The following is a 111,558-nucleotide window of genomic DNA, read 5'->3' as shown; positions in this document are numbered from 1 at the left end:
AACTCTCCACGCTGTAACCCGCAGGCGATCCGAGTGACATTGGCGACGACAACTCACGCTGCCTTATGGCGAACTCTTTTTCGAGTGCAGCAAGCGTCACCGGCCCAACACGACCGTCTTCGTAAAGCCCACTATGCGCCTGAAAAGACAGAACTGCCTCTTCCGTATCCGCACCGAAGACGCCGTCCGTCTCGAGGCTTTCGTAATCGGCAGAAGCCGATTTACGCCCCTCGAAATGCAGAAAATTCAAAATTTCCTGGACAGCTTGCACGGCACTGCCGCGCGAACCTTTTTCCAAAATCATAGCCAGCCCCCAGCCGCTTGTGAACCTAGACACAACAAGCTTATCTGGGTTGATAAATTAATCAATAACAATCTTTAATTGAATTTAAAGTAATTTAGAGTATAATATCGGAAACATTATTTGTTTTCGCATAGTCTTTAATATTAAAGGCTGTGACGGTTGAGCATTGCCCATTGCAGCAGGATAATCGTCTTGGAATCGGTAATTTCACCGGACGCGATCATCGCAAAGGCTTCGTCGAGACCGTAAGTCAGAACTTCCAGATCCTCGCCTTCGCTTTCCAGGCCGCCGCCGTGACCGGCCTGCACGTCGAGATCGATATGCGCAACGAAAAGGCTGACCTTTTCCGTCAATGTTCCGGGGCTGGCATACATGTCGAAGAGATAATCGACCTTCTCGACCGCGTAGCCGGATTCCTCCATCGCCTCACGGCGAATGGCGTCGGCGGCATTGTCGTCATCGAGAAGGCCTGCCGGCACTTCGATCATGAAGCTTGGATCGCCGTTTACGAAGGCGGCGGGGCGGAACTGGCGCACCATCACCACGCTGTCGCGCTTTTTATCGTAAAGCAGAATGGCGGCGGCGCTGCCGTGGTCGTGCACTTCGCGCACGATGCGGATCGTTTTGCCATCCGGCATGCGCTGGTCGAAAATAAGCTTCTGCATATGCACGAAGCCCTTCCAGACCGTCTCTTTTTCCACCAGCCGTATTCTGTCCGCCTCGCCGGCAGCAGCCATTTTCAATGAACGGTCCATAATCACTCCGTAGACAATCCCTCAGATGGAGAGGGACACTTTGTTCAGGGCCGCCCATTGCAGCAGCATGATCGTCTTTCCATCGCAGATATCGCCGGTTTCTATCATTTTCATCGCATCCGCCAGTGAAAACTCCAGAACCTCGATGTCCTCGTCCTCGTGTGCGGCACCGCCGCCCTCCTCCACCCGATCCGATGAATCGATGATGGCGGCAAAAAAGTGCAGAATTTCGGTTACGGAACCGGGCGACATGAAGGACTTGAACAGAAACCGCACGTCTTTCACGACATATCCGGTTTCTTCCATGACTTCGCGGCGAATGGCCTCGGCCGGGTCGTCACCATCCAGCAGGCCGGCGGGCGCCTCCAGAAGCCAGCCGTGATAGCCGTTCACATAGGTTGGTACGCGAAACTGCCGCACCAGCACCACCGTCTCGCGGCGCGGATCGTAAAGCAGGATGGTCGCGCCATTGCCGCGATCATAGGCCTCGCGCCGGATGACTTTCGTTTCACCCTTCGAATTGGTGTAATCATAGGTGATGTTGCGGAGATGATACCAGTTCTTCGAGAGAGTCTCGTCTTTCAGAATTTCAATCTTCACATTGTCGAACTTGCTCATTCCATGTCCCGTCAGTCTTTGCGCAGCCAAACCTTGTTGTCATGGAAAGCCGCGCCACCATAGGGGGCAACGGCATCGGCGCCGGTGAGAACATTGATGCCCTCGCCATCCAGATGCGCCTTGTTGGGCCACAACCCTTCGGCAATCAGCACGCCTGACCTGGCGCCCTCAACAATCTTCGCATGGAGGCGTACTTCGCCGCGTGCATTGCCAATGCGGACGATGTCGCCATCGGCGATACCGCGACCGGCGGCATCGTCGGCACAGATCATCAATTCCGGGCGGCCTTCCTTCTGTACGGAGGTTTTGGTTTCCGCGAAGGTGGAGTTCAGGAAATTACGCGCCGGCGATGTCGCCAGTCGGAAGGGATGATCCGCGTCGGCAACCTCGATGACATCCACCTGATCCGGGAATTTCGGAAACTCCGATACCGGCCCCATGACGCCGATATTTTTCGGCGGTTTGTTCGGAGACGGCCCCGTTGCCCAGTCCGGGCTGAACCGGAACTTTCCGTCGCCATAACCAAAGCCCTCGAGATAATGCGCCACCTCGAAAGACGGCTGCGCATCGATCCACTTCTCCTCCGCCAGCGTGTCGAAATCACCCCAACCGCTGACTTTCAGCATGCGGTCGACATGGTCACGGGCCGAAAGGCCGAAACCCGGCATATGATCGACGCCGAGGCGTTTCGCCAGTTCCTCGATGACGAAAAGATTGGTGCGCACCGTTTCCGGCGGCTCCACAAGTTTGGGCCCAAGCAGAATATGGTTCTGGCCGCCGGCGCGGTAGATATCGTCATGTTCGAGGAACATGGTGGCCGGCAGCACGATATCGGCCATATCGGCCGTCTCGGTCATGAACTGCTCATGCACGGCGACGAAAAGATCGTCGCGCAGGAAACCCTGCTTTACCAGCCGTTGTTCGGGCGCGACATTGACGGGATTGGTGTTCTGGATGAGCAGCGCCGTCACCGGGCCGCCGTGGCGCAGCGCATTGGCATCGCCCGTCAGCACGGGGCCGATCTGCGACTGGTCGAGCTGGCGCACATCGGGGTCGGCATAGGCCGTGCCCATCAGTTCCGCCTTGTTGAGCCTGAAAATATCGCCGTTATTGTGGAACGCCCCGCCGCCCTCATATTGCCAGGAGCCGAGCACGGTGGCGATCGACAGGGCCGCGTGCATGGCGACCGCGCCATTGCGCTGGCGGGCAAAACCGTAACCCAGCCGGAAGAACGTCTTTTTCGTCGTGCCGACAAGCCTTGCGAAATCCTCGATCTCGTCGACGGAAAGGCCTGTAATCTCCGACGCCCATTGCGGCGTCTTCGTCTTTAGATGCGCTTCCAGTCCTGCCGGATCGTCGGCAAAGCGCGCCATATAATCGCGGTCGGCATAACCATCGCGAAAGGCAATGTGCATGATGGCGCAGGCGAGCGCTGCATCCGTGCCCGGGCGAACAACGATGCGCATATCCGCCTGCTTCATCGTCGGATTGTCGTAAATGTCGACGACAACGATCTTCGCGCCACGTTCCTTACGGGCCTTCACCGCATGGGTCATGACATTGACCTGCGTGGCCACCGCATTGGTGCCCCAGATGACGACGACATCGGCCTTGCCAATCTCGCGCGGATCGGGGCCACGCAGCGCACCGGTGCCCATCACGTAACCCGTCCAGGCCATGTTGGTGCAGATCGATCCGAAGAAGCCGGAATATTTCTTGGCGTGGCGCAGCCGTTCGATGGAATCGCGCTGCACCTGCCCCATGGTTCCGGCGTAGAAATACGGCCAGATGGCCTCTGCGCCATGCCGGGCTTCCGCCTTGACGAAAGCATCCGCCACCTCGTCCAGCGCGGCTTCCCAGGAAATCTCCTGCCAGTCGCCGGCTCCTTTGGCGCCCTTGCGGCGCTTCGGGGTCAGCAAACGGCCGGGATGGTAGATGCGCTCGGAATACCGCGCCACCTTGGCGCAGATCACGCCGGCGGTGTATGTATTGCTATTGGCGCCGCGCACGCGGCCGATGCGGCCTTCCGCATTGATATCGACCTCCAGCGCGCAGGCGCTCGGACAGTCATGCGGACAGACGGTGTGGCCAACACGGGCTTCGGTCTTGTTGGTGGCTTTTTCAGCGGAAATCGGGGTCGCAACGTTCATGGCTTTTGTATATTGCATCAATGATGCGGCCAAAAGGCCGAAGTGACGTCCATCAAGAATATTCATCCTGACCATCTGCAAGCGAGACCCATCCATGAACTACCGCCACATCTATCACGCCGGCAATTTCGCGGATGTTCTCAAACACGCGGTTCTCGCCCGCCTCGTGCGCTACCTGCAGAACAAGGACAAGGCGTTTCGGGTGCTGGACACCCATGCCGGCATAGGGCTTTACGATCTTACCTCGGAAGAGGCGCAGAAGACCGGCGAATGGCAGACCGGCATCGGCAAGCTGGTGGAAGCCGACCTGCCTGCCCCCATTGCCGAACTGCTGGAACCCTATCTCACCGCCGTGAAGGAACTCAATCCGGAGGGCGGCATTCAATTTTATCCCGGCTCGCCGAAACTCGCGCGCATGCTGTTTCGTCCGCAGGACCGGCTTTCGGCAATGGAACTGCACCCGGATGATGCACGTGCCCTGTCGCGCCTGTTCGAGGGCGACTATCAGGCGCGCGTCACCGAGCTGGATGGCTGGCTATCGCTCGGCGCACATCTTCCGCCTAAGGAAAAGCGAGGCCTCATCCTCGTCGACCCGCCATTCGAGCTTGAAAACGAATATCAGCGACTGGCCGATGGCCTCAACAAAGCCTATCGGCGTTTTTCCACCGGCACCTATTGCCTGTGGTATCCGCTGAAAAAAGGCGCGCCGATCAAGGATTTCCATGAAAGGCTGCAATCCTTCGACATTCCGAAAATGCTGTGCGCCGAGCTTTCCGTGAAAAGCGACCGGCTGGAGGGCCTGAGCGGTTCCGGCCTCATCATCGTCAACCCGCCCTATACGCTGAAGGATGAGCTGCACACGCTCCTGCCCTTCCTGAAAACGGTGATGGCGCAGGACCGCTACGCCTCTCACCGCGCCTTCTGGCTGCGTGGCGAGGAAAAGCCGGAGGAGGACTGAGGGTTACCTCAGCCCTTCCCGCTTCTGCGCCTGCGCAAGCTGTGATCGCTCGAAAAACAGGATCACGAACAGCGCCATGATGAACGGGATGATGAGGTAGAACAGCCGGAAAACCAGCAGCGCCGCGATCACGTCTGCCGGGTTCATATCCGGCAGACCGGTGACGAAGACCAGTTCCAGCACGCCAAGCCCGCCCGGCGCATGGGAAATCAGCGCCGCCGAAAAGGAAATCAGGAAGATCCCGAGGATAATCATGAAACCTGGATTTCCGGCCTCCGGCAGGGCGAAATAGATGATCCCCGCGGCCCCGATCAGCTCGATCGGACCGATGACCAGCTGTTGCGCCACCAGTTTCGGTGCCGGATAGGGCAGGAAAAACGAGCGGATTTTCAGCGGTTTCAACTTCAGGAGACTGCCAAGCACGTAAAGGCCGACGATAACAAGCAGCAGGATGCCTGTTGTTGTGGAGGCCTCAACGGGAAGAATGCCGGTGAAGCGTTCGGTGATGTCAGGCTCGTAAAGCAGCACCATGCCGATGAGCATGATGGTTCCGATGATGAAGGTGAAGGAGCAAAGGCCAACGAGAACGCCGACCTCGGCAGCGCTCAAGCCCTTGGACGTGTAGGCGCGGTAGCGCACCACGGCGCCGGAAAACACCGAGGCGCCGACATTGTGGGAAAGCGCATAGGTGGTGAAGGAGGTGAGCGTGATGAAGAGCCAGTTCACCTTGCGACCGAGATGCTGGAGCGCAATGCGGTCGTAGCCGGCAAGCGCGGCATAGGCCAGCAGCGTGGCCATGCCGGAGCACACCCAGTCTCGCACACGGATGGCCATGAAGCTTTCCCAGAGATCATCGAGCGAAAGACCGCGCAGCTCATGATAAAGCAGCCAGGCTGAAAACCCGATCGTCGCCAGACCAACGACAGGCCAGATATATTTCTTAAATCTCATGCGGTCATGCCGCCTAATTCCTCCAGCTTCACCCCAGCCCCCTTCCATCTTTCGCGGAAGATTCGCCGGAGTCTATTCGTTATGCGGCGAAGCTTTCAACCTTTTTGCCCGTTTGCCTCGTTCACAAATTTATGTAAGACCGATTTGTCGCCAGCAGGCGATATGAGGTCTTCCATTTTCCGGAGAGCGTGCACGGAATGAAGCGTTATGCCGGTTTCATCGCCTTCGGTCTTCTGTCGCTTGCGGCCCTTTGGTTCTCGCAGGAAAAACCCGCCTCAAACAATTCCTCGAATGGCTGGACCATGTATCCCCCGTCGCAACCCGCCGGGCACTCCCAGCCCGAAACTTCCCGGCGTGACACGGTCACCAACCCTGCCCCTCGCGGCACGGGTTTTGATTTTTACGTGCTGTCATTATCCTGGTCGCCGGCATTCTGCGCCAGTTCGGAAGGTTCCGGCAATCGCCAGCAATGCGGCAGCGACAGGCGTTACGGCTTCGTCGTGCATGGGCTCTGGCCGCAAAATGAAAACGGCTATCCCGAATTCTGCAAAAGCGGCGAACCGGACCGTGTGCCTGACGCCATCGGCCGTACCATGTTCGACATCATGCCCTCCATGGGGCTGATCGGCCACCAGTGGCGCAAACACGGCTCCTGTTCCGGCCTGTCGCAGAAAGATTATTTTTCAGTGACGCGGGCGGCCTTTGAAGCCGTGACGCTGCCGGGCAAGATCGCCTCGGGCGCGCAAGCCGCCACCCTTTCCGCCGACGCCATCGAAACCGCCTTCACCGACGCCAATCCCGGCCTGTCGAAACGCGGCATCTCGATCAGCTGTGATGGAAAGCGCCTGGAAGAGGTACGGATCTGCCTCAACAGGGACATGACATTCCGCGACTGCCCCGAGCTTGACCGCAAAGGCTGCCGCGCCGGCTCCACCGAAATCATCCCGATACGCTAATCAACCCCATAGGACCCAACCATGGAACTGCTTTATTCGCCCGCATCCCCCTATTCCGCCAAGGTGCGCATGGCCGCCCGCCATCTCGGCATCGAGATTACCGATGTGCGCGTCGACGCCAGCGCCGAGCCCGCCACGCTGATGGAGAATAATCCGCTCGGCAAAATCCCGGTCCTGCTGCTGGATGACGGCGGCTCGGTTTATGATAGCGTGGCGATCATGCATTATCTCAACCGTCTTTCCGGCGGCAAGCTGTACCCGAAAAAGGACGGCAAGCGCACGGAAGCGGAAATTCTGGAAGCGCTTTGCGACGGCATCATGGATTGCCTGTTGGCCATCGTTTACGAGCGCCGGTTTCGCCCGGAAGACAAGCTCCATCAGCCGTGGATCGACAAGCAGTGGAAAAAAGTGGTCCGGGGCCTCGATCATCTCAACGCGAACCTGCCCAAGACCGGCAAGAAGCTGCATGGCGGCCATTTCGCCCTGGCAGCGATGATCGGTTATCTCGACTTGCGTTTTGCCGGTGAATGGGCCGAAGGACGCGATGCGCTGTCACAATGGCCGGAGACTTTCGGCAAGCGCTTCGAAGCCTATGCGGAAATGAAGGCAGCCGCCTGAGGCGAAGCGGAATGGTGCCCGGCCCACGTCGCCGGGCGCTCCCGACAGGCCAGAAAAACAAAAAAGCCGGGGTTTGCGCCCCGGCTTTTCCTTTACCGATCCGTGAAGGATCAGAACTTGACGCCGATACCGGCCTTGACGGAGTGATCGTCGAAACCGCGCGAGAATGCGCCTGAGTCGAGACCGTAGTCCTTCTTCTGGTAGTCGCTGTAGCGATATTCCAGACGGGCGGTGATGTTGTCGGTCACCATGGCTTCAACACCGGCACCAACGGTATAACCGAGGGCGGTAGCGCTGTCCTTGGAGGTCGCGTCACGCACCTTGTTGTCGGAGACAGCAAGACCGGCCGTACCATAGAGCAGGAACGGGTTCATGTCGTAACCAACGCGGCCACGCAGCGAGCCGTTGACGCCCTGCTTGCCTTCGATGGCATTGCCGGCAACCGTACCGGCGGAGCCCTTCTCGTCGCCCAGGTTCACGTCTGCTTCAGCACCGTAAACGATCTGGCCGCTCTGCATGTTGTAACCACCGTAGAGGCCGCCGCCGAAGCCCTTGGCATCACGGCCGTCATTGCTGGAGCTGAAACGGCCCCAGTCATAGTTGACCGTACCACCGAGGTAAGCGCCGGACCAATCCTTGACCGGTGCGGGCTGGTCGTAGGACACCGGTGCCTGCGGCACTTCGTTTACGGCGTCAGCGGCGTAAGCAGCCGAAAAGCCGGCAGCTGCCATGGTCGAAGCCATAAGGGTTGCTACGAAAATACGCATGCTATTCTCCTTTCAGGACCGCTCTGCACTCAAAACATTGTTTTCAGACGCGGTGTAAAAATCGTCGGGTTAATCGCCCCTCTGGAAACTGAACTTGATGGGAGAATGCGGAGATCAAAGAGCCAAAATGTGAATTGTTTGGGGCAGAGACGTGACTAGAATTAGACGTTGCCTAATTGCCACAAGGGTTTTATTAACCCTAACAGAAGCCTAATCATCAATAGATCGGCTTTAAACTTAGTTATATTTAAATTAAATCAAAATTGCATTGTGAATAAAAAATCGCCCAATTCTTTTAGGGCTGACGGACAGCTTGCGATTTGCATTTATATCCAGCACATAGGGCGTGTATGAGCAAATGCAGGTCCGCCGTGAAAGAAGATATACAAAAGACAGTCTTGATAACCGGAGCCGCCCGAAGGCTTGGGCGGGCGATCGCCACCGATATGGCCGCCCATGGCTTTGCGATTGCCGTTCATGCCAATGAATCGATGGCGCAGGCGGAGGAATTCGCTAACGAAATAAGGCAAAATGGTGGCAAAGCCGTTGCCGTTCAGGCGGATTTGACACAATCTGCGCCAACCATGGCGCTTGTCGAACAGGCCTCTTCCGCCCTCGGTCCCATCGGCGTCGTGGTCAACAATGCCTCGGTTTTTCTGGACGACAGCGCGGATAAACCCGATCCGGCGATCTTTGATACGCATTTTTCCGTGCATGTGCGGGCACCGTCCCTCATCGCCGCTGCCTTTGTCGAGCAATTGCCTGTCGATAAATCCGGTCTGATCGTCAATATCATCGATCAGCGCGTGCTGGCGCTCACACCACGTTTCTATTCCTATACGCTTTCGAAATCCGCCCTCTGGACTGCGACACGAACGATGGCGCAGAGCTTTGCGCCGCGTGTGCGGGTGAACGCGATCGGGCCGGGTCCCTCCTTCAAAAGCGAAAGACAGGCGCCCGAGGACTTTCAGGCGCAGATCGACGGCCTTATATTAAAGCGTGGTCCTGAACCCGACGAGTTCGGGCGGACGATTCGCTTTCTTTATGATACGCCGTCGGTCACCGGACAAATGATCGCGCTCGACGGCGGCCAGCACCTTGGCTGGGAAACCCCTGACGTGGCGGAGATACCTGAATGAACGGAAAGAAGCTGCCTGATGGCGGTATTCTCTTCGATGAAACCGACGACGAAGACGACGATGCAAGCCTTGCCGCGACAGAAGCGGCGGAGGCTGCGCGCGACGCCGTGGGCATGGACTGGAATGCGGGCTGGAAGAACGAATCCGGCCTGAAGGGCATGGACCTCATCGGCGAATTCGTCAAACACCTGCCCAACTCGCCGGGCGTCTATCGCATGTTCAACGAGGCCGGTGACGTTCTTTACGTCGGCAAGGCGCGCTCGCTGAAGAAGCGTGTGGGCAACTATGCCCAGGGCCGCGTGCATTCCAACCGCATCGCCCAGATGGTGCGTTTCACCGCCCATATGGAGTTCGTCACCACCCGCACGGAGACAGAGGCGCTTCTGCTCGAAGCCAACCTCATCAAGCGCTTGCGGCCGCGCTTTAATGTGCTTTTGCGTGACGACAAATCGTTTCCCTATATTCTCATCACCGCCGACAATCGCGCCCCGGCGATCTTCAAGCACCGGGGTGCGCGGGCGCGCAAGGGCGATTATTTCGGACCCTTTGCGTCGGCCGGCGCCGTGGGGCGCACAATCAATTCGCTGCAGCGCGCCTTTCTGATCCGCACCTGCACCGACAGCGTTTTCGAGACCCGCACGCGTCCCTGTCTTCTCTACCAGATCAAGCGCTGTTCCGGCCCCTGCACGCATGAGATCAGCGATCAGGGGTATGCGGAACTCGTCAAGGAAGCCAAGGATTTCCTGTCCGGCAAGAGCCAGAGCGTCAAGACCGCCATTGCGCGGCAGATGAACGAGGCGGCCGAGGATCTCGATTTCGAGCGCGCCGCCGTCTATCGCGACCGGCTGGCGGCGCTTTCACATGTCCAGAGCCACCAGGGCATCAATCCGGCCGGCATTGAGGAAGCGGATGTCTTCGCCATTCATCACGAAGGCGGCATTTCCTGCATTCAGGTGTTCTTTTTCCGCACCGGCCAGAACTGGGGCAACCGCGCCTATTTCCCCAAGGCCGACCCCTCCCTGCCCGGCTCGGAAATCCTCAACGCGTTCCTTGCGCAGTTTTACGACGACAAGCCGGTGCCGAAACAGATCCTGCTTTCCGAAACCGTGGAGGAGCAGGAGTTGCTGGCCGCAGCACTCGGCGAAAAAGCCGGCCACAAGGTCACGATCAGCGTGCCGCAGCGCGGCGAGAAGAAGGACATTACCGACCATGTTCTTGCCAATGCCCGCGAGGCGCATGGCCGCAAGCTGGCGGAAACCTCTTCGCAGGCACGGCTGCTGAAAGGTTTCGCAGAAACCTTCAGCCTTCCCTATGTGCCACGCCGCATCGAGATCTACGATAACTCACACATCATGGGCACCAATGCCGTGGGCGGCATGGTGGTGGCGGGACCGGAAGGTTTCTTGAAGAACCAGTATCGCAAGTTCAACATCAAATCGACCGACATCACCCCGGGTGACGACTTCGGCATGATGCGCGAGGTGATGACCCGCCGTTTCTCACGCCTGCTGAAGGAAGAAGGAAAGCCCGACCGCGAGCGGACCCCAACACCGGAGGAAGCCGCCGACATGCCCTTCCCCACCTGGCCGGACGTGATCCTGATCGATGGCGGCCAGGGACAGATGACAGCGGTGCGCGCCATCCTCGATGAACTCGACATTCGTGACTGTGTGACCGCCATCGGCGTTGCCAAGGGTGTGGACCGCGATGCCGGCCGCGAACGCTTTTTCGCGGATGGACGCAGCGATTTTTCCCTGCCGCCGCGCGATCCCGTGCTCTATTTCATCCAGCGCATGCGCGATGAAGCCCACCGTTTCGCCATCGGCTCACACCGGGCGCGGCGCAAGAAGGAAATGATACGCAATCCGCTCGATGAAATCTCGGGCATTGGTCCCGGTCGCAAGCGCTCCCTGCTGCAGCATTTCGGCACGGCGAAGGCGGTTTCGCGCGCCGGCCTCAATGATCTGATGGCCGTCACCGGCATTTCCGAGGCGGTGGCGCGGCAAATCTACAATCACTTCCACGAGAGCGGCGGCGATTGATACCGCACCGTTGTGGCGAACTGCTAAAAAAACATAATCACATGTTGACCCTATGCGTCAGGGGCGGCATCAAGACAGCTGATCTTTGACTGACAGGTTTCCCATGGCTTCGCGCGCATACAGCATCCCCAATCTTCTGACCTATGGCCGCATCCTCGCGGTTCCTGTCATCGTTTTGTGCTTCTTCATCGAAGGCAAGCTGGAAAGCTCAGATTTTGCGCGCTGGACGGCGCTCTGGCTGTTCATTATCGCCTCGCTGACCGATTTCCTCGATGGTTATCTGGCCCGCATCTGGAACCAGACTTCCAATATCGGCCGGATGCTCGACCCGATCGCTGACAAGCTGCTGGTCGCCTCCGTCCTGCTCCTGATGGCTGCGGACGGCACCATTGCCGGATGGTCATTGTGGGCCGCCATCACCATTCTCTGCCGTGAGATTCTGGTGTCTGGCCTGCGTGAATATCTGGCGGCGTTGAAGGTCAGCGTTCCCGTTACGCGCATCGCCAAGTGGAAGACGACGATCCAGATGGTCGCCATCGCCTTCCTGCTGGCCGGCCCGGCGGGCGACAAGGTCCTGCCCTATACGACCGAGATGGGCATTACGCTTCTCTGGCTTGCGGCTGCGCTCACCATGTATACCGGTTATGATTACTTCAAGGCCGGTCTCAAGCACATCGTGGACGAAGACTGATGACACGGATCGTTTATTTCGCCTGGGTGCGCGAGAAGATCGGCGCCGATGAGGAGGAGCTGGACATCCCCTCCTCCGTCACCACGGCCGGTGAGCTGATCGCCTGGCTCACAACCCGTGGCGAAAATTACGAGGCGGCTTTCGAATTTCCGGATGTGATCCGCGTTGCCGTCAATCAGGAACATGTTGAGCATGACGAAAGCATCGTCGGCGCGCGCGAGATCGGTCTCTTTCCGCCAATGACCGGGGGATGAGCGGATGCAGAAAGCCGTGCAGCCGACGATCCGCGTACAGGCCGGGGATTTCGACGCCACTGAGGAAACCCGCCGGCTGACGCAAAGCGACAAAAGTATCGGGGCGGTCGTCGCCTTCACCGGGCTCTGCCGCGACGATGGCGGCGCGCTTGTGGCGCTGGAGCTTGAACATTATCCCGGCATGGCAGAAGCGGAAATCACCCGCATCGCCAAACTCGCCATCGAACGTTTCGGCCTTCTTGGTCTCACCGCCATCCACCGTCACGGCAAGATTGCCGCCGGCGAGAATATCGTTCTCGTCATCGCCGCCTCCAGCCACCGGCAGGCGGCCTTCGACGGCGCAAATTTCGTGATGGACTATCTGAAGACCTCCGCCCCGTTCTGGAAGAAGGAACATGGCAAGGATGGAGCGGCGCGGGACTGGGTATCAGCCAAGACGACCGACGATGCGGCGAAGGACAGGTGGCGGTAATCCATCGCCTTTTCCGATGTTTCCGAACGGAGAACCGGAGTCCGCTTTTCCCGGAAATGCCTCAAGGCGCTTCCACCCTGCTGCGCATGACGATCAGCCAGCCGACCAGAAGCGCCAGTACCGCCGCATCGCGCCAGACAATTGGGCCATAACCGGCCCATAGAGTTTCCGCAAATCCCACCGCAGCGGCCCCCAGGCCGCAGATAAGCGGGCTGGCATAACCACCCGCCGCCGAAATCAGCACGATCTTCAGGCCGAAGACGAGACCGGCACCAAAATCCATGGTGCCGTAATAAAAGGTGGCCAGCACCCCGGCAATGGCGGCAACAAGTCCTGCCGCGCAATAGGACAGCAGGAACACCCGGCCCGCATTGACACCGCAGAACGATGCCGCAAGCGGATCATCCGAAACGGCCTTCCATCGTCTGCCAAAAGCGGAACGGCCGAGATAAACGGACCCTGAGAGGACGAGCAGTCCAAACGCCGCCGTGTTCAGCATCTGCATCGGCGTCAGGGTCACGGCAAAGCCGCCATCGCTCCAAAAGCCCACCGGTTGCGACAAAAGCGGCGGCAGCCATAATTGCCGGGTGCCGGCGGCGAGCCTTGCACTTTCGGTAAGCGCAATCAGCACGCCGATGGAGGCGACGGTCACCGCGTTGGGAGAGGCTTTCGCCAGCGGCCGCATCACCGCCCTGCCGACGAAACCCGCAGCCCACAACCCGCCGAACAGGCCTGCCCCCGCCCCAAGCGCCAGTGTGGCCGGCAGAACCAGCCATAGCCGGTTCCAGCCGAAATCGGCAAATAACAGGCAGGTCTGGCCGGCGAAGGCGAATATGGCGCCATAGGTGACATCGGCACGTTTGGTGACCGAAAAGGCGATGGCATAACCGAAGGCCAGAACCGCATAGAGGGCCGCAACCGGCACGGCATTCAGCAATTGTTGCAGGAAATAAGCCATGCGCATCCTCCCAGCATTATTATAACTGTTAAAATGCGCTTTGACAGTTATAATATGCGGCATGACCTTTCGCTGGACAGCTCATCGTTTCGCAGGCGGCGCATTGGCGCTTGATGTCGCCAATAGTGTGATCCTGCGCTCAGACGCCGCAAAATCGGTTGACCGTTTTGCTGCGCCCGAACAGATCGCCACTTTTGCCGAGGCATCGACACGGCTTGGCGCGGAGCGCGACAGGTTTCCTGCGCTCAACGCACCCGAAGCGGAGCAACGGCCAATCCTTCTCAAGCTTCGAGAGGCGATCGACGATTGTTTTCGCTCTTCGATCATGGGTGCCGGCGATGATGACGCCAGGTTGGCGGACCTTCTTTTCGCCTGCGGCACGGCCTTGCGCGCCTTTCCGGCGACCGAAAATCTCGGCAACGCCACTGCCCACTCCGCCCTGTCGCTGCTTGCGGCAGAGACACGGGAACGATTGCGGATCTGCGGCAATTGCGGCTGGCTGTTCATCGATCGCAGCAAGAACAGAAGCAGGATCTGGTGCGACATGACTGTCTGCGGCAACCGGCAGAAAGCCAGCCGGCATTACCACCGGACAAAGGAGGCGCGCGCATGAACAGGATCGCCCTTCCATTGCTGGTGGTTGTGGCCACGCTCGGTCTCTGCGGCTGCCAGCGCGACGAACCGCGCGAGGTCGCCAAGATTTCAGGCCGGATGTTCGTCTTCAACTATCGCGTGGCTATTGCTACCTATCTGGTGACCCTGCAGCGCGTTGCACCCATTGCCGACGGCAGCACGGTGGAGGCCTCATTCGAAAATCCCCGAGGTGGTCCTGACCTGACGACGAGCGACAGGATTTTTCCAGCAGACGAAAAGATCACCGTTCAAAGCCCGCCGATCGAATGCGTGAAGCAGGATCGGCCCTATAAAGTCACCATCCGTATCAAGGGGCCGGAGGGCGATATTCTGCAGACGATCGAGACCACGATCCACTCCGACACGGACCAGTCGCTTCTCCCCGCCAAACCGCTGGTGGTCGGGCCGCTCTACACGCCCAATCCGGAGGTGTTCAAACCTGATGGTACGACGGATATGCGGCCGGTTCAGGGGTGTCCTGCATCTTGAACAAAAAAAAACGGAGCCTTTCGGCTCCGTTTCATCGAGTCTTTTCAGCGGCTTCATGCACTCGCCTGAGAGGGCGATTCAAGCCGTTGATATTTTGAATCAGCCGACGATTTCGGTTTCGGCGAACCAGTAGGCGATTTCCTGTGCGGCGGTTTCCGGAGCATCGGAACCGTGAACGGAGTTTTCGCCGATGGAGAGCGCGAAGGACTTGCGGATGGTGCCTTCAGCAGCCTGGGCCGGGTTGGTGGCGCCCATGATTTCGCGGTTCTTGAGGATGGCGTTTTCGCCTTCCAGAACCTGAACGATGGTCGGGCCGGAGGTCATACCTTCAACGAGTTCGCCGAAGAAAGGACGCTCTTTGTGAACGGCGTAGAAGCCTTCAGCTTCGCGCTTGCTCATCCAGACGCGCTTGGAGGCGACGATGCGCAGGCCGTTGTCTTCAAATACCTTGGTGATCGCGCCCGTCAGGTTACGCTTGGTTGCGTCCGGCTTGATCATCGAAAATGTGCGTTCAATCGCCATGTGTCCGTTTCCTTTTCCTATATAGAAAGTGGGCGGTCTTTACCCGCCCAAAGGCCCGAAAACAAGGGGGATAGACCATATTGCGATAATGGCGCGAGACATTTCACGCCGCTGTCACACTGCGGCCTCTTGCATCATAGAGATCAAGGCAGCCTTCGAACCAGTCCCGCACCGGGTCATTATCGGAAAACAGATCGGCGCCGGTGGTGATCCTTGCCCATTGCAGGGCGCCGAACACGATGTAATCGGCAAAAAGCGGCGACGTGCCGCCGATAAACGGCTGGAAGCTCAACATGCGGCGGATCGGCGCGAGCAACGCCGGAAAGGCCGCGATTTCCGCTTCGCGGTTCGCCGCTACATCCTCAAGCGGGCGGCCGAGCGCTTTCGTCCTGCTGTCACGGAAATAACGGCGATCCGGCTCATCCAGCATATTGTGGATATCCAGCAGGGCGATACGGGTAATAGCCGGGTGAAGCACCGTCTGTGACCAGCTTTCAACGAAGCGGGCCATTGCCTTGCCGCCCTCCCCGTCAAACAACGACGGCCGCTCGGGATAGGCGTCATCCAGATAAAGCGCGATTTCGAAACTGTCGCTCACCAGCTGCTCGCCGTCGCGCAGGATCGGCACCGTCCTCGAAAAACCGTCCTCAACCGTCGGTATGACAGTGAAGGGCAAGGGGCGCTCCTCGAAATCCAGTCCCTTATGCGCCAACGACAGCACGGTTTTCCAGCAATGGGGAGAAAACGGCCGGGAAATGTCGCTTCCACACAGCGAGTACAAGGTTCTGGAGTTTGTCATGGGCAGCACCCTTTTTGGCTATATCGATGCAGCGATATAAGAACGGCAATGGCCTGAAATCAAATCAGCATTAATCATGTTATCGATCAAAAGCCATAAGCACCCCGCCGGACGGGAATTCTGGCATCAAGGTGACGAAAACAGCCCGCGAATTTAGTCTATTTTAAACCGTCGCGTGTAGGAATAGCCGCATTCGGAAACTGAATATTTCGATGAATTCACAAATACTATCTTTTTGGGGCTGACGGTGACGACATCTGCTGGCGATAAAAAACGCGAACAGTCAAAAAACGGTCTTGTCGTTACCAAGATCACGCAGTTCATCGCCAGGATGAATATTGCTCCGCTGCCGCGCAATTACGAATTGATCTATGAAATATTGTCGGGGCACAACCCGGCCATGGGGCGCGATATATTGGCCCTTGGCAACGCGCCGCAGCAGCATGAAATCGATATTATCGGCCAGAGACACAATCTACCCGGCTTTTCGAAGATCGAGGCCGAGGAGATGGCCAACGAGGCCTTTGAAACGCTGAATCAGATTTCAGCGCGGCTGGAAGCCGGCGTGCAGCGCGCCGAAACATTCATCGCCAGCCTTGCCGAGGAAAATCATCAGGAGCCGCCGGCAACCGAGCGGCTCGCTCGATTGATGGGCGACATTCATGAGGAACAGACGAGCCTGCGGCACTTCATCGCCATGGGGCTGATGAAGATCCGCGAGGTTGAAAAACGCCGGGCCGAACTGCAGGCGAGTTCCGTGCGGGACGCATTGACGGCGCTTCCCAACCGCGCGGCTTTCCTCGAAAAGCTCGCAGACCTTTTCGCCGGCGATCAGGCGGCGTCCGCCACCTCGCTGATGCTGCTCAACATTGACCGCTTCCGCGAAATCAATGGCAAATATGGCGCCAGCGCCGGCAACAAGGCGCTGCGGCGGTTTGCGGCGCTCTTCCGCAAGACCATCAAGAAGGACGATTTCGTTGCCCGCATCGGCGGCAATGAGTTCGCCTTTCTGTTTGCCAACGTCTCGCAAAATACCGCCGAGGCGATTGCCGAAAGGCTGCGGCAAAGTGTGGAGGCGCTGCGCTTCGTGACCAGCGAAGGAGAAGGCGAACATCTGACGGTTTCGATCGGCGTCGCGGCGGTGGATGGCACCGCCACGCCCGCCGAATTTTTCAGCCATGCCGAACTTGCATTGCTTTCGGCACGCTGCGGCACGCGCAACTGCGTTGTCGGCTACTCCCGGGACCTGGCCCAGCACAGCCGCAGCAGCTATCTGGCTCAGCTCGGCTGTTAGAGCATTTCCCGTAAAAATGCATCGCGGTCTTGCGCCCGAAAAACGCGCAAAACCAAAGATTGCACGCAGGCCCAACAATTCCGCCTAAACCGACGCGCTTCAAACGCCCATATATGATCCGATGTGGCGCGGGCGCTCTTGCCTTGGCCACGCAGTTCGGCCAAAACGGCGCCATGATTACGATTACCGACCTTTCCGCCCGCATCGCCGGGCGCCTGCTTCTCGACCATGCCAGCGTGGCGCTGCCCGCCGGCGTGAAGGTGGGTCTCGTTGGCCGCAACGGCGCCGGCAAATCCACCCTGTTCAAGGTGATTACCGGCGATTTTTCGGCCGAAAGCGGTTCGGTCAGCATTCCCAAACAGGCGCGCATCGGCCAGGTGGCGCAGGAAGCGCCGGGAACGGAAGAATCACTGATTTCAATCGTGCTTTCCGCCGACAAGGAACGCAGCGCCCTTGTGGCGGAGGCGGAAACCGCGACTGATCCGCACCGGATCGCCGAAATCCAGATGCGGCTCGTTGATATCGATGCGCATTCAGCCGAAGCCCGCGCGTCCAGCATTCTTGCCGGTCTCGGCTTTAACCACGAGGCGCAGCTTCGCCCCGCCTCCTCCTTCTCCGGCGGCTGGCGTATGCGCGTGGCGCTCGCCTCCGTGCTGTTTGCCGAGCCAGACCTTTTGCTGCTTGACGAGCCGACCAACTATCTTGACCTCGAAGGCACGCTGTGGCTGGAGGAATATATTCGCCGCTATCCGCATACCGTCATCATCATCAGCCACGATCGCGACCTTCTGAACAATGCCGTCAATTCCATCGTGCATCTGGACCAGAAGAAGTTGACCTTCTATCGCGGCGGTTACGACCAGTTCGAGCGGCAGAAGGCCGAACACGACGAATTGCAGATGAAGGCCAAGGTCAAAAGCGACGCTGCGCGCAAACATCTGCAAAGCTTCATCGACCGCTTCCGCGCCAAGGCCACCAAGGCGCGGCAGGCCCAGAGCCGCATCAAGGCGCTGGAGCGCATGGGCACCGTTGCCGCCGTGATTGAGGACCATGTTCAGCCAATCACCTTCCCCGAGCCGGAAAAGCAGCCCGCCTCACCCATCGTCGCCATCAATGGCGGTGCCGTGGGGTACGAGCCGGGCAAATCGATCCTGAAGCAGCTCAATCTGCGCATCGACAATGATGATCGCATTGCGCTGCTCGGCTCCAACGGCAATGGCAAATCCACCTTCGCGAAATTCATTTCCGGCCGGCTTGCCCCGCAGGCTGGCGATCTTCGCACCGCTCCCGGCCTGAAGATCGGTTTCTTCGCGCAACACCAGCTGGATGACCTCGTGCCGGACGAAACGCCGGTCGAACATGTGCGCAAGCTGATGCCGCTGGCGCCTGAAGCGCAGGTGCGCTCACGCGTGGCGCAGATGGGCCTTGCAACGGAAAAGATGGCGACGGCGGCAAAGGATCTATCCGGTGGCGAGAAGGCCCGGCTGCTGATGGGGCTTGCCGCCTTCCATGCACCGAACCTGCTCATTCTCGACGAACCGACAAACCATCTCGACATCGACAGCCGCCGGGCATTGATCGAGGCGCTGAATGATTATAACGGCGCGGTCATCCTCATCTCGCACGACCGGCATCTCATTGAAGCGACGGTGGACCGGCTGTGGCTGGTTGCCGACGGCACCGTCAAAACCTTTGAAGGCGACATGGAGGAATATCGCGACATCGTCGTCTCCTCCGGCAAGAAAAAGGAAGACAGGACCGAGGCCGCTCCCGATCAGGCGTCGAAGGCAGATCAACGCAAGGCGAATGCGGAAAAGCGCGCCCAGCTCGCGCCGCTAAAGAAAAAGATCAACGAAATCGAATCCCTGACGGCGAAGCTTGAGAAAATGATTCAGGCGCTCGACACGGAACTGGCAGACCCCGCGCTTTACGAAAAGGCGCCCGCCAAGGCCGCACAGAAGGTCAAGGAACGTGGCGAGGCCGCTGCCAAGCTTTCCGACGCCGAAGAGCAATGGCTGATGCTTTCCGGCGAATATGAAGAAGCAATGGCGGGATGATGTGCGACAGCGCGGGCCGAATTCCGGCGGCTTTCCCATAAGCCGCCGGATTTATCTGACGCTGCTTACTTGGCGCCGATGGCGTTGAGGCCTTCACGGGCGCATTCTGCATCAATGGCGCCCGAGGGCGCGCCGCCGACGCCGATGCCGCCGACCAGGGCATCACCGATCTTGATCGGCAGGCCGCCTGCCTGGATGACCATGCGCTCGTCCATATTGCGCAAACCATCATTGGCCGGCTTGGAGGCGATGAAATCCGCGATCTCGCCAATATCGCGCCCGAGCGATGCGGCGGCGAAAGCCTTGCCGGTTGCGCTGGAGACCGTATGCGGGCCGGAATTATCCGCCTTCAATACCGTCTTGGTGGCGCCGTCGCGGGTGACTATGGCAACGGTGACGGCATTGCCCTTTGCGACACAGGCCTGCAGTGCAGCCTTGGCTGCCTTCTCGGCCATTTCAAGCGGCAGATAAGGAGCGGTCGGCAGCGTCTGGGCTAATGCGGCAGCAGGAGCGAGCAGAACGGAAGCGATGAGAAGATTGCGGATCATGAAAAGGTCCTCTTGGCTGATGAGGACTTCAACCTAGGCAAATGAAGCAAGGCTGCGAATCCGTAAGGCTTGCCGGCCGGTCGGTAGTTCTACCGATCTTCGCCGGCTTCCAGCCACAGCCTCGTCATTTCCGCCTGCGAGGTCGTGCCAAGCTTGAGCCCGATGGCGGCGCGATGACTGTCGACCGTGCGCGGTGACAGGCCAAGCCCATCGGCGATCTGGCGGGTGGTGAAACCGAGTGCGATGCGTTCCAGTATCTCGCGCTCACGCGCGGTCAGAAGCGACAGAAGCGCCACCGTTTCCGCCTGCAATGCCCGTGCATCCAGCGTGCGGGCAAGTGTGCGGTGCGCCTTCTGTATCGCGTCGATGAGATCCTGTTCATCCACAGGCTTCGACAAAAAATCCACGGCGCCGTTGCGGAAGGCGCGGCGGCAGGCTTCAATATTTCCGTGGCCAGAAATGATGATGACCGGCCAGTCGATGCCTTCCTCCACAAGCTTTTCCTGAAGCTTCAGGCCGGTAATGGCCGGCATTCGGATGTCGAAGATCAGGCATCCCGGCTCCAGACCCGGCAAATGGCTGAGGAAAACCGTCGGATCAGCAAAACCCTTTGCCTTGATGCTGACCGTGGACAAAAGCAATATCAGTGCTTTGCGCACGGCATCATCATCATCAACCAGATAGACGGGCAGCGTCATGTTTTCGTTGCCTCCATCGTGACTGGCAGGACGACGCGGAACAAGGCGCCGTTTTCCTGCTCGACTGAGAGTATTTCGCCGCCGGCGCGCTCCACCAGCCGCTGGCTGAGCGCGAGACCAAGTCCCATGCCGTTGTTTTTGGTGGTTGCGAAGGGGGTAAAAAGCCGGTCGCGCAATTGCGGTTCCACGCCGGGGCCGTTATCGGCGACTTCGAACAGGGCAAGACTGCCCTCGCGGGTGAGCGTCGCAGTGATTACACCTTTCCCCCCGGCATCGGCCAGCGCATCAAGGGCATTACGCAGCAGATTGAACATCACCTGCTCCATCTCCACCGGATCAACCCGAACCAGAAGCGGCACCTCTGGTTGCCGGATATCTATGACGACATGTTGGCGCGCCGCCTCACCGGTCAGAAGCGCATCGACATTACGCAGCGCGACGCGAAGGTCATGCGCCGTGGCCGGATGGCGATGCGGCAGCGACCAGTTGCGGAAACGGTCGAGCATGTTGGCGGCGCATCGCGCCTGCTCGATCATATCGTCCAGCGCACCGGAAAGCGTTGCGACATCCTGACGGACGAGAAGCCGTCGCCCGGCCTGCGCCTGCGCCAGGATTGCCGTCAAGGGCTGCGTCAGCTCATGAGCAAGGCCGCTCGCCATCTCCCCCAGCGCATTGACCCGCGAGGCATGGGTCAGTCTCGCCTCCATGCCGCTCAGTTCTGCCCGCCTTTCGGCTGCGCGTATACGCGTTCTCTGCCTTGCCATCACGATGCCGAACACAAAAATGATGCTGGCACCGGCCAGCACCGCCAGCAGGGTGCGGCCCGGCAGAAGTTCACGCCAGGTGATGGGAAGCGCCACTTCCAGAAGCAGCGGCTGGCTGGCACTGCTCAGCTGCCGGGCATATTGCGGTTCTACAGGCATTTGCGGCGGGCCGTATAACAGGGTGCCATCCGGCATTTTCAGGCGGATCACCGCCCGTTGCGCCAACCAGAAGGGGGCATCGGATGCCAGCAGCCGTGCCGCATCGACGGCCAGCACCAGCGCCTGCCGTGCCGTCTCGCTGTTGGGGCTGCGCTTGACGATGAGATAATGGCCAGGCCTCAGCGTACTTGCCAGCAATGCGGGCTTGCCCGTAAACACCGATGCCGCGTTGCGGATGTCTGCCGCCAGTTCATTTTCCAGCGGTCTGGTGCCAGCTGCAGGACCACCCTCCATCAACGAGACCAGCTGGACTTCATCGATGCGCGGGTAAAATTGCAGAATGGGTGCGGCGATGGCGAGCAGCAGGCCGTGATCCGATCCCTGTTCCGCCTGCGCCACCGCCGAAAGCGCCGTCACATGCGCATCATGCTGATCCGCCCGGCGCGTAGCCTCAGCCTGCAAGGCGTCGCTCTGCCGCTCCAGTTCGCCAAGCAGGCTGACATATTGATAGGCCGCCAGGGCGGACACGACCGCCACCATCAACAACAGCCAGACGATGATCACCCTGAGAAACGGCCAGGTGGCCGCAGGACGTAGATCACCCGACGGTGGTCTATGGCCGGATACGGCATCGGCGATGGTGCGCAGCGATTGCGTGACGCTGCCCGCGCCTGCCCTCATTGCCTCCGGCGGCGATTTGCCGGAATGCCTGTTCCACGCGTCGTTGTTTTCAAGCATCTGTTCGCTCGCTCGACCGGAAAACACGGCCGGAACATTGGTTCGTCATACAACCACTCAGCACAGACTGGCCAAACATTCAATCCGGCTGAAATAGGCTCCCCTGCCGCTTGCACTGGAATACGCTCATGTCATGCTGCGTCGTAAGCCTTTCGGAAACGCTCTAGGCGCATTCCCTGCGAGGCTGCAAACGATCGAGCGGTACAGCGGGCGAATAGAGATAACCCTGACCGAAACGGATGCCCATCTGCATGAGAAGCCGGCTCTGCTCCTCCGTTTCTATGCCTTCCGTCACCAGCTTGGCGCCGTAACGCTCAGCGCTTTCGAATGCGAGCGCGATGGCGTCCTTGAAGCGGGACTGATTTAGCCTGGAGGTCATCCAGTGGTCGATCTTGACCTCTTCGAAGGGGAACCTCGCAAGCAGAGTGAGCGCGGCATAACCGGTGCCGAAATCATCAAGCGACAGCCGCACGCCTGCTTCGCTCAGCCTGTCGAAATTCTGCTGCACGATGTCGATCGCCGGTACACGGCTCATCTCCGTCACCTCGATCGACAGCCGATGCGCAGGAACCGCCATTTCACCCAGGAACGCCACGACCCGGTCTCCGAAACGCAGGGTCGAAAATGACGAGGCGGAAATATTCACCGCCAGATGAAAATCCGGCTCAAGGTTCCGCAGATTGCTGAGGTCGCGGACGACCGCCTCGATCGTCGACCACTCGAATTCCACCAGCAGACGGTGGCGCTCGGCAATCTCCAGCACGTAATAGGGCGAAAGCGCCTGCCCGCGCACATCGGTCGCCCGCAGAAGCGCCTCGGCGCCGATCATGCGGCGATTGTGCATTTCAAATTTCGGCTGATAACATATGGGCGGCCTGCCGGATTTGATCCAGTTGACCAGCATCTGCCGCACCCCTTCGTCCCGTGTCGCTTTCTCGGCGAAGGAAAAGGGGAAAATCTGCACCGGATTGTCGCTTCCTTTCAGCGCCAGGCTGAGATGCCTGAGAAAGGACGCCACGTTCTGCCGGGAAAGCATGTCCAGGTTGGCCGCGCCGATCTTCAGATGCGGCACCGGCCCCGCCTCCGCGGACCGGCAAAATGCGCTCAGCCCGTCATGGAGATGCATCATCAGTCGGGCGCTTTCAGACTTTTCCAGCGAAACTCCTTCGATGACCACCGCAAGCGTCGTATCGCCGAACATGAAGCTGCGCGGTGCATTGGAGGGCGACAGCAGGCTGTTGTCGCCGTCGCATACTTCCCGCGCCAGTCGCGGCCAGAAAAGATCGGCCCAGTCCTCACCTTCGCAGGCGGCGACATCGGAAATATTGACGATCTCGATCAGAACGAGAGCATGCGGAACGGCCGGCTCGTGCCGCATCGCCGTTTCGATATGGTCCTTGAGGGCGCGCCTGTTGGGCAGGCCCGTCAATGAATCCGTCCGGGCCGCGGTTTCGCGTCTCCTCACCTCTTCCCGCGCCCGCGCTTCGCTGCGCAGCACAACGAACAGGCAGACAATCATCGGCAAACCGACGACTGAGCCGAAGATGCGTCGCCCGAGACCACTGAGATACAACTCCTGATCTATCAGGCTGAGAATATAGAGCACAGACAAGGCGAGCAAAGCCGCGGAAATCCTGACCGCGAATACACCGGTCATCTCCCATATACCGAGTTCAGCAAGACGACGCCTGCGTAACCAGCCATACATCATGATCCCGCAAACCGAGATGATGCTCATATCCAGAAGGGCGGCGCCGAAAAGCGAAGGGCCGCCGAACGCAAGGCGTCCAGCGGAGACGAGCACCAGGCTAATCAACCCGCCTTGCCAAGACCCCAGCACCCCGGCCAGGAAAAGCAGATCGGACCGAATATAGGGTTTGGAAGGCAGCTTGATGAATTCGGACACCAGCAACGTCAAGAGAAACCCGGTCGCACCGAATACGATGCCGTAGTAGATCTTATAACGCGGATCATCGAGGGCTATGTCTCGCCGCAGAAGGATCAGCACGGATACAATGCCGACGACGGCGGCCGCCTGGAGCAGCAGGAATGGAAGCTCGGCGGCAGCGGCCGCCGCCTGAACGGCGATCAATTCCATCATCTGCAAATCCCCGGTTATTATTGGTTCCGCCGCCGGAATTCCGGCGTTCGCCTTTCACAATTCCCGTATCTGCGAGGACAGACTATAACACATAGCCCGCCGCCCGGCCTATATTGCGCCCGCAGTTCGCATCCCGGCAAGATTCTCCGGAGCGGCAATCGCTCCGGACTGCGCGGCGGCCAGCACCAACCTGTCGCGTCCCTGATGCTTCGCCTCGTACAGTGCTTCATCCGCGCGGTTCAGCATGTCCTGTATTGTCTCCAGGCCATCATCGGAAACGGCTATTCCGAGACTGACGGTGACGACAGCCTGTCCGTCCGGGCGATTGGGGTGAGGTATCGCCTCCCCCGACACCGCCGATCTTAGCCTTTCACCAACGGCAAGGGCTGCGGATACGACGCAATTGTCGAGCAGGACCACAAATTCCTCGCCGCCATAACGCGCAACGAAACTTCTGTCACCATCATCCCTGCGCAGGGCGGCGCGCAGCCTGCCGGCAATCGCGCGCAGACAGTCATCACCAGCCACATGCCCTTCTGAATCATTGTAGTTCTTGAAATAATCGACATCGAGGAGAATGAGCGCCCGTGGCCTGCTGGTGCCGGAAATCTCGCGCGCTGCCTGATCAAAACTGCGGCGGTTGCGAATACCCGTCAGTTGATCGGTATTGGAAAGCTGCTGCAGGTCCCGATTGGCGCTTTGAATTTGCTGAAGCAGCAGCTTTTCGCGCAGCGAAGCCAGATAGTCCCGCCTTTCCACCTGCTCGATACGATAGGCCGCAAACAGCGAGACGGCGCTAATTCCGACGGAACACATGATCGCCGGCAGCTTGGCCACTTCGCTCGTCACGGTGACATATTCCATGCCGATAATGAAAACCACCATGCAGCCGACCGTGCCCATGACCGCAAGCGGAAACGGTTGGCGATGGATCGTATTCATATAGAGAATGACGGTGACGACGCCCATGTAATATTCACTGGCCGACGAGGTCCGCGCATTGGCATAGATGAACATGAGCGATGCGACGACCATCATGCAGCCCAGCGCGTGAAGGGCCTCGTGCGCCACCGCATCCGGCCGCATCCCGATCGCATAATACCGTGCCGGAAAATAAAGGAACAGAAGCGGGGTGACGAGAAACAGACGGACCGTCACATCCAGCCAGATGATGTCAGGCACGAGCGTCACATCCACAAGCAGGTAAAGATTGTAGAGCACGACGCCAAAAATCAAGGCATATGTATTGAACTGACGGCTGCTTTCATTGACTCTCTGAAGGAAGCCGGACGAACGGTCATTTCCAAATAAAACCACCATGCACCTGCTGTTGGAAAATTTATTCAAGCGAAATCTAAAATTATTACCGATGTTCACTGAATATACATGAAAAAATTAGACTTTGAACTATCTGAAAATATAAATAACACTTAAAAATCCAAAAAATATTTACATTTCTCAAATACTACATATTCCAGAAATACTAAAACCGAAAAATATGTTATGGAATTACAGTCTAAAAAAAGACGTTCCGCCCGGAAACGATCACCTTGCTCCTTCGAGCGTTTCTGCTAAAAACTTGTAAAAATCACACTTTATCCCATGCAGCACTCAGACGGGTTCCACTTCATGTCAGCCACCAAGCTTGCCATCGTCGGCGTCGGAAAAATCGTTCGCGACCAGCATCTTCCCGCCATTGCAGGCAATCCGGATTTTGAATTGATCTGCACCGCAAGCCGTCACGGCACCGTGGACGGCGTCGCGTCCTATGGCACAATCGAGGCCATGCTGGAGGCTGTGCCTGATATCGATGCCGTGTCGCTGTGCATGCCGCCGCAATATCGTTACGAGGCGGCTTACGCGGCGTTGAATGCCGGCAAGCACGTCTTCCTCGAAAAGCCGCCGGGCGCGACGCTTTCCGAGGTGCAGGATCTCGTCCGCCTTGCGGATTCCAAGGGACTTTCGCTGTTTGCAAGCTGGCATTCGCGTTACGCGCCGGCGGTGGAAGCGGCCAAGGCGTTTCTGGCTTCCACAAATATCGACAGCGTGCATGTGATCTGGAAAGAGGATGTACGCCACTGGCACCCGAACCAGGCATGGATCTGGCAGGCGGGTGGCCTTGGCGTTTTCGACCCCGGCATCAACGCACTTTCCATCATCACCCATATCCTGCCCCGCGCGCTGTTCCTGACCAAGGCCACGCTGGAATTCCCGGAAAACCGCGACGCGCCGATCGCTGCTGACCTGCATTTTTCCGACGTGACGAAAATGCCTTTGCGTGCCGAGTTCGACTGGCGCCAGACCGGCAAGCAGAGCTGGGATATCGTTGCCGAAACGGCCGGCGGACGAATGGTGCTTTCGGAAGGCGGCGCCAAGCTCTCGATCAACGGCGAAGACAAACTCACCGCGCCCGAGCGGGAATATCCAGCGCTTTACGAGCGTTTTGCCGAGATCATCAAGGCGGGCCGCTCAGATGTCGATCTTGCGCCGCTGACGCATGTGGCCGACGCCTTCCTGCTTGGCCGCCACAAGTTCGTGGATTCATTCTACGACTGAGAAGCCGAAAGAATTTCGGACGACAGATGCATCAAAGGGCGCGGCTGACGAAACGGTCGCGCCCTGATTTTTTTGCCTGATACAGCGCCTCATCGACGCTGCGCAACAGCGTGGCGCGATCCGCGCCCGCCTGCGGGGCAATCGCGCCGCCGATGCTGAGACGCGCGCCGACCGCCTGTCCATCGACATCGAAGGTTTCGCGGAAGGCGGCCAGAAGCCGGTCCGCCATCCCATTCATCACCTCAGGGGTGCCGGGATGGGGCATGAAAATGGCAAATTCGTCACCACCCATGCGCACCACCGTATCCCCACTGCGGATCGCGTTGCGGATGCGCGCGGCGGCGACGGTCAGCACCCGGTCACCCGCCGGATGGCCGAACGTATCGTTGATCGTCTTGAAGCCGTCCAGATCGAGATAAAGCACGCCGAAGGTCTCGTTTTCCCGCAGAGCCGCGCCGAGCTGGCTATCGACAATCGCCTCCAGCGCCTTGCGATTATAAAAACCGGTCAGCGGATCGGTCATCGCTGCATCGCGCAATTCGCGCTCGGCAAGGCTCATGGTGAAGTTGGCCTTCTGGAGACGCAGGAGTGCAGCCGCCAGCAGCGCGAAATGCTTCAGATTGTCAATTTCGTTGTGGGAGAATTTTCTCGGCGTCGTATCAACGAGGCAAAAGGCGCCAACGACAAGACCCGGCTCCAGCTCGATCGGCGCGCCGGCATAGGAACGCAATTCCGGACCGCCTTTGACATAGGGCATGAAGCGGAAATCCGGGTGCTGGGTCAGATCGGAAATGACGACCACGTCCTGCCTGGCAATGACGCGGGTGCAGATCGACAGATCGCGCGGGCATTCCGACAGCTGCATTCCGGCCTGTTCGGCGATATGGAGCCAATCCTCATCGAGGATGTGGACAGCCGCACGCGGGACGTCAAAGACGCCCTGCCCCAATCGAGACAAAACTTCCAGTTCCGGCATCTCGGCATTCTTGAAGGACATGATGGACCGCACCGCGACCAGACGCTCCATTTCTCCGTCCGGCCTTGAAATCGCCTGCCCCATGATGATGTCCTTCCGCTGTTTCGGCCGTGCCAACGCCACCCTCAGCAACCCGCCGGGCGGATCAGACGGCCATGCGTTCGATTCGGCCCATCATGCAAAAACCGGCAGGCGACGCCACATGCGAATTTTTGCCGGTCTATTTGTGTGAGAACCCTTCGATCAGGCCTTTTTCTGCCAGCGGCCTTCCGGCGATTGCTGCCAATAGGTCAGCGCGTGGCCTTCGGTCTTCAGACTTTTCCAGTGGTTTCGCGCCATTTCAAGCTGATAGGCATCATATCCGTCGAACATGAAGACGATGCGCTCATAGGCCTCCACCGCCGGCGGTTCGGCGCCATCCACCAGAAAGCGGACATTTGCGCCGTTGCCGTTGACTTCCGAGGCTGTCAGGAGAATCGGCTGGCTTTGCGGCGCCGGAGACGCATCCGTGGCGTGCGGCAGAAAGCTGTCGTCACGAAAGGTCCACAGATGCGCGTCGAGAAAATCGCGGCGCTCCTCGTCCACCGTCTGGATCGCGACCTTCCAGCCGCGTTCCAGCGATTTTTCGAGCAAAGGCGGCAGCGCATCCTCGAGCTTCGATTCCGTCAGATGGTAGAACAGAATTTCAGTCATCCGCAGATTTCGAACTCCGCTCGCATCAATCTTCGTAATGGGCGCGAACGAGTTCGTTCAAAAGCCGCACGCCGTAGCCCGATCCCCAGGACTGGTTGATCTCGGTCATGGGCGATCCCATCGCTGTGCCGGCAATATCGAGATGCGCCCACGGCGTTTCACCCACAAAGCGCTTGAGGAACTGCGCGGCGGTGACGGAACCGGCCAAGCGACCCGAGCTGTTCTTCATGTCGGCGAATTTGGAATCGATGATCTTGTCATAATCCTTGCCGAGCGGCATACGCCACAGCTTTTCGGCCGTCGCGTCACCAGCCTGGGCGAGGCGCGTCGCAAGCTCGTCGTCATTGCAGAAAAGGCCGGCCTGAAGATTGCCGAGCGCAACCGTGATCGCGCCTGTGAGGGTGGCAAGGTTGATCATGAATTTCGGGCTGAAACGCTCCTTGGTGTACCAGAGCGCATCAGCCAGAACCAGGCGGCCTTCGGCATCGGTATTGATGATCTCGATGGTCTGGCCGGACATGGAAGTTACGATGTCGCCCGGACGCTGGGCATTGCCATCGGGCATGTTTTCCACGAGACCGATAACGCCGATGACATTTGCCTTCGCCTTGCGGGCCGCAAGCGCATGCATCAGGCCGGTCACGGCGGCAGCGCCGCCCATGTCGCCCTTCATGTCTTCCATATTGAGGCCGGGTTTGAGCGAAATGCCGCCGGTATCAAAAACGACGCCCTTGCCGACGAAAGCAATGGGTTCATCCTTCTTGGAACCGCCGTTCCATTGCATGACGGCAAGCCGGGGCGGACGGGCCGAGCCCTGCGCCACGCCGAGAAGCGCGTTCATGCCAAGCTTCTTCAAGTCCTTTTCGCCGAGAATCTCGACATCAACACCCAGCTTGCGCAGCTCTTCCGCCTTTTCGGCGAATTCGACGGGGCCGAGAACGTTCGGCGGCAGGTTGACAAGGTCGCGCGCCAGGAGAACGCCGCCCGCAACAGCCTCGGAGACGGCAAAGGCCTTTTCCGCTTCCTGATGAGCGGCCGTGACGATGACGATATCGACTTTCTTCGGGGTCTTTTCGTCGTCGGATTTTTTCTTGGTCTTGTAGGCATCGAAACTATAGGCGCGCAGCAGAAGGCCCAGCGCGAAATCCGCAGCGGCCTGCGCGCTGGTTTCGACGCCCGGAGCGTCGAGATAGATGGCGACCTTGTCTGCCTTGCGGAAATTGGCGGCGGCAGTGCCGCCGGCACGCAGCCAGTCATGTGCGACAAGTTTCGCCGGCTTGCCGAGGCCGATGACGAGCAACCGGTCGGCGCTCGACCCCTGCGGCGCAATCACATCGAGAGTCGTCATGGATTTTGCGGCAAATCCCGCAATCTTCGCCGCCCTCTCGATCACTCCACCCGGATCGGCCTCGGAAGCACCGGCGGCAGCCTGCGCCTCACCGGAGGCTTGCAGCACAACGGCCAGGGAATTTTCAAGCGAAGCGGAATTGGCGAAAGAAATATCGAATTTGGCGGACATGTTTTCCTGCTCTTCATGGTCAAATTGCATGATGCGCACGATCATGGCCTTTTCAGCCCCCGGCGCAACCCTACATTTTTTAAGGCCTGCATTGTTTAAAGGCAGACATTCCTTAAAGGTCCACATTCGTTAAAGGAATGACATTTTTGCGGATGGGCCGATTACGTCATGAAACCGACAGCTTGTTCCACAAAAAGACACAGGCGATGGAAAAATCGTCGTGCAAAACATATTTGTGAGCACGCCGGAATAGCCAATTGCAAACGATGCGATTAGATAGGCGGAAATCCGGCGGGCAAGCGCACGGGAAAACAATGTCGAACAGGGCCGTATGAAGCTTCTCGAGAACTATATCCTGCGGCGGACAACGCAGATGTTTCTGGTCGCGCTGTTGCCGGTGCTGGCCATCATCTGGACCATCCAGGTTCTCCAGAGAATCAATCTCGTCACCGATACCGGCCAGTCGATGGGCTCCTTCATGGCGCTCGCGACCCTGATCCTGCCGACGCTGATCCCCGTTGTGCTGCCTTTCGCCCTCGTCATCGGCATCACCCAGACATTTACGGCGATGAACAATGATTCCGAGCTTGCCATCATCGATGCGGCAGGATCGCCGCGTTCGGTGATGTTTCGCCCGGTTCTCATTCTGGCCGCCGTACTGAGCGCGCTTTCGTTCACCATCACCAATTTCATCGAGCCGCCGGCGCGTAACTCCGCCCGGCAGATGGTGGCCGCGGCCTATGCCGACCTCCTGTCCTCGGTGATCGAAGAAAAGACCTTCCGCACCATTCAGGACGGTCTCTATGTGCAGATCGCCCAGCGGCAGGGCCGTATCCTCAAGGGCCTGTTCGTCGCCGACCGCCGCGATCCGAATTTCGATCTCATCTATTATGCCAAGGAAGGCATGATCGATGAGAGCGGCACATCGCTGACCATGCGCGACGGCGAAGTGCAGCAGAAGACCCCTGATGGCAAGGTGTCGATCGTCAAGTTCCTGTCCTATGCCTTCGATCTTTCGACCATGTCGGAAAAGCAGGATTCCGAACCCTCGCTGTCTCCGGGCGATGCCAGCCTCGGCTTCCTTTTGTCGCCAGATGAGAACAATGCGAGTTACAAACGGTCTCCGGAAAACTTCCGCAGCGAGCTGCACAAGCGCCTGTCGGACTGGATGTTCGCCTTTGCCTTCGCGCTGATCTCGCTGGTCATCGCCGCCGATGCCCGTTCGCATCGCGAGGCGCGCATGCACCCGATGGTCGCCGCGCTGGTGACGGCCTTCATGCTGCGCTGGCTTGGTTTTTACGTCACCAACCAGGTCAAGCAGAGCGCTGCCTTCATTCCGCTGGTCTATGCCGTGCCGGGTCTCAGCGGCGCTGCGGCCGCCTTCATCCTGATAACCGGTCGCAAGCCGAAGATACCGAAGATTATCGCGGATGCGGCTGGCCGCATACGCCGCCTGTTCTCCAGCCGGCTGGCACGCAATTCGGGGAGCGGCAACGCATGATTTTCAACACCCTCGCCCGGTATTTCCTGAAACGATATCTGATGACGGCCGTCTGGTTCGTGCTCGGCGTATCGTCGATCATCTATCTCGCGGATTTCAGCGAGACGGCAAGGCGCATGTCCAGCGTGCCGGGCTATTCGGTTCCGGGCGCACTTGGCCTGACAGCACTTAGGCTGCCGCTGATCCTGCAGCAGACCGTTCCATTCATCGCCCTTTTCGTGGGCATGACGACGCTGATTTCGCTCAATCGACGTTACGAACTGGTTGTCACGCGCGCAGCAGGTGTTTCCGCCTGGCAATTCATCCTTCCCTTCGTCCTGGGATCGGTCCTTCTCGGTATTCTGTCCGTCGTCGTTCTGAACCCCATCGCCGCATGGGGCCAGAACCGGTCGCTGGCTATGGAAGCGGGATGGCGCAACGAAGCCAATGGCGGCCGCCAGCAGCAGATCATTCCATGGATGCGTCAGGCGAGCGGCGGCCAGGACACGATTATCGGCGCCAAGAGCTTCGAGGACAACGGAACGATGCTGCTCGATGTGGTTCTGATCCACCTCGACAAGGACGGGAACATCGTCTCGCGGCAGGATGCCAAGTCGGCTAAATTGGAAGATGGTTACTGGCTTCTTAACGGCGTTACGGAAACCCGCGCCGGACATGTGCCAGTTCGACAAGAGAGCACGCGGATCAGTACCAATCTGAGACGGGAATTCGTGCAGGAACGCATGACGCAGACGGAAACCGTTGCTTTCTTTGATCTTTCTCACAAGATCGAAGTTGCAAAGTCTTTTGGACTGTCTTCAAAAGCGCTTGAGACGCAGTATCATTTCCTGCTATCGACGCCCCTGCTTCTGGTTGCGATGACCTTGATCGCCGCGACCGTTTCATTAAAGTTCAGCCGCTTCGCCCAATCGCGCTCCGTGATTCTGGGTGGAATCGTTTCCGGCTTCGTGCTTTATGTAGTAACCGTGCTCGTAAGGGCATTCGGGAGTGGTGGTGTTGTCCCTCCCACCGTCGCGGTCTGGGTTCCAGTCGTCGTGGCGTTGGCTTTGGGGGCAACCATTCTGCTTCATCAGGAGGACGGCTAGTGGCGGTAATTGACCGCGGGAATATCAGGCGGCTTTGGACGGCCCTTCTGACGGGTGCCGCTGTGTGCGCGTATTTGGCATCAAGCCCGGTCGCTTTCGGCCAGGGCGGGGTGCTTGCGTCGGCAAGCCAAGACGATTCGAAACTCCTGCTTACAGCAAATGAACTGACCTATAATCGCGACTCCCAGCGCGTCATCGCGAAGGGCGTGGTTCGCATGAAATATTCGGGCTACCGCATGGTGGCCCAGCAAGTGGAATATAATCAGCAGACCGGCCGCGTCATCGCGCATGGCAATATTGAGCTGATAGAGCCCGGCGGCAACAAGATCTATGCCGACGAGATGGACGTTACCGATGACTTCGGTCAGGGTTTCGTCAATGCATTGCGCGTCGAGACTCCGGATAATACCCGCATCGCGGGTGAAAGCGCCGAACGTCTCGAAGGCGACCTGATGGTCCTCAACAACGGCGTCTATACCGCCTGTCTGCCCTGCGCCGCAAAGCCTGAAAAGGCGCCGCTCTGGCAGGTCAAGGCCGAGCGCGTCGTCCAGGACGGCAAGACCCATACGATCCGGCTGGAAAAAGCCCGTCTGCAGCTTTTTGGCCATTCGATCGCCTATGTGCCGTTCCTGACGGTTCCGGACAATACGGTGAAGCGCAAATCAGGCTTCCTGTTCCCACAGATGAGCATTACCGACAATCTCGGTTTTGGCATCGGCGTTCCCTATTTCCAGGTCCTTTCCGACACTTCGGATGTGACGGTTACGCCGACCTATTATACGACGCAGGGTCTGCTCTTGCAGGCGGAACTGCGCCAGCGTTTCGAAACCGGCATGCACACGGTCACCGTCGCCGGCATCAGCCAGCTGAAATCCGAAACCTTCACGGCCGGAACCAGCGACGCTCTCAACGACAATCGCGGCATGATCGCCAGCAAGGGCGATTTCAGCATCAATCCGCGCTGGGCATTCGGCTGGGATGCGATGGTGCAGACCGACAACAACTTTTCACGCACCTATGGGCTGAAGGGTTACAAGAACGACGTCCAGACCAACCAGATCTACCTCAGTGGCGCGAGCGCACGAAACAGCTTCGACGCCCGCGGTTATTATTTCAACGTTCAGAATACGGACGATACCGAATCCCAAGAGCGCAAGCAGGCGATCGTTCATCCGGTCGTCGATTACCGTTATTTCGTGCCTGATCCGATCTATGGCGGCGAGCTTTCGCTGACCACCAACCTGACGAGCATCACCCGCCTGAAGCAGGACGCGTACGCTCTGGGCGGATATTCGCGCTTTAACGGACTTGAGGGTGACTATACGCGCCTTTCCACCGAAGCCGAGTGGAAGCGCACCTTCACCATGGATAGCGGTCTGCAGATCACACCGATCCTCGCTGCACGCGGCGATGCGCTGTGGACGGACATGTCTCCGTCGAGCTTTACGTCGGGCGGCACATCTTATGCCTATGAGGGCATGATGCATGACGATGCTGCGTTTCGCGGCATGGTCACCGGCGGTCTGGAAGTGCGTTATCCCTGGCTCTTCACGGCGCTTAACAGCAGCCACGTGATCGAACCGATCGCGCAGATCTTCGTGCGTCCGAACGAGCAATATTCCGGCCGTCTTCCAAACGAAGATGCGCAGGCATTCGTATTCGATGCGACCAACCTGTTCGAGCGTGACAAGTTCTCCGGTTTCGACCGGATCGAGGGCGGTACACGCGCCAATCTTGGCTTCCGCTACAATGGCACGTTTGACAACGGCTACGGCGTTCGCGCCGTTGTCGGCCAGTCTTTCCATCTGGCGGGCGAAAATTCCTTCGCTTCCTATGATCTGGCCAATGTCGGCGCTGATTCCGGCCTCGAATCCGACCGTTCGGATTACGTTGCCATGGCGGCATTCGATGCGCCGATCGGCCTTTCGCTGTCATCGAGCCTGCGTCTCGACAAGGACAACTTCGACATCAACCGGTCGGAGACGGGCCTCAGCTATTCGGATCGCCGCCTTACCGGCAAGGTCAGCTATACGCAGGTCAAGGCGCAGCCGAAATACGGCTACACCGAAGACCGGGATATCGTTCAGGCTTCCGGCATGCTGCGCATGGATGACAACTGGTCGCTATTCGGCTCGATCAATTATGATCTGAACGGAAAATTTGCCTCCGAGCGCCGTATCGGCATTGCCTACCAGGACGAATGCACGATCTTGACGGTCAGCTATTCCAACGAGGGCAACATCAATTCCACTCGGCAGGCCGCCAATGACTGGTCGATCAATGCCCGCTTGGCGTTCCGTACGCTCGGCGACATCAGTGTCGGTTCCGCAAACGAAGACTGGGCCGATATGGATATCGGCTGGAAGCCGAATAATTACTGAGTTTAAAGGCGGGTCACGCAGCATCGTGACCCGCCTTTTTGCCATTCAGCCAGTAAAAGTCACGGTTTCGCCGCAACAACACGCCAGTGTCGGCCGGGTATAAACCCCTATCGGGTTTTCTTTCAACAAACCGACACATTGCCGTCCTGCGGATCGCGATGATATATACGTGGCAAAATCGCGGCGCGGACGCGCAAATGCAGGTCTGACAGGCCGGGGAATGCGAAATTTCCACCGTCAGGCAGAACAGACTGGCGGGACAGGGAGACAGGCCCTGCCCGACGAAAGGGAGAAGGACATGATGAATTTCGGAAAGACGGCTTTGCGTGGCGCTGCTTTCGCCTTTGCGATATTTGCCGTTCCCATGGCCGCCGTGCCTTATACCGGCCAGGCTTTCGCCGATGCCACGGTCAAGATCGTCGTCAACAAGACACCCATCACCAATGACGATATTGCCAAACGCGTCGCCTTCCTGAAGCTACAGCGTCAGTCCGGCAATCTCAACGAAAAGGCGCGCGAACAGCTGGTCGATGAGGTGCTGAAACGCGAGGAAATCGGTCGTGTGAAAATGTCGGTCAGCACTGATGAGGTCGATGCCGCTTTTGCGCGTTTTGCCGGCAACAACAAGATGAAACCGGAGCAATTGACGAAGGTGCTGTCACAGGCGGGCGTCGGCGCTGACCATTTCAAGGCCTTCATCGCGGTGCAGATGAGCTGGCCCCGCCTTGTGAACGCCCGTTATGGCGCACGCGGCAAGATGTCGAACCAGGATCTCGTTACCCGCCTGAAGGAACGCGGCGACAAGCCAGTCACGACCGAATATTTCCTGCAGCAGGTCATCTTCGTCATCCCGGAATCCAAGCGCAATTCCATTACCGGCAAGCGTAAGTCCGAGGCTGAAGCCTCGCGCAAGCGTTATCCCGGCTGCGACCAGGCCATGACCTTCGCTGCGACCATGCGCGACGTGGCGATCAAGGATCTTGGCCGCATTCTCGCGCCTGAGCTCCCGGAAGACTGGAAGGCTTTGGTGGAAAAAACCAAGGAAGGCGGCACCACCGGAACGCGTGTGACCGAAAAAGGTGTCGAATATCTGGCCATCTGCAAGCAGCGTCAGGTTTCGGACGACTATGCCGCGGAAATGGTGTTCAAGTCCGAAGACCTGATGAAGGCCAAGAACGGCGAAAACCCGAACGAAAAGAAGTATATGGATGAGCTGCGCAAGAAGGCGCAGATCGTCAACACCTGATACTGATACGAAAGCCGGGTCTTTCCGTGACACATGCATTCCTGCCGCTTGCCCTGACACAGGGAGATCCAGCCGGTATCGGCCCCGATATAGCCATCGCCGCCTGGGCCAGACGCCAAGAGAACGGTCTGCCGCCCTTTATCTTTATCGGTGATCCCGATGTGGTGGCGAGCCGGGCGGCGCTCACCGGCATTCCGGTCAATATCGAGACCTGCGATGTGGCGGATGCCATAAGCGTTTTCGACCGCGCTTTCCCCATCCTGCCTCTTCCCGTCGGGTTCGAGGTTCAGGCGGGCCAGCCGCATGTCGGAGCAGCACATGCGACTATCAAGGCGATAGAAACAGCCGTTTCCCTGACCGTTGAGGGCAAGACTGCAGCCGTCGTTACCAATCCGATTGCGAAATCCGTTCTCTACGAAGCGGGTTTCGGATTTCCCGGTCATACCGAATTTCTGGCTGATCTGGCTTTGCGCCTGACGGGCGAGCAGGTGATGCCGGTGATGATGATTGCCGGTCCCAAGGTCCGCGTCGTTCCGGTCACGATCCACATCCCCGTCAAAGACGTGCCGGCGGCGTTGACCGAAGAACTGATCGTCGAGACGTGCCGTATCATCGATGCCGATCTGCGGCAGAAATTCGGAATTGAAGCGCCGCGTCTGGCGGTTGCCGGGCTTAACCCGCATGCGGGCGAGGACGGCGCGCTTGGCACGGAGGACCGCGACGTGGTTCATCCGGCGACCATGCGGTTACGCAAAGACGGGATCGATGCTTTCGGCCCCCTGCCCGCCGATACCATGTTCCATGACGCCGCCCGCAAACGCTACGATGTCGCAGTCTGCATGTATCACGATCAGGCACTCATTCCGGCCAAGGCGCTCGGCTTTGACGATTCGGTTAATGTCACGCTTGGCCTGCCCTTCATCCGCACCTCGCCGGACCATGGCACCGCTTTTGGTATTGCCGGCCAGGGCATCGCCAATGAGGCGAGCCTTGTGGCGGCGCTGAGGATGGCGGCGGAAATTTACACCCGTAGCCGGGCCGTCGTATAATGGCGGCCATAGACGGACTGCCACCGCTGCGCGATGTCATCCAGCGCCATGGGCTCGATGCGAAGAAATCCCTTGGGCAGAACTTCCTGTTCGACCTCAACCTCACCCAGAAGATCGCCCGGACAGCGGGGCCGCTCGAAGGCGTGACGGTGATCGAGGTCGGCCCTGGCCCTGGCGGCCTCACCCGCGCCATTCTTTCGCTCGGCGCAAAGAAAGTCATCGCCGTCGAACGCGACAGCCGTTGCCTGCCGGCGCTGGCGGAAATCGAAGCGCATTATCCCGGGCGTCTCGAGGTGATTGAGGGCGATGCCCTCAAGACCGATTTCGAGGCGATGATTCCCGCCGGTGAACCGGTGCGTATCATCGCCAACCTGCCTTATAATGTCGGCACACAATTGCTGGTCAACTGGCTTCTGCCGAAGGCGTGGCCGCCTTTCTGGCTCTCCATGACGCTGATGTTCCAGAAGGAAGTCGGCCAACGCATCGTGGCTGAAGAAGGCGACAATCATTACGGCCGCCTCGGCGTTCTCGCCGGCTGGCGCACGGTATCGGAAATGGCCTTCGACGTCCCGCCGCAGGCCTTCAGCCCACCGCCGAAGGTGACATCCACCGTCGTGCACCTGCTGCCCAAGGACAAGCCCCTGCCTTGCGATGTCGCCAAGCTTGAAAAAGTGACTGAAGCCGCCTTCGGTCAGCGGCGCAAGATGCTGCGGCAGAGCGTGAAGAGCCTTGGCGGCGAAACATTGCTGGAAAAGGCGGGCATTGACCCCACACGGCGGGCAGAAACGCTGTCGGTCGAGGAATTCGTGACATTGGCGAATTGCCTGTAAATACGCCATGTGATGCACTGTTCTGAACGGTGGGACACAGGTTCGTGGCCCCTGCGAATAGAGGGACAAAGCGCGTGGAGAATGCCGGTTTTCACTACAAGCTCGACATTCCCACCGAAACACCCGACTGCGCGGTTGTCTTGCTGCATGGATCGGGACGAACGGAAGACGACCTCATCTCCTTTGGCCGCGCCACCTTTCCTAAGGGCATCTTATATGCGCCGAGAGGGGCTGTTCCCTGGGAGGATGGCTTCGCGTTTTTTCGTAGAAAGCCTGACAGACAGCTCGATATTGACGATCTGAAACATCACGCCTCCAGACTATGCCGGTTTGTCACCTTCGTGTTTCAGCAGACGGGGCAAAGACCCTTTCTCGTCGGATATTCTAACGGTGCGATCATCGCGGCTGAAACGATATGTCAGGACCGCTATCTGTCAAAAGGCGCTATCCTGCTTCGTCCGTTATCTCCGAGGTATGAGCAGCCTCTTCCAAATCTCGCAGGATATCCCGTACTTCTGCTTGCGGGCGCCCGTGACGACCGGCGTCACCCCTCCGATGCTCCGCATCTGGCCGCGCAACTGGCTTCAGCCTTTGCTGAGGTCTTACTGGAGACGATCGACGCGGGCCATGGATGGGCAGAGGACGCGATGGACGAGCGACTGTGCCGTCAATGGCTGGCGCGCAGAACCGCAGCGTAAATCATCAGAGCTGCGGCTCTTCCTCGAGCAGTGCCCGCACGAAATCGAACATGCCGTGGCGGCGGTCGCGGCGGACGCGTTCGGCTTTTACGATCGCCTCTACTGCTTCGAAGGCCGCCTGCAGGTCGTCGTTGAGGATGACATAGTCATAATCGCGCCAGTGCTCTATTTCAGCGCGGGAATTGACGAGGCGCGTCTTGATGACCTCCTCGGTGTCTTCTGCCCGGCGGTGAAGGCGTGATTGCAGTTCGGTCATGGTCGGCGGCAGGATGAAGATCGAAACGACGTCGGCCTTCATCTTGTCCTGCAACTGCTCGGCGCCCTGCCAGTCGATGTCAAACAGCATATCGCGGCCGGCGGCCATCGCTACTTCCACCGGCTCACGCGGCGTGCCATAAAAATTGCCGTGGACCTCGGCCCATTCCAGCAATTCCTCGTTGTCGCGCAGGCGCTCGAAATCGCGCTTGGAGATGAAGTGATAGTGGATGCCCTCTATCTCGCTCTGGCGGCGCGGGCGCGTCGTGACGCTGACGGAAAGGCTGATATTCTTGTCCTTCTCGAGCAGGTTGCGGGCAATCGTGGATTTGCCCGCGCCCGATGGTGAAGAAATCACCAGCATCAGCCCTCTGCGGGCAATCGTGACGGGAGAATCATTCACCGGGGCCATGGGGTCTACTCCAGATTTTGGACCTGCTCGCGGAACTGGTCGATAACCACTTTCAGCTCTATGCCTGCTGCGGTTACCGCACTGGCGTTCGATTTGGAACAGATTGTATTCGACTCGCGGTTAAATTCCTGTGCAAGAAAATCGAGCTTGCGGCCGACAGGCCCGCCATTTGCCAAAAGCTCGCGCGAAGCCTGCACATGGGCGCGCAGCCGGTCCAGCTCTTCACGCAGATCCGCCTTGGTGGCGATCAGCGCCGCCTCGGCGTGAAGACGGTCACGGTCCAGACCGTGCATGCCCTCGCCGATCAGGGCAATCTGCTGGGCAAGCCTTGCCGCGATCTGTTCCGGCTGGCGGGAAGGATCGTTTTCAATAAGCTCCACAAGCGTCTCGATCCTGTCGATCTGCCCGGACAGGATGGCAAACAACGAAGCGCCTTCCCGCTCGCGCATGTCCTTCAGCTTCTCAATGGCAACAGCAAAACCGGCCAGCACATCGGCGTTGCGCGCAGCCTGCGCCTCAGCGTCATCTTCCGCCTCGCGAAAATCGACGAGGCCGCGCAATGACAGCAGCGTATCGAAGCTCAGCGGTTTGTCTTCCACGACATCACCAAGCTCTTGTTTGAGCGCCAGAACAGCGGCGAGAGCATCACGATTGATGACGGCCTCCAGCCGGTTTTCCGCAATGGCCAGCGTCAATCCCGCCTGGATGTTGCCACGGGAAAGATGCCCGCCTGCAATTTCCCGCAGGGCCGTCTCCAGCGCTTCCAGACCGGTCGGCAGGCGCAGGCGCATATCCAGCCCCTTGCCGTTTACCGAGCGCAATTCCCACGCCCAGCGGTAGCGGCCGGATGTTCCTTCGCTACGCGCAAAGCCGGTCATCGATTGCAATGTCATATCTGGAAGCCCCCCGTCATGCCTTACAAAACCGGGCCTTGCGTTTGGCAGGGCCCGGTCAGGATTATCAGTTGTTGGTCGGTTTTTCCGCCTCTGCGCCACCCGGCTGGCCATCCACGGCCACATCCGGATTGGCGCCGGCTGCCGCCTTTTCCGCCTCGATCTTGCGCCAGCGGCGGACATTGGCGTTATGCTCGTCCAGCGTCTTGGCAAAGACGTGGCCGCCCGTACCATCGGCAACGAAATAAAGGTCGTCGGTTCGCCAAGGATTGGCAACCGCCTCAAGCGCCGCCCGGCCCGGATTGGCGATGGGTGACGGCGGCAGGCCCTTGATCACATAGGTATTGAACGGCGTCTGCTTCTGCAGGTCCGACTGGTAGATCGGCCGGTCGGACGGTTTGCCGTCGCCGCCGAACAGACCATAGATGATCGTCGGGTCGGATTGCAGGCGCATGCCCTTCTTCAGGCGGTTATAGAAAACGGAGGCGACGTGGGCGCGCTCATCATCCTTGCCGGTTTCCTTCTCGACGATCGAGGCAAGCGTCACAAATTCCTCGACGGTCTTGATCGGCAGGTCGGGGTCACGCCGCTCCCAGATCATGTCGATCAGCTTGTCCTGCGCAGCACTCATCTGGTTGATGATCTCTTCGCGCTTGGTGCCACGGGTGAAGCGATAGGTATCCGGGCGCAGGCTGCCTTCCGGCGGCAGGGCGGAGGGCAATTCGCCGTCCAGAACCTCGTCTGCTCCGAGGCGCGCGAACATCTGCTTGACGGTCAGGCCTTCCGGCAGCGACACGGAATAAAGGATCGACTTGCCGGATTCCAGCAGCACCATGATGTCCTTCATCGATGCGCCGGCCTTGATCTCATATTCACCCGCCTTCAACGTCTGGTCCTTTTGCAGGTAGCTGCCGGTCATCAGGCGGAAGACGCGGGCATTCGAAACGACGTCGTTGCGTTCGAGATTATTGGCGATCTCGATAATGCCGGCGCCGTTACGCACCGTGAAATGCGTGTTCGTCTGAAGCGGACCGGGCTCCTGGAACGCGTTGATCATGTAATAGAACGCGGCGATGGCCAGGACACAGACGGCAACCGCAAGCGTCATCAGAAAATTCAGGAAGATCACCAGCTGGCCGTGGGCCTTGCGGGAGCGCTTCGGCGGGGCCGGCACCTTTTCCGGGCGTAACGCCTCGGTCGGGGATTTCGGAATGATCGGGCCGCGATTGCCTTCGCCCGCGCCGTTCTGTCCGTATGGTCCCTGGCTGTTCTGGTTCGTGTCGCTCACCGTCGGTCCTTTTCAGTTCGGCGTTGTCAGCGCTTTTTGCGCAGGTAATGCGGCAAAAACAGGTTCGGAATATCTTCCTGTACCACATGGAGACATTGTGAATGCCTCTTTTCCGGCTTCACGAAACATCGTTTCGGGCAAAACCCGGTCAGCTATAGCCGTCTGTGATCTGAAATTCGCCCGCACCGGGGAAATTACCCCGAGACCGGCAAATCATCTCCCGTAAACGACTACAATATCGGCGCGAAAATCGAAATGGCTTTCGCAGACCGCAAGGCGTTCTTCAAGGGAAGAGCGCCCTGTTTCAGCACCCGGCAGGAGAAAGCCGCAACCGCCCGAGACGGCTTGCGGCGGGGGCGCCACCGCGACGGCAGATCCGTCGCGATTTGGATTGTGTTTCAGGCTAGTCTCTACCCCAAAACCGCAGCGCGGTTTCGGGAGACATGCTCTAAGCTTCGTAACGACGCAGCACGAGGGAGGCGTTGGTGCCGCCGAAACCGAAGGAGTTCGAGAGCGCCACGTTGACCTGCCGCTTGCGCGCCTTGTGCGGCACCAGATCGATCTTCGTCTCGACATCGGGATTGTCGAGGTTCAGCGTCGGCGGAACGATGTTGTCACGGATTGCGAGTGTCGCGAAGATTGCTTCGATCGCACCTGCCGCACCGAGCAGATGGCCGGTGGCCGACTTGGTGGAAGACATGGAAATCTTCGAAGCCGAATCGCCGACGAGCCGCTCGACTGCGCCAAGCTCGATCGTATCGGCCATGGTGGATGTGCCGTGGGCGTTGATGTAGTCGATATCATCAGGCGTCAGGCCGGCGCGCTTCAGCGCCATCAACATGCAGCGATACGCGCCCTCGCCGTCCTCGGAAGGCGCCGTGATGTGATAGGCATCGCCGGAGAGGCCATAACCGACGACTTCGGCGTAAATCTTCGCGCCGCGCGCCTTCGCATGTTCCAGCTCTTCCAGAACGACGATGCCGGCGCCCTCGCCCATGACGAAACCGTCGCGGTCGCGGTCATAGGGGCGGGATGCCTTCTGCGGGTCGTCATTGTGCTGGGTGGAAAGCGCCTTGCAGGCGGCAAAACCGGCAAGCGCGATGCGGCAGACCGGCGATTCGGCACCACCGGCAACCATGACATCGGCATCACCGAGCGCGATCAGCCGGGCGGCGTCGCCAATAGCGTGTGCGCCGGTCGAGCAGGCCGTTACCACGGAATGATTCGGGCCGCGCAGCTTGTGGCGAATGGAAACCTGGCCGGATACGAGATTGATCAAGCGGCCGGGAATGAAAAATGGTGAAATGCGACGGGGACCCTTGTCGCGCAGCGTATAACCTGCCTCGACAATGCCTTCCAGGCCGCCGATGCCGGAGCCGATCAGAACGCCGGTAGCAATCTGGTCTTCATCCGTTTCCGGATGCCAGTCCGCATCGGCAAGCGCCATGTCGGCGGCGGCCATGCCGTACAGGATGAAAGGATCGATCTTGCGCTGTTCCTTGGGCTCCATCCAGTCATCGGCATTGAATGTGCCGTTGGAGCCATCACCGACGGGAATGCGGCAGGCGATCTTTGCCGGCAAGTCTTCGACTTCGAATTCAGTCACGAGACGGGCGCCATTCTGGCCGGCCAGCAGCCTTTCCCAGGTAACTTCCGTTCCGCATCCAAGAGGAGATACCATGCCGGTACCGGTGATAACGACACGCCTCATCGCCAACGCTCCGCCCTTATCCAAATCATCGGTCTTCTCTGCAAGGCCGGACGCCATGGACTGACGTTTGCGGGACGCTGCAGCATTTCGAATGTCCGCACAATTTTCGCCACGCACCGTTTCCGGCCGGGAAGCTTATGCGGAGCCCGGAACGCGCGCCGGTTCGGGCACGTACCGTCTCTCTATAAAACATTGGCCCGGACGAGCCGGGCCAAGATGGGAGGATATTGCACCTCCCCCATGAAGGTCGATCAGGCCTGGGCCTTCTCGATGAACTTGACGGCGTCGCCAACGGTCAGGATCGAGTCAGCTGCGTCGTCGGGAATTTCAACGCCGAATTCTTCTTCGAAAGCCATGACCAGTTCAACGGTGTCGAGCGAATCAGCGCCCAGATCGTCAATGAAGCTGGCGCCTTCGACAACCTTGTCGGCGTCAACGCCAAGATGATCAATTACAATTTTCTTTACGCGTTCTGCGATATCGCTCATGTCGGTTTCCTCGACCTTTATTTTGAAGGGAATGCCTTACGGCACCCTGCCCTGTTAGAAGCCCTCATGCGCCGTTCAAATCCGGCACCGCTGGCAAACCCGTTCAACCCGGTCCAAGCTAGACATCGTCACGCAAAATCGCAACGGCTTCCTGTCTCTCCGGGACGACTGTTCACAGTCTTGGCCCGCTTAACACGGTTTCAATCGGTCGAAAAGCCTGAAAACGCGCTAAGCACAGCGTATGACAGGCAATTTCGCCGGAAACCGGCCGGCGGGGCCTTGCGGCGCCAGGCACCCAAGAAGGTGCTGAAATAGCGCCGCAATCTTTTCAAGACGCCTTTGAAGCGCCCTCAGATCATCGCCATGCCGCCGTTGACGTGCAGGGTCTGGCCGGTCATGTAGGCGGCTTCATTGGAAGCCAGGTAAAGAACGGCGGATGCGACTTCCGCTCCCGTCCCCATGCGCTTCATGGGAATGGCGCCCATGATGGCGTCTTTCTGCTTGTCATTCAGCTTGCCGGTCATGGCGCTTTCAATGAAGCCCGGCGCCACGCAGTTGACGGTGACGTTGCGGGTGGCGATTTCCTGCGCCAGCGACTTCGAAAAACCGATCATGCCGGCCTTGGAGGCGCAATAGTTGGCCTGGCCGGGATTGCCGGTGACGCCGACGATGGAGGTGATGTTGATGATGCGGCCGAAACGGCGGCGCATCATCGGATGCGTCAGTTCACGCGTCAGGCGGAACATCGCGGTCAGGTTCACTTCGATGACGTTGTCCCAGTCCTCGTCGCTCATGCGCACGAAGAGGCCGTCCTTGGTGATGCCGGCATTGTTGACGAGAATATCGACGCCCTCCAGCTCGGCTTCGGCCTTTTCGCCGAGAGCCTTGACCTCGGCGCGGTCGGCAAGGTTAGCCGGGAAGATCTTGACGCGATCGCCAAGTTCCGCCGCCAGCGCCTCGAGCTTTTCAACGCGCGTGCCATGCAGGCCGACGGTTGCGCCCTGTTTGTGCAGAAGGCGGGCGATTTCTTCGCCGATGCCACCGGTCGCGCCGGTTACGAGAGCCTTGCGGCCTGTCAGATCTAACATGGTCCGTTCCTTCTTTAGAGCAAATCCTGCAGGAGCTTTTTGCGGTTCTGCGTCGGGAATTGTCGAAATAAAAGCCGTTGCGGGGCGAAGCCCGCCTCAGCCGATAAGAGTGGCAAGAAGCTGGTCGATATCGGCTGCACCGTTGACGGCAACGCCATTCACCGTCTTGTCGATACGGCGGGCAAGGCCCGTCAGCACCTTGCCGGAGCCGATCTCATACAGCTGCGTGACATTGTTGGCGGCGAACCACTCAACCGTTTCGCGCCAGCGCACCTGACCCGTCACCTGTTCGACCAGCAGGGCAGCGATCTCATTGGCATCGGAAACAGGAGCGGCGCGCACATTGGCGATAACAGGCACGACCGGATTGTTCTTTTCAACCTTGGCCAGCGCCTCGCGCATCGCTTCTGCGGCCGGCGCCATCAGCGCGGAGTGGAAGGGCGCGGAAACCGGCAGCATGATGGCGCGCTTGGCGCCTTTTTCGGAAGCGATCGCGGCGGCTTTCTCGACGGCGGCCCTGGAGCCGGAGATGACCAGCTGACCGCCGCCATTATCATTGGCAATCTGGCAGACGCCGAGAATGCCGGCCTCCTCGCAGATTGCCGAAACCGCATCGTGTTCCAGCCCGATGATCGCGGCCATTGCGCCTTCGCCGACAGGCACGGCGGCCTGCATGGCGTTGCCGCGGATGCGCAGAAGCCGCGCGGTATCGGCAATCGAAAAAGTGCCGGCAGCACAGAGCGCCGAATATTCGCCAAGCGAATGGCCGGCGACATAGGAGACAGCGTCGGAGAGCTTCAGGCCACGCGCTTCGAGAACCCGCATGACCGCCATGGACACCGCCATGAGGGCTGGCTGGGCGTTCGCCGTCAGCGTCAGCGTCTCTTCCGGGCCGTCCCACATGATATCGGAAAGCTTCTGGCCAAGCGCCTCGTCTACTTCCTCGAACACGGCGCGCGCCTCTGCATAGGTATCGGCAAGCTCCTTGCCCATGCCGACGGCCTGGCTTCCCTGACCGGGAAATGTGAATGCAATACCCATGGGATGTGGTCCTTCTTTTCTGGCCTTGCCTTTATTCCTGCGACTTCCATTCACATTCCCGCCAGCGAAGTCAAGGCTTGAGGCCCTATGGCAGGCCCTTCTCCGGAGTTTTGCCGACCTGTTTTCCCCTGCCTTTTCATCATATTTTTTCTTGCACTGCGGCAATTCCCCATTACTTTCATGCCACCCTTCAAAACATCTCGCCAAGCACCGGGACATTTCCATGAAACATAGACTATTGGGCCGCACGGGTATTTCCGTGTCCGAAATTTGCCTTGGCACCATGACGTGGGGCACACAGAATACCGAAGCCGAAGCACATGCGCAGATGGACTACGCCGTTGCGAACGGCGTCAATTTCTTCGATACGGCCGAGCTTTACCCCACCACCCCCGTTTCCGCTGAAACCCAGGGGCGGACGGAAGACTATATCGGCACATGGTTCGAAAAGACCGGCAAGCGTGATCAGGTCGTGCTCGCCACCAAGGTTGCCGGTTCGGGACGCGATTATATTCGCGGTGGCCGCGATATCGATGCCGCCGCCATCCGCGAGGCCGTCGATACCAGCCTCACGCGTCTGAAGACGGACTATATCGACCTCTACCAGATCCACTGGCCGAATCGCGGCACCTATCACTTCCGCGGCGCCTGGGGTTTCGATGCCTCCGGTCAGGACAAGGAGCGCACGCTCGCCGAAATCACCGAAAAGCTCGATACGCTGGGCGAACTGGTGAAAGCCGGCAAGATCCGCGCCATCGGCCTTTCCAACGAAAGTGCGTGGGGCACGCAGAAATATATCGACATCGCCGAGGCCCGCGGCCTGCCGCGCGTCGCCACCATCCAGAACGAATATAACCTGCTCTATCGCAGCTTCGATCTGGACATGTCGGAAGTCGCCCATCACGAGGATGTCGGCCTTCTCGCCTATTCGCCACTGGCGGCCGGGCTTCTCACCGGCAAATACCAGAACGGCGCATACCCTGCGGGATCCCGCGGCACGATCAACAGGGAGCTCGGCGGCCGCCTGCAGCCACACCAGGAAGCGCCGGTCAAAGCCTATCTGGAGCTTTCCGCCGAGCATGGGATCGACCCGGCACAACTCGCCATCGCCTTCTGCCTCACCCGCCCCTTCATGGCCGCAGCCATCATCGGCGCGACGACGATGGAGCAGCTGAAGGTGGATATTGCCGCCGCCGACGTGACCTTGTCGGATGACGTGCTCAAAGGGATCGCGGCGATCCATCGGAAATATCCGATGGCGATCTGATTTTGCTGTGACGTGGCCTTCCTGGCCGCGTCACATTACTAAATTAGAAATAGCGACCGTAAAAAATACACTTTAAAAGTTTATCCGCTTATGTATGCTATATGCATGGTGGGCAAGCAAAGTTCCGCGTTCCGCAAAGCTGCGCCATTGGCAGTCATGTATTTCATAACGCGCAACGTCGCTCATCCTGAAAGCCATCTTTCAGATCGATGACCTGCGCCTTTCCGGAACGGGTAACGACATGGCATATCTCTATAAAATCATCCGCAACGGCAACGATTTTTCCGCCTCCGCAGACGGTGGCCCGAGCTTCTTCGTGGGCCGGCGCGTGCCCTATGAGGGCAATATTGGGCTGTATAATATTTTTGCGGGCAGCAGGCTGCCGAAACTAGACTATAAGGCTCATGATTTTACCGGCGCTTTCGGCTTCTGGGCCGAATTCGTGGAGCCAACGGCCATTTGTGAGGGGCGTAATTTCCTTACCCTCAACAGCTATGACCGGGCGGCTTTCACTTTCGGCTTCGGCCAGTTTGCCGCCCATGTCGAAGAAGGCGATTTCGTTCAGTATCTGCGCAAACTGCTGACTCTCGCTGATGCTGTCGATTATTTTCCGCATCTCAGTATCAAGAACGGCCATGTCCACGCCCTTGACGGGCTGGGCCGATCAACCGAACTCGAAAACCCACAAACAACAAATCCGTTGATGAATTATCTCAATCCAACGCTCGCCGAGGTGGAAGACGCCGAAGTGATTGCGGCAACGCGGTTCATCCATTGGACGGTTCAGTCACAAGCGGCCCGGGAGGTGCAGGTTTCACAAATGGTCGCGACGTTCAAATCCTTCATGAAAAGGGCGGAAAAACGCGTGGACATGCACAACAGACCGGCCGCGCAATGCTGCGTCATCGCCGACATATTGCATCACGGGCGGGGCGGAAAAATGACATGGCCGCTTATCGCGGAGGCGCTGCGCAGCACGCGTCCCTTTGAAGCCCTTCTCAAAATCACGCCGCCGTGGCAACAGAGAACCGAGAAGCTTGGGCGGGCGATCAAGGCCAACTCCGCCTTCGTCAACAGAACATGGAACTCGGCCAAACAGGATTTCGACCTACTGTGACAGGCTGACCCAGCGGCAGCACACGGCACACTAGATGACGTTTCCGAGAGGGAACTCGGGAAAGTGGTTGCTATTTATCCGAAAATCCGTATAAGCGCGCTGTTCACAACACCCGGTCCAATTGGCTGGTGGCTGAACGGAGGGCTGGTTTCGGTAACGAAACAGCAGGAACCATAAGGTTTTTCCGGCCTCCCGTGTCTCCGCTCTCGACCGTCTCGAACAACGCTTTTCTTGCTTTAAGGCTTCACAGCCTCACCCAAGAGCAGTCGTTGAGGCTTAGCGCCGCTGCCGGGTGAAGGACGAAACGCAAGAAAGGCAAAGCTTAAATGGCTCTTTACGAACACATCTTCCTTGCCCGGCAGGATATTTCTGCCCAGCAGGTCGACGCACTTGTCGAGCAGTACAAGGGCGTTATCGAATCGTTCGGCGGTAAAGTCGGACGCGTCGAGAACTGGGGTCTGAAGTCCCTCACCTACCGCATCAAGAAGAACCGCAAGGCTCACTACGCTCTCATGGACATCGACGCTCCGGCGGCTGCAGTTCATGAAGTAGAGCGCCAGATGCGCATCAACGAAGACGTTCTTCGCTACATGACCATCGCCGTCGAAGCCCACGAAGAAGGCCCGTCCGCGATGATGCAGAAGCGCGATCGCGACGACCGTCCGCGCCGTGACGGCGACCGTCCGGACCGTGGCCCGCGTGAAGATCGTGGCCCCCGCGCACCGCGCGAAGGTGGCTTCGGCGACCGCGAAGACCGTCCGCGCCGTCCGCGCGAAGACCGTGCATAAGGAGAATTGACCAATGGCTGATACATCCTCTTCCCAGGCACGCCGCCCGTTCCACCGCCGTCGCAAGACGTGCCCCTTCTCCGGCGCCAACGCTCCGAAGATCGACTACAAGGACGTTCGTCTGCTGCAGCGCTACATTTCCGAGCGCGGCAAGATCGTTCCTTCCCGCATCACGGCCGTTTCCCAGAAGAAGCAGCGCGAACTCGCCCAGGCGATCAAGCGCGCCCGTTTCCTCGGCCTGCTGCCTTACGTCGTAGCGTAATGATTTGAAGCGAGGCTGCGTTTTGGCGCGGCCTCGCTTTCTCCTTTGAAGCTACTGCCTTCTAAGCAGTAGGTTGAAGGCTTCCAAATCCTTCCGCGTTGGGCGCGGATCGATACCATAAAACCCATGTTGGGGATGAGGCTCTCGGGAGCGATCCTCTAACTGCTTAAGTTTCAGCAGGACAGCGAAGTGCAAAAGTTGAACCAGACAGTGCTGATCTCCGGCGTTCTCGCCGGCATATGCGCCGCGTTTTTGACGCTTGGCGCAACGGCACAGTCGTCCTTTTCCTTCCTGCTTTATGCCGGGTCGGCCATGCCGATCTTCATCGCCGGGATGGGCTGGGGCAATCGCGCCGCCATCGTCGCAATCATCACCACGGCCATCATCGGCGCGCTGGTCATGTCGCCGCTTTTCGCGCTGACCATCGCCATTTTCACACTGATCCCGGCGGGCTGGCTTTCGCATCTTGCCAATCTGGCGCGTCCGGCCTCCGAGCTCGGCGGCCCGGATGATCTGCTTGCCTGGTATCCGCTGTCCGGCATAGTCCTGCATCTGTGCATTCTGGTCTGCATCGCCGTCATTATTCTCGGCTGGATGATTGGCTACGGCCCTGATCTCGTCGCCCGCATGGTCGATATCATGATGACCTCGGTGCAGAACCGCGAACCCCTGTTCGAGCCCAATGCCGAGGCGCTGGCCCAGACAAAATCGCTGCTGGTGCTGATGCTGCCGATCGTTCAGGGCGGCCTGTGGGTCATCCTCTTGTTTGCGGCCTATTATTTCGCAACCCGGCTGGTTGGTTCCTTCGGCAAGGGCCTTCGCCCGCGCGAGGACATTGCTTCCGCGCTGCGCATGCACCGCAACGCGATCTTCATCTTTCTGGCCGGTATCGTGGCCATGTTCTTCGGGGGCGTCGCCGCCATGGTTGGCGCGGTCATCTGCGGCACCTTCGGCGCGGGTTTCCTGATGGCAGGTTATGCCTCGCTGCATAAAAAAGCGCGCGGAAAGGACTGGCGACTGCCGGTTCTCATCCTCGCTTATCTCTCGGCGGTCTTTGTTTTTCCGCTGTTCATCATTCTCGTGCTCGGCTTGAGCGACGTGCGCAGCACGATCTCGCTGACGCCTGCACGGAAAACCGATAATTCGAACGAAACCAACACATAGAAAGGATCAAGAAGATGGACGTTATTCTTCTCGAACGCATCAACAAGCTCGGCCAGATGGGCGAAACCGTCAAGGTTCGCGACGGTTATGCCCGTAACTTCCTGCTGCCGCAGGGCAAGGCGCTGCGCGCCAACGCCGCCAACAAGACCCGCTTCGAAACCGAGCGCGCAACGCTTGAAGCCCGTAACCTCGAGCGCAAGTCGGAAGCCCAGAAGGTTGCCGAAGCACTCGAAGGCAAGTCCTTCATCGTCGTCCGTTCGGCTGGCGAAACCGGTCAGCTGTACGGTTCTGTTGCTGCCCGCGACGTCGTCGAAATCCTCGGCGCAGAAGGCTTCAACATCGGCCGCAACCAGGTTGAACTGAACACGCCGATCAAGACCATCGGCCTGCACAACGTTACCCTGCACCTGCACGCCGAAGTCGAGCTTCAGGTCGAACTGAACGTTGCCCGTTCCGCCGAAGAAGCCGAACGCCAGTCCAAGGGCGAAAGCCTCACCTCCGCCGACGCCATCTACGGCGTTGACGAAGACGCACTGCGTCCGGAAGACTTCTTCGATCCGGAAGCTGACGGCAACGGCGACGACGAATAAGATCTGGCTTAACGGCCATAGGAAAACCCCGGATGGCGACATCCGGGGTTTTTTGTTTGTGGGGTTGGAGTGTGCCGTTGGATACCCCCTCTGCCCTGCCGGGCATCTCCCCCTCAAGGGGGGAGATCGGCAAGAGGCGCTGCCAACACTCCATTCGCAACGGTTGAGATGGGTGAGACCTGACCGCAGATCGATCTCCCCCCTTGAGGGGGAGATGTCCGGCAGGACAGAGGGGGGTGCCTTGCCGCAAACTCCCATATCTACCTCGCCGCCGTCTCCGCCCCTTCCGGTGCCACGCTCTTATCCACATGCACCACGACCGACATGCCCGGCGACAGTTCCGTCGCCAGCGGCTGATCCGCGTCGATCGCGATGCGAACGCCAAGGCGCTGGGCGATCTTCACGAAATTGCCAGTCGCATTATCCGGCTTGATGACGGCGAATTCCGATCCGGTGGCCGGCGAGAACCGCTCGACACGGCCGTTGAGCTTACGGCGGTGCAGCGCATCCACCGAGATCGTCACCGGCTGGCCAATCTGCATGCCGGCAAGCTGGGTTTCCTTGAAGTTGGCGATGACCCAGACATCATGCGGCACGACAGCCATCAATTGTGTGCCGGCCGTGACATATTGACCGGTGCGCACGCCGACTTCACCGAGCCTGCCGTCCACCGGTGCATGGATTTCGGTATTCTCAAGATCGATCCTGGTGAGTTCGACGGCGGCTTCGGCATTGGCGACCGCCGCCTGCAGGGAGCTGCGGTTGACGATGATCGTCTGCAAGTCCTGGCGCGAAACCTCGAGCGCGGCTTTCGCCTGCGACAGCGATGCCCGCGCCTTTTCAAGCGCGGCATGCGCCTCTTCCTGCAGGCTGGAGGTTCCGACGCCGCTTTTGATGAGATTATCCTGCCGGTCGGATGCTAGCTGTGCCTGCTTCAGAGAGGCCTCAGCGGCATCGACAGCCGCCTGGCTGGAAAGAATATTGGCATTGGCGGCGTTTTCCTGCTGGCGGGAATTATCGAGCGCTGCCTTTTGCGTATCGAGCGATGCAGCCGCCTGCGCCTGTTTCTGGCGGTAGATGCGGTCATCGATCTTTGCCAGCAACGTGCCTTGTTTGACTTCCTGATAATCCTTGACGGGTACGTCCACCACATAGCCGCTGACCTGCGGGCTCATGGTCGTGACGTAGCCGCGCACGAAGGCGTTGTCAGTCATTTCCACGGTGGAGAGAAACGGTGGCAGCCGCCAGGCGTAAAGCACGAGTGCTATGCCGGCGAGGCCGCCGAGCAGTACGAGAATGGAAACGGGGGTAAAAAACTTCTTCAGCATTTTGTCACTCTTGGAATGTTCAAGACTGTGGTGCCGGTGCGGCATCGACATTATCCCGGAGAAGGAACGGACGGATGCGCATCCAGGCAAGGTGGAGCAAAAGCGCGGCCAGTGCCAGCGCCGAAACAACTGATATCAGCAGGAACGTGTCGTTATAGGCGAGCACATAGGCCTCCCTGCTGACCTGCTGTCCCAGAAGCGACAGCCCCTCTGCCTTCAGCAGCGCCGGATCGGTGATGACATGGCTGTAGGCACCGGAAAGCTGGGATACGCGCTGAGCGACCACGGGGTTGGTGAGCAGGATATTTTCCACCAGAACATTGGAATGGAATTTTTCGCGCAGCGTCACGAAACTGCCGAGCAGCCCGGTCATCAGCATCGAGCCCGTGATCTGGGTAAACAGAAAGATGGCGATGAAATTCACCAGATAAGGCGCACCTCTGGCAAGTGCTGCGGCAAAACCCTTGGACATGACGGGCGGCAGGAACATGGCGGCGCCGAAGGCGATCATCATCTGGCTGAGATACATTTCACCCGGCCGCGTCAGATTGGTGGACTGGCTGTCCATGAACGAGCCGGCGGTAATCAGCGCCAACGCGATCACATGGGCCGTTTCGACATATTTCGTCAGCATCAGCCAAGCACAAGCCGCACCGCCAAGCACCGTCGCCAGCAGCACCAGCGCATAAAGCGTTGTCGTCTGCTCGTTCAGCAGACCAAGCTGCTGGTAAAAACCGACCGCCGTTGAGGATTGCTCGGAGGAGACCGCACGATAGACGAGCAGGACTGCGATAACATGCAGGTTGGTTTTCGAGAAAATCCAGCGCAGGTCGAGCAGCGGGTTCTTGCGCGGCAATTCTATGAAGGCCATGAGCGTGAGGAGCGCGATCGACGTCGCCAGAAGCACGCCCAGCCACCATGTTTCGAACCACCAGTAAAACCGGCCGAGTGTCAGCATCACCGCAAGACAGCCGAGACCGCCAGCAAACAGCAGATAGCTCAGAATATCCACGCGCTCGATGACTTTGGCGCGCGGCGGCGGCGTGACTTTCAACACATAGATCATGGCGAAGGAGATCAGCGCAAAACCCACCTCCATGGAATAGAGCGCGTTCCAGCCGCCGATTTCCAGCAGGGAGGGCGAAACGATGCGCGCGATGGGTGCCGACAGCAACGTGCCGGTCAACGCGATGCTGAAACCGAGCGAGAATTTTCGCGCCGGAGGAAATGCTTCAAGAATATAGAGAAAGCCCAGTGACGAGATCGGAGCGGCGGCCATGCCGCTGACGAAACGGATGACAGTTGCCGAATGCAGGTCCGTCACGAAGAGGTTGAGACAGGAGGCAACCACGAAGGCGATGATCGAGAGTTCGGCAAAGGGCCGCAGGCCATATTGCGCCCTGATCTTGAAGAGCGCGATGGAGAAGGTGGCATAGGGCGCCATATAGGCGGCGGAAAGCCAGGCCACCTCAGCCACCGTGGCGGAAAATTCGCCCTGAAGCTGGTAGATATTGGCCATGACGAGGTTCATGCCAAGGCCCTGGGTTATGAAGAACGACAGGCCCGCAAAGATGAAACACAGCCGCAGCCACACCGGCCGCTCAACCGGCTGCGGTGCGGCGGGAACAGCGGGCTCCGTCGCGATCTCACCGCCATCGGCATCGTTCGCCGTTTGGGGGACAGCCGCGGTTTCCTCCGGCCTGACAACAGTCACATCCTTTTCAGAGGCAGCCTCGTCCGTGGTCTGCGGCAACACGGTGCTCACGATTGCACCCTCCCGGCCGCAAGGTTTTGCAGATTGGCCGAAAGACGGCGCATCACATCAAGCGCCATGGCCAGATCTTCAGACGAAATATCGGCGGTGATTTCCGAGCGCAGCGTCTTTGCCACAGCCTGCACCGTGCCGGAGGTCTTCTCACCCTCTTCCGTCATGTGAATGCGTTTGGCACGGCGGTCGTTTTCATCGGAGCGGCGTTCGATGAGGTTCTGTTTTTCCATGCCATCGAGAACCCGCACCAGTGTCGGGGTTTCGATTTCCATTTCTTCGGCAAGCTCGGTCTGCGTCAGCGGGCCGCGCCTCGACAGGGCAAAAAGCGCACGCGCACGCGCCAGCGTCAGGCCGCTTTCCCCTACCCGCGCATCAAAAAACGCGCGCAGTTTGCGGGTAAAAGCGGAAACCTCATCAAGAAGCTGTTCCTTGTCGGTCTCGCGGGACATGTCAGCAAGCCTTATAATTAGCACACTACTTATTTACTGCCTATTTATTCGCAAGCCTGACGATTTTCAAGTTTCTTTCATGCCGGGTCTGCCATGCGGTAAACTCATGGCAGCGAATCACGTTGCCGGAAAATTCCGGCACCCTGTCCTCACCCGCCTGTGGATTGCTGGGGACAACTGAAGATGTGATCCAGCTTTAACAGAGCGGACGTCAGCCTGTCGTATAGTGTTGCAACAATATCATTGACTGCCATGCCCCAGGAAGCCAAACCCAAGGTTTAAGGACAAGGCAAGGGAGATCGCGCAAACCATGAACGACGCTGTGAGAAAGATCACCCCCGCAGAACCGCATTACCGCGAGGCGCCGAACAATATCGAGGCCGAACAGGCGCTGCTTGGCGCCATCCTCGTCAATAACGACGCCTATTACCGTGTGTCGGATTTCCTTAAGCCCGTGCATCTCTACGAAGCCCTGCATCGCAAGATTTTCGAGGTGGCGGGCGATATCATCCGCATGGGCAAGACCGCCAATCCGGTGACGATCAAGACCTTCCTGCCCGCCGACGACAAGATCGGCGACCTGACGGTGGCGCAATATCTTGCGCGTCTGGCCGCAGAAGCCGTGTCGATCATCAACGCCGAGGATTACGGCCGGGCGATCTACGATCTGGCTTTGCGCCGCGCGTTGATCCAGATCGGCGAGGATGTCGTCAACATCGCCTTTGACGCGCCGCTCGACATGCCGCCGCAGGCGCAGATCGAAGACACCGAGCGCCGTCTGTTCGAACTGGCGGAAACCGGCCGTTACGACGGCGGCTTCCAGTCGTTCAACGATGCGGTGGCGCTGGCGATCGACATGGCGGGCGCCGCTTTCGAACGTGACGGCAATCTTTCCGGCATTTCCACCGGCATTCATTCGCTCGACGCCCGCATGGGCGGCCTGCAGCGCTCCGACCTTATCGTGCTTGCGGGTCGTCCGGGTATGGGCAAAACCTCGCTGGCCACCAACATCGCCTATAACATCGCGGCATCCTACGAACAGGAAGTGCAGCCCGATGGTTCTTTCAAGGCGAAAAACGGCGGCGTCGTCGGCTTCTATTCACTCGAAATGTCGTCCGAACAGCTGGCCACCCGTATCATTTCCGAGCAGACGGAAGTCTCCTCCTCGAAAATCCGTCGTGGTGACATCACCGAGGCGGATTTCGAAAAGCTCGTCGCCTGCTCCCAGATGATGCAGAAGGTGCCGCTTTACATCGACCAGACCGGTGGTATCTCCATCGCCCAGCTTTCCGCCCGTGCGCGCCGTCTGAAGCGCCAGCGCGGCCTCGATGTTCTGGTCGTCGACTATATTCAGCTGATGACCGGCGGCGGCAAGGGCGGCGAAAACCGCGTTCAGGAAATCACCCAGATCACCACCGGCCTCAAGGCACTTGGCAAGGAACTCAACGTTCCCATCATCGCACTGTCACAGCTCTCCCGTGCGGTGGAAAGCCGCGAGGACAAGCGCCCACAGCTTTCCGACCTGCGTGAATCCGGCTCCATCGAGCAGGACGCCGACGTGGTGCTGTTCGTGTTCCGTGAGGAATATTACGTCAAGAACATGGAGCCGCGCGATCCCGCCGACCCGAAATACGCAGAATGGGAAAACCATTTCGACCGGGTGAAGGGCACGGCGGATGTCATCATCGCCAAGCAGCGTCACGGACCGACCGGCACAGTGAAACTCGCCTTCCAGTCCGAATTTACCCGCTTCGCCGATCTGGCCGACCCGTCCTTCAGCCAGTACGAGGAGCATTGATCCGAACCGGATGGTGAGGGCGAAACGGTTTTCGCCCTCACACCCCCCATTTCAATATGGGACCGGATGGAGTCTTTTCAGGGCCTTGGCAGGATTTTCTTACAATCCGATTCCGCGCAGCAGCGCCACGGTGACGACGCCGAGCGTGGCTGCCGGCAGCAGGCTGAGACGCAGCGCCGCAACCGCGGTTACCGCGCAGGCGATGGTTTCTGCCAGCCCGCTCGCAAGTGCAGTCGGCGTGACAACGGCCATCAGAACGGCGGGCGGCACCACGCCGAGCGCCTTCTTCAGGCGCGGCGTCAGGGTAAAATGGCTGACCAGCAGCAGGCCGCCAAGCCGTGTGGCGACTGTTGCCGCCATCATGGCAAGGATCGTCAGCAGGGTATTGACATCAAGCGTCATGCCGGCTGCTCCGCCTGTTCTTCGTGACCGAAGGCTGCGACGGCAAGTCCCGCCAGGGCACCGGCGGCAATATACCAGGCGCCGGGAACCAGCGCATAGGTGAGGCAGGCGGCGGATGCGCTTGCCAGCAACACAAAGCCCGTCTCCCTGCCCTTCCAGAAACCCATGAGCAACACGATGAAGACGGCCGGGAAAGCGAAATCCAGACCGAGGATCGACATGTCGCCCATGACCGAGCCGAGCAGCGCGCCTGCAAGTGTGCTTAAATTCCAGAGCAGATAGATCGGCAGCGCCGCGCCGATAAAAAAGGCTGCGGTCAAATTTGCAGTCATTGCCCGAAACTCCGACAGCGCCCAGGACTCATCCGTCAGCACCAGCATGGCCGCATATTTTCGCCAGCCGGTAAAGTCATCCAGCTTGCCGGCGATGGAAGCGCTCATCAGCACATGGCGCAGATTGACCAGCAACGCGGCAAAACCGAGTGCGCTCCAGCTCGCCGGATGGGTCCAGAGATCCATGGCAACGAATTGCGAGCCGCCGGCAAAGACCAGCAACGACATCAGCGACGCTTCCAGCGGCGACAGACCCTTGCCGATGGCGACTGCGCCGAACACGACGCCGATCGGCACCATGGCAACCAATAGCGGGGCAGCGGCGCTGAGCCCCGCGGTAAATTCGGCACGTTTTTCCGATACGGACATCCCATCCTCCCATTCAGAAGAGTGCGATTACGCCTAGAAAGTCTCCCGGTCTTGAATGAAAGTGACGTCGGTCGAAGGAAAACAGGGCAGCAGATCAAGCCGTCCGAAATTGCCCCGGCGTGACGCCGGTGCGCGCCTTGAAATGCCGGGTGAAATGCGCCTGATCGGCAAACCCGCACAGCGCCGCCACCTCGGCCGGCATCTCGCCGGCGCGCAGAAGGCGGCGCGCCTGCCGGATGCGAACATCCGTCAGATAGGCATGCGGGGTAATGTGAAATTCCTTCCTGAAAGCCCGGATGAGATGGGCGCGGCTGAGACCCGCGATAGAGGCCAGCTCCTCCAGGCCGATATCGGTCTCGTAGTTGTCGGCAAGATAGTCGCGGGCGGTATAGACCGCCGTTTTTTCGCGGGTTTCGACCGGCAGTATGATGGCGCTGCCGTGCCTGCCGAAGAGGGTGGCGAGAACCGAGAACATGCCCTCATCCGCTTCCAGCGCTCCGGATTTCGCCTCCAGCCGCCGGTGCGCCATCTGGAAGGCCGCGGCCATCTGGGGATCGCGCGGCAGAAACCTCGGGAAAGACGGTGTGCCGTGAAAGGCCCTGCCCGTGACATCCTCGATGACATCACGCAACAGCAAGCTGTCGGGATAGATCATCCGATAACGATAACCGCCGCCGCCCGGCGCGCCGTCGTGAACCTCATCCGGATTGATGAGATAAAGATGCCCCGGCCCCGTCTGTTCGGTGGTGCCCTGAATGGTGGAAATCTGCGAGCCGCTTTCGATCGCACCGATCGAGAAGGTGTCGTGCGCATGCGGCGAATATTCATGGGTGAGAAAAGTCGCGCTCAGACATTCCATGCCGCCGAAACGCCCGTCACGCCAGAAACGTGTCGTTTCCGTCGCGGCAATCGGCATGGCATCTATGGCCTGTTCCTGCGAAACATTGTGCATGAGCCGAGTTTAAAGCATTCGATCCTTACCGTCTTGAACAAAAGTGCTAGGGTCTGGCCGGTTCCAAAATCAACCGGACGCATGGCATGACAGACGACTTCGAAGATACATTTGCTGAAAACGAAACCGACGCTTTCGAACACGCGCCGCTGAGGCTGACCATCGATCTCGGCGCGCTCGCCGACAATTGGCGGGACATGAAGAAGCGTTCCGGCAAGGCGCGGACGGCGGCTGTCGTCAAGGCCGATGCCTATGGTCTCGGTATCGAGGATTGCGGTGCGACGCTCTACCATGCCGGCGCGCGGGACTTTTTCGTGGCAACGGTGGCCGAGGGCGCGACGTTGCGTTCCTATGCCCCGGAAGCGCGCATCTTCGTGCTCTCTGGCATCTGGCAGGGCCAGGAACGGCAGGTCTTCGACAATGATCTGGTGCCGGTGCTGGCCTCCGAGGAACAGCTGTCCTTCTGGATGGCGACAGTTGCCGAGCGGGGCGACCACCCCTGCGCGCTGCATGTGGACACCGGTTTCAATCGCCTCGGGCTGCCGCTCGACGACGCGCTGTTTCTTGCCGACGACGTGACGCGACCGGCAAGTTTCGACCCGGTTCTGGTTCTGTCGCATCTCGCCTGCGCCGACACGCCATCCTCGCCGATGAACAGGGTTCAGCTCGAATCATTTCGGAAGGTTAGCGCTGCTTTCGAAGGTATCGAATCAAGCCTTTCGGCTTCCGCCGGTATCTTTCTCGGTCCCGACTATCATTTCGACCTCACCCGCCCCGGCATTGCTCTTTATGGTGGCGAAGCGGTCAACGATGTGTCCAACCCCATGCGGCCTGTCGCCACGGCCGAGGCGCGGATCATCCAGATACGCGAGGCCGGAGAAGGCCAGACCGTCAGCTATGGCGGCAGCTTCCTGCTCAAGCGCGCCAGCCGGCTTGCCATCGCTGCCGTCGGTTATGCGGATGGGTACCAGCGTTCGCTGTCCGGCTCCGGCATTCCGCTGCGCGAAATGGGCCATGGCGGCGCTTATGGCGTCGTGAATGGTTACAAGGTGCCCGTTGCCGGCCGCGTAACCATGGACCTGACCATTTTCGACGTCACGGATGTGCCTGTTAATGCCATTCGCAGCGGCGACTATATCGAGCTTTTTGGTCCCAACGTGCCGGTCGACGAGACCGCACGGGCGGCCGGCACCATCGGCTATGAAATGCTGACAGGGCTTGGCCTGCGCTATGAGCGGCAATATCTGATGGCCGACGATTAAGCCGTAGCCTTGGCTCTTGGAAAGCGGAAGCTACCTGTGCTACAAGAGAACAAAAGGAGATCGAAATGCCCGAAATCCATTTGAGCGAGCAGGACGAGAAGTTCATTGAGGAGCAGGTGGCGGCGGGTGTCTACAGCGACGCGGACGCCGTCATTCATGCGAGCCTGCAATTGCTGAGCAGTGATGAAGGTAAACGAGCCGCGCTTCAGTTGCTGATCCAGGAGGGCATCGACGACGCCGAGGCGGGCCGGGTTCACCGTTATGCCTCACAGGACGAGTTTCTGGCCGATATCAAAAGAGCTTCCGCGCAGCTAAAAACGGGGACCGGCCATTAAAATCCGGACTCCAACCTTGACCACACGCGCAAGGCGCGACCTCGCCGAAGACCACGCCTATATCGAGACTGAAAATCCCCTTGCTGCCGATCGCTTCGCCCTCGATATCTTCAATAAAATCGAATCGATAGCGGCACTGGGCTTATCCGGTGTCTCAAGAAGCGGATATGGAGCCGGGCTTCACAGCATCGCTTATCGTGAGCGCGTTATTTTCTTTCGTGTCGACGAGAATGAACTTACCGTTCTGCGCGTGCTGCATGGCCATCAGGACATTTCCGTCAAAGATTTCAAACAAGAAGAAAACTGACATAAGATGGCCAAAGCCAAGACCCAATTCGTGTGCCAGAACTGCGGCACGGTTCACACCCGCTGGGCGGGAAAATGCGAAGGCTGCGGCGAGTGGAATACCATCGTCGAAGAGGATCCGATGGGCGGCATCGGCTCCGGGCCCGGCAAGACGCCCAAAAAGGGTCGCGCTGTCACGCTCACTTCGCTTTCCGGCGAGATCGAGGAAGCGCCGCGTATTCCGACCGGCATCAGCGAACTGGACCGGGCGACCGGTGGCGGTTTCGTGCGCGGTTCGGCGGTCCTGATCGGCGGCGATCCTGGTATCGGCAAATCGACGCTGCTGATGCAGGCGGCGGCGGCCCTGTCGCGGCGCGGGCATCGCGTCATCTATGTCTCGGGCGAAGAGGCGGTGGCGCAGGTACGCCTGCGCGCTCAGCGTCTGGAGGCGGCGGAAACCGATGTGCTGCTGGCTGCTGAAACCAATGTCGAGGATATTCTGGCGACGGTTTCCGAGGGCAAACGGCCCGATCTCATCATCATCGATTCCATCCAGACGTTGTGGAGCGACACAGCCGATTCCGCCCCCGGAACGGTAACGCAGGTGCGCACCGGAGTGCAGGCGATGATCCGTTTTGCCAAGCAGACGGGTGCGACCATGGTGCTTGTGGGCCATGTGACCAAGGAAGGCCAGATCGCCGGTCCACGCGTGGTGGAGCACATGGTCGACGCTGTGCTTTATTTCGAGGGCGATCGCGGTCACCACTACCGCATCCTGCGCACCGTCAAGAATCGCTTTGGACCGACGGATGAGATCGGCGTGTTCGAAATGTCGGATCGCGGCCTCAGGGAAGTGTCCAATCCCTCCGAACTGTTTCTGGGCGAGCGCAACGAGAAATCGCCGGGTGCGGCGGTTTTTGCCGGCATCGAAGGCACCCGTCCAGTGCTCGTCGAAGTGCAGGCGCTGGTCGCCGCCACCTCGCTCGGTACGCCGCGCCGCGCCGTGGTCGGCTGGGACAGTTCGCGGCTTGCCATGATCCTTGCCGTGCTGGAGGCCCATTGCGGCGTGAAGCTTGGCCAGCATGACGTTTACCTGAATGTCGCCGGCGGATACCGTATTTCCGAACCGGCGGCGGATATGGCGATTGCCTCCGCACTTGTTTCCTCGCTTGCCGGTCTTGCCCTGCCCGCCGATTGCGTCTATTTCGGCGAAATCAGCCTCTCGGGCGCGGTACGGCCGGTGGCGCACACGGTGCAGCGATTGAAAGAAGCTGAAAAACTTGGTTTTTCCGCCGCACTTCTGCCGTCTGGTTCAGCTGAATTGCCGAAAGCGGGCAAGGGTCGCTGGACGGAAATCGAAAGCCTGCCAGACCTCGTGGCGCGCATCGCCGGCTCCGGCAACCGGTTCAAACAGGTTGAGGACGACGAATATTGATCCTTTCGCCAAGGGAAACAGTGGTGTAAGAGGATCGCAAAATTGGCAAGGCAGCGCCTGACAAGGCGTCGCACCTCCGGAGTTGGTATATGCCCATTACAATTTTCGACGGCATCGTCATCGCCGTTGTTCTTTTCTCCGCCGTTCTCGCGATGGTGCGCGGCTTTTCCCGTGAGATTCTGTCGATCGCGAGCTGGGCGGGTTCGGTCGCCGCCGCCTATTATCTCTATCCCGTTCTGCTGCCCTATGCGCGCAACTATACCGATGACGACAAGATCGCCATTGCCGGTTCGGCGGGCGTGGTTTTTCTCGTCTCGCTCATCGTCATCTCCTTTATCACCTCGCGTATTGCCGATTTCATCATCGACAGCCGCATCGGCGCGCTGGATCGCACGCTCGGTTTCCTGTTCGGCGCGGCGCGCGGCATTCTGCTGCTCGTCGTCGCGGTCGCCTTCTGGAACTGGCTGGTGGATGTGAAGACGCAGCCGGAATGGGTGACGCAGGCCAAGTCCAAGCCCTTCCTCGACGGGCTGGTGGGCAAGCTGGAGGCAGTGCTGCCTGACGATATCGAGCCGCAGATCCGCGCCCGTATCCTTGGAAAGCCGCAGGAACCGACAGCTGCGCAGGCGCCAGCAGAAGATGTGCCGGCAACAAATCCGCCGGCAACGAATAATTGACACAGTGTCGCGCCTTGCAATGCATGCAAGGCGCGCTATTTGTGCTAAATATCAAGCACGACACAGACAGGCCGACCGGGAGACAAGCTCACCGGAGAGGTCTTTCTTTTTTCTCGTTAGAGAGCAAGGGCAAGCCGGATGATTGAGCCGCTTTCGCATTCCAAGTTTCCTGGGGCCACTTTCAAGGAAGAGATCGACGGCGACACGCTGCATGAAGAGTGCGGCGTTTTTGGCATTCTCGGCCATGCCGATGCCTCGGCGCTGACCGCTCTCGGCCTGCATGCGCTTCAGCATCGCGGCCAGGAAGCGGCGGGCATCGTCTCTTTCGACGGCAAGCGCTTCCATCAGGAACGCCATATGGGCCTCGTCGGCGATCATTATACCGATCCCGCAACGCTTGCCCGCCTGCCCGGCTCCATCGCCATTGGCCACACCCGTTATTCCACCACGGGCGAAGTGGCGATGCGCAACGTGCAGCCGCTGTTTGCCGAACTGGAAGAAGGCGGTATTTCCATTGCCCATAACGGCAACTTCACCAATGGCCTGACGCTTCGCCGCCAGATCATCGCCACCGGCGCCATCTGCCAGTCGACATCGGATACCGAAGTCGTGCTGCACCTCATCGCCCGCTCGCGCCACTCCTCCACCGCCGATCGTTTCATCGATGCTATCAGGCAGATGGAAGGCGGTTATTCGATGTTGGCCATGACGCGCACCAAGCTGATTGCCGCACGCGACCCGATCGGCATTCGCCCGCTGGTCATGGGCGAGCTTGATGGCAAGCCGATCTTCTGCTCGGAAACCTGCGCTCTCGATATCATCGGCGCGAAATTCGTCCGAGACGTGGAAAATGGCGAAGTCATCATCTGCGAAATCCAGCCTGATGGTTCGATCACCATCGATGCGCGCAAGCCGTCGAAGCCCCAGCCCGAACGTCTCTGCCTGTTCGAATATGTCTATTTCGCCCGTCCCGATTCCGTCGTCGGCGGCCGCAACGTCTATACGACGCGCAAGAACATGGGCATGAACCTTGCCAAGGAAGCACCGCTGGAAGCCGATGTCGTTGTCCCGGTTCCCGATGGCGGCACGCCGGCAGCACTCGGTTTTGCGCAGGAAAGCGGTATTCCCTTCGAATATGGCATCATCCGCAACCACTATGTCGGCCGCACCTTCATTGAGCCGACGCAGCAGATCCGCGCTTTCGGCGTCAAGCTGAAGCACTCGGCCAACCGGGCGATGATCGAAGGCAAGCGCGTGGTGCTGGTGGATGATTCCATCGTGCGCGGCACGACATCGGTCAAGATCGTGCAGATGATCCGCGAAGCCGGCGCCAAGGAAGTTCATATCCGCGTTGCGAGCCCGATGATTTTCCATCCGGATTTCTACGGCATCGACACGCCTGACGCCGACAAGCTGCTCGCCAACCAATATGCCGATGTCGAGGCGATGGCGAAATTCATCGGCGCCGATTCGCTGGCTTTCCTGTCGATCGATGGTCTTTACCGCGCCGTCGGCGGCGAGAATCGCAATCATGCGCGGCCGCAGTTCACGGACCATTATTTCACCGGCGACTATCCGACCCGCCTTCTCGACCAGAATGGCGAGGCGATGGGCAGCAAGATTTCCATGCTGGCCAGCAACGGCTGATAGCCCGAAACAACAAGCGGCCGCCGGCTTCCGGGGCCGCTTTTTTCTTGCCTTTTGTTCAGGCCGTCCCATGCGACGATTTAATCGCTTGCAGCCGGCCGCTGTGGCTTCGTAAAAGGAGGCGCAATCATTTCGGAGGGGCAGCATGACCATCAATCTCAAGGGCCGGATCGCGCTCGTCACCGGCGCTTCGCGCGGCATCGGTTATTTCACGGCGCTGGAACTGGCCAAGGCCGGCGCGCATGTTATCGCCTGCGCCCGCACGGTCGGCGGCCTTGAGGAGCTGGACGACGCCATCAAGGCCGTTGGCGGCACTGCGACGCTGGTTCCCTTCGATCTCTCCGACATGAACGCCATCGATGCGCTGGGCGCCAATATATTCGAGCGCTGGGGCAAGCTCGATATTCTGGTCGCCAATGCCGGCGTTCTCGGTGTCATCTCGCCGGTCGGCCACATCGAGGCCAAGGTCTTCGAGCGGGTCATGACCATCAATGTCACCGCCACATGGCGGCTGATCCGCTCGGTTGAACCGCTGCTGCTGAGATCGGATGCCGGCCGCGCGCTGATCCTGTCTTCGGGTGCCGCCCATAGCTGTCGCCCCTTCTGGGGTGTCTATTCCACCTCCAAGGCTGCGGTGGAAGCACTCGCCCGCACCTGGGCCGCAGAGACCGAAAAAAGCGCACTGCGCATCAACAGCATCAATCCCGGCGCCACACGCACCGCGATGCGCGCCCAGGCCATGCCCGGCGAAGACCCGGCCACCGTGCCGCATCCGTCAGAGGTTGCCGCAGCCATTCTTCCGCTTGCCTCACCGGAGCTTACCGAGACCGGCAAGCTCTTTGTCGTGCGCGACGGGAAATTCGTGGACTACCGCCAGCCGGAGTGACTATTTCATGCTTCGGCAGCCGATGCGGTCACCACGGATGCTCTTGACCGGACGGCACCGCCGCGCCATAAGGCAAGACATGAAAATAACGATCTGCACCTGCTGCTGAATAAATTTTGCTGGTTCGCCGCCGGCCAGATCGTTTTCGTCTCCCCGCAAGGTCCAACAGACAAACGGTCCGGTCAGGACAATTGACTGCCTTTAGGGAACACCCGCATGTCCTTGCGCCTCAAATTCCACAATACCCTGACACGCGAAAAGGCGGAATTTGCGCCGATCGATGCTGATAATGTGCGCATGTATGTCTGCGGCCCGACCGTTTATGATTTTGCCCATATTGGCAATGCGCGCCCGGTCATCGTGTTCGATGTTCTCTACCGGCTGCTGCGTCACGTCTATGGCGAGACCCATGTGACCTATGCCCGCAACATCACCGACCTCGATGACAAGATCAATGCGCGGGCGCTGCGCGACTATCCGCATCTGCCGCTCAACGACGCCATCCATGCGGTGACGAAGAAGACCGCCGACCAGTTCCACGAGGATGTGGCCATGCTCGGCTGCCTTCCGCCGACCGTCGAACCGCGCGCCACCGATTATATTGCCGAGATGATCGACCTCATCGAAAAACTGATCGCCCGCGGCCATGCCTATACGGCGGGCGGCGAGGTGCTGTTCGACACCCGGTCGATGGCCGATTACGGCCAGCTTTCGAAGCGGCCTCTGGACGAACAGCAGCCGGGTGCACGCGTGGCGGTGGAAGCCCACAAGAAGACGTCAGGCGATTTCGTGCTGTGGAAACTGTCGTCGCACAATGAGCCGGGCTGGGAAAGCCCCTGGGGCCGTGGCCGCCCCGGCTGGCACATCGAATGCTCAGCCATGGCCGGTCGCTACCTCGGCGAGGTGTTCGACATTCACGGCGGCGGGCTCGACCTCATCTTCCCGCATCATGAGAACGAAATCGCACAATCGCGCTGCGCCCATGGCACGCATGTCATGGCCAATGTGTGGATGCATAACGGCTTCGTGCAGGTGGAAGGCCGCAAGATGTCGAAGTCGGAGGGCAACTTCGTGACCATCTACGAATTGCTGCATACGGAGAAATTCGGCGGCCGGAAATGGCCGGGCGAGGTTCTGCGCCTTGCGATGCTGATGACGCATTACCGCGAACCGATCGACTTTTCGGTGAAGCGCCTGGAAGAAGCCGAACGCCTGCTTTCCAAGTGGCCTGCGGCCGATGCCTCAGAGGCGGCACCGGATGAAACCGTGCTCGAAGCGCTTGCCGACGATCTCAACACGGTTGCCGCCGTGCAGGCGCTGCACGCCCTGGCCCACGCCGCCAATGTGGACCCGTCCAGGCTGCCGACCTTTGCCGCCAGCGCCGCATTGCTCGGCGTTTTGCCTAAGAAGGCGGAAGTGGATGAGGCCATCGTTTCGGCTGTCGATGCGCTGGTGGAGTTGCGGCTCGAGATGCTGAAGGCGAAGAACTTTGCGGAGGCGGACCGGTTGCGCGACGAGCTTTCCGAGAAGGGGATTCAGCTGAAGGATGGCAAGGACAAGGAGACCGGGGAGCGGACGACGACGTGGGAGCTGAAGCGGTAATTTGCTGCTTCGGCTAGAGGCTCACCCCCCTCTGCCCTGCCGGGCATCTCCCCCTCAAGGGGGGAGATCGACCTGCGGCAAGGTCTCGCCCATCTCGAAGCTTGAGAGTGGAGTGGCGGTAGAGCGTCTTGCTGATCTCCCCCCTTGAGGGGGAGATGCCCGGCAGGGCAGAGGGGGGTAAGCCCCACGACACGCCCTTGCTTTCAGCCACACCATACTCCAATCTCGCGGCACCCCATCAAGCTGCGAGCATCTCAATGCCCCACGCCAAGGTCGAGCTGAAACACCGGGAATATGCCCGGCAGATGCGAAAAGCCATGACCGACGCAGAACTGAAGCTTTGGAACGCCGTCCGCGCTCATCGTCTCGAAGGTATGGCTTTCAGACGCCAGCTACCTGTCGCCGGATATATCGTTGATTTCGCCTGCCCGTCGCATAAGATCATCGTCGAGCTCGATGGGTTGCAGCACGCGGAAGATGCTGCGGCAAGCTATGATCACCAGAGAACACAGACGTTTGGGGAACTTGGCTGGACCGTCCTCTGCTTCTGGAACGATGATATCCTGAAAGACATAGACAATGTCTGTCTCCACATTATCCGAACGGTAAAGGAGAACCAACCATGACCACCCATACCGGCGGATGCCAGTGCGGCGCGATCCGTTTTCGCGCCATAGGCGATCTGAAAGACAGTTCGATCTGTCATTGCCGCATGTGCCAGAAGGCTTTCGGGGCTTATTATGCGCCGCTGGTCTCCGTGCGTGAGGTCGAATTCGAATGGACGCGTGGTGAGCCGAAGCGCTTCCAGTCCTCCAGCGTGGTCAAGCGCGGCTTCTGCCAGGAATGCGGCACGCCGCTGACCTATGAGGCGCCGGATGGCGTGGCGGTGGCGGCCGGGGCATTCGACGATCCTGCGGCACTGCCTCCGACCATTCAGTGGGGAGTGGAACGCAAGATCGACTTCGTCGACAGCCTTCATACGCTGCCAGCCGTCGCCACCGAGGACGACCTGACGCAGGTGGACTATCTTGCCGATCTCGTTTCCTATCAACATCCCGACCATGACACTGAAAGCTGGCCACCGGAGAGCGGAAAATGAATGAAGCGGGCTTTTCCGGCGGCTGCCAGTGCGGCGCGGTGCGTTTTCACGCGGGCAAACTTGGCCGGGCCTCCATCTGCCATTGCCGCATGTGCCAGAAACATTTCGGCAATTTCTTCGGTGCGCTGGTCAGCGCCGATCAGGCGCATCTGGTCTGGACACGCGGCCAGCCTGCCCTCTTCCGCTCCTCAACCAAAATCCATCGCGGTTTCTGCAACAAATGCGGCACGCCGCTGACCTATCATTATCCGGGAGGCGTGGAGATCGCCATCGGCGCTTTCGATGAGCCGGAGCGGATCGAGCCGCAGGTGCAGGTCAACTTTCACAAGCGCATGCCGTGGATCGAGCAGCTGTTTTCCAAACCGGCCGTGGATCAGGGCGTGGATGAGGCGGAGATCAACTCCTATCAGCATCCGGATCACGACACTCAAGTCTGGCCGCCGGAAGAAGGTCGCTGATGGGCGAACTGACGGGCTTTTCCGGCGGATGCCAGTGCGGCGCAGTGCGTTACCGGATCGAGGGCGGGTTGCGTTATCCGCATCTGTGCCATTGCCGCATGTGCCAGAAGGCGTCGGGCAACTATTTCATGCCGCTTGCGGCAAGTACCCTCACGCAGTTTGAGATGACCCGCGGCGAGGCATCATGGTTCCAGTCTTCCGACCATGTGCGCCGCGGTTTCTGCGGTCGTTGCGGCACGCCGCTCTTTTATGACATGCCGGGGGCCGATTTCATCAATATCACCCTCGGTTCGCTGGATGAGCCGCAGCGGATAAGACCCGAAGCGCAGTCCAATCTTGCCAGCAAGATGCACTGGTTTTCCGAGCTCGACGGCTTGCCGGTCGAGCCGGAACCTGCAACGGATGACGCGCCCGCGCCGGTGAACAGCCGGCAGCATCCGGACCAAGACACGGCCAAATGGCCACCAGAGGATATTGACCCATGACCGAAGAATTGCGCGGCTTTTACCCCGAGATCGAACCTTTCGAGACCGGCATGCTCGATGTCGGCGATGGGCATGTGATCTATTGGGAACGGGTGGGCACACGCGGTGCGAAACCGGCGATTTTCCTGCATGGCGGCCCGGGTGGCGGGGTTAACCCCACGCATCGCCGCGTTTTTGATCCGTCGCTGTATGACGTCATCCTGTTCGATCAGCGTGGCTGCGGCCGCTCCATCCCCCATGCGGAACTGGAGGCCAACACCACCTGGCATCTGGTCGCCGACATTGAAAGGCTGCGTGAGCTTTGCGGCTTTGAAAAATGGCTGGTTTTCGGCGGCTCCTGGGGCTCGACGCTGGCGCTCGCCTATGCCGAGACCCATCCAAACCACGTCAGCGAACTCGTCCTGCGCGGCATCTACACTGTCACCCGGCCGGAACTCGACTGGTACTACCAGTTTGGCGTTTCGGAAATGTATCCGGACCAGTGGGAAAAATTCATCGCGCCCATCCCGGAAGCTGAGCGCGGCGAGATGATGCAGGCCTATAATCGCTATCTCACCGGCGCTGACGAGGCAAAGAAGCTTGAATGCGCCAAGGCATGGAGCCAGTGGGAAGGCGCGACCATCGCGCTCGTTACCGATCCTGACCGCGTCGAGGATTTCGGCGAGGACAAATATGCCATCGCCTTTGCGCGCATCGAGAACCACTTCTTCGTTAATGCCGGCTGGCTGGAAGAAGGGCAACTGCTGCGCGATGCCGGCAAGCTCAAGGATATTCCTGGTGTCATCGTGCACGGGCGTTACGACATGCCCTGCCCGCTGAAATATGCCTGGCAGCTGGCCAAGGCCTGGCCGAAGGCGGATTTCCACATTATCGAGGCGGCTGGACACGCGATGAGTGAGCCCGGCATTCTTGACCAGCTGATCCGCGCCAACGATCACTTTGCCGGGAAATAAGAGTCTTTTCAGCGGCTTGAAACGGCCGGGTGAGACAATGAATCACGCGGGATTTCCCGCGTGAATCCCCCGGACGGTTACCATGGCAGCTTATTTCAAGAGCAAAGCGCCTGTTATTCATGCAGTTTTTCTCATGAACCCTTCACGGAAATGAATTGGCCGCCACTGTGGCGATCCGCTATAAAACGCCATCCGAACAATTTTGGCGGTACTCCCCATGGCACTCGACAAATCGCTCCCGGCCCAAGAGGGCGGCGACAGCGCGCGCGGTTTTGCTTTCGCGCTCTCCGCATATCTGCTGTGGGGCTTTCTTCCCTTTTACATGAAAGCGGTTGCGCATATTTCGCCAATCGAAGTCATCGTGCATCGCGTCATCTGGTCTGTACCGATCGCGGCGGTCGTGCTGATTGCGCTCGGGCGCACGGCAGAAATCCGCTCAGCACTGAAAAACCCGAAGATGCTGGCCATGGCGAGCCTCACCGCCGCCCTCATCAGCATCAACTGGGGCGTCTATATCTGGTCGATCGGCGCGGGGCGTGCGCTTGATGCCGCACTTGGCTATTTCATCAATCCGCTGTTCAGCATCTTTCTGGGTGCCGTGCTGCTGAAGGAAAAGCTCTACCCGGCGCAGATCGCCGCCATCAGCCTCGTGGCGGTGGCGGTGGCGATCCTCACCTGGCATGCCGGCAGCCTGCCCTGGGTGTCCATCGCGCTTACTGTCTCCTGGGGTTTTTACGCCTTTTTCCGCAAGACATTGCCGATTGGTGCGACGCAGGGCTTCCTGCTGGAAGTCATGCTCCTGTCCATTCCGGCCGTGCTGGTCATGGTCTGGCTGGGCTTCAGCGGACAGGCCCATTTCATGGGCGGCAATTCTGCCGACACCTGGCTTCTGGCAGCAAGCGGCGTGATCACCGCCGTTCCGCTCATTCTCTACGGCAATGGCGCAAAACTGCTGCGGCTGTCGACCATCGGCATCATGCAATATATCGCGCCGACGATGATCTTCCTCATCGCCATCTTCGTCTTCAAGGAGCCGTTCGACATGGTGCGCATGGCCGCCTTTGCGATGATCTGGGTGGCGCTGGCGATCTATACCGGCTCAAGCCTGATGCGGCTCAAGCGGTAATCTGGCTCCCTCCCTCATTCCTGTGCTTGTCACAGGAATCTAGCCAGCCCAAGTCCTTGGGCTGGAAGGACTCTTCATCGCCGCGCGGACGCGCGTCGGCTGGATTCCTGTGACAAGCACAGGAATGAGGAGAGGTGGTCAATAATCCACCAGCAATTGCGGGGTCGCATCATAACCGAAACGCGGCTTGACGCCGAGAAGGCCCGCCGTCTGGGCGATGATTTCGCGGGTCATGGGGGCTGCGGTGGAGGCCGCCGTGCGCCCGCCGTTCACGCCGGTCCTCGGAGCGTCGATCATCGTCAGCACGACATATTTCGGCCTATGCATGGGAAAACCGGCCACGAAGGCGTTGAAATTGATATCCTTGGCGTAACGGCCGTTGATCACCTTGTCGGCGGTTCCGGTCTTGCCGCCCACATGAAACCCTTCCACCTGCGCGCCGCGGCCGGAGCCCTTGATGCCGTTCCAGTTGAACAGGTAACGCATATCGGCACTCGTCCTGTCGTTGATGACGGTGCGCGCGAGCGATGCGGCAGCTTCTTTCGAACGTGGCAGAAAGGTCGGCGAAATCAGGTTTCCGCCATTGATCAGCGCGGCGGCGGCCACCGCCGTCTGCAACGGCGTGGTGGCAACGCCATGGCCGAAGGAGATGGTGACGGAATTGATCTTCTTCCAGTTTCTCGGCTGGGTGGGTGTCGCCACACCCGGCATTTCCGTGTCCATTCTGGTAAGCAGCCCGAGTTTCGTCAGGAACTGCTGGTGGCCTTCGACGCCGACCTTGTCGGCCACCGCCGCCGTGCCGATATTCGATGAATATTGAAACACTTCCGGAATGGAGAGCGGCCGGTTCCGGCCCTTGAAATCCTTGATGGTGAAGCCGCCCATGCGGATCGGCCGTGACGCATCGACCACCGAATTCAGCGTGATGGCCCCCGCATCCAGCCCCATGGCCAGCGTGAAGCTCTTGAAGGTGGAGCCCATCTCGAAGGTGGCGTTGCTCATCCGGTTGAACCAGCCCTTCTCATACTCCTTGTCGATGCTGCCATCGGCAAGGGTGCGGGAAGGTTCGTTCGGATCGTAATCCGGCACGGAGGCCATGGCCAGCACCTCGCCCGTCTCCACATCGAGGATCACTGAGCCCGCCGCTTCGGCCTGATAGGCGCTTTTCGCCTTCACGACGACTTCACGGACGATGTTCTGCACCCTGAGATCGATGGAGAGCCGCACCGGCTCCAGTGGCGCGCCGCTGGCAAGACCCACGGCGCGCAGATCGGCCAGGCCCTGCTGGTCGAGGTAACGCTCCATGCCGGCAAGGCCCTGATTATCGACATTCACGTGGCCGATAATGTGCGAAGCGGTTGGGCCACCCGGATAAAAGCGCCGCTTTTCCGGCCGGAAGCCGATGCCCGGTATGCCGAGGTTGAGAATATCCGCCTGCTGCCGGGGCGTCAGCTGGCGTCGCAGCCACTGGAAGCCGGTATCCGAGCGCAATCGGCGGTGCGTGTCGCGCCAGTCGAGATTGGGGATGACGGTCGCCAGCTTCTCCACCACCTCATCCGGATCGACCACCCGGCGCGGATCAGCATAAAGCGACACCATGTTGAGATCGGTAGCCAGGAGCTTGCCGTTGCGGTCAACGATATCAGGCCGCGATGCAACGGCGGTGGCGCCGGTGTTGATCCAGGCGGTTGCGACGGGGTCCGCAAGTCCATATTGAACGAGGCGTGCAGCCACGACGGCATAGATGGCGATGAAGACGGCGATCAGGATACCGAGCCGCATTCGCGTATCCACCCGGCGGCGGGCGCCGGCGCCAAGCACGCCTTCCCTGCCCCGCAGCGGGCTTCTCTGAATAATGAAATGCGCCCGGCTTTTAAGCCGCACCACAAAAGCAATCATTTCCTGATGCACCCAATCTCATGGCGGCGAAACGAGAGTCCGCGACAGCCAACGCCTTGGTGACGCTGGCACAGGATCAGTCGCGGGGCCATGAAAAGAGCGGGCGGAGCGATGCCGCTGTTAAATCTGTATTAATATACACTTAAAATTATAATGAACCGCGCGGCGGTTCATTAACGATTTTTCGGTGCGCGACGCATGCCGTTATCCCGAAACCGCTGCACGCTCTCGGATGACATGTGTCAGAGGCGGGAAATGACCGAAGGGTCGCCTTCCGGGTTCTGCTGGGCCAGCGCCCGGTCGATGATGGCGGGCACGATGTCCTTCACCTCGTCAACGACAAGCGGGTTCAACAGGTGGGCGCGGTGGATGAAACCCTGGTCGCGCATGTGCTGCACCAGTTCCAGCATCGGGTTCCAGAAGCCGTTGATATTGGCAAAGACCATCGGCTTGGCGTGACGGCCGAGCTGCGCCCAGGTCATGATCTCGACGATCTCCTCCAGCGTGCCGACACCACCCGGCAGGGTCACGAAGGCATCCGAGCGCTCGAACATCATATGTTTGCGCTCATGCATGTCCTTGGTAACGACAAGCTCGTTCAATTGTCCGAGAGAATGGCGCGTTGCCTCCATATCGACCAGAAATTCCGGTATGATGCCGGTTACTTCGCCGCCATTGGACAGAACGCCGCTGGCAACCGCGCCCATGATGCCCTTGGTGCCGCCGCCGTAAACGAGGCGGATGCCGTTTTCGGCAATGGATTTCCCAAGCGCGCGGCCTGCTTCCATATGAGCTGGATCACGTCCGGGCTGGGAGCCGCAATAAACGCAGATGGATCGAATCGCTGTATTTTTGTCCGTCATGAGATGAAGGAACTATGCGGGATGGTGCACGTCAAGAAAATTTGGGAAATCCCTTGTAAATATGGCCTTTTGGCCACACGCCGCTTGTCTGGCGCAAGGTAAGACGCTAGCAATCTCAACTCGTGTGAAAAGCTTGAAATACCCGGAGATTCCAGGATGAAAAACAATAAAGCCGGTTTGCTGGCGCTGATCGTGCTGGGCATCGCGTCCCTGCTCATGATCTTTTTCGTCCTGCCGAGGATTTCCAACGACGGCAAACCGATCGGTGACGCCATCAACGAGGCGGGCAACGCCGTGAAGAACAGCGTGGAAATGGGCGGCGACAAGGCGGGCGACATCCTGTCCGACGCCGCCGAGGAAACCGCCAATATCGCCGACAAAGTGGGACGTCTTGCGGCGTCTGCAACGCAATCGATCAAGGATCTGACAACGCTTTTCGCCGACAGCAAGGTTCCCTCCGACGCCGATTTTTCAGCGGCGCGCAAAAAGGTCGAAGCTTCGCTCAAAGAGCTGACCAATATCGAAATCCCTGAGTCTCTGGACGAAACGACGTCGCGGCTGATCACCACGGCGCGCACGGCGGCCGAACGCACCACGGCCTTCCTGCGCGGCCTGCCCGACAATGCGGCAGCGGCCGCAGCCCAGATCCGCCGCCTGGCAGGCGTTTTCGCCGGCACCGATGATGGCGCAGCGCAGCCGGCCCAGTCCGCCGCCGCACCTGCCGTCCCAGCACCGGCCGGTGCTGCCCAGGCAACGCCCGGCGTACCGACCTTTGACGTGTTGCGCGTCGAGCCGGATGGTTCGGCTGTGGTCGCCGGCAAGGCGCAGCCGGGTGCCAAGCTCGAAATTCTCAGCAATGGCAAGGTGATCGCCCAGACCACCATCGACGGCACCGGCGATTTCGCCGCGGTTTTCGACAATCCCCTGCCACCGGGTGACCATGAGCTGGTGCTGCGCTCCACCGACACCAGCGGCAAGGCAACACAATCCGAAGAAGTGGCAACCGTTTCGGTGCCCAACAGCAAGGCCGGCGAACTTCTGGCGATGGTTTCCAGGCCCGGTGAAGCAAGCCGCGTGCTGGCGATGCCGGAGGCCGCACCTCCGGCACTGCAGACCGAACAATCGGGACAGCCCGCAGCGGCACCCACCGAAACCGGCAATGCCGCCACCACGCCTGCAGCCGTTGCCGGAGTGACGGCGCCGCCTGCTGCCGGTTCCGTTCCGGCTCAGGCAGCTGCCTCGACCGTTCAGGTCACAGCCGTGGAATTTGAAGGATCGAAGATTTTCGTTGCGGGTTCCGCGCCCGCCGGTTCGACCGTACGCGCATTGGTCGATGACCGGGAGATCGGCAAGAGCGTTACGGAAGCCTCCGGGCATTTCGTCGTCGAGGGTGATGTCGATCTTGCCGTTGGCAGCCATATCGTCACCGTCGAGGAACTGAATGCCGACGGCACGGTGAAGCTGCGCGTACGTGTTCCCTTCGAGCGGCCGCAGACCGATCAGGCAACCGTTGCCATGCAGGCGCCCACCGCTTCGCCCGCCGCCACCGCAGTCGCGCCGGCTGAAAACCAGAGCACGGCAAGCGACCGCGCCACATTTGAAAAGCTGCGTGACGACGTTTCCAAGGCTTTCGGCATTCTTTCCAATCTCTACAAGGATCAGGCGACGCCGGCGCTCGATCAGGCAATTGCCGGCCGCTCCGCGGTGGTGATTGGCCTGAAATCGCTCTCCGAGTTCCGCACCGCCGCGGCAACAGAGCCAGCCTTCACCGCCTTTGCAGGTGGCATCACCGCCAAGGCGCGTGATCTGCTGGCATCGGTCGAGGCATGGCCGAATGATGTGGCGGCCATCGGCAAGGGCATCGCATCGCTCGCCAGCCGGTTGACCGAACTCCACATTACGGCGCCAGCCGCGCCCGCGCCGCCAGCGCCCGCCGGTCCGCAGACCTTCGAGCAGGCCCCGCTTGCCGAAAGCCAGAACAGCGTCATCATCCGCCGCGGCGATACGCTGTGGCAGATTTCCCGGCGTGTTTATGGACAGGGCGTGCGTTACACGACGATCTACCTCGCCAATGAGGACCAGATCAAAAACCCTGATCTCATCGAGCCCGGTCAGATTTTCGGTGTACCGGAAAAGGCCCTGCCGAATGCGGAGGAACTTCACCGCAAACGGCTGAAGGGCGGCTCTTAAGGCGCTGAAGAGGTTGCGGTGAACCCGCGACAATCCCACCTGTGACAAGCACGGCGGCGAAAGCCGCCGTCCTGCTGTCGGCTTCCGGCAGTGACCGGAGAGAATGATGGCCACGAAGAAAAAAACCATTTCGGCGGATTCCAGCAATCCCACCCAGACCCTGATCAATCTCTGGCCCTATATGTGGCCTGAAGGACGTCTGGACCTGAAGATGCGGGTGGTCTGGGCCACCGTGTTCCTAGTTGTCGCCAAACTGGTGCTGATCCTCGTCCCCTATTTTTTCAAATGGGCGACGGATGCGCTGAACGGCAGACTGGACATGGCAGGGCTGGTTCCGGCCTTCCTGCTCGGCGCGGTCGCTCTGGTCATCGCCTATAATCTGACGCGGCTGATACAGGTCGGGCTCAACCAACTGCGCGATTCGCTGTTTGCCAGCGTCGGCCAGCATGCCGTGCGCCAGCTCGCTTACAGAACCTTCGTGCACATGCACCGGCTTTCGCTGCGCTTCCATCTGGAGCGCAAGACCGGCGGGCTTTCGCGGGTTATCGAGCGTGGCACCAAGGGCATCGAAACCATTGTCCGTTTCACCATTCTCAACACCGCGCCGACCTTCATCGAATTCCTGCTGACGGCTGTTATTTTCTGGGCGTCATATGGGTTTTCCTATGTGCTGGTCACCGTCATCACCGTCTGGGCCTATATCTGGTTCACCGTGCGAGCCAGCAACTGGCGCATCTCCATTCGCCGCGCCATGAATGACAGCGACACCGACGCCAATACCAAGGCAATCGACTCGCTTCTGAACTTCGAGACCGTCAAATATTTCGGTAACGAGGAGATGGAGGCGAAGCGCTTCGACGTTGCGATGGAGCGTTACGAAAAATCGGCGATCTCGATCTGGACATCGCTCGGCTGGCTGAACTTCGGCCAGGGTGTGATCTTCGGCATCGGTTCCACCGTCATGATGGTGATGTCGGCGCTGGCCGTGCAGCGCGGCGAACAGACCATCGGCGATTTCGTCTTCGTCAATGCGCTGCTGCTGCAGCTTTCCGTGCCGCTGAACTTCATCGGTTTCGTTTACCGCGAAATCCGTCAGGGTCTGACCGACATAGAGCAGATGTTCGACCTTCTCGAGGTCGAGGCCGAGGTTACCGACAAGGCGGATGCGAAACCGCTTGGCGCCGGCCCCGGCGCCATCTCGTTCCGCGACGTGCATTTTGCCTATGATCCGGAAAGGCCGATTTTGAAGGGCGTTTCCTTCGATGTCCCCGCCGGCAAGACGGTGGCGATCGTCGGGCCCTCGGGGGCAGGAAAATCGACGATCTCGCGGCTGCTTTATCGTTTCTACGATATTCAGGAAGGCGCCGTCACAATCGACGGGCAGGATATTCGCGACGTGACGCAAAAGAGCCTGCGTTCGGTGATCGGCATGGTTCCGCAGGATACCGTACTGTTCAACGACACGCTCGCCTACAACATCCGCTACGGCCGCCCCTCGGCAACGCAGGAGGATGTCATGGCCGCAGCGGATGCGGCGCAGATCAGCGCCTTCATCGGCAAGCTGCCGGAGGGTTACGCCACCATGGTCGGCGAACGGGGCCTGAAACTGTCGGGTGGCGAAAAGCAGCGCGTGGCGATTGCACGGACCATCCTCAAGGCCCCGCCGATCCTTATTCTCGATGAGGCGACTTCAGCGCTCGATACGCATACCGAGCAGGAGATCCAGAGCGCGCTCGACATCGTCTCGAAAAACCGCACCACACTGGTCATCGCCCATCGTCTTTCCACAGTCATCCACGCGGACGAAATCATCGTGCTGAAGGAAGGCCAGATCGCCGAGCGTGGAACACATGCTTCGCTGATGGCGCAGAACGGCCTCTACGCCTCGATGTGGAGCCGCCAGCGCGAAGCCATCCGGGCGGAAGAGATGCTGCGCCATGTTCGCGAAACCGACGATCTCGGCGTTGTGGACCGCGGCGAACCGGCGCATTGACGGGCATAAACCCCGGGGAACCGGGATCGCAGATCCGCCGGGCCATTGCCGGGCGGGTCGTTTGGCTGTAACCAGCTAGGCAAAATTTGTCGCATTGCCGTGTGGATCGTGTCGTATCACGACCACATATAGACGCGACAACGGAAACCGGAGCAAGGAATCTCATGAGTCTGTTCGACACCATTCGCAACACCATCGTACCGATCCACAAGGAAGGTTACGTCTTTGTCGCCGCCTTCTTCGTCGCGTCGCTGGTGCTCGGCTGGATTTCCGAACCGCTATTCTGGGTCGGTCTCGTGCTGACGGCCTGGTGCGCCTATTTCTTTCGCGACCCCGAGCGCGTTACACCACAGGATGACGACCTGATCATCAGCCCCGCCGACGGCAAGGTTTCCGCCGTGCAGACCGTCGTTCCGCCGCTGGAGCTGGAACTCGGCAAGGAGCCGATGGTGCGCATCTCGGTATTCATGAACGTGTTCAACTGCCATGTGAACCGCGCCCCGGTACGCGGCCGCATCGTCAATGTCGCCTATCGCCCCGGCCTCTTCCTCAATGCGGAAGTGGACAAGGCTTCCGAAGACAATGAGCGCAACGGTCTCGTCATCGAGACGGCGCATGGCAAGGTCGGCGTGGTGCAGATCGCCGGCATGGTTGCCCGCCGTATCGTCTGCTGGGTCAAGCCGAATGAACCTGTTGATGCCGGTGAGCGTTTCGGCCTTATCCGTTTCGGTTCGCGTCTCGACATCTTCCTGCCGGAAGGTTTCCAGCCACGCGTTTCCGTCGGCCAGACGGCGATTGCCGGTGAAACCGTACTTGCCGAATTCGGCTCCGCCAAGGGCCCGGTCATCAGCCGCCGCGGCTGATGACAATCAGGAAGGGCATGCGCCATGGAAACGCCGATCATCGAGCCGCAACAGAACGGAAAACAGGAGAGCCGCAAGGATAGCGGCCGGGGACCACGCCTGCGGGAAATTCCCTTCCGCCTCGTGATACCCAATCTCATCACCGTTCTGGCCATCTGTGCGGGCCTGAGCGGCGTTCGCCTCGCCATCGAAGGCCGCTTTGAGCTGGCCGTCGGCATGGTGCTGCTCGCCGCCTTCCTCGACGGCATCGACGGGCGCATCGCCCGCATGATGAAGGCGACATCCAAATTCGGCGAACAGATGGATAGTCTGGCCGACATCGTCAATTTCGGTGTCGCCCCTGCCTTGGTGGTCTATGCCTATCTGCTCGATCAGGCACGCTCCATCGGCTGGATCGCCGCGCTCATCTATGTCATTGCCGCCGGCCTGCGCCTGGCACGCTTCAACGTGATGATCGAACGGCCGGTGAAAGCGCCCTGGCAGAACGAATTCTTCGTGGGTGTTCCGGCTCCCATGGGCGCCATGCTGGTGCTTCTGCCGGTCTATCTCGGCTTCCTCGGCGTGGAGCCGGACAAGCCCTTCGCCTACGTCGCCGCCGCCTATACCGTACTGATCGGTTACCTCCTCATCAGCCGTTTGCCGGTCTGGTCGGGAAAATCAGGCACCAGCCGCATTCGCCGCGATCTGGTGCTGCCGATGATCCTCGTCGTCGTGCTTTATGTGGCGATGTTGATGAGCTTCACCTGGGAAGTGCTGGTTCTGACGGTTGCCGCCTACCTCGTCTTCATTCCCATCAGCGCCCGCCTGTGGCACCGCCGCTACGGCACGCTGACCATCGAAGAAGACGCGCATGATGATGCGAATGGCGGAAACGGCCTCGATCGCGGTATTTGAAACCATAGGTTTATTTTTCCCGCAGGACCTTGCTGGCGGATGTGGCGCAAAATGTCGCATCCCCAAAAGCCGGCTTCATTTTTTTTCGCCTCGAATCCGTCAAGATTACCCCCGAAAAAGGGGCTTCACACGCTTCGCACAGGCGAATGGCGTGAATTATGGAGAAGAGAAATGACGAACGAGACGAAGGCACAGCCGCAGGCGAAGCCGGACCTCAAAAGCCACTACCGCCCGCTCGGACTGAAGGCCGTGGCGGCCGCAGCCCTGATGCTGAAGCGCAAGCCAGTCGTCAAACCCGCCTGAAAACATTCAGTTTTTTGGCCAGTGGTTTTCGGATCATCTGGTGGATCGGGTCTAGAATCAACATTCCCCGACAGAATTTCAGCAATCGCGCGGCGCCTTTAACGGCGCCGTTTTTTTATCCGGCATGCAGCATGAACGGCCGGTATTCATAAATTCAGGAACTTTTTGTAACGAAGCAGCAACGAAAGTGAAGTAAAAAGCGCGGCCTCTACGAAACGTCTGTACGAGCGCAAACGTATAGACTAGTGAATAACAAAGAATTTTCTATTTTTCGCAGTTTTTTCCAAAACAATGCATAAGCCGACTTCCCAATCCGCAGACATGCGGATGACGAATATCCGGTGTTCGGGAAAGCGTGCGAAGACAGGCCAGGGGGGCTTGGGACGGCCATGCAGGATAAAATCCTTCTGATTGAAGATTCCGTTGCTCTTTCCATGCTGCTGAAGTCGCGGCTCTCGGAAGAGACCGAAGCTGAGGTCATTCATTGTGACAGCATGGCCGCCGCCGATACGCTGTTGCGCGCCCATGATTTCACGCTGGCGCTGACGGGGCTCAACCTGCCCGACGCACCGAAGGGCGAGATTTTAGCTCTTCTTTCCGAGCACAAGGTGCCGGCAATCGTCTTCACCGCAACGGTGGATGAAGAGGCACGCAAACGTTACGCCGAAAAGAAGATCATCGATTATATCGTCAAGGACGGGCACCGCACCGTCGATGCGGTGGTCAAGACCGTTGACCGGATTTTGACCAACCGGCGCTTTTCCGTTCTGGTGGTCGATGACGCGCGCACGGCGCGTTCCGGCCTGGTGGAAATATTGGAGCGGCAGAATTTCAAGGTCAGCGAGGCCCATTCGGGCAACCGGGCGCTGGAAATCCTGTCGCAGGACCCATCGATCCAGCTCGTCATCACCGATTACCATATGCCTGACATGGACGGTTATGAGCTGACGCGCCGTATCTGCGACAGTCGTTCCTCGGAAGATCTCAGGGTGATCGGCATCTCGTCCTCCACCGACCGGCTGCTTTCGGCAAGCTTCCTGAAGGCAGGCGCATCCGATTTCGTCTATCGCCCCTTCGTGCCGGAAGAATTGCAGTGCCGTATCGACAATAATATCGAAACGCTGAAGCAGCTGAAGCGCCTGCGTGAACTGGCTGAACGCGACCATCTGACCGGCTTGCCGAACCGCCGCTCCTTCTTCGAGCGTACCCGGGCCTTGATGGATATCATCAACGACAACGACGAAAACGGCGCGGTCGCCATTCTCGACATCGACCATTTCAAGAAGATCAACGACACACTCGGGCACGATGCCGGCGACCGGGCGCTGAAAAAGCTTGCCGAACTGCTGCACGACATGTGCCATGAGAAGCGCCATATTCCCGCCCGCCTCGGCGGCGAGGAGTTCGCCGTGTTCCTGCGCGGGCTTGATGCCCGTGCCGCCTATCAGTTCTGCGAGGAACTGCGCGGCGCTGTTGAAAGCAATGGCCGCCAGCTCAGCGGCAGCAGCCTGGCGCTGACGATTTCGCTCGGCGTGGTGGAAATCGAAAAGGGTGAACCTTTCGACAACCAGCTGAATGCCGCCGATCAGCTACTCTATCTCGCCAAGGCGAATGGCCGCAACCGGGTGTATTCCGACGTGATGATCCAGGAAGGCTTACAGAAGATGGGGCAGAACAGCTGAGATTTTCCCGTAGATAGGGTCATGGGCCGAGCGGGTGCCGCTTGTTTCTTCTCCCCGCCGGGGAGAAGTCCGCGGCAGCGGGATGAGGGGGCAAGCTCTCCGAAATTAGGCAACGCTGCCCCCTCATCCGACCCTTCGGGCCACCTTCTCCCCGGCGGGGAGAAGAAATGTGCGGCAACGTCCAGCCGTAAATAACTAGCCTCGCGCGCCACGCAAAGACGTTAAAACAGCGACATCTGCCCTTCATCCTTCGGCGGTTTGATCTTTGCCAGCGGCGCGGTTTCCGGCACCGGTTCGATGAGGTCAGCGCCGACATTGGCGACCTTGTTGACCTTGTCCGACACCGGGATCATCTCGAAGAAATCGTCCTGCGCCGGGCGCATCAGATCGGCCACCTCGCGCGGTTCCTGCGTCTTGCAGTCCAGCCAGCGGCTGAAATCCTCGGGCGCGATGACAACAGGCATGCGGTCGTGAATACGCCCGATCGCGGCATTGGCGGCGGTGGTGAGAATTGCACCGGTATCGACTTCCGAGCCATCGGCTGAGGACCATGTTTCCATAAGGCCGGCAAAGGCGACGATGCCGCCGTTTTTCGGGCGGATGAAATAGGGCTGCGGCTTGCCGCCCTCCTCCTTCGGCGGTCGTCGCCACTCATAAAAGCCAGTGGCGGGAATTAGCACGCGGCGATGGCGCATGGCGGCGCGGAAGGATGCCTTGCCGATGGCGGTTTCCGAACGCGCGTTGATGAGCAAGGGAAAATCCTTGGGATCCTTCACCCAGCCCGGCAGAAAACCCCAGCGGACCAGCACGGCCCGGCGGTTGGGCAGGTTGCTGCCGCGCTCCTGCCGCTCGCCTTCCAGCACCACCAGAACCGGTTGCGTGGGCGCGATGTTGAAACGGGCGGGAAAATCCTCAAGCCCGATCAGGTCGAGATAATCGGCGATTTCTTCCGGCGTCGCCTTCAGGACAAAACGTCCACACATGATCTTCTCCTCAGGCGCGTGGGCCGAACAGAATGACGGCCGTGCCGGCAAGGCAGACGGCGCCGCCGGCGACATCCCATTTATCCGGCAGCTGCCCTTCAACGCCCCAGAGCCAGAGAAGCGATGCGGCGATGTAAATCCCGCCATAAGCGGCATAGGCTCTGCCCGCCGTCTCGGTCGGCACCAGTGCCAGCAGCCAGGCAAATGCGGCAAGCGACAGCATGCCCGGCAATAATATCCAGACCGGCTTGCCGAGTTTCAGCCAGGCCCAGAAGGCGAAGCAACCGGCGATTTCCGCAAGTGCCGCCAATACATAGATAAGATAGACCTTCATTCCACCGTCTTCTGCGTGCACAATAGAGCGTGTTGTTCGCAACAGGTTAGAGCCTCCGCGCCTTATCCGAAAGGGCGCATTGGCGCTCTCGCACCACAATATGCAGACAGGCCGGAGACGGCCGAAACGAGTGAAACCCTTCATGACCCTTCGCATCAAGCCCCACCCCGCCTCCTCCGCCATCGTCAGGAATGGCGACCGGCTGCTTCTCGTGCGCCGGGCCAATCCACCGTCAAAGGACATGTTCGCCTTTCCGGGCGGGCGCGGCGAAGAGGGGGAAACACCGGCCGAGACCGCACTTCGCGAACTTCACGAGGAAACCGGCATCGTGGCGCGCAAACCGCAACTCTTCGCGACCTATGACCTGCCGTCACGCAATGCAGACGGCGTGCTGACCAGCCATTATTTCCTGTCCGTCTTCACGGTGGAAACGGATGCCGATCCGGCGGTGACGGCGGCCGACGATGCGGCGGATGCGGGCTGGTACACATTGGCGGAAATCCGCCGGCTGCCGGCACCTGAAAGCGTCGTCGAATGCGCCGAGCGCCTGTTTGCATGATTGCCAGCCAGCCAGAATCGCGATTATTTAGGGCATGTCCGCTCGCCGGATGTTCACGAGCCAGTAGTTCACGAGCCAGTAGTTCACGAGCCAGTAGTTCACGAGCCAGTAGTTCACGAGTATGTGTGGGGCAGAATAGAATTTTGATACGATCAACCATTTTCCTGTCTCTTTTCCTGACCATGTTACCGGCCGGGCAAGAAGGCATCGCTTATGCGCAGCCTTCAAAAGCGGCTTCCAAGGAAGTACGACCTGCGGAAGTAACGCCGCCCAAACCCGCACCTTATGACGACAAGCTGGCACGGCTTTCCGAAATACTGGGCGCGGTGCAATATTTAAGAACCCTGTGCCCTTCTTCCGGTCCGGAGGACTGGCGCAGATCGATGAGCGATCTTCTGGCTGCGGACACGGCCAACGAACCCGAAAGACGCCAGCGCATGACGGCTGCATTCAACCGTGGATACCGCTCCTTTGCGGCCATCCACACCAGTTGCACACGCGCCGCCGTCATGGCAGAAGAGAACTACCGTAACGAAGGGGCAACACTCGCTCAGGAAATCGCGTCGCGGTTCGGAAATTAGCGGATTGTTAACCTCTTTTCGCCGCAGGCCGTGCCGTTTTGATAAAAGACTGATAGTGTTGTTAACAGGGTGGTAAGGACTTGCCCGCCCTGTCGAGGATGAAAAATGCAGACGAGCCGTAACGAAATCGACGATATGATCGTGCATGAAAAGATGCAGGTCGCTCTGGAACACCAGAACGAGGCATGGGCCGACGGCATGGCCGACGGCATCGAGCCTGAGATCATCGCCGATGCCGCCATTGCTCTGGCCATGCGCGAAACCATTCGCATGCATGGCGAAGCCGGCGCTGAAGCAATGCTGGAATCGCTGCGCCAGCGCATGCTTGAAGGCGAATTTTCTCCGCAGCGGGTGATACAGTAAAGCCGGGGTCTATCATGTCTTGCCTGAGCAAGGGGCTTTTGCGCTCTTCCGCCATGCTGTCCATCGTGCTTGCTTTGACCGCCGGGTCGGTTGGCTTGCCGAACCGCGCTCTCGCCCTTTCCGAGCTGAAACCGGCGCAAAACACCGAAAGCGAGCCGCAGGCTCAGAATGGCGATCAGCCGCAGCAGGCTCAGCCCGCGGAGCCGGACGAGATCGAAGGTGATTCGGAAGGTATTCCCCTGCCCGACCCTCTGGTCGACCGTTCCGCTGCCCAGACCAAGCAGCAATCCTCCAAGCCCGACAATGCTCCGGAAATGTCCGTCGTCATCGAGCACGACATTTCCAAGGCCCCGGAAGCCGTTCGCAAGCTGCGCCAGCAGATCATCGACGCAGCCGCTTCGGGTGATATCGAAAAATTGCGACCCTTCATCGCCGCCGGCCAGAACGCATTCCGCATCGACGGCAGCGACAGTGAAGACCCGATCGCGGCACTGAAAAGCTATTCCGGCGATCCCGACGGGCTGGAAGTGCTGGCGATCATCATCGACCTATTGTCGACCGGTTATGCCCATATCGATGCCGGCACGCCGGACGAAGCCTATGTCTTCCCCTATTTCGCCGGAAAGCCGCTGAATACGCTGACGCCACCGGAAAAGGTGGAGCTCTTGCGCATCATTACGGCGGGCGATCTGGCGGATATGCAGGAATACGGCAATTACAGCTTCTACCGCATCGGCATTTCGCCTGATGGCAAGTGGAAGTTCTTCACCGCTGGCGATTGATCGCCTCACGGTGCTTGCCGTTCTCCGGTAAAAATCCTAACTGTGCGGAATGAGCCGTCCGGCAAAGTGCATCTGCATTTTGCCGGAGATCGCGCAGTCTCGATGAACCGAACGGTGACGCCATGCCTTCCGCCTTTCTTGCCGACCGCCGCCTGATCAGAGTTTCCGGCACAGGCGCCGAGGAATTTCTGAACAATCTCATCACCGCCGATGTTGAAAATCTGGCTGAGGGCGAAGCCCGCGCTTCGGCGCTGCTGACGCCGCAGGGCAAGATCCTGTTCGATTTCCTGATTGCGCGCGACGGAACGGATTACCTGATCGAGACGGGTGCTGCCGAGCAGGATGCGTTGCTGCGCCGCTTGACGATGTACAAGCTGCGCGCGCCGGTCGATCTGAAATCCGAAGCCACCGAAGGCGTCAGCGTTTTCTGGAACGAGAATGCGCCGGAAGCAGGCATCAAGGATGGGCGTTTCGCCAAGACAGGGGTCGACCTATTCCGCGTGCCGGGCGCATCTGCCTCCGGCGACGCTGCAGCCTATGATGCGCTGCGCGTCGAACACGGCATTGCCGAATCCGGCCGGGATTATGCGCTGCAGGATGCCTTTCCCCATGATGTGCTGATGGATGTGAATGACGGCGTTTCCTTCAAGAAGGGCTGCTTCGTCGGCCAGGAGGTCGTCTCGCGCATGAAACATCGCGGCACGGCAAGGCGGCGCGTCGTTACCGTTTCGGCGGAAGGTCCGCTTCCCGCCACCGGGACGGAGATTACCGCCAATGGAAAACCGGTGGGCACTCTTGGGACCGTTTGCGGCAACAACGCTCTTGCCATTGTGCGGATCGATCGCATTGCCGCCGGCACGCCGCTTCTTGCAGAAAATGCCACCATAACCGTGGCCCTGCCGGCCTGGAGTGGCCTTTCCTTTCCGGCCGCCGATCCGGCAGCGCGGGCGGAGGACTAGGCGTGGCTGCCGCAAAAGGTCCGCGCGCCTGGCAGCGCATGCTCTCCGGGCGGCGGCTCGATCTGCTCGATCCTTCGCCGCTCGATGTGGAAATTGCCGATATCGCCCATGGTCTTGCCCGCGTTGCCCGCTGGAACGGCCAGACGCGCGGTGATCACGCCTTTTCCGTCGCCCAGCACAGCCTCATCGTCGAGACGATTTTCTGCCGCATGTGCGCGGATGCGACGCCCGGCGACATGCAGATGGCGCTTCTGCATGATGCGCCCGAATATGTCATCGGCGACATGATCTCACCGTTCAAATCCGTGGTTGGCGGCGGTTACAAGACCGTGGAAAAACGGCTGGAGGCCGCCGTGCATCTGCGGTTCGGCCTGCCGCCGCATGCATCACGCGAATTGAAGGACCGCATCAAGAAGGCCGATACGGTTGCCGCCTTTTTCGAGGCGACGGAGCTTGCCGGTTTTTCCACCGCCGAGGCGCAGAAATTCTTCGGGCTGCCGCGCGGCATCACCCGCGACATGTTCACCATCACGCCGCTGCCCTCGACGGAAGCGCAGAGACTGTTCATCGAACGTTTCGAAGCAATCGAGGCGCTGCGCGTAACCAAGACCGGGAGCGCCAAATGACGGCCATCGTGGTATCGCCGCTGTCGCGGATCGCGGAAATGGCCGTGAAGCACAAGGCCCGCGAAATGGTGACACTGATCGCCAAGGAGCAGAGCTTTCACCGCCCGGCGGTGATTGCCGCCGACCGGCATCTGACGCTTGCCATGAACGACATCGCCTTCAAGGGCACTGGCGATCTTATCGCCCCTGATGATGCGCATGTGCTGAAGCTCATCGATTTTGCGCGGGAATGGGATCAGTCCGCGCCGCTGCTCATCCATTGCTGGATGGGGATTTCGCGCTCACCGGCCGCCGCCGTCATTGCAGCACTCAGCCTTTATCCGGATCAGGACGATAACGAGCTTGCGCTTCGCCTGCGCGCCGTCTCGCCCTATGTCACCCCCAATGCCCGCATCATTGCCATCGGCGATCGGCTGCTGGCGCGTGAAGGCCGGCTGGTCAAGGCAATCAAGGCGATCGGCAGGGGTGCCGATACCGACGGCAATGTGCCTTTCGTGTTGCCGCTTGGCGGCTGACGCCCGATTTTTGGCGGAACCCCTGCGGCACCCGTTCGTTACCAACCCTGAGCAACAATGAAAATCACGGGATAATTCATGGAACAACAGGCAACGGATATCATCGTCGCATCGCAGGCGGCCGTGCGGCAGGCGAGCGCGCTGGCGGTGCAATATTCCTTTTCGATCGTCGGCGCGCTTCTGCTGCTGATCGTCGGCTGGCTGGCCGCCACCTTCCTGCAACGCTGGGCTTTTCAGGGCCTGTCGCGCATTCGCGGTTTCGATGAGACCTTGGCCGGTTTCTTCGCAGGCGCCATCCGTTATGTCGTGCTTATTCTGGTGCTGGTGATGGTGCTTGGCCAGTTCGGCGTGCAGACAGCTTCCATTCTCGCGGCCCTTGGTGCTGCCGGTCTCGCCATCGGCCTTGCGCTGCAGGGCACGCTGCAAAACATTGCCGCCGGCATCATGCTTCTGGTGCTGCGCCCCTTCCGGGTCGGTGAATATATCGAGACCAATACGGTCAGCGGCACCGTGGTGGAAATCGGTTTGTTTGCCACCGAGCTCAAGACCAGCGACGGGCTTTACCGCCTCGCACCCAATTCCACCCTTTGGAATGTACCGATCACCAATTACAGCCGCTTTCCCTCACGCCGCCACGAGCTGAGCCTGACGGTCAAGAATGACGACGATCTGGCTGCTGCACAGGATATGCTGATGCGCGTGGTGCGCTCGGAAAGCCGGGTGCTGCTGGACCCCTCCCCCATCACCTTCGTCGATTCCGTCAGCGCCGACAGCGCGACGGTCAAATTGCGTTATTGGGTGCGCAGCGACAGTTATTTCGTAACGACCCGCGATGTGACGAAGGCGATGAAACTCGCCTTTGATGAACGCAAGGCGGAAGTGAGCGCGCAGCCCGCCTGAGGCCTCAAGCTCTCTTTTTGCCCTCCTCCATTTCTCAAGCGCGGTGGCCTTACCGGCCATCGCGCTTTTTCATTATGGCCCGCCCGCTCCCGCCTTGCGTCCTGCAAAAGACATCTCTATAGGTCGACTTGTAATGTTATTACGTAACCAACTTTTCGATGACGGATATGAGAGGCCGAAACAATGCAGAAGACACACATCCTCGTCACCGGCGCGGTGGCACTTGGTTCCATGCTGCTGGTGGCAGCCGCTGCCACGGCCGCCGGGGGTGACAAATCCGCCGCCCACAGCCATGACCATGGGCACGATCACGGCCACCAGATGACCGAGGCGGAAAAGAAGATTTACAGCGGCTATTTCGAAGACGCCCAGGTGAAGCCGCGCACGCTTTCCGACTGGGACGGCGACTGGCAGTCTGTCTATCCCTACCTGCTGAACGGCTCGCTTGATTCCGTCATGGCCGAAAAAGCCGCCCATGGTGACAAGACGGCTGCAGAATATCGCGCCTATTACGACATCGGTTACAAGACGGATGTGAACCGCATCGTCATCAAGGGCGACAGCGTGGCCTTTTACAAGGAAGGCAAGCCGGTCGAAGGCACATATGCCAGCGACGGTCAGGAAATCTTGACCTACAAGAAGGGCAATCGCGGCGTAAGATACATCTTCAAGAAGACTGCTGGCGACGAGGCTGCTCCGCAGTTCATCCAGTTCAGCGACCATTCCATCGCCCCGGTCAAGGCAGGCCACTACCATCTCTACTGGGGGAATGACCGCAAGGCCCTGCTGGACGAAGTCACCAACTGGCCCACCTATTATCCCTTCCTGATGGACGGCGCTGATATCGTCAAGGAAATGGCGGCGCATTGAACCATGGCGGGCTCACGGCTTTCCGCGACCCGAAGAATGCCGAGCGCATGCCTCTTTCACCTTCTCCCCGCCGGGGAGAAGGTCGCGTAGCGCGGGTTGAGGGGGCAAGCTCTCGGTTTATTGCTGGCGTTGCCCCCTCATCTACCCCTTCGGGGCATCTTCTCCCCGGCGGGGAGAAGAAAGACTCACTGCCCCATGGTCGAGCGATGCGCCCAGCCGGTCATGCGCTTCTCCAGCCAGGCCATGATGGCGTACATGACGATGCCCTCCACCGCGAGCATCAGAAGGCCGGCAAAGACCAGCGGCACGTTGAACTGGCTCTGCGCCGAACTCATCATGTTGCCGAGGCCATAATTTGAGGCGACAGTCTCCGAGACGACCGAGCCGACGAAGGCGAGCGTGATGGCGATTTTCAGCGAGCCGAAGAAATAAGGCATGGAGCGCGGAATGCCGACCTTCAGCATGATGTCCATCTTCTTTGCGCCCAGCGCCCGCAGCACGTCCTCGGTTTCTGGCTCGATCGTGGCAAGACCAGTGGCGACATTAACGACGATGGGGAAGAAGGAAATCAGGAAGGCGGTCAACACGGCGGGGACAGTGCCGATGCCGAACCAGATGACAAGGATCGGCACCAGCGCCACTTTCGGGATGGCGTTGAAGCCGATCATCAACGGATAAAGCCCGGCATAAATGGTTTTCGACCAGCCGATGAACAGGCCGATGGCAAGGCCGGCGACAACGGCGATGGCAAAGCCCAAAGTCGTCGTATAAAGCGTCTGCAGCGAATTCTTCCAGATCGGCGACCAATATTGCAGGATGGCCTGACCTACTCTCACGGGCGACGGCAGGATGGTGGGCGGCATTTTCAGCGCATATACCAGTAATTCCCACAGCACGAAGAGCGCCAGCGTATAGAGCCAGGGGGCCGCCTTCACCCAGTTGACGCGGGCAATCAGCGGCTTGCGCGGCTCGGCCGTGACGGTGCTTTCCATGATCGCACTCATGCCGCCACCCTCGCCTGCGCGATTTCGCCATGCAGTGCCTGCACCATGTCGTTAAAACCCTTGTCATACATGAGATCGAGTTGCCGCGGGCGGGCGAAGGGAACGCGATGTTCCGCCAGCACGCGGCCCGGCCTTGCGCTCATCACGAAAATCTTGTCGGCGAGGAAGGTCGCTTCGCGCAGATCGTGGGTTACCAGAATGATGGTCACGCGCTGCGCGGCGTGCAGGTCACGGATGACACACCACAATTCCTCGCGGGTGAAGGCATCGAGCGCACCGAATGGCTCATCCAGCATCAGAAGTTCCGGCTCATGGATCAGCGCGCGGCAGAGATTGGCACGCTGCTGCATGCCGCCGGAAAGCTGCCATGGATATTTTGAGCCAAAGCCCTTCAGACCGACGATCTCCAGAAGGCGCTCGGCTTTCGCGACATATTCCGCCTTGTGGGCGCGCAGACGGCGGCGGTGTTTCTCGACGATTTCCAGCGGCAGCAGGATGTTCTCAAGCGTCGTACGCCAGGGCAACATCGTCGGGTTCTGAAATGCCATGCCGACGATGGAGACCGGCTCCGTGACCTGCCGCCCGGCAACGATGACATTGCCCTTCTGCGGAATATGCAGTCCCGTCACCAATTTCATCAGCGTGGACTTGCCGCAGCCGGAGGGGCCGACCACGGCGGCGAATTCGCCCTTGTCGACCGTCAGGTTCAAACCGGATACGGCCAGCGTTCCGGCCGACCCGCCGTAGCGCATGTCGACGCTGTCTATTTCCACGAGATGTGACATTGCTGTTCCCGTTTTAAGTTGCTGATCAGGCCGTTTAATCCCGCAGCGTTGCCGCTTGTTTCTTCTCCCCGAGGGGGAGAAGGTGGCCCGAAGGGTCGGATGAGGGGGCGACGTCAGCGATAGACCGAGAGCTTGCCCCCTCATCCCGCTGTCGCGGACTTCTCCCCGACGGGGAGAAGAAACTCGCGGCACCCGCTCTTTCAATCTGCAACGCCGCCCCTCAGGGAAGCATGCGCTCTTCCTTGGCAGGCAGGTAGGTCGCGTCGAACACCTGCTCCGCCTTCACATTGCCCTTCAGGCCCATGGAAACCTTCAAAGTCTCGATGGAAGCCGCAAGCCGGGCCGGATCAACGCCGCCCATGCCGTTTTCCACCACATAGGGCGTCTTGATGTTCATGCTGTTGGCCATGTTGAGGCGTTCCAGCTCAATGGCGCTGTCGAGCGTCTCGTTGCGCTTCAGCACCGCCGCCACGCCCTCTTCCGGGGTCTTGACGGAATCGGCGAAGCCCTTGGCCAGCGCTTTGAGGAACCCCTTCACGGCATCAGGGTTTTTCTCAGCGAAATCAGTGTTTACCAACACCGCATTGCCATAAAGATTCAAGCCGTGCTCGGCCATCAGGATGGTCGAGATGTCGTCATCGGCAATGCCCTGCTTCTTCAAGTTGAGGATGACCGAAAAAGCGAAACCGAAGACGGCATCGACATCTCCCTTGGCAAGCATCGGTTCACGCACGGGAAAACCGATCGATTCGATCTTGATCTTGCTGTCATCGAGACCCGCGACCTGCTTGAAGGCCGGCCATTGCGCAAAGGCGCCATCCGGCGGCGGCGCGCCGAGCTTCTTGCCTTCCAGCGACTTCGGATCACCCGTCACGCCGAGCGACTTGCGACCGACGACGGCAAAAGTCGGGCGCTCATAAACCATATAAACGGCCTTGATCTTCTGGCTCGGATCCTCGTCGAGGAACTTCATCACCGAGTTGATGTCGCCGAACCCCATCTGGTAGGCGCCCGTCGCCACACGCGGAATGGCTTCCACCGAGCCATTGCCGCTGTCGATGGTGACATCGAGCCCTTCCGCCTTGAAGTAACCCTTGTCGAGCGCCAGCAGGAAGCCGGCGGCGGGACCTTCGAATTTCCAGTCGAGCGTGAATTTGACCGGCGTTTCGGCATAAGCGCCCGTCACCGGCAGCACCATTGCGGCGGCGGCGCCGATGGCAGCAATACCTAGCCCTTTGGACAACAACCTGCGCGTTAAGAACATCTATTCCCCCTGATGGTTTTGTTGGATTGGTTGCATAAGAGCCAATTCCCACCCTCAAGGCAAGATAAAATTGCATACAAAATAGCCATTATTTTGTATGATTATTTAATATGCAATTCGGATCGATATGGAGGCAAAAAGCTCAGTTTCTGCGCAGCGTGTGTGCAACGAAGCGCAAGCAATATCGTTCACGCAGAGAACACAGCGTTCTCATTTGCCGGGGTTGCGGATCAGGCGCAGCGTAGGACAAATAGGGCCACGAACAGCAGGCGAAACGACGGGACCGCAAGATGAATTCTGCACTGGGCATACACCACATCACCATGATCACCCGGAAGGTGCAGGCGAATGTCGATTTCTACGCCGGCTTCCTCGGTTTGAAGCTGGTCAAGCGCACCGCCGGCTTCGAAGACGCCATGCAGCTTCACCTGCTTTATGGCGACGACATCGCCTCGCCCGGCTCGCTTTTGACATTTCTCGTCTGGGAAGATGGCGGCCAGGGCCGTGTCGGTTATGGCCAGACACTGGAAGTCTCGGTAGCGATCAATCCTGCCGCCATCGGTTTCTGGCTGACGCGGGCACTGAAATTCGGCATCCGCGCCGAGGGCCCATCCGACGAATTCGGCGAGCCGGTCATCCGGCTGAAAGACCCTGACGGCCTGATCGTCAAGCTGGTCGGCACCCATGCCTTTGCCGATGCCACGCCGCATGTGACGGACGACATTTCTGCGCAGGACGCGATTCGCCGCATCTATGGTGCGACGATGCTGAGCGAGGTACCGGAAGAGACCGTGGCGTTTCTGGAAAAGCACTTCGGCTACCGGCAGGAAAGCCAGACCGGTGCGATCCGCAGGCTCGTGTCCGACAGCGGCGACATCATCGACGTGCGCGATGCCACCGGCTTCTGGTCCAGCGCACCGGGCACCGGCACGGTCGACCATATCGCCTTCCGCGCAGAGGATATGGATGAGCTGAATGCGGTTCTCACCGGGCTGAAATCGCTCAATTCCAGCACCACCAATGCCCATGACCGCAAGTATTTCCATTCGCTGTACGTTCGCGAACCGGGCGGCGTGCTGATCGAAATGGCAACCGACGGCCCCGGCATGACGATCGACGAACCGCTGGAAGCACTTGGCGAACAATTGTTCATTCCGCCGCTGTTCATGAAGGACGAGGCGGATGTGCGCGTCGCCCTGCCGCAATTCTCCATGCCGGGCGAGGAACGCATCATCTATCGCGATCTGCCCTTCGTGCATCGGTTCTATACGCCGGAGGAGCCGGATGGCAGCACCATCATCCTGCTGCACGGCTCGGGCGGCAGCGAAACGAGCCTGATGCCGCTGGCACACAGGGCCGCGCGCGGCGCGACACTTTTAGGCGTGCGCGGCAGAAGCACGGAAGAAGAGATCGCCCGCTGGTTCCGGCGTTTCCCCGATTTCAGCTTCGACCAGAATGACATTGCGGCAGAAGCGGAGGCCTTTGCCGCCTTTGTCGAGGGTGCGGTCCGCTCCTATGGTCTTGATCGTTCGAAATTGCGGTTTATCGGCCATTCGAATGGCGCGAATTTCTATGCGGCCTTTGCCGCACTTTATCCCGAGCTTGCGGGAGACGCCCTGCTCTACCGCCCCATGCCGGTTCTCGATACATGGCCGCAAACACATCTTTCCGGCCGGAATTTCCTGCTCGTCGCCGGCGAACGCGACAAATATCGCGACGGAGCAGCCGAGCTGCAAGGCCGGCTTGCGGCGAGCGGCGCAGAGGCACGGGTGGAAATGCTGGATGACGGGCATGATCTGGGGCTTGCCGATATAGAAGCGGCACGGAGCTGGCTGGCGGCGGCTTCCTGATTTTCGATAGACGGGCATGCGCCGAGCGGGTGCCGCCCATTTCTTCTCCCCGCCGGGGAGAAGGTGGCCCGAAGGGTCGGATGAGGGGGCTAGCTCTCCGCAAACCACTACCCTCGCCGCCTCATCCCGCTGCCGCGGACTTCTCCCCGGCGGGGAGAAGAAACAAGTGGGACCCGCTCGCTCCCTGTTTCCCCCTGCCATTCATCAACCGGGCCTTGCATAAATTCGCCAAAAGGGCTTTAAAAACAGCTTCGTAATTGGAGAGCCCGTTTGGAAATCCCGTTTCTCATCCTCGCCCTCATCGCGGCCTTTATCTACACGCTGGTCGCGAGCATCCGTAATTCAAGCCGAATCAAATCGCTGGAACGCGAGGTTCTCAACCTCAAGCGATTGATGGCTGCCGGGGTGACGTCTCCCGCGACGGCACAGGCTGAAAGCGTGGAGTCTGTGGAAAACACGGATTTCGAGGCGGAAGAGACAAACGGGGATTTGCCCGGAGCAGCAGCGTCCCAAGCTGAATACGCCTCCGAGCCTGAAGAAGCCGCCGCGATAGTGGAAGCTGAGGACGTGGCCCGTGAAGAAGCGCCGCCTGCGCTCGCCAACGAGACCGCGTCCGCGCCGGCCACGAAAGAAAGCTTCGAAAGCCTGCTTGGCGCACGCTGGGCTGTCTGGGCCGGCGGGCTGGCGCTTGCGCTCGGCGGTATTTTCCTCGTCAAATATTCGATCGAATCGGGGCTCTTAGGCCCGGCGGTCAGGCTTTCGCTCGCCGCCATTTTCGGCCTCGTTCTCGGGCTTGCCGGCGAGGCGATCCGCCGCAAGGCCGTGCCGGGCATCGCCGCCGCCTATTCCAACGCCATGATACCGGGCGTGCTGACGGCGGCCGGTGCATTGACGCTGTTCGGCGTGGTTTATGCCGCCTATGGCATTTACGGTTATATCGGCTCAGGAACGGCCTTCATCCTGCTCGGGCTTGTCGCCTTTGCCACCATTGGCCTGTCGCTTCTGCATGGGCAGGCGCTGGCCGGGCTCGGTCTTCTCGGCTCGATGCTGACGCCAGCGCTGATTTCCAGCGAAACACCAAATATCTGGGCGCTTTTCGTTTTCCTGACGATCTCGTGGCTGGCGACGGCGGCCGCAGCGCGCAGGCAGGGCTGGACCGTGGTCCCGTCGCTTGCCAATGCCGGCCTTGGCCTCTGGGCGCTCGGCTATATCGGCTATTCCGAGACGATCAATGCCGAACCGCCGACACTCGCATTGCTCATCATGCTGGCCGGTACGATCTTCCTGTGGCCCGGAAAACACTTCGACACACCGCCGGCAGAGGCCGGTGAAACCGCCGCCCCGGAGCGGCGCGCCATCCGTGCCATTCGGCTTCTGCTGCGGCCGTCGCTTGCCATCAACCTCACCGTATCGATGGCCGTCATCCTGCCCGCCATCGGCTTCCTGTTCGCCAGTGGCGGCATCGACACTCACCCGGTGCTGATCGTCTTGGCGCTGATCGCAGCACTCGCGGCCCTTGGCGCCGCCCGCCATTATGCGGTGTGGCCGGCCATCATTGCAGCACTCGGCGCGCAGACGGCGGTGGCGCTGATGTCACGGCAGGGCATCGATTTCATCGGCCTTATCAACGATACCGGCGTAACGCTTCCGCCCGTCGGAACAGGCTATACGGCTGAAATCGCCATGGCGCTTGGTCTTGGCGCCGTCTTCGTGCTCTGCGCCTTCTCCTTCCTGAAACGCAAGGGCGCCGACGATGCGGATTTCGCCCAGCTCTGGGCAGGTATTGCCGCGCTGTTCCCCGTCTGGCTGGCAACGGCAAGCTTCGTTGAATACGGCAATCTCGGCCGCGACTGGCTGCACGCCGCCTATGGTCTCGGTCTCGGCTTCGTGCTGATTGCCGGTGCAGAATGGCTGCACCGACAGAACAACGAGGCCTATCGCAAGCCGCTCAACATTCTCGTGCTCGGCTCGTTCGCTGCCTTCGCGCTCAGCCTGCACACGCTAACGGAAGGGCTTGCGACAACCGTTCTGCTTTCGGTCATCGGCTTCGTTTATGTGCTGGCCAGCCGTTACCGCAACTGGGATGTGCTGCCCTGGGTGATGGCCGTGGCAAGCGTTGCCGTTCTCGGCCGCATCGCCTGGGAACCCACCATCGTCGGGCCACAAAATCTTGGGCTCACGCCGGTCTTCAACGCGCTTCTGCCGGGTTATGGCATTCCCGCGCTGCTGGCCGTCGCTTCCGCCTGGTTGCTGCGCGACTGGCCGGGTGTGAGGGCGAAGAACTTCCTGCAGGCGATTGCCAGCGTCATGGGTCTTCTGGCCGTCGCCATCCTCATCCGCCACGCGATGAATGGCGGCACGCTTGATAACAGCGTTCCGACGCTTGGCGAACAATCGATCTACACGCTGTTGACCATCGGTTTTTCCGGCGTGCTGATGACGCTCGACCTGAAAAGCCCAAGCCCCGTCTTCCGTTACGGTTCGATGATTGCCGGCGTGATCGCCGTCATCAATGTGCTGACGATGCATTTCTTCACGCTCAACCCCTATTTCACCGGCGAAAATACCGGGCGCATTCCGGTCCTCAACCTGCTGCTGATCGGTTATCTCCTGCCGGCACTCGCCTATGGCGGCCTTGCCTATTATGCGCGCGGCAAACGTCCCCCGCCCTATGTCAGCATGTTGGCGGTGGCAGGCGCCGCACTCGGTTTTGCCTGGGCAACGCTTTCGGTCCGCCGCTTCTGGCAGGGCGAAAACATCGCCGACTGGAAGGGTTTCCTGCAGGGTGAGACCTACAGCTATTCGGTGGTCTGGCTGCTGATCGGCGTGCTGCTGCTGGTGCTCGGTTCGCGCTTCAATGCCCGCAGCCTGCGTCTGGCATCCGCCGCCTTCGTGCTGATTTCCGTCGCCAAGGCCTTCCTCATCGACATGAGCAACCTTGAAGGCGTGCTCAGGGCGCTGTCCTTCATCGGGCTCGGCGCGGTGCTGATCGGCATCGGCCTGTTCTACCAGAAAATCCTCACCCGGAAGCCGCAGGCATGATCGCGGCAGAGGCTTTCGCGCCCTATGCGGCGCTTGCGCAGGACCTGATACCGCACGCCGCCGATACCGGCGACGGCTCGCATGATCTTGCCCATATTCACCGCGTCTTCCGCAACGCCATGCGCATCCATGCGGACGAAGGCGGCGATGGCACGGTGCTGGCAGCCAGCGTGCTTTTGCATGATTGCGTGGCGGTGGAAAAGAACTCGCCGCTACGCGCGCAGGCCTCACGGCTTGCGGCGGAAAAGGCGGCCGGCATTCTGGCCGGGCTCGGCTGGCAGAAGCAGGATATCGACGCCGCCGCACACGCCATCACCACCCACAGCTTTTCGGCCAATATCGCGCCGCAGACGCTGGAGGCAAAAATCCTTCAGGATGCCGACCGGCTGGATGCCATCGGCATGGTTGGGGCGGCGCGCTGCTTTTATATTGCCGGGCGCATGGGTTCGGCGCTTTATGATCCGGCCGATCCGCTGGCCAAAGATCGACCGCTTGACGACCGCGCCTTTGCCATCGACCATTTTGAAACCAAGCTTTTCAAACTGGCAGACGGCTTTCGCACCGAGACGGGGCGGCAGATGGCCAAGGCCCGCCATGAGCGGCTGAAACAGGTGCTCGACCTGTTTCTCGACGAGATTTGAGGAGATCCAAGATGCGTGTGACCGAACTCAACATCTATCCGCTGAAAAGCGCGCGCGGCATTCCCCTCTCCGAGAGCGCTGTTTCGGACGAGGGCCTGCCCGGCGACCGTCGCGCCATGTTGATCGACCCTTCCGGCCATTTCATCACCCAGCGCGAATTGCCTTCCATCGCCACGGTTCTGGCGCGGCATGAGGATGGCGGCATGGCGCTTGCGCGGGACAAGGGTGGCGAGATCGTCGCAAAACCGTCCGGCCAGCGCATGGATGTGGCGGTGTGGAAATCGATCGTCAGCGCCAACATCGCCGATGACGAGACCAACACTACGCTTTCGGCGTGGCTGGGGCGCGAGGTGAAGCTGGCATTCTTCGATGATGCCTCAAAACGCATTGCAAGCCTTGAATGGACGGGTAACGAAACGCCCGTCACCTTTGCGGACGGCTATCAGATCCTCGTCACCACCACCGCCTCGCTCGCCGCGCTGAACGACAATATGCGCGCCAATGGCGAAGACACTGTTGGCATGGAGCGCTTCCGGCCCAATATCGTGCTTGATACGGACGAGCCATGGGCCGAGGACCGCTGGGCGGCTATCGAGATCGGCGGCATTCGTTTCGATCTCGTAAAACCCTGCGCCCGCTGCATCATGACCACGCAGGACCAGATAACCGGCTCCCGCGATGTGCCCTCGCCCATGAAAGCCATGGGCCGCATCCGCATGTCGGGTGATCGGCGCGTGCCCGGCCCGCTGTTCGGCTGGAACGTGACGCCGCGCGGTCAGGGCAGACTGTCGGTCGGCGACGTGGCCAAGGTGGTCGAGGAACGGACGGAAGGCTGGGCGATCAAGAGACGCTAGGCCACGGGCGTTGCAGCGCCCGTCATGCCATCACGGCTTGCGGGCGCTGACGATCAGAAAGATCGGGCGGCGGTCCTCGTGCTTCAACTCCGGTCGCTCAGCGAGCAAAGCGGGATCGGGCCTCGGCTCGGCCAGACGCGTCAGGGCAAAGCCGGCGGAAAGCAGGCTGTTGAGAACGCCTGACACCGTGCGGTGATATTTGACGACATCATCCGCCATCCAGTTGGAATGGCGCACGCCCTCGTCCTGATAATTATCGAGCGGCCAGTGCAGGATTTCACCATCGTCGCCGTAGAACCAGTCCTGTTTTTCGAGAGCCGTGAACACCGGATGCTCGATGGAAAAGACGAAATCGCCGCCGCGTTTCAGGACAGCGAACACCCTCGCGAATGCCGCATCGAGATCGCGGACGTAATGCAAAGCGAGCGAACTCAGCGCCACGTCGAAGCTTTCGGACGCAAAATCGATGTCCTCGATCGCCGCCCGGCGATATTCGATACCGGACCCGCCATTTATTTCGGCGGCACGGCGCAACATGTTCTCCGAAAGATCGACGCCGACGACACGGGCCGCCCCCTGCTCTGCCGCATAACGGCAATGCCAGCCGAAACCGCAACCGAGATCGAGAAGGCTCCGGCCCTGCAACGGCGGAAGCATGGCGCGCAGTTCGTGCCACTCGCCGGCCTGCTGCAACCCCTCCACGGAGCGCGGCATGGCGCTGTAGCGCTCGAAGAACCCGGGGTCGTCGTAAATATTCTGCTTCATCGTCATCTCTCCGGAATTCCGGCAATAATGTGCGGGCATCCCATCAATCCCATGAATAATGGGGGTCAAGAAAAGTCGCTAGTGGGGACGGCTGACAAAAGCTAATATTCATGCCGATCAGAGGGAATCTGCAGAAGATTTGCGCCATCTCCAAGGCGCATGCTGCAGCAGGAGAATTTCATGTTGCAAGCCACACGCCAGACCATGCCCTGGCTGATTATCGCCGCGGGGTCGCTGATTGCCGTCATGACCTTCGGTCCGCGTTCGGCCATGGGCTTTTTTCAGCTGCCGATGCTGGCCGATACCGGCTGGGACCGTTCCACCTTCGGCCTCGCAATGGCTTTGCAGAATCTCTTCTGGGGTCTCGGCCAGCCCTTCTTCGGCGCAATCGCCGATAAATACGGCACGGGCCGCGTGCTCGTGCTGTCAGGCTTTCTGTATGCCGCCGGCCTCATCTGCATGTCCTTCGACACCTCGCCCTTCTGGCTGCATTTCGGCGGTGGCGTGCTTGTCGGGCTTGGCATCGCCGCCGGTTCGTTCAGCGTCATCCTGTCGGCGTTTGCGCGCCATGTGACGCCGCAGCAGCGCTCGCTCGCCTTCGGCATCGGCACGGCGGCGGGCTCTGCCGGCATGTTCCTGTTCGCACCGATCAGCCAGGGCCTGATTTCCGCCTATGGCTGGTCGAACAGCCTCGTCTGGCTTGCCGTGATGATGATGCTGGTGCCGCTGCTCGCCATTCCCATGCGCGGCAATTCCTCCTCCGGCAGCCAGTCGCAGACACAGTTCCAGCAGACGGCAGGCGAAGCACTAAGGGAAGCGCTTGGCCATAAAAGCTATCTATTGCTGACGACAGGCTTTTTCGTCTGCGGTTTTCAGGTGGCCTTCATCACCGCGCATTTCCCGGCCTATCTCGGTGATATCGGCATCGAACCGCGTTACGCCGTCATTGCCATGGCGCTGATCGGCTTCTTCAATATCATCGGGTCGCTCGCCGCCGGCGTCATCGCCCAGCGTTATTCGAAACCCTATATGCTGGCCTATATCTATATTGCCCGCTCGGTTGTCGTGACGGCCTTCCTGCTCCTGCCGCAATCGCCACTTTCGGTCATCCTGTTCGCGGCTGTCATGGGTATTCTATGGCTTTCCACCGTGCCGCCCACAAACGCGCTGGTGGCAATCATGTTCGGCACGCGCCATCTCGGCATGCTCGGCGGTGTCGTATTCCTGTCGCACCAGATAGGCTCGTTCCTCGGCGTCTGGCTCGGCGGCTTCCTTTATGACCGGCTGGGGTCCTATGATCTCGTCTGGTGGCTTGGCGTCGGCATGGGGATTTTTGCGGCCATCGTGCATTGGCCTATTCAGGAGCGGCCCGCGCCGCGGCCTGCAATGGCCTGAGACTACACGGCCTTATCAAGCGCGGGCGGTGATGCCCTGCGCTGCAGCGCCTTCAGCGCCGCCTGCACGAAACCGTCGCGGGCGGCGTTTTCATTCAGGCCGCGCGGATCATAGACATGCCGGTTGAGGAAATGCGCCGTCAGGCGGAAGGCCGCCGCAAGGCTTTCGGGGTCGGCAGCTTTCGACTGGCCCTCACCGAGAAAAGCGGGCAGCGACAGCATCCGCTCCGCATAAGGCGCGCCGGCCGTGCGGCAAACCGCCCTGCCCGTTTTCGGCGACACATAAATGAGATCGGTGCGCAGCCCCGTCGCCGCGCATTCGGTGAGATCAAGCCCGAAACCCAGATCGTTCAGCACCGCGAGTTCGAACCGCACGAACAATTCCCCGGCATCGGCCGGATCGTGGAGATTGTCGAGGATGATATCGAGCGCCTGATAAAGATGCGGGTGCGGGTCGCGCTCCGGTAGAAGCCTGAGAAGCGCGCCCATGGCCTGGACGCCGTAAACAGCGGTCGCCGTTTCCATCAGCTGCGCGGCGCGCAATTGCAGCGGCTCGATTCGGTATTCGCCAAGATGGTCGTCAAGTCGCGCCCGCCAGATGACATCCACCCGGTTTCCCGCCTGCAGCACCGGCTGCATGCTGCGGGAGCGTCCGGAGCGCACCATGCCGAGATGCCGGCCGCGCGTACGGGTCATCACCTCGGCGATGACACTCGTCTCGCCATGGCGTTTTACGCCGAGAATGATTGCCTCATCCTGCCACTGCATGAAACCTGTCCGAATTTCGATTCAAGCCGGATCATAACCGATCCTTCGGCGAAACGTTATTCTTTTACGGTGTCACTCGAAACGCCGACAAGGCCGAGAACGAAATCCATGATTTCATTTTCTCCGAAAGGCTTGCCGAGCAGAGGCGCCTGCGAAAGATCGTCGGGAAAACCTGTCGTATCGCCATAACCGCTGACGAAACCGAAGGGAATACCGGCCTCACGCAGCTGGCGCGCAAAATCATAACTCATGCCGTCGGAAAGGCTGACATCGAGAAGCACGCAATCGGCGCCGTCCTGCTCGACGGTCTGCCGCGCCTGCGCAAGCGTCGTTGCGATGACGATGATTTCGACACCCATGGACTGGAGAACCGCCTCGACATCAAGCGCCACCAGATATTCATCCTCAACGATGATAACCCGTTGTGGCACCATATGTTTTCTTCTTTCAACAGGAGGGGCGCCAACTGGCTGCGCGCCACGGCCTTCAAAGTGATGTTCCAGCACCATGGCTTAGCAGTCGCAAATTGCGACCCAACCGTCATTTAAAAAAGACATGTCGAAAGAAGATCAGATGAAGGGTCTTTGCCGCTTCTCGTCGCTTTCCCAGCCGGCCACATGGCTCAATCCGGCATTGTCGAGCACCAGACAGCCCTTGTCCGTCCAGCGAATGAGACCGCGATCAACAAGCTTTCTCAAGGTCTTGTTGGTGTGGACGATGGAAAGGCCGAGCGTATCGGCCACATGCTGCTGGGTGACGGGAATAGGTGTTTCGCCGCGCATAAGATCGACCGCCTTTGCCTTGCTGTAAAGAAACGCAATGAGATAGGCGGCGCGCTCCAGCGCAGTGCGCCGGCCGATGCTGAGCAGATGACTGTCAAGCATGCGTTCCTCGCTTGCCGCGATCCAGGTCAGGTCATAGGCAAGGGTCGGATGATCGGTGAAGAGGTTGTTGAGGCGTGATCGTTCGAAAACGCACAACGTCACCGGTGACAGCGCTTCGACCGAATGCTGCATTTCCCCCATGACCGTGCCCTGCAGGCCAACAAGATCGCCCGGCATGACATAGTTGAGGATTTGCCGCCGGCCGTCTTCCAGCGTCTTGTAGCGGAAGGCCCAGCCATGCAGCACGGTATAGAGGTGGGCGCTGTGCGACCCTTCCATCAAAATGACAGAGCCGCTTTCCACCGCCAGTTCCCCCGTTTTGAAACGGGAGACAAAATCGAGTTCGGAAGGGGCGAAATCCCTGAAATGCGGCAGGTCACGCAGGGGACATTGCTGACACGGCGTGGTGGAAATTCCGTTCGGTTTTTTTGGCGACATGAATATCCGTCATCGAAAAAAGGTTGCGCCCAATTGTTTTGGAACAACCCGCCTGAACGCATTCGGTTCCCGATGGTGGGTGAAGATATTCAAGTCATTCAAGGATCGCGGCGCGCCCTACGCTCCAACACACAAAAACGAAGGCTTTGGAGGCAATCTCGATGTTCGCGTTGGTTCGCGACATTTCCCGCTCGTCATTCCGGCCTTGAGCCGGAATCCAGTCGACGCGCGTCTGCGCGGCGAGAGAGTTCTTTCAGCCCAAGGACTTGGGCTGGCTGGATTCCGGCTCAAGGCCGGAATGACGGAGGCGGGCGCATGCTCTCACCCTGCCGGTGCGCCAGTGCGCTAGCCGCGCGGGAACTCCAGTCCCATTTCACGGAAACGCTCGGGGTCATCGCCCCAGTTCTCGCGCACCTTGACGAACAGGAAGAGATGGACCGGCTGCTCGAGGATTTCCGACAGCTCCTTGCGCGAGGCGGTGGAGATCGCCTTGATCGCATCGCCGTTCTTGCCGAGTGCAATCTTCTTCTGGCTGTCGCGCTCCACATAAATCACCTGCTCGATGCGCACGGAGCCATCCTTGCGCTCTTCCCACTTTTCCGTCTCGACATGCGAGGCATAGGGAAGTTCCTGATGCAGGCGCAGGAAAAGCTTCTCGCGGGTGATTTCGGCGGCGAGCTGGCGCATCGGCAGATCGGAAATCTGGTCTTCCGGATAATACCACGGACCTTCCGGCAGGGTATCCACCAGATAATCCATCAGGTCTTCGCAGCCCGAACCATTGGTGGCCGAAATCATGAAGGTGCGATCGAAGGCGACCTTCTCATTGGCGGCGGCGGCCAGCGTCAGCAGGTCTTCGCGCTTCACCTGGTCGATCTTGTTGAGGCAGAGGATCTTCTTCTGCGGAACGTCCTTCAGACCTTCAAGGATCGCCTCCGCATCGCCCTTGAGGCCGCGCTCGCTGTCGATCAGAAGCAGGATGAGATCGGCATCCTTTGCCCCACCCCAGGCGGAGGTGACCATGGCGCGGTCAAGCCGGCGGCGCGGCTTGAAGATGCCGGGCGTGTCCATGAAAACGATCTGCGCATTCTTGTGAATGGCGATGCCGCGCATCACGGCGCGCGTCGTCTGCACCTTGTGGCTGACGATCGAAACCTTGGCGCCTACCAGCCTGTTGACCAGCGTCGACTTGCCGGCATTGGTCGGGCCGATGAGGGCCACAAAGCCGGAACGGGTCGGAAGGTTGTTGTCTTCGCCTTCAATGGCGGGGTTTTCGTGATCGGTCATGATATCCATCAAGGTCAGAGGTATTCAACATGCGGCCATAGGGTCCGCCATGCGCTCGATTTTGGCACCCTAAGGTGGGGTGCTCAGTTTTTGGTGGGGCTTTTCTGCCAGACGCCTTCGCGTTCCAGCAATCTGGTGGCCGCCACCTGTTCGGCTGCGCGCTTGGAGCGCTCGACGCCGGTTTCCGGCTTCACGCCGGGAATTTCCACCGTCACGGTGAAGCTTGGATCGTGATCCGGTCCGGAACGATCGTCAACCCGGTAAGCGGGTGTCGTCGCAAATCTGGCATGCGCCCATTCCTGCAACTCGGTCTTGGCGTCGCGCCGCCCGGCATCCACCCTTGTCGCCCGGCTTTGCCAATATTTCAGAACGAACCTGCGGGATGCCTCCAGCCCGCCATCCAGATAGATGGTGGCGATCAGGCTTTCGACCACATCGGCGCGCACGTTCAGCATCGCCTTGCCGGTCAGTTTCTTCACGTCCGATCCGGTGCGGATGAAATTGTGCAGCCCCATCTCGTCGCCGATCGCGGCGCAGGATTCGGCGCTGACGAGCTGGTTCAGACGGACGGAGAGTTCACCTTCGGTGGCGTTGCGGAAGGTGGAGAAAAGCAATTCGGCGACGCAGAGACCGAGGACACGGTCGCCTAAAAATTCCAGCCGCTCGTAATTGCCGGCGGCGGCGGAGCGCGCGCTGGCATGCGTCAAGGCCCGGTCCAGCCGGGCCTTTTCCTTGAACTCATATCCGATCAACGCTTCCAGACGCGAAATCTCGTCCGCCGAAAGCGGCTTGGTCTTGCTCATTCCACAACCTTGAAGAGGCGGTCCCAACGCATGTTGGCCGGCCATTCCCAAATGCGGCTGAACGGCGTGTCGTTGCCCAGCGAGAAGAAGATGACGCTGGCGCGGCCGATCAGGTTTTCTTCCGGCACGAAACCGACATCGAAGCGGCTGTCGAGCGAATTGTCTCTGTTGTCGCCCATCATGAAATAATGGCCCTCCGGCACCAGGAATTCCCGGGTGTTGTCGCCGCGCGAGTCGGGCGACTGGTCAAGCGTGTCATAGGTGACGCCATTATCCAGTGTTTCGCGGAAGACCGGCACATTGGCGCCAGGATCAGCGCGGTAATCGGAGGTGAAGGTGCCGTCGGGCTGCTTCGGCACCGGCTGACCGTTGATGAACAACACGCCGTTCGTCACCTGAACGCGATCACCCGGCAGACCGACGAGACGCTTGATGTAATCCACTTCAGGATTGGGCGGCAGGCGGAACACCACGACATCGCCACGCTTGGGCTTGCTGAATTCCAGAATACGGCCCGAAAACAGGTTCGGCGAGAAGGGCAGCGAATATTTCGAATAGCCGTAGGAGAACTTGTTGACGAAAAGATAGTCGCCCACCAGAAGCGTCGGCATCATCGAGCCTGATGGGATCGTGAAGGGCTGAAACAGCACGGTGCGGATGACCATGGCCAGCAGCAGCGCCTGAATGATGACCTTGACGTTCTCCCAGAGGGCGTTCTGCTTCTTCTCAGCTTTTTCGGACACTTAGAGACCTGCCTGATTGTTTCCCGGCTTCTTCGGTTTCACGAAGGCATCGGGGCCGTTGTTTTGTCGTGCTTGCGCCGCATGAAGCACTCTTCATACAGCCGGCAACGCTTTCATATTTCTGCGACTTCTCTAGAACCTTTCCAGCCCGAAGGGAAGCGCTTCTATGACAAGGGTGCAAATAGGCCGCCAATGCGGCCGCACCGGGTCTCAGCCATTCACGGGAAGCGCCTCGATAATCACAAATGCCTGAGCATAAGGGAAATCATCCGTTATCGTCAGGTGGATATTGGCGCGGTGGCCGGCCGGCAGCATGGCCGCCAGTCTTTCCCCTGCCCCATTGGTCAGAAGCATGGTCGGCTTGCCGCCCGGCAGATTGACGACGCCCATGTCCTTCCAGAAAACTCCATTCGCAAGGCCTGTTCCAAGCGCCTTGGAACAGGCCTCCTTGGCGGCGAAACGCTTGGCATAGGAGGCGGCGCGGTTCTTGCGGCCATCGGATTTGGCGCGCTCTATATCGGTGAAGCAGCGATGCGTGAAACGTTCGCCGAAACGCTCGATCGACTTTTCAACGCGGCGAATGTCGATCAGGTCGCTGCCCAATCCAATGATCATTTCAACATCTCCAGAGAAGCGTTCTTATTGGCGGCGCGGTGTGCAAGATTTTCCATCTTGCGCCGCTGGAAGCCGCTGATGAGGCCGTAAACGACGACATAAGCGATGACTGCGCTGATGACAGCCGGAAACAGCGCGCCGACCGTCATGGGTTCCAGCACGGGTGTCCATATCTGCCGGAATTCGAGATGGCTGAACAGCGCAACGAAATCCACATGCGCAGCGCTTTCCGCGCTCTGGCGGCCGAGGATGAAATGCCCCAGTTCCCAGGTGGATGCCCATATAAACGGAAATGTCAGTGGATTGGCGAAGGTCGTGCCGAGCGCTGCGGCAACAAGATTGACGCGCATGAGGAAACCGAGCGCCATGGCGATGATGATATGAATGCCGAGAAACGGCGTCCAAGCCACGCCGATACCGAGGGCGACGCCGGCAGCAACCGAATGTGGAGAGGCGGAAAGCCTGAGCAGACGCAGCTTCATATAGCGCAGCGAACGGGAAAAACCCGTGCGCGGCCAGAAGAGGTCGCGAATCTTCTCTGAAAAACCAACGGGTTCACGGCGGCGAAACGGCATGAGGGCAGTCTATTTCATCGCCCCGGTTGAGCCAAGAGCATCATAGACGGCGCGGAGATCTTTTGCAGGCGTATTTTCTTCCGTCATTCCGGCCTTGAGCCGGCATTCCGCCGATACTGCGCGGCGCCACCAGATGAATACGAACCTTGCCGGACACTCTGACGTCATCCTCGGGCTCGTCCCGAGGATCTACAACCAATTGATTTTATTCGACGTGATTAGATCCTTGGTACAAGCCCAAGGATGACGCAGGGGAAATACCCACCCTCTCGCCGTCAACTTCGCTTCAAAAGCCACGCGTCCCGTCATTCAGACAGGACTGCGGTGGACGCCCGCTTGAAGCGCGCATTCACATAGTTTTGCGAGACACAGCAATGCTCAGGCCGATACGGCTGCACCTGCTGGCCGCATACGCATGGCGAAGGGCTGCCATGCGCTGAGCGCATTACCGACGGAACAGGCCGCGGTCGATTTCGCGCTGGCGGAACTCGAGGTCGACATTCGATACCGAGCCGCTGAGATATTCGAATTCGCGTTCCTGCGTGGTCTTGCCACGAACGGCACGGGCGATCTTGCGAAGCGGAGTAAACATGATTTTCGGTCCTTTCGGTTTGGGATTGGCGTTTCTCATCGGTGTAAATCCCACCGGCACGCCGCGTTTCCCGTCTTCAATTTCTGAAAGGAAGATAGTCTTAAACCCCGCCTGCGACCAGAGACAGGAAAAGGCCGCTGCTATGCAACCAATGCATAACGGCGGCCTTTTGGGTTACGGCAGCGACTAAAAATGCCTCAATCGAAGGCACGCGCCACTGTTGATACGCAGTCGAGATCTTTCAGCTGCGACAGAAGCTGGTTCAGCTGCCGCAAATCCCAGACTTCGACATCCAACGCCAGTTCGGAGAAGTCAGTACCGATGCGGACCATGTTCAGCCCGCGAATATTGACATCCAGCGTCGCGATCGATTGCGCCACCGAGGCGAGCGTGCCCGGCTCGTTCAGCGCATTGATCATCACCCGCGCCATGAAACGCGACTTGTTCGCCTCATCGAGGTCCCAGCGCACATCGATCCAGCGCTCCGGCTCATCGTCGAAGCGTTGCAGCGCCGGTGCCTGGATCGGATAGATGGTGATGCCCTTGCCTTTTTCCATGATGCCGACGATGCGGTCTCCCGGAACGGCGCCGGCCGCACCAAAATGCACGTCGACATTGCCGGAAAGGCCACGGATGGGCAGCGGGTCCGGCCCATCCAGCATCTCGGCCGCACCGTCATCCTCGAGAACCGAGCGCGACTTGCCGGGGATCTTGAAGACCATGCCGGAGGCGCTGCGCATGTTGAACCAGCCATCATCGCCGGTCATCTTCACCGTGACGCGCTCATCCTGATAATCCGGATAGACCGCGCGCAGCACATCGAGCGAGGAAACCTCACCGCGCCCGACGGCGGCGATGGCGTCTTCCACATCCTTCTGCGCCAGGCGATGCAGCACGGGCTTCAGAGCTTCCCGCGAGAAGGCCTTGCCGGCGCGCTCGAAGGTGCGCTCGAGAATACGATAACCGAGGCCGGAATATTGCTTGCGAATGGCCATGCGGGTGGCGCGGCGAATGGCCGAGCGGGCTTTGCCCGTCACCACCACCTCTTCCCATGCGGCAGGCGGCACCTGTACGCCGGAGCGGATGATCTCCACCTCGTCGCCGTTGTTCAGGCGGGTGACGAGCGGCATGATCCGGCCGTTGATCTTCGCGCCAACGGTGGTGTCACCGATATTGGTGTGAACGGCATAGGCGAAATCGATGGGCGTCGCGCCGCGCGGCAGTGCAATCAGCTTGCCCTTCGGCGTGAAGCAGAACACCTGGTCCTGGAAGAGTTCGAGCTTGGTATGTTCGAGGAATTCTTCCGGGCTGTCGCCTTCGGCCAGCGATTCGATGGTGTGGCGCAGCCAGGAATAAGCGTTCGATTCCGGCGAGAGCAGATCGCCCTCCCCGTTTTCACCATCCTTATAAAGCGCATGCGCGGCGATGCCGAATTCGGCGATCTCATGCATGCGCTTGGTGCGGATCTGCAGTTCGATACGCTGGCGCGAGGGGCCAACGATGGTGGTGTGGATGGAGCGATAATCGTTCTGCTTCGGCGTGGAGATGTAGTCCTTGAAGCGGCCGGGCACCACGCGCCAGCGGGTATGCACGATGCCAAGCGCCCGGTAGCAGGAGGGAATATCATCCACCAGAAGGCGGAAGCCATAAACATCGGAAAGCTGCTCGAAGGAGAGCGACTTCGACTGCATTTTGCGGAACACCGAATAGGGTTTTTTCTGACGTCCCTTGACGCCCGCCCCAATGAGGCCATTGGCCACCAGAAGCTCACGCAATTCGTCCTCGATCTTCTTGATGAGGCCTTCATTGCGGGTTTCCAGTTCCTGCAGACGATTGGTCACCGTCTCATAGGCTTCCGGGTTGAGATACCGGAAGGACAGGTCCTCCAGCTCATCGCGCATATCCTGCATGCCCATGCGGCCGGCGAGCGGCGCATAGATTTCCATGGTTTCCTCGGAAATGCGGCTGCGCTTGTCGGCCGGCATATATTCCATGGTCCGCATATTGTGCAGGCGGTCGGCGAGCTTGACCAGGAGAACACGCACGTCGTCGGAAATGGCAAGCAGCAGCTTGCGCAGGTTTTCAGCCTGCTTGGCCTTGCGGGTAACGAGATCGAGTTTCTTGAGCTTGGTCAGCCCTTCCACCAGCCGGCCGATGTCTTCCCCGAACAGCTCATCGATTTCGGCGCGGGTGGCGGTGGTATCCTCGATCGTATCGTGCAGCAACGCCACCGCGATGGTCGATTCGTCGAGATGCATTTCAGTGAGGATGGCGGCAACTTCCAGCGGATGCGAGATATAGGGGTCGCCATTGGCCCGCTTTTGCTGGCCATGTTTCTGCATGGCATAAACATAGGCCTTGTTCAGCAGGGCCTCATTCGCATCCGGTTTATATTTTTGAACCCGCTCGACGAGTTCGTATTGCCGCATCATGCGATATTCCACAAAAAGAAAGCGCGCCAACCTTGGGGTCGGCGCACAATGCTGCATCAATAGGGATCAGATTATGACGGGAAATATTGACAGACGGTAACCACCGCCTGCCAATGGCGTCATAAAGTCAGATCAATAGTCGTCATTTTTTTCCGGTGGCACAAGGCCTTCGATACCGGCCAGCAGTTCTTCTTCCGACATCTGGTCGAAAGTAACCGTTTCCGGCTGGTCGTCGTCTTCGCCATCGGCGCCAGTGGAGGCGGCAAGCGTGACCGGATCGGGCTCAGGCTCGTCCACTTCAACATGCTTCTGCAGCGAATGGATGAGGTCTTCCTTCAGGTCGTCAGGCGACAGGGTTTCATCGGCGATTTCGCGCAGCGCCACAACCGGGTTCTTGTCGTTGTCGCGGTCAACCGTGATGGAAGACCCTTGAGAAATCTGGCGCGCACGGTGGCTGGCGAGAAGCACCAGTTCGAAACGGTTGTCTACTTTATCAATGCAATCTTCAACTGTGACGCGGGCCATTGCCTGTCCTTTGCGTGTCGTAATGTCGTGGATCAGAGCGCCGTGCGATGTTCGGGGTGCACAAGGGATGCTCTAACCTATTGAATCTGCGCTTCGTGCCTTGCGAAAAACATTCAAGTTTTCTCGCGACGAAGCTTTCCAGCTTCCGATACAGCCATTGGCCGCGGAATTCAAGTTTTTCCTGTCTTTGGCGTCTTTTGGCACCTTATTGCCCATGTTTGGCGTCTGATGAACAAAATGTCTAGAAGAATTGTCTTGGAATACGGGTGAAGTTACCTTACTTAAAACGCTAACGGCGATGCGCGAAGCTCGTTGATACGACATGTTTTTTTGCGTTATCGACCGGATATAAAAGCCAGATAATGGCCTTTCCAAAAAAAGGAATGGGATGGAATGTTCGATCCACGGGAGAAAATTGCGCTCTTCATAGATGGAGCCAATCTTTATGCAGCATCGAAAAGCCTGGGATTCGATATCGACTACCGCAAGCTCCTTAAGGCGTTTCAGAAGCGTGGATACCTGCTGCGTGCCTATTATTACACCGCATTGATCGAGGATCAGGAATATTCCTCGATCCGCCCGCTGATCGACTGGCTGGATTATAACGGCTACAAGGTCGTGACGAAGCCGGCGAAGGAATTCACCGACGCGCTCGGCCGCCGCAAGATCAAGGGCAACATGGATATCGAACTTGCTGTCGATGCCATGGAACAGTCCGAGACGGTCGATCACCTCGTCCTGTTCTCCGGCGACGGCGATTTCACCACGCTGGTGGACGCGCTGCAGCGCAAGGGCCGCAAGGTGTCCGTGGTTTCCACCATGGCGACGCAGCCCGCAATGATTGCAGACGATCTGCGCCGGCAGGCCGATCACTTCATCGATCTGATGACGCTGAAGGCAGAGATCGGGCGCGACCCGAATGAGCGCCCTGCCCGGCATGTCGAAAGCCCTGAGACGATCTGATCCGGCTTTCGCGGCACTAACATCACAGAAGCGCGTCCGTCCGAAAGGCGGGCGCGTTTTTGTTTAGGCCACACCCCGCTCGACCGCGGAAAATTGCCGTTTAAATTAACAAACGTCAAATCCGGCCATGCGAAATTATATCTTGGTTAATTTTAGACGTGTCTAAATCACGCAACGGCACCACCGACGTAATT

At 59.5% G+C, this 111,558-nt stretch carries 112 protein-coding genes (1 of these 112 running past the window's edge); 63 read left to right on the top strand and 49 right to left on the bottom strand.

All coding sequences use genetic code 11. The features are described from left to right. From CFBP6623_RS04275 to CFBP6623_RS04260, 4 genes are all read right to left on the bottom strand, one after another. Positions 1-304: the 5' portion of a peptidoglycan-binding domain-containing protein gene (locus CFBP6623_RS04275; protein WP_046798843.1), read on the bottom strand. Its footprint begins 650 nt before the window's first position; the window shows 304 of its 954 coding nt (coding positions 1-304); the start codon lies at positions 302-304; its stop codon lies off the left edge, out of view. Positions 305-447: 143 nt separating this feature from the next. Further along, positions 448-1,059, bottom strand: a complete 612-nt coding sequence (locus CFBP6623_RS04270) for an NUDIX domain-containing protein (RefSeq protein WP_046798842.1) — start codon at positions 1,057-1,059, stop codon at positions 448-450. A 21-nt stretch (positions 1,060-1,080) separates the two neighbouring features. Continuing rightward, positions 1,081-1,677: an NUDIX domain-containing protein gene (locus CFBP6623_RS04265; RefSeq protein ID WP_046798841.1), complete on the bottom strand. Its 597-nt coding sequence runs from the start codon at positions 1,675-1,677 to the stop codon at positions 1,081-1,083. An 11-nt stretch (positions 1,678-1,688) separates the two neighbouring features. After that, positions 1,689-3,893 carry a molybdopterin-containing oxidoreductase family protein gene (locus tag CFBP6623_RS04260; RefSeq protein WP_167379154.1) on the bottom strand — a complete coding sequence of 735 codons (2,205 nt, stop codon included), beginning with the start codon at positions 3,891-3,893 and terminating at the stop codon, positions 1,689-1,691. A gap of 28 nt (positions 3,894-3,921) precedes the next feature. Here CFBP6623_RS04260 and CFBP6623_RS04255 point away from each other — a divergent pair, with 28 nt between their 5' ends. Continuing rightward, complete coding sequence (locus CFBP6623_RS04255) at positions 3,922-4,785, top strand: 23S rRNA (adenine(2030)-N(6))-methyltransferase RlmJ (RefSeq protein ID WP_052820368.1); 864 nt, start codon at positions 3,922-3,924, stop codon at positions 4,783-4,785. Positions 4,786-4,788: 3 nt separating this feature from the next. Here CFBP6623_RS04255 and CFBP6623_RS04250 read toward each other — a convergent pair whose 3' ends face one another. Then, the gene (locus CFBP6623_RS04250) at positions 4,789-5,736 is read right to left on the bottom strand and encodes a lysylphosphatidylglycerol synthase domain-containing protein (RefSeq protein WP_046798838.1); all 948 of its coding nucleotides are present in this window, start codon (positions 5,734-5,736) and stop codon (positions 4,789-4,791) included. Positions 5,737-5,933: 197 nt separating this feature from the next. Between CFBP6623_RS04250 and CFBP6623_RS04245 the strand changes: the two genes are divergently transcribed. Further along, positions 5,934-6,692, top strand: coding sequence for a ribonuclease T2 family protein (locus tag CFBP6623_RS04245; RefSeq protein WP_052820367.1), 759 nt, complete (start codon positions 5,934-5,936; stop codon positions 6,690-6,692). A 21-nt stretch (positions 6,693-6,713) separates the two neighbouring features. Continuing rightward, on the top strand, positions 6,714-7,310 hold the full coding sequence (locus CFBP6623_RS04240) for a glutathione S-transferase (RefSeq protein WP_046798836.1): 597 nt from the start codon (positions 6,714-6,716) through the stop codon (positions 7,308-7,310). A gap of 110 nt (positions 7,311-7,420) precedes the next feature. Here the strand turns inward: CFBP6623_RS04240 and CFBP6623_RS04235 are convergent, their stop codons facing one another. After that, positions 7,421-8,077, bottom strand: a complete 657-nt coding sequence (locus CFBP6623_RS04235; protein ID WP_046798835.1) for an outer membrane protein — start codon at positions 8,075-8,077, stop codon at positions 7,421-7,423. A 350-nt stretch (positions 8,078-8,427) separates the two neighbouring features. On the opposite strand from CFBP6623_RS04235, the gene CFBP6623_RS04230 reads away from it, so the two are divergent. The 5 genes from CFBP6623_RS04230 to CFBP6623_RS04210 all read left to right on the top strand — a co-directional run bounded on the left by CFBP6623_RS04230 (position 8,428) and on the right by CFBP6623_RS04210 (position 12,675). Beyond that, on the top strand, positions 8,428-9,216 hold the full coding sequence (locus CFBP6623_RS04230; RefSeq protein WP_052820366.1) for an SDR family oxidoreductase: 789 nt from the start codon (positions 8,428-8,430) through the stop codon (positions 9,214-9,216). After that, positions 9,213-11,258, top strand: coding sequence for an excinuclease ABC subunit UvrC (gene uvrC / locus CFBP6623_RS04225; protein WP_167379155.1), 2,046 nt, complete (start codon positions 9,213-9,215; stop codon positions 11,256-11,258). The genes CFBP6623_RS04230 and uvrC overlap by 4 nt, the downstream gene beginning before the upstream one ends. 103 nt (positions 11,259-11,361) lie before the next feature. Beyond that, positions 11,362-11,949 (top strand): CDP-diacylglycerol--glycerol-3-phosphate 3-phosphatidyltransferase, encoded by a 588-nt coding sequence (pgsA, locus tag CFBP6623_RS04220; protein ID WP_046798832.1) that lies wholly within the window; start codon positions 11,362-11,364, stop codon positions 11,947-11,949. Continuing rightward, a complete protein-coding gene (gene moaD, locus CFBP6623_RS04215; RefSeq protein ID WP_046798831.1) occupies positions 11,949-12,203 on the top strand; it encodes a molybdopterin converting factor subunit 1 in 255 nt (84 codons plus the stop codon). Before pgsA ends, moaD begins: the two co-directional genes overlap by 1 nt. Before the next feature lie 16 nt (positions 12,204-12,219). Next, on the top strand, positions 12,220-12,675 hold the full coding sequence (locus CFBP6623_RS04210; protein ID WP_046798970.1) for a molybdenum cofactor biosynthesis protein MoaE: 456 nt from the start codon (positions 12,220-12,222) through the stop codon (positions 12,673-12,675). Between the two features lie 61 nt (positions 12,676-12,736). Here CFBP6623_RS04210 and CFBP6623_RS04205 read toward each other — a convergent pair whose 3' ends face one another. Beyond that, positions 12,737-13,633, bottom strand: coding sequence for a branched-chain amino acid ABC transporter permease (locus CFBP6623_RS04205; protein WP_046798830.1), 897 nt, complete (start codon positions 13,631-13,633; stop codon positions 12,737-12,739). A gap of 61 nt (positions 13,634-13,694) precedes the next feature. Between CFBP6623_RS04205 and CFBP6623_RS04200 the strand changes: the two genes are divergently transcribed. Both CFBP6623_RS04200 and CFBP6623_RS04195 read left to right on the top strand, forming a co-directional pair. After that, positions 13,695-14,246 carry a CGNR zinc finger domain-containing protein gene (locus CFBP6623_RS04200; RefSeq protein ID WP_046798829.1) on the top strand — a complete coding sequence of 184 codons (552 nt, stop codon included), beginning with the start codon at positions 13,695-13,697 and terminating at the stop codon, positions 14,244-14,246. Then, positions 14,243-14,755 (top strand): hypothetical protein, encoded by a 513-nt coding sequence (locus CFBP6623_RS04195; protein ID WP_046798828.1) that lies wholly within the window; start codon positions 14,243-14,245, stop codon positions 14,753-14,755. Before CFBP6623_RS04200 ends, CFBP6623_RS04195 begins: the two co-directional genes overlap by 4 nt. A 99-nt stretch (positions 14,756-14,854) precedes the next feature. On the opposite strand, the gene ndk is transcribed toward CFBP6623_RS04195, so the two are convergent. Then, positions 14,855-15,277, bottom strand: a complete 423-nt coding sequence (gene ndk, locus CFBP6623_RS04190) for a nucleoside-diphosphate kinase (protein WP_003502118.1) — start codon at positions 15,275-15,277, stop codon at positions 14,855-14,857. A 103-nt stretch (positions 15,278-15,380) separates the two neighbouring features. Then, positions 15,381-16,076: a glutathione S-transferase family protein gene (locus CFBP6623_RS04185; protein ID WP_052820359.1), complete on the bottom strand. Its 696-nt coding sequence runs from the start codon at positions 16,074-16,076 to the stop codon at positions 15,381-15,383. Positions 16,077-16,323: 247 nt separating this feature from the next. Between CFBP6623_RS04185 and CFBP6623_RS04180 the strand changes: the two genes are divergently transcribed. Both CFBP6623_RS04180 and abc-f read left to right on the top strand, forming a co-directional pair. Then, positions 16,324-17,370 carry a GGDEF domain-containing protein gene (locus tag CFBP6623_RS04180; RefSeq protein ID WP_046798969.1) on the top strand — a complete coding sequence of 349 codons (1,047 nt, stop codon included), beginning with the start codon at positions 16,324-16,326 and terminating at the stop codon, positions 17,368-17,370. 173 nt (positions 17,371-17,543) lie between these two features. Further along, entirely contained in the window at positions 17,544-19,427 is a 1,884-nt protein-coding gene (gene abc-f, locus CFBP6623_RS04175) for a ribosomal protection-like ABC-F family protein (RefSeq protein WP_046798968.1), read from the top strand. A 65-nt stretch (positions 19,428-19,492) separates the two neighbouring features. Here the strand turns inward: abc-f and CFBP6623_RS04170 are convergent, their stop codons facing one another. The 5 genes from CFBP6623_RS04170 to CFBP6623_RS04150 all read right to left on the bottom strand — a co-directional run bounded on the left by CFBP6623_RS04170 (position 19,493) and on the right by CFBP6623_RS04150 (position 25,671). After that, a complete protein-coding gene (locus CFBP6623_RS04170) occupies positions 19,493-19,975 on the bottom strand; it encodes a GlcG/HbpS family heme-binding protein (RefSeq protein WP_046798826.1) in 483 nt (160 codons plus the stop codon). Positions 19,976-20,064: 89 nt separating this feature from the next. Beyond that, positions 20,065-20,673, bottom strand: coding sequence for a response regulator transcription factor (locus CFBP6623_RS04165; RefSeq protein WP_046798825.1), 609 nt, complete (start codon positions 20,671-20,673; stop codon positions 20,065-20,067). Beyond that, positions 20,670-22,334 carry a sensor histidine kinase gene (locus tag CFBP6623_RS04160; RefSeq protein ID WP_162248995.1) on the bottom strand — a complete coding sequence of 555 codons (1,665 nt, stop codon included), beginning with the start codon at positions 22,332-22,334 and terminating at the stop codon, positions 20,670-20,672. Before CFBP6623_RS04160 ends, CFBP6623_RS04165 begins: the two co-directional genes overlap by 4 nt. Positions 22,335-22,497: 163 nt before the next feature. Beyond that, positions 22,498-24,435, bottom strand: coding sequence for an EAL domain-containing protein (locus CFBP6623_RS04155; RefSeq protein WP_046798824.1), 1,938 nt, complete (start codon positions 24,433-24,435; stop codon positions 22,498-22,500). 108 nt (positions 24,436-24,543) lie between these two features. Continuing rightward, complete coding sequence (locus CFBP6623_RS04150) at positions 24,544-25,671, bottom strand: GGDEF domain-containing protein (protein WP_225339969.1); 1,128 nt, start codon at positions 25,669-25,671, stop codon at positions 24,544-24,546. Positions 25,672-26,064: 393 nt separating this feature from the next. On the opposite strand from CFBP6623_RS04150, the gene CFBP6623_RS04145 reads away from it, so the two are divergent. Then, positions 26,065-26,991, top strand: coding sequence for a Gfo/Idh/MocA family protein (locus CFBP6623_RS04145; RefSeq protein WP_046798822.1), 927 nt, complete (start codon positions 26,065-26,067; stop codon positions 26,989-26,991). A gap of 31 nt (positions 26,992-27,022) precedes the next feature. Here CFBP6623_RS04145 and CFBP6623_RS04140 read toward each other — a convergent pair whose 3' ends face one another. The 3 genes from CFBP6623_RS04140 to CFBP6623_RS04130 all read right to left on the bottom strand — a co-directional run bounded on the left by CFBP6623_RS04140 (position 27,023) and on the right by CFBP6623_RS04130 (position 30,179). After that, positions 27,023-28,051, bottom strand: coding sequence for a sensor domain-containing diguanylate cyclase (locus CFBP6623_RS04140; RefSeq protein ID WP_046798821.1), 1,029 nt, complete (start codon positions 28,049-28,051; stop codon positions 27,023-27,025). A 159-nt stretch (positions 28,052-28,210) separates the two neighbouring features. Next, on the bottom strand, positions 28,211-28,660 hold the full coding sequence (locus tag CFBP6623_RS04135; RefSeq protein ID WP_046798820.1) for a DNA polymerase III subunit chi: 450 nt from the start codon (positions 28,658-28,660) through the stop codon (positions 28,211-28,213). 25 nt (positions 28,661-28,685) lie between these two features. Then, positions 28,686-30,179: a leucyl aminopeptidase gene (locus tag CFBP6623_RS04130; protein ID WP_046798966.1), complete on the bottom strand. Its 1,494-nt coding sequence runs from the start codon at positions 30,177-30,179 to the stop codon at positions 28,686-28,688. Positions 30,180-30,510: 331 nt separating this feature from the next. On the opposite strand from CFBP6623_RS04130, the gene lptF reads away from it, so the two are divergent. The 7 genes from lptF to CFBP6623_RS04095 all read left to right on the top strand — a co-directional run bounded on the left by lptF (position 30,511) and on the right by CFBP6623_RS04095 (position 38,969). Next, positions 30,511-31,680 carry an LPS export ABC transporter permease LptF gene (gene lptF / locus CFBP6623_RS04125; protein ID WP_046798819.1) on the top strand — a complete coding sequence of 390 codons (1,170 nt, stop codon included), beginning with the start codon at positions 30,511-30,513 and terminating at the stop codon, positions 31,678-31,680. Beyond that, positions 31,677-32,765, top strand: a complete 1,089-nt coding sequence (lptG, locus tag CFBP6623_RS04120) for an LPS export ABC transporter permease LptG (RefSeq protein ID WP_046798818.1) — start codon at positions 31,677-31,679, stop codon at positions 32,763-32,765. Before lptF ends, lptG begins: the two co-directional genes overlap by 4 nt. Continuing rightward, entirely contained in the window at positions 32,765-35,146 is a 2,382-nt protein-coding gene (locus tag CFBP6623_RS04115) for an LPS-assembly protein LptD (protein ID WP_046798817.1), read from the top strand. Before lptG ends, CFBP6623_RS04115 begins: the two co-directional genes overlap by 1 nt. 298 nt (positions 35,147-35,444) lie before the next feature. Beyond that, positions 35,445-36,392, top strand: coding sequence for a peptidylprolyl isomerase (locus tag CFBP6623_RS04110; protein WP_046798816.1), 948 nt, complete (start codon positions 35,445-35,447; stop codon positions 36,390-36,392). Between the two features lie 26 nt (positions 36,393-36,418). Beyond that, positions 36,419-37,441: a 4-hydroxythreonine-4-phosphate dehydrogenase PdxA gene (pdxA, locus tag CFBP6623_RS04105; RefSeq protein ID WP_046798815.1), complete on the top strand. Its 1,023-nt coding sequence runs from the start codon at positions 36,419-36,421 to the stop codon at positions 37,439-37,441. Beyond that, a complete protein-coding gene (rsmA, locus tag CFBP6623_RS04100; RefSeq protein ID WP_046798814.1) occupies positions 37,441-38,271 on the top strand; it encodes a 16S rRNA (adenine(1518)-N(6)/adenine(1519)-N(6))-dimethyltransferase RsmA in 831 nt (276 codons plus the stop codon). Before pdxA ends, rsmA begins: the two co-directional genes overlap by 1 nt. A gap of 74 nt (positions 38,272-38,345) precedes the next feature. After that, complete coding sequence (locus CFBP6623_RS04095) at positions 38,346-38,969, top strand: alpha/beta hydrolase (RefSeq protein WP_046798813.1); 624 nt, start codon at positions 38,346-38,348, stop codon at positions 38,967-38,969. Positions 38,970-38,973: 4 nt separating this feature from the next. Here CFBP6623_RS04095 and gmk read toward each other — a convergent pair whose 3' ends face one another. The 7 genes from gmk to fabD form a co-directional block, all read right to left on the bottom strand. Then, on the bottom strand, positions 38,974-39,636 hold the full coding sequence (gmk, locus tag CFBP6623_RS04090; RefSeq protein WP_046798812.1) for a guanylate kinase: 663 nt from the start codon (positions 39,634-39,636) through the stop codon (positions 38,974-38,976). A 5-nt stretch (positions 39,637-39,641) separates the two neighbouring features. Then, complete coding sequence (locus CFBP6623_RS04085) at positions 39,642-40,529, bottom strand: YicC/YloC family endoribonuclease (protein WP_046798811.1); 888 nt, start codon at positions 40,527-40,529, stop codon at positions 39,642-39,644. Between the two features lie 67 nt (positions 40,530-40,596). Further along, positions 40,597-41,817 carry an endolytic transglycosylase MltG gene (mltG, locus tag CFBP6623_RS04080; protein WP_046798810.1) on the bottom strand — a complete coding sequence of 407 codons (1,221 nt, stop codon included), beginning with the start codon at positions 41,815-41,817 and terminating at the stop codon, positions 40,597-40,599. Positions 41,818-42,265: 448 nt separating this feature from the next. After that, complete coding sequence (gene fabF, locus CFBP6623_RS04075) at positions 42,266-43,528, bottom strand: beta-ketoacyl-ACP synthase II (protein WP_046798965.1); 1,263 nt, start codon at positions 43,526-43,528, stop codon at positions 42,266-42,268. A 251-nt stretch (positions 43,529-43,779) separates the two neighbouring features. Further along, the gene (locus CFBP6623_RS04070; RefSeq protein ID WP_003502080.1) at positions 43,780-44,016 is read right to left on the bottom strand and encodes an acyl carrier protein; all 237 of its coding nucleotides are present in this window, start codon (positions 44,014-44,016) and stop codon (positions 43,780-43,782) included. 350 nt (positions 44,017-44,366) lie between these two features. Beyond that, a complete protein-coding gene (gene fabG / locus CFBP6623_RS04065) occupies positions 44,367-45,104 on the bottom strand; it encodes a 3-oxoacyl-[acyl-carrier-protein] reductase (protein ID WP_006314577.1) in 738 nt (245 codons plus the stop codon). A 96-nt stretch (positions 45,105-45,200) separates the two neighbouring features. Beyond that, positions 45,201-46,145, bottom strand: coding sequence for an ACP S-malonyltransferase (gene fabD, locus CFBP6623_RS04060; protein WP_080842180.1), 945 nt, complete (start codon positions 46,143-46,145; stop codon positions 45,201-45,203). Positions 46,146-46,368: 223 nt separating this feature from the next. Between fabD and CFBP6623_RS04055 the strand changes: the two genes are divergently transcribed. The 6 genes from CFBP6623_RS04055 (at position 46,369) to rplI (ending at position 51,333) form a co-directional block, all read left to right on the top strand. Then, entirely contained in the window at positions 46,369-47,412 is a 1,044-nt protein-coding gene (locus CFBP6623_RS04055) for an aldo/keto reductase (protein ID WP_046798808.1), read from the top strand. 241 nt (positions 47,413-47,653) lie between these two features. Next, the gene (locus CFBP6623_RS04050; protein ID WP_080842181.1) at positions 47,654-48,529 is read left to right on the top strand and encodes a hypothetical protein; all 876 of its coding nucleotides are present in this window, start codon (positions 47,654-47,656) and stop codon (positions 48,527-48,529) included. A gap of 326 nt (positions 48,530-48,855) precedes the next feature. After that, entirely contained in the window at positions 48,856-49,317 is a 462-nt protein-coding gene (gene rpsF / locus CFBP6623_RS04040) for a 30S ribosomal protein S6 (protein ID WP_003496829.1), read from the top strand. 13 nt (positions 49,318-49,330) lie between these two features. Beyond that, on the top strand, positions 49,331-49,579 hold the full coding sequence (rpsR, locus tag CFBP6623_RS04035; RefSeq protein WP_003496832.1) for a 30S ribosomal protein S18: 249 nt from the start codon (positions 49,331-49,333) through the stop codon (positions 49,577-49,579). Between the two features lie 189 nt (positions 49,580-49,768). Continuing rightward, complete coding sequence (locus CFBP6623_RS04030) at positions 49,769-50,743, top strand: hypothetical protein (protein WP_052820347.1); 975 nt, start codon at positions 49,769-49,771, stop codon at positions 50,741-50,743. A gap of 14 nt (positions 50,744-50,757) precedes the next feature. Beyond that, positions 50,758-51,333: a 50S ribosomal protein L9 gene (gene rplI, locus CFBP6623_RS04025; protein WP_046798806.1), complete on the top strand. Its 576-nt coding sequence runs from the start codon at positions 50,758-50,760 to the stop codon at positions 51,331-51,333. A 260-nt stretch (positions 51,334-51,593) separates the two neighbouring features. On the opposite strand, the gene CFBP6623_RS04015 is transcribed toward rplI, so the two are convergent. From CFBP6623_RS04015 to CFBP6623_RS04005, 3 genes are read right to left on the bottom strand one after another with little or no spacing between them, the layout of a single operon-like run. After that, entirely contained in the window at positions 51,594-52,661 is a 1,068-nt protein-coding gene (locus CFBP6623_RS04015) for an HlyD family secretion protein (protein WP_080842674.1), read from the bottom strand. A 19-nt stretch (positions 52,662-52,680) separates the two neighbouring features. Continuing rightward, positions 52,681-54,426, bottom strand: coding sequence for an MFS transporter (locus CFBP6623_RS04010; RefSeq protein ID WP_167379156.1), 1,746 nt, complete (start codon positions 54,424-54,426; stop codon positions 52,681-52,683). After that, entirely contained in the window at positions 54,423-54,878 is a 456-nt protein-coding gene (locus CFBP6623_RS04005; RefSeq protein WP_046798804.1) for a MarR family winged helix-turn-helix transcriptional regulator, read from the bottom strand. Before CFBP6623_RS04005 ends, CFBP6623_RS04010 begins: the two co-directional genes overlap by 4 nt. A 310-nt stretch (positions 54,879-55,188) precedes the next feature. On the opposite strand from CFBP6623_RS04005, the gene CFBP6623_RS04000 reads away from it, so the two are divergent. Beyond that, positions 55,189-56,676 carry a replicative DNA helicase gene (locus tag CFBP6623_RS04000; RefSeq protein ID WP_080842182.1) on the top strand — a complete coding sequence of 496 codons (1,488 nt, stop codon included), beginning with the start codon at positions 55,189-55,191 and terminating at the stop codon, positions 56,674-56,676. A 99-nt stretch (positions 56,677-56,775) separates the two neighbouring features. On the opposite strand, the gene CFBP6623_RS03995 is transcribed toward CFBP6623_RS04000, so the two are convergent. The 3 genes from CFBP6623_RS03995 to CFBP6623_RS03985 all read right to left on the bottom strand — a co-directional run bounded on the left by CFBP6623_RS03995 (position 56,776) and on the right by CFBP6623_RS03985 (position 58,731). Continuing rightward, entirely contained in the window at positions 56,776-57,078 is a 303-nt protein-coding gene (locus CFBP6623_RS03995; protein WP_052820345.1) for an AzlD family protein, read from the bottom strand. After that, on the bottom strand, positions 57,075-57,779 hold the full coding sequence (locus CFBP6623_RS03990; RefSeq protein ID WP_046798801.1) for an AzlC family ABC transporter permease: 705 nt from the start codon (positions 57,777-57,779) through the stop codon (positions 57,075-57,077). The genes CFBP6623_RS03995 and CFBP6623_RS03990 overlap by 4 nt, the downstream gene beginning before the upstream one ends. 94 nt (positions 57,780-57,873) lie before the next feature. Then, positions 57,874-58,731 (bottom strand): AraC family transcriptional regulator, encoded by an 858-nt coding sequence (locus tag CFBP6623_RS03985; protein WP_046798800.1) that lies wholly within the window; start codon positions 58,729-58,731, stop codon positions 57,874-57,876. A gap of 86 nt (positions 58,732-58,817) precedes the next feature. Between CFBP6623_RS03985 and alr the strand changes: the two genes are divergently transcribed. The 14 genes from alr (at position 58,818) to rarD (ending at position 70,981) form a co-directional block, all read left to right on the top strand. Continuing rightward, positions 58,818-59,993: an alanine racemase gene (alr, locus tag CFBP6623_RS03980; protein WP_046798799.1), complete on the top strand. Its 1,176-nt coding sequence runs from the start codon at positions 58,818-58,820 to the stop codon at positions 59,991-59,993. Between the two features lie 65 nt (positions 59,994-60,058). Beyond that, entirely contained in the window at positions 60,059-60,328 is a 270-nt protein-coding gene (locus tag CFBP6623_RS03975; protein WP_046798798.1) for a type II toxin-antitoxin system ParD family antitoxin, read from the top strand. A gap of 16 nt (positions 60,329-60,344) precedes the next feature. Then, the gene (locus tag CFBP6623_RS03970; protein ID WP_046798797.1) at positions 60,345-60,635 is read left to right on the top strand and encodes a type II toxin-antitoxin system RelE/ParE family toxin; all 291 of its coding nucleotides are present in this window, start codon (positions 60,345-60,347) and stop codon (positions 60,633-60,635) included. Between the two features lie 6 nt (positions 60,636-60,641). Continuing rightward, a complete protein-coding gene (gene radA / locus CFBP6623_RS03965) occupies positions 60,642-62,048 on the top strand; it encodes a DNA repair protein RadA (protein WP_046798796.1) in 1,407 nt (468 codons plus the stop codon). An 89-nt stretch (positions 62,049-62,137) separates the two neighbouring features. After that, a complete protein-coding gene (locus CFBP6623_RS03960) occupies positions 62,138-62,725 on the top strand; it encodes a CvpA family protein (RefSeq protein ID WP_046798795.1) in 588 nt (195 codons plus the stop codon). 138 nt (positions 62,726-62,863) lie between these two features. Then, on the top strand, positions 62,864-64,372 hold the full coding sequence (gene purF, locus CFBP6623_RS03955; protein ID WP_046798794.1) for an amidophosphoribosyltransferase: 1,509 nt from the start codon (positions 62,864-62,866) through the stop codon (positions 64,370-64,372). A 145-nt stretch (positions 64,373-64,517) separates the two neighbouring features. Beyond that, positions 64,518-65,258, top strand: a complete 741-nt coding sequence (locus CFBP6623_RS03950) for an SDR family NAD(P)-dependent oxidoreductase (protein WP_046798793.1) — start codon at positions 64,518-64,520, stop codon at positions 65,256-65,258. 216 nt (positions 65,259-65,474) lie between these two features. Beyond that, a complete protein-coding gene (cysS, locus tag CFBP6623_RS03945) occupies positions 65,475-66,860 on the top strand; it encodes a cysteine--tRNA ligase (RefSeq protein ID WP_046798792.1) in 1,386 nt (461 codons plus the stop codon). A 257-nt stretch (positions 66,861-67,117) separates the two neighbouring features. After that, positions 67,118-67,486, top strand: a complete 369-nt coding sequence (locus tag CFBP6623_RS03940) for an endonuclease domain-containing protein (RefSeq protein WP_080842184.1) — start codon at positions 67,118-67,120, stop codon at positions 67,484-67,486. Beyond that, the gene (locus CFBP6623_RS03935) at positions 67,483-67,959 is read left to right on the top strand and encodes a GFA family protein (protein ID WP_046798791.1); all 477 of its coding nucleotides are present in this window, start codon (positions 67,483-67,485) and stop codon (positions 67,957-67,959) included. The genes CFBP6623_RS03940 and CFBP6623_RS03935 overlap by 4 nt, the downstream gene beginning before the upstream one ends. After that, positions 67,956-68,417, top strand: a complete 462-nt coding sequence (locus tag CFBP6623_RS03930) for a GFA family protein (RefSeq protein WP_046798790.1) — start codon at positions 67,956-67,958, stop codon at positions 68,415-68,417. The genes CFBP6623_RS03935 and CFBP6623_RS03930 overlap by 4 nt, the downstream gene beginning before the upstream one ends. Next, on the top strand, positions 68,417-68,902 hold the full coding sequence (locus tag CFBP6623_RS03925; RefSeq protein WP_046798789.1) for a GFA family protein: 486 nt from the start codon (positions 68,417-68,419) through the stop codon (positions 68,900-68,902). The genes CFBP6623_RS03930 and CFBP6623_RS03925 overlap by 1 nt, the downstream gene beginning before the upstream one ends. After that, complete coding sequence (pip, locus tag CFBP6623_RS03920; RefSeq protein ID WP_046798788.1) at positions 68,899-69,855, top strand: prolyl aminopeptidase; 957 nt, start codon at positions 68,899-68,901, stop codon at positions 69,853-69,855. Before CFBP6623_RS03925 ends, pip begins: the two co-directional genes overlap by 4 nt. A gap of 217 nt (positions 69,856-70,072) precedes the next feature. Then, a complete protein-coding gene (gene rarD / locus CFBP6623_RS03915; protein ID WP_046798787.1) occupies positions 70,073-70,981 on the top strand; it encodes an EamA family transporter RarD in 909 nt (302 codons plus the stop codon). 138 nt (positions 70,982-71,119) lie between these two features. Here rarD and CFBP6623_RS03910 read toward each other — a convergent pair whose 3' ends face one another. Together CFBP6623_RS03910 and CFBP6623_RS03905 are read right to left on the bottom strand one after the other, a co-directional pair. Further along, positions 71,120-72,880 (bottom strand): peptidoglycan D,D-transpeptidase FtsI family protein, encoded by a 1,761-nt coding sequence (locus CFBP6623_RS03910; RefSeq protein ID WP_062653697.1) that lies wholly within the window; start codon positions 72,878-72,880, stop codon positions 71,120-71,122. Positions 72,881-73,122: 242 nt separating this feature from the next. Next, positions 73,123-73,743 carry a TIGR00730 family Rossman fold protein gene (locus CFBP6623_RS03905; protein WP_080842185.1) on the bottom strand — a complete coding sequence of 207 codons (621 nt, stop codon included), beginning with the start codon at positions 73,741-73,743 and terminating at the stop codon, positions 73,123-73,125. Between the two features lie 156 nt (positions 73,744-73,899). Here CFBP6623_RS03905 and CFBP6623_RS03900 point away from each other — a divergent pair, with 156 nt between their 5' ends. The 6 genes from CFBP6623_RS03900 (at position 73,900) to CFBP6623_RS03880 (ending at position 81,668) form a co-directional block, all read left to right on the top strand. Further along, positions 73,900-75,933, top strand: coding sequence for a LysM peptidoglycan-binding domain-containing protein (locus CFBP6623_RS03900; RefSeq protein ID WP_062653695.1), 2,034 nt, complete (start codon positions 73,900-73,902; stop codon positions 75,931-75,933). Between the two features lie 106 nt (positions 75,934-76,039). Beyond that, on the top strand, positions 76,040-77,926 hold the full coding sequence (locus CFBP6623_RS03895) for an ABCB family ABC transporter ATP-binding protein/permease (protein ID WP_046798783.1): 1,887 nt from the start codon (positions 76,040-76,042) through the stop codon (positions 77,924-77,926). A 164-nt stretch (positions 77,927-78,090) separates the two neighbouring features. Then, a complete protein-coding gene (locus CFBP6623_RS03890) occupies positions 78,091-78,789 on the top strand; it encodes a phosphatidylserine decarboxylase (protein ID WP_046798782.1) in 699 nt (232 codons plus the stop codon). A 24-nt stretch (positions 78,790-78,813) separates the two neighbouring features. Next, entirely contained in the window at positions 78,814-79,683 is an 870-nt protein-coding gene (gene pssA, locus CFBP6623_RS03885; RefSeq protein WP_046798781.1) for a CDP-diacylglycerol--serine O-phosphatidyltransferase, read from the top strand. A 171-nt stretch (positions 79,684-79,854) separates the two neighbouring features. Then, complete coding sequence (locus tag CFBP6623_RS27185; protein ID WP_263135246.1) at positions 79,855-79,986, top strand: hypothetical protein; 132 nt, start codon at positions 79,855-79,857, stop codon at positions 79,984-79,986. A gap of 389 nt (positions 79,987-80,375) precedes the next feature. Then, on the top strand, positions 80,376-81,668 hold the full coding sequence (locus CFBP6623_RS03880) for a GGDEF domain-containing response regulator (protein WP_046798780.1): 1,293 nt from the start codon (positions 80,376-80,378) through the stop codon (positions 81,666-81,668). 221 nt (positions 81,669-81,889) lie between these two features. Here CFBP6623_RS03880 and CFBP6623_RS03875 read toward each other — a convergent pair whose 3' ends face one another. After that, a complete protein-coding gene (locus CFBP6623_RS03875; protein ID WP_046798779.1) occupies positions 81,890-82,651 on the bottom strand; it encodes an SOS response-associated peptidase in 762 nt (253 codons plus the stop codon). 10 nt (positions 82,652-82,661) lie between these two features. Continuing rightward, positions 82,662-82,985, bottom strand: a complete 324-nt coding sequence (locus CFBP6623_RS03870) for a YnfA family protein (protein WP_052820329.1) — start codon at positions 82,983-82,985, stop codon at positions 82,662-82,664. A gap of 142 nt (positions 82,986-83,127) precedes the next feature. Between CFBP6623_RS03870 and CFBP6623_RS03865 the strand changes: the two genes are divergently transcribed. The 9 genes from CFBP6623_RS03865 to CFBP6623_RS03825 all read left to right on the top strand — a co-directional run bounded on the left by CFBP6623_RS03865 (position 83,128) and on the right by CFBP6623_RS03825 (position 89,140). Continuing rightward, positions 83,128-83,544: an NUDIX hydrolase gene (locus CFBP6623_RS03865; RefSeq protein ID WP_046798777.1), complete on the top strand. Its 417-nt coding sequence runs from the start codon at positions 83,128-83,130 to the stop codon at positions 83,542-83,544. 143 nt (positions 83,545-83,687) lie between these two features. After that, positions 83,688-84,125, top strand: a complete 438-nt coding sequence (locus CFBP6623_RS03860; RefSeq protein ID WP_046798776.1) for a TIGR02301 family protein — start codon at positions 83,688-83,690, stop codon at positions 84,123-84,125. Between the two features lie 105 nt (positions 84,126-84,230). Then, positions 84,231-84,488, top strand: a complete 258-nt coding sequence (locus tag CFBP6623_RS03855) for a hypothetical protein (RefSeq protein WP_003496894.1) — start codon at positions 84,231-84,233, stop codon at positions 84,486-84,488. 14 nt (positions 84,489-84,502) lie between these two features. Then, positions 84,503-85,270: a hypothetical protein gene (locus tag CFBP6623_RS03850; RefSeq protein ID WP_052760222.1), complete on the top strand. Its 768-nt coding sequence runs from the start codon at positions 84,503-84,505 to the stop codon at positions 85,268-85,270. A gap of 122 nt (positions 85,271-85,392) precedes the next feature. After that, entirely contained in the window at positions 85,393-86,229 is an 837-nt protein-coding gene (locus tag CFBP6623_RS03845; protein ID WP_046798774.1) for a YgfZ/GcvT domain-containing protein, read from the top strand. 2 nt (positions 86,230-86,231) lie between these two features. Further along, complete coding sequence (locus CFBP6623_RS03840) at positions 86,232-86,855, top strand: HD domain-containing protein (RefSeq protein WP_046798773.1); 624 nt, start codon at positions 86,232-86,234, stop codon at positions 86,853-86,855. Continuing rightward, on the top strand, positions 86,852-87,370 hold the full coding sequence (locus tag CFBP6623_RS03835; RefSeq protein ID WP_046798772.1) for a tyrosine phosphatase family protein: 519 nt from the start codon (positions 86,852-86,854) through the stop codon (positions 87,368-87,370). Before CFBP6623_RS03840 ends, CFBP6623_RS03835 begins: the two co-directional genes overlap by 4 nt. Before the next feature lie 78 nt (positions 87,371-87,448). Next, positions 87,449-88,270, top strand: a complete 822-nt coding sequence (locus tag CFBP6623_RS03830; protein ID WP_046798771.1) for a mechanosensitive ion channel family protein — start codon at positions 87,449-87,451, stop codon at positions 88,268-88,270. Positions 88,271-88,453: 183 nt separating this feature from the next. After that, the gene (locus tag CFBP6623_RS03825) at positions 88,454-89,140 is read left to right on the top strand and encodes a metal-binding protein ZinT (protein ID WP_046798770.1); all 687 of its coding nucleotides are present in this window, start codon (positions 88,454-88,456) and stop codon (positions 89,138-89,140) included. Between the two features lie 185 nt (positions 89,141-89,325). On the opposite strand, the gene CFBP6623_RS03820 is transcribed toward CFBP6623_RS03825, so the two are convergent. The 3 genes from CFBP6623_RS03820 to CFBP6623_RS03810 form a co-directional block, all read right to left on the bottom strand. Next, positions 89,326-90,144, bottom strand: a complete 819-nt coding sequence (locus CFBP6623_RS03820; protein WP_046798769.1) for an ABC transporter permease — start codon at positions 90,142-90,144, stop codon at positions 89,326-89,328. Then, complete coding sequence (locus tag CFBP6623_RS03815) at positions 90,141-90,929, bottom strand: ABC transporter ATP-binding protein (protein WP_046798768.1); 789 nt, start codon at positions 90,927-90,929, stop codon at positions 90,141-90,143. The genes CFBP6623_RS03820 and CFBP6623_RS03815 overlap by 4 nt, the downstream gene beginning before the upstream one ends. A 220-nt stretch (positions 90,930-91,149) precedes the next feature. After that, positions 91,150-92,193, bottom strand: a complete 1,044-nt coding sequence (locus CFBP6623_RS03810) for an ABC transporter substrate-binding protein (protein WP_046798767.1) — start codon at positions 92,191-92,193, stop codon at positions 91,150-91,152. 290 nt (positions 92,194-92,483) lie between these two features. Here CFBP6623_RS03810 and CFBP6623_RS03805 point away from each other — a divergent pair, with 290 nt between their 5' ends. From CFBP6623_RS03805 to CFBP6623_RS03790, 4 genes are all read left to right on the top strand, one after another. Next, the gene (locus CFBP6623_RS03805) at positions 92,484-94,043 is read left to right on the top strand and encodes a VOC family protein (RefSeq protein WP_046798766.1); all 1,560 of its coding nucleotides are present in this window, start codon (positions 92,484-92,486) and stop codon (positions 94,041-94,043) included. 270 nt (positions 94,044-94,313) lie between these two features. Beyond that, complete coding sequence (locus CFBP6623_RS03800) at positions 94,314-97,085, top strand: DUF2339 domain-containing protein (RefSeq protein ID WP_046798765.1); 2,772 nt, start codon at positions 94,314-94,316, stop codon at positions 97,083-97,085. Next, positions 97,082-97,726 (top strand): HD domain-containing protein, encoded by a 645-nt coding sequence (locus CFBP6623_RS03795; protein ID WP_046798764.1) that lies wholly within the window; start codon positions 97,082-97,084, stop codon positions 97,724-97,726. Before CFBP6623_RS03800 ends, CFBP6623_RS03795 begins: the two co-directional genes overlap by 4 nt. A gap of 11 nt (positions 97,727-97,737) precedes the next feature. Continuing rightward, positions 97,738-98,580 carry an MOSC domain-containing protein gene (locus CFBP6623_RS03790; RefSeq protein WP_046798763.1) on the top strand — a complete coding sequence of 281 codons (843 nt, stop codon included), beginning with the start codon at positions 97,738-97,740 and terminating at the stop codon, positions 98,578-98,580. 30 nt (positions 98,581-98,610) lie between these two features. Here the strand turns inward: CFBP6623_RS03790 and CFBP6623_RS03785 are convergent, their stop codons facing one another. Continuing rightward, positions 98,611-99,345 carry a class I SAM-dependent methyltransferase gene (locus tag CFBP6623_RS03785; protein ID WP_046798962.1) on the bottom strand — a complete coding sequence of 245 codons (735 nt, stop codon included), beginning with the start codon at positions 99,343-99,345 and terminating at the stop codon, positions 98,611-98,613. A 180-nt stretch (positions 99,346-99,525) separates the two neighbouring features. On the opposite strand from CFBP6623_RS03785, the gene CFBP6623_RS03780 reads away from it, so the two are divergent. Further along, positions 99,526-100,740 (top strand): MFS transporter, encoded by a 1,215-nt coding sequence (locus tag CFBP6623_RS03780; RefSeq protein WP_046798961.1) that lies wholly within the window; start codon positions 99,526-99,528, stop codon positions 100,738-100,740. Between the two features lie 2 nt (positions 100,741-100,742). Here the strand turns inward: CFBP6623_RS03780 and recO are convergent, their stop codons facing one another. From recO to CFBP6623_RS03730, 9 genes are all read right to left on the bottom strand, one after another. After that, positions 100,743-101,507 (bottom strand): DNA repair protein RecO, encoded by a 765-nt coding sequence (gene recO / locus CFBP6623_RS03775; RefSeq protein ID WP_046798762.1) that lies wholly within the window; start codon positions 101,505-101,507, stop codon positions 100,743-100,745. Between the two features lie 56 nt (positions 101,508-101,563). After that, positions 101,564-101,941: a response regulator gene (locus tag CFBP6623_RS03770; protein ID WP_046798761.1), complete on the bottom strand. Its 378-nt coding sequence runs from the start codon at positions 101,939-101,941 to the stop codon at positions 101,564-101,566. 135 nt (positions 101,942-102,076) lie between these two features. Beyond that, a complete protein-coding gene (locus CFBP6623_RS03765; RefSeq protein WP_046798760.1) occupies positions 102,077-102,829 on the bottom strand; it encodes a Crp/Fnr family transcriptional regulator in 753 nt (250 codons plus the stop codon). Positions 102,830-103,174: 345 nt separating this feature from the next. Beyond that, positions 103,175-104,125 carry a GTPase Era gene (gene era / locus CFBP6623_RS03755; RefSeq protein ID WP_046798758.1) on the bottom strand — a complete coding sequence of 317 codons (951 nt, stop codon included), beginning with the start codon at positions 104,123-104,125 and terminating at the stop codon, positions 103,175-103,177. 74 nt (positions 104,126-104,199) lie between these two features. Continuing rightward, the gene (gene rnc, locus CFBP6623_RS03750) at positions 104,200-104,919 is read right to left on the bottom strand and encodes a ribonuclease III (RefSeq protein ID WP_046798757.1); all 720 of its coding nucleotides are present in this window, start codon (positions 104,917-104,919) and stop codon (positions 104,200-104,202) included. Continuing rightward, positions 104,916-105,662, bottom strand: coding sequence for a signal peptidase I (gene lepB, locus CFBP6623_RS03745; protein WP_046798756.1), 747 nt, complete (start codon positions 105,660-105,662; stop codon positions 104,916-104,918). Before lepB ends, rnc begins: the two co-directional genes overlap by 4 nt. 210 nt (positions 105,663-105,872) lie before the next feature. Beyond that, positions 105,873-106,277: a holo-ACP synthase gene (acpS, locus tag CFBP6623_RS03740; RefSeq protein ID WP_046798755.1), complete on the bottom strand. Its 405-nt coding sequence runs from the start codon at positions 106,275-106,277 to the stop codon at positions 105,873-105,875. Then, on the bottom strand, positions 106,274-106,852 hold the full coding sequence (locus tag CFBP6623_RS03735; protein WP_046798754.1) for a DUF2062 domain-containing protein: 579 nt from the start codon (positions 106,850-106,852) through the stop codon (positions 106,274-106,276). The genes acpS and CFBP6623_RS03735 overlap by 4 nt, the downstream gene beginning before the upstream one ends. Positions 106,853-107,297: 445 nt before the next feature. Then, positions 107,298-107,444 carry a hypothetical protein gene (locus CFBP6623_RS03730; protein WP_003496944.1) on the bottom strand — a complete coding sequence of 49 codons (147 nt, stop codon included), beginning with the start codon at positions 107,442-107,444 and terminating at the stop codon, positions 107,298-107,300. On the opposite strand from CFBP6623_RS03730, the gene CFBP6623_RS03725 reads away from it, so the two are divergent. Beyond that, the gene (locus CFBP6623_RS03725; protein WP_080842682.1) at positions 107,443-107,634 is read left to right on the top strand and encodes a hypothetical protein; all 192 of its coding nucleotides are present in this window, start codon (positions 107,443-107,445) and stop codon (positions 107,632-107,634) included. The two genes, CFBP6623_RS03730 and CFBP6623_RS03725, sit on opposite strands and share 2 nt — an antisense overlap. Positions 107,635-107,641: 7 nt before the next feature. On the opposite strand, the gene CFBP6623_RS03720 is transcribed toward CFBP6623_RS03725, so the two are convergent. Together CFBP6623_RS03720 and rpoZ are read right to left on the bottom strand one after the other, a co-directional pair. Beyond that, positions 107,642-109,876, bottom strand: coding sequence for a RelA/SpoT family protein (locus CFBP6623_RS03720; protein ID WP_046798960.1), 2,235 nt, complete (start codon positions 109,874-109,876; stop codon positions 107,642-107,644). Between the two features lie 132 nt (positions 109,877-110,008). Then, positions 110,009-110,401: a DNA-directed RNA polymerase subunit omega gene (rpoZ, locus tag CFBP6623_RS03715; RefSeq protein WP_046798752.1), complete on the bottom strand. Its 393-nt coding sequence runs from the start codon at positions 110,399-110,401 to the stop codon at positions 110,009-110,011. Between the two features lie 393 nt (positions 110,402-110,794). On the opposite strand from rpoZ, the gene CFBP6623_RS03710 reads away from it, so the two are divergent. Beyond that, positions 110,795-111,364 carry an NYN domain-containing protein gene (locus tag CFBP6623_RS03710; RefSeq protein ID WP_035218078.1) on the top strand — a complete coding sequence of 190 codons (570 nt, stop codon included), beginning with the start codon at positions 110,795-110,797 and terminating at the stop codon, positions 111,362-111,364. Positions 111,365-111,558: the final 194 nt, after the last annotated feature.

Source organism: Agrobacterium tumefaciens, assembly GCF_005221385.1.
In the GTDB taxonomy this organism is placed as follows: Bacteria; Pseudomonadota; Alphaproteobacteria; order Rhizobiales; family Rhizobiaceae; genus Agrobacterium; species Agrobacterium tomkonis.
This window is presented reverse-complemented; position numbering and strand designations above follow the sequence as displayed.

What these genes read in the sequence shown, in the direction of transcription:
- CFBP6623_RS04270 (WP_046798842.1), bottom strand. Translation starts at nt 1,059, where the DNA reads ATGGACCGTTCATTGAAAATGGCTGCTGCCGGCGAGGCGGACAGAATA.
- CFBP6623_RS04265 (WP_046798841.1), bottom strand. Translation starts at nt 1,677, where the DNA reads ATGAGCAAGTTCGACAATGTGAAGATTGAAATTCTGAAAGACGAGACT.
- CFBP6623_RS04260 (WP_167379154.1), bottom strand. Translation starts at nt 3,893, where the DNA reads ATGAATATTCTTGATGGACGTCACTTCGGCCTTTTGGCCGCATCATTG.
- CFBP6623_RS04255 (WP_052820368.1), top strand. Translation starts at nt 3,922, where the DNA reads ATGAACTACCGCCACATCTATCACGCCGGCAATTTCGCGGATGTTCTC.
- CFBP6623_RS04250 (WP_046798838.1), bottom strand. Translation starts at nt 5,736, where the DNA reads ATGAGATTTAAGAAATATATCTGGCCTGTCGTTGGTCTGGCGACGATC.
- CFBP6623_RS04245 (WP_052820367.1), top strand. Translation starts at nt 5,934, where the DNA reads ATGAAGCGTTATGCCGGTTTCATCGCCTTCGGTCTTCTGTCGCTTGCG.
- CFBP6623_RS04240 (WP_046798836.1), top strand. Translation starts at nt 6,714, where the DNA reads ATGGAACTGCTTTATTCGCCCGCATCCCCCTATTCCGCCAAGGTGCGC.
- CFBP6623_RS04235 (WP_046798835.1), bottom strand. Translation starts at nt 8,077, where the DNA reads ATGCGTATTTTCGTAGCAACCCTTATGGCTTCGACCATGGCAGCTGCC.
- CFBP6623_RS04230 (WP_052820366.1), top strand. Translation starts at nt 8,428, where the DNA reads ATGAGCAAATGCAGGTCCGCCGTGAAAGAAGATATACAAAAGACAGTC.
- uvrC (WP_167379155.1), top strand. Translation starts at nt 9,213, where the DNA reads ATGAACGGAAAGAAGCTGCCTGATGGCGGTATTCTCTTCGATGAAACC.
- pgsA (WP_046798832.1), top strand. Translation starts at nt 11,362, where the DNA reads ATGGCTTCGCGCGCATACAGCATCCCCAATCTTCTGACCTATGGCCGC.
- moaD (WP_046798831.1), top strand. Translation starts at nt 11,949, where the DNA reads ATGACACGGATCGTTTATTTCGCCTGGGTGCGCGAGAAGATCGGCGCC.
- CFBP6623_RS04205 (WP_046798830.1), bottom strand. Translation starts at nt 13,633, where the DNA reads ATGGCTTATTTCCTGCAACAATTGCTGAATGCCGTGCCGGTTGCGGCC.
- CFBP6623_RS04200 (WP_046798829.1), top strand. Translation starts at nt 13,695, where the DNA reads ATGACCTTTCGCTGGACAGCTCATCGTTTCGCAGGCGGCGCATTGGCG.
- CFBP6623_RS04195 (WP_046798828.1), top strand. Translation starts at nt 14,243, where the DNA reads ATGAACAGGATCGCCCTTCCATTGCTGGTGGTTGTGGCCACGCTCGGT.
- ndk (WP_003502118.1), bottom strand. Translation starts at nt 15,277, where the DNA reads ATGGCGATTGAACGCACATTTTCGATGATCAAGCCGGACGCAACCAAG.
- CFBP6623_RS04185 (WP_052820359.1), bottom strand. Translation starts at nt 16,076, where the DNA reads ATGACAAACTCCAGAACCTTGTACTCGCTGTGTGGAAGCGACATTTCC.
- abc-f (WP_046798968.1), top strand. Translation starts at nt 17,544, where the DNA reads ATGATTACGATTACCGACCTTTCCGCCCGCATCGCCGGGCGCCTGCTT.
- CFBP6623_RS04170 (WP_046798826.1), bottom strand. Translation starts at nt 19,975, where the DNA reads ATGATCCGCAATCTTCTCATCGCTTCCGTTCTGCTCGCTCCTGCTGCC.
- CFBP6623_RS04165 (WP_046798825.1), bottom strand. Translation starts at nt 20,673, where the DNA reads ATGACGCTGCCCGTCTATCTGGTTGATGATGATGATGCCGTGCGCAAA.
- CFBP6623_RS04160 (WP_162248995.1), bottom strand. Translation starts at nt 22,334, where the DNA reads ATGCTTGAAAACAACGACGCGTGGAACAGGCATTCCGGCAAATCGCCG.
- CFBP6623_RS04155 (WP_046798824.1), bottom strand. Translation starts at nt 24,435, where the DNA reads ATGATGGAATTGATCGCCGTTCAGGCGGCGGCCGCTGCCGCCGAGCTT.
- CFBP6623_RS04145 (WP_046798822.1), top strand. Translation starts at nt 26,065, where the DNA reads ATGTCAGCCACCAAGCTTGCCATCGTCGGCGTCGGAAAAATCGTTCGC.
- CFBP6623_RS04140 (WP_046798821.1), bottom strand. Translation starts at nt 28,051, where the DNA reads ATGGGGCAGGCGATTTCAAGGCCGGACGGAGAAATGGAGCGTCTGGTC.
- CFBP6623_RS04135 (WP_046798820.1), bottom strand. Translation starts at nt 28,660, where the DNA reads ATGACTGAAATTCTGTTCTACCATCTGACGGAATCGAAGCTCGAGGAT.
- CFBP6623_RS04130 (WP_046798966.1), bottom strand. Translation starts at nt 30,179, where the DNA reads ATGTCCGCCAAATTCGATATTTCTTTCGCCAATTCCGCTTCGCTTGAA.
- lptF (WP_046798819.1), top strand. Translation starts at nt 30,511, where the DNA reads ATGAAGCTTCTCGAGAACTATATCCTGCGGCGGACAACGCAGATGTTT.
- lptG (WP_046798818.1), top strand. Translation starts at nt 31,677, where the DNA reads ATGATTTTCAACACCCTCGCCCGGTATTTCCTGAAACGATATCTGATG.
- CFBP6623_RS04110 (WP_046798816.1), top strand. Translation starts at nt 35,445, where the DNA reads ATGATGAATTTCGGAAAGACGGCTTTGCGTGGCGCTGCTTTCGCCTTT.
- rsmA (WP_046798814.1), top strand. Translation starts at nt 37,441, where the DNA reads ATGGCGGCCATAGACGGACTGCCACCGCTGCGCGATGTCATCCAGCGC.
- gmk (WP_046798812.1), bottom strand. Translation starts at nt 39,636, where the DNA reads ATGGCCCCGGTGAATGATTCTCCCGTCACGATTGCCCGCAGAGGGCTG.
- CFBP6623_RS04085 (WP_046798811.1), bottom strand. Translation starts at nt 40,529, where the DNA reads ATGACATTGCAATCGATGACCGGCTTTGCGCGTAGCGAAGGAACATCC.
- fabF (WP_046798965.1), bottom strand. Translation starts at nt 43,528, where the DNA reads ATGAGGCGTGTCGTTATCACCGGTACCGGCATGGTATCTCCTCTTGGA.
- CFBP6623_RS04070 (WP_003502080.1), bottom strand. Translation starts at nt 44,016, where the DNA reads ATGAGCGATATCGCAGAACGCGTAAAGAAAATTGTAATTGATCATCTT.
- fabG (WP_006314577.1), bottom strand. Translation starts at nt 45,104, where the DNA reads ATGTTAGATCTGACAGGCCGCAAGGCTCTCGTAACCGGCGCGACCGGT.
- fabD (WP_080842180.1), bottom strand. Translation starts at nt 46,145, where the DNA reads ATGGGTATTGCATTCACATTTCCCGGTCAGGGAAGCCAGGCCGTCGGC.
- CFBP6623_RS04055 (WP_046798808.1), top strand. Translation starts at nt 46,369, where the DNA reads ATGAAACATAGACTATTGGGCCGCACGGGTATTTCCGTGTCCGAAATT.
- CFBP6623_RS04050 (WP_080842181.1), top strand. Translation starts at nt 47,654, where the DNA reads ATGGCATATCTCTATAAAATCATCCGCAACGGCAACGATTTTTCCGCC.
- rpsF (WP_003496829.1), top strand. Translation starts at nt 48,856, where the DNA reads ATGGCTCTTTACGAACACATCTTCCTTGCCCGGCAGGATATTTCTGCC.
- rpsR (WP_003496832.1), top strand. Translation starts at nt 49,331, where the DNA reads ATGGCTGATACATCCTCTTCCCAGGCACGCCGCCCGTTCCACCGCCGT.
- rplI (WP_046798806.1), top strand. Translation starts at nt 50,758, where the DNA reads ATGGACGTTATTCTTCTCGAACGCATCAACAAGCTCGGCCAGATGGGC.
- CFBP6623_RS04015 (WP_080842674.1), bottom strand. Translation starts at nt 52,661, where the DNA reads ATGCTGAAGAAGTTTTTTACCCCCGTTTCCATTCTCGTACTGCTCGGC.
- CFBP6623_RS04005 (WP_046798804.1), bottom strand. Translation starts at nt 54,878, where the DNA reads ATGTCCCGCGAGACCGACAAGGAACAGCTTCTTGATGAGGTTTCCGCT.
- CFBP6623_RS04000 (WP_080842182.1), top strand. Translation starts at nt 55,189, where the DNA reads ATGAACGACGCTGTGAGAAAGATCACCCCCGCAGAACCGCATTACCGC.
- CFBP6623_RS03995 (WP_052820345.1), bottom strand. Translation starts at nt 57,078, where the DNA reads ATGACGCTTGATGTCAATACCCTGCTGACGATCCTTGCCATGATGGCG.
- CFBP6623_RS03990 (WP_046798801.1), bottom strand. Translation starts at nt 57,779, where the DNA reads ATGTCCGTATCGGAAAAACGTGCCGAATTTACCGCGGGGCTCAGCGCC.
- CFBP6623_RS03985 (WP_046798800.1), bottom strand. Translation starts at nt 58,731, where the DNA reads ATGCACAATGTTTCGCAGGAACAGGCCATAGATGCCATGCCGATTGCC.
- alr (WP_046798799.1), top strand. Translation starts at nt 58,818, where the DNA reads ATGACAGACGACTTCGAAGATACATTTGCTGAAAACGAAACCGACGCT.
- CFBP6623_RS03975 (WP_046798798.1), top strand. Translation starts at nt 60,059, where the DNA reads ATGCCCGAAATCCATTTGAGCGAGCAGGACGAGAAGTTCATTGAGGAG.
- radA (WP_046798796.1), top strand. Translation starts at nt 60,642, where the DNA reads ATGGCCAAAGCCAAGACCCAATTCGTGTGCCAGAACTGCGGCACGGTT.
- CFBP6623_RS03960 (WP_046798795.1), top strand. Translation starts at nt 62,138, where the DNA reads ATGCCCATTACAATTTTCGACGGCATCGTCATCGCCGTTGTTCTTTTC.
- purF (WP_046798794.1), top strand. Translation starts at nt 62,864, where the DNA reads ATGATTGAGCCGCTTTCGCATTCCAAGTTTCCTGGGGCCACTTTCAAG.
- CFBP6623_RS03950 (WP_046798793.1), top strand. Translation starts at nt 64,518, where the DNA reads ATGACCATCAATCTCAAGGGCCGGATCGCGCTCGTCACCGGCGCTTCG.
- cysS (WP_046798792.1), top strand. Translation starts at nt 65,475, where the DNA reads ATGTCCTTGCGCCTCAAATTCCACAATACCCTGACACGCGAAAAGGCG.
- CFBP6623_RS03940 (WP_080842184.1), top strand. Translation starts at nt 67,118, where the DNA reads ATGCCCCACGCCAAGGTCGAGCTGAAACACCGGGAATATGCCCGGCAG.
- CFBP6623_RS03935 (WP_046798791.1), top strand. Translation starts at nt 67,483, where the DNA reads ATGACCACCCATACCGGCGGATGCCAGTGCGGCGCGATCCGTTTTCGC.
- CFBP6623_RS03930 (WP_046798790.1), top strand. Translation starts at nt 67,956, where the DNA reads ATGAATGAAGCGGGCTTTTCCGGCGGCTGCCAGTGCGGCGCGGTGCGT.
- CFBP6623_RS03925 (WP_046798789.1), top strand. Translation starts at nt 68,417, where the DNA reads ATGGGCGAACTGACGGGCTTTTCCGGCGGATGCCAGTGCGGCGCAGTG.
- pip (WP_046798788.1), top strand. Translation starts at nt 68,899, where the DNA reads ATGACCGAAGAATTGCGCGGCTTTTACCCCGAGATCGAACCTTTCGAG.
- rarD (WP_046798787.1), top strand. Translation starts at nt 70,073, where the DNA reads ATGGCACTCGACAAATCGCTCCCGGCCCAAGAGGGCGGCGACAGCGCG.
- CFBP6623_RS03910 (WP_062653697.1), bottom strand. Translation starts at nt 72,880, where the DNA reads ATGATTGCTTTTGTGGTGCGGCTTAAAAGCCGGGCGCATTTCATTATT.
- CFBP6623_RS03905 (WP_080842185.1), bottom strand. Translation starts at nt 73,743, where the DNA reads ATGACGGACAAAAATACAGCGATTCGATCCATCTGCGTTTATTGCGGC.
- CFBP6623_RS03900 (WP_062653695.1), top strand. Translation starts at nt 73,900, where the DNA reads ATGAAAAACAATAAAGCCGGTTTGCTGGCGCTGATCGTGCTGGGCATC.
- CFBP6623_RS03895 (WP_046798783.1), top strand. Translation starts at nt 76,040, where the DNA reads ATGGCCACGAAGAAAAAAACCATTTCGGCGGATTCCAGCAATCCCACC.
- CFBP6623_RS03890 (WP_046798782.1), top strand. Translation starts at nt 78,091, where the DNA reads ATGAGTCTGTTCGACACCATTCGCAACACCATCGTACCGATCCACAAG.
- pssA (WP_046798781.1), top strand. Translation starts at nt 78,814, where the DNA reads ATGGAAACGCCGATCATCGAGCCGCAACAGAACGGAAAACAGGAGAGC.
- CFBP6623_RS27185 (WP_263135246.1), top strand. Translation starts at nt 79,855, where the DNA reads ATGACGAACGAGACGAAGGCACAGCCGCAGGCGAAGCCGGACCTCAAA.
- CFBP6623_RS03880 (WP_046798780.1), top strand. Translation starts at nt 80,376, where the DNA reads ATGCAGGATAAAATCCTTCTGATTGAAGATTCCGTTGCTCTTTCCATG.
- CFBP6623_RS03875 (WP_046798779.1), bottom strand. Translation starts at nt 82,651, where the DNA reads ATGTGTGGACGTTTTGTCCTGAAGGCGACGCCGGAAGAAATCGCCGAT.
- CFBP6623_RS03870 (WP_052820329.1), bottom strand. Translation starts at nt 82,985, where the DNA reads ATGAAGGTCTATCTTATCTATGTATTGGCGGCACTTGCGGAAATCGCC.
- CFBP6623_RS03865 (WP_046798777.1), top strand. Translation starts at nt 83,128, where the DNA reads ATGACCCTTCGCATCAAGCCCCACCCCGCCTCCTCCGCCATCGTCAGG.
- CFBP6623_RS03855 (WP_003496894.1), top strand. Translation starts at nt 84,231, where the DNA reads ATGCAGACGAGCCGTAACGAAATCGACGATATGATCGTGCATGAAAAG.
- CFBP6623_RS03850 (WP_052760222.1), top strand. Translation starts at nt 84,503, where the DNA reads ATGTCTTGCCTGAGCAAGGGGCTTTTGCGCTCTTCCGCCATGCTGTCC.
- CFBP6623_RS03845 (WP_046798774.1), top strand. Translation starts at nt 85,393, where the DNA reads ATGCCTTCCGCCTTTCTTGCCGACCGCCGCCTGATCAGAGTTTCCGGC.
- CFBP6623_RS03835 (WP_046798772.1), top strand. Translation starts at nt 86,852, where the DNA reads ATGACGGCCATCGTGGTATCGCCGCTGTCGCGGATCGCGGAAATGGCC.
- CFBP6623_RS03830 (WP_046798771.1), top strand. Translation starts at nt 87,449, where the DNA reads ATGGAACAACAGGCAACGGATATCATCGTCGCATCGCAGGCGGCCGTG.
- CFBP6623_RS03825 (WP_046798770.1), top strand. Translation starts at nt 88,454, where the DNA reads ATGCAGAAGACACACATCCTCGTCACCGGCGCGGTGGCACTTGGTTCC.
- CFBP6623_RS03820 (WP_046798769.1), bottom strand. Translation starts at nt 90,144, where the DNA reads ATGAGTGCGATCATGGAAAGCACCGTCACGGCCGAGCCGCGCAAGCCG.
- CFBP6623_RS03815 (WP_046798768.1), bottom strand. Translation starts at nt 90,929, where the DNA reads ATGTCACATCTCGTGGAAATAGACAGCGTCGACATGCGCTACGGCGGG.
- CFBP6623_RS03810 (WP_046798767.1), bottom strand. Translation starts at nt 92,193, where the DNA reads ATGTTCTTAACGCGCAGGTTGTTGTCCAAAGGGCTAGGTATTGCTGCC.
- CFBP6623_RS03805 (WP_046798766.1), top strand. Translation starts at nt 92,484, where the DNA reads ATGAATTCTGCACTGGGCATACACCACATCACCATGATCACCCGGAAG.
- CFBP6623_RS03795 (WP_046798764.1), top strand. Translation starts at nt 97,082, where the DNA reads ATGATCGCGGCAGAGGCTTTCGCGCCCTATGCGGCGCTTGCGCAGGAC.
- CFBP6623_RS03790 (WP_046798763.1), top strand. Translation starts at nt 97,738, where the DNA reads ATGCGTGTGACCGAACTCAACATCTATCCGCTGAAAAGCGCGCGCGGC.
- CFBP6623_RS03785 (WP_046798962.1), bottom strand. Translation starts at nt 99,345, where the DNA reads ATGAAGCAGAATATTTACGACGACCCCGGGTTCTTCGAGCGCTACAGC.
- CFBP6623_RS03780 (WP_046798961.1), top strand. Translation starts at nt 99,526, where the DNA reads ATGTTGCAAGCCACACGCCAGACCATGCCCTGGCTGATTATCGCCGCG.
- recO (WP_046798762.1), bottom strand. Translation starts at nt 101,507, where the DNA reads ATGCAGTGGCAGGATGAGGCAATCATTCTCGGCGTAAAACGCCATGGC.
- CFBP6623_RS03770 (WP_046798761.1), bottom strand. Translation starts at nt 101,941, where the DNA reads ATGGTGCCACAACGGGTTATCATCGTTGAGGATGAATATCTGGTGGCG.
- CFBP6623_RS03765 (WP_046798760.1), bottom strand. Translation starts at nt 102,829, where the DNA reads ATGTCGCCAAAAAAACCGAACGGAATTTCCACCACGCCGTGTCAGCAA.
- era (WP_046798758.1), bottom strand. Translation starts at nt 104,125, where the DNA reads ATGGATATCATGACCGATCACGAAAACCCCGCCATTGAAGGCGAAGAC.
- rnc (WP_046798757.1), bottom strand. Translation starts at nt 104,919, where the DNA reads ATGAGCAAGACCAAGCCGCTTTCGGCGGACGAGATTTCGCGTCTGGAA.
- acpS (WP_046798755.1), bottom strand. Translation starts at nt 106,277, where the DNA reads ATGATCATTGGATTGGGCAGCGACCTGATCGACATTCGCCGCGTTGAA.
- CFBP6623_RS03735 (WP_046798754.1), bottom strand. Translation starts at nt 106,852, where the DNA reads ATGCCGTTTCGCCGCCGTGAACCCGTTGGTTTTTCAGAGAAGATTCGC.
- CFBP6623_RS03725 (WP_080842682.1), top strand. Translation starts at nt 107,443, where the DNA reads ATGATTTTCGGTCCTTTCGGTTTGGGATTGGCGTTTCTCATCGGTGTA.
- CFBP6623_RS03730 (WP_003496944.1), bottom strand. Translation starts at nt 107,444, where the DNA reads ATGTTTACTCCGCTTCGCAAGATCGCCCGTGCCGTTCGTGGCAAGACC.
- CFBP6623_RS03720 (WP_046798960.1), bottom strand. Translation starts at nt 109,876, where the DNA reads ATGATGCGGCAATACGAACTCGTCGAGCGGGTTCAAAAATATAAACCG.
- rpoZ (WP_046798752.1), bottom strand. Translation starts at nt 110,401, where the DNA reads ATGGCCCGCGTCACAGTTGAAGATTGCATTGATAAAGTAGACAACCGT.
- CFBP6623_RS03710 (WP_035218078.1), top strand. Translation starts at nt 110,795, where the DNA reads ATGTTCGATCCACGGGAGAAAATTGCGCTCTTCATAGATGGAGCCAAT.